A 114,589-nucleotide genomic window follows, 5' to 3' on the forward strand; every position below is an offset into this window, starting at 1 on the left:
ACCGCACCGCACCGCACCGCACCGCACCGCACCGCACCGCACCGCACCGCACCGCACCGCACCGCACCGCACCGCACCGCACCGCACCGCACCGGCGGAGTGTGTCAGCCGGCCGCCGGCCAGTCCCAGCCGAGCTGCAAGAACATCCCGAGCCGATCGCTGACCGCCCGCAGCTCGGAGATCTTCCCGTCGCGCAAGGTCAGAATCCAGATCTGCTCCACTTCGCATGACCGGCCGGTGGGCTCCGGCATCCGGGGGTGGTATCCGGTGTGCGTCCCGCGGACCAGCAGCCGGGCCACCACCGTGTCACCCTCGGCGATGAGCTGTTGCGGGAACATCCCGCCCGCGCCGAACGCCTCCAGCTGTTGCCGGAACGCCTCGAACGCCGCTCCCGGCCGGTCCTCCTCGCCGAAGATCACCTTGTTGTGGTCCACCACGTCGTCGGCCATGTACTTGGGCCAGTCCTCGATCCGACGCTCGTTCACGGCCGCGAAGAAGTCCTCCACCACCTGCTTGTTCGCGCTCATGGCCAGCCCCCTCATTCTTACGCCGTAAATTTCCCGCCCCCAGAGTAGTCTTACGCCATAAGAAGCCGCAACCCCCAAAATCCGGAAGGCAGGCCCGTGGCCGCAAAACGCCGGCGTGGTGAGCGCGCCGGGTTGACCCGGGCGCAGGTGCTCGACGCCGCCCTCGAGCTGGTCGACCGCGTCGGGCTGAGTGGGTTGACCATGCGCGCGCTGGGTGCGGCCCTGGACGTCGAGGCGATGACCCTGTACCACTACGTCCCGAACAAGGACGCCCTGGTCGACGGGCTGGTCGAGCACGTCTTCACGGCCGCCACGCCGGCCGCGCCGGGCGATGACTGGCGTGAGCACCTGCGCACGTATGCGCACGAGTTGCGCACGCTGCTGCTCGAGCACCCCGGCGTCCTGCCCGCGATCGTGCGGCCGGCCGCCACTCCGGCGACGCTGGACGCGGTCGAGACGGGGCTGCGGGTGCTGACGGACGCGGGCTTCCGGCTCGGCACCGCCCTCGACGTCATCAACGCCTTGACGCTGTTCGTGATCAGTCATACCGCGGCCGAGGTCGCGATCGGGGAGGCGGCGGCCCCGGCGCTGGATGCGGAGCGTCACCCGCTCCTGCTGGCCGCCGCGACCTCGGGGGACGGCGGCGACGACTTCACGCGGTTCGCGTTCGCGGTGGAGGCCCTGCTGACGGGGTTTGACGCAGCCCGCTGAACACGATGTCCAGCGTCCGCCGACGCAGGTCGGGCGAGCCGGTCAGTGCCGTTTGCGTGACGCCGGCCAGCAGCGCCATCACCGCGTCGATGCGCAGCGAAGAGCGCAGCTCACCCGCGGCCTGACCCTGTTCGAGCAGGCGTTGCGCGGCCGCGGTGAGGGTGCCCAGCGGGCCGGCCAGGGGTACCTCGACCGCCAGTAGCTCGACCACGGTCCGGTTCGCGGCGGTCCGCTCGACGATCAGCTCGAAGAACGCCGCCAGACCGCCCGGTCGCCCGTCGAGGTCGGCCGCGGCCGTGGTGAGCTCGTCCAGGAGCCGCTTGAGCAGCGCCCGCAGCAGGTCGTCCTTGGTCGGGAAATGCCGGAACACGGTGCCGATCGCCACCCCGGCCCGCCGGGCCACCTCCTCGGTGGACGCTTTCGCTCCGCCTTCGGCGAACACCGTGTCGGCCGCGGCCAGGATGCGCGCCCGGTTGCGCTGCGCGTCCGCGCGCATCGGTCTGGACAAGATGAGTCTCCACTCATTATTTTAAGCTGAGTTGGTACTCATCTTAGGAGGCGCTGCACCATGGACGGCACCCCGCGCGAGTTGTTCGACCGCATGGCGAACGAGTGGCTGACCCGGCCGACGGAGGTGACGGGCGATCAGTTCGCCGACGACGTCGTCATCGAGATGCCGTTCGCACCACCGGGTGCGCGCAACCGGTTCGCGAGCAAGCAGGATTTCCTGGACTTCGCCCGGCCGCAGCGGGCCGCCTTCCCGGCCCGCATCGACGAGTGCCGGGTGATCGCGGTGCACGACACCGCCGACCCGGGGACGATCGTCGTGGAGTACGAACTGTCCGGCGTCGCGCACAAGGACGGCGCCCGGTCCGCGGCCGCCTTCGTGCTCGTGCTGACCGCCCGGGCCGGAAAGATCACGCACTGGCGGGAGTATCAGGATGTCGCCGCTATGCGGCGTGCCCTCGCTTGAGCCGTAGCCAGTATTCTTTTCGGCGCCAATGCCTTCGAAGAAGGAGCCGAAGTGAGCGAGACGCTGGAGTTCCAGGCCGAGACGCGGCAGCTGCTGCAGTTGATGGTCCACTCGATCTACTCGAACAAGGACATCTTCCTGCGCGAGCTGATCTCGAATGCCTCCGACGCGCTGGACAAGCTGCGCCTGGAATCGCTGGTGAACAAGGAGCTGGACGTCGACACCAGCGATCTGCACATTCAACTGGAGATCGACAAGGATCAGCGAACTCTCACCGTCCGGGACAACGGCGTCGGCATGTCGCACGACGAAGTCGTCTCACTCATCGGCACGATCGCCAAGTCGGGCACCGCGGAACTGCTCAAGCAGCTGCGCGAATCGGCCGAGCAGGAGGGGCGGGCAGAGCTGATCGGGCAGTTCGGCGTCGGCTTCTACTCGACGTTCATGGTCGCCGACAAGGTGACGCTGGTGACCCGGCGGGCCGGGGAGAGCCAGGGCACGCGATGGGAGTCCGCGGGCGAGGGCACATATGAGATCGAGACCCTCGACGAGGCGCCGCAGGGCACCACGGTCACGCTGCACCTCAAGCCCGAGGACAGCGAGGACCAGCTCTTCGACTACACCGCGGAGTGGAAGGTCCGCGAGATCGTCAAGAAGTACTCCGACTTCATCGCCTGGCCCATCCGCCTGGCCCCGGCCAAAGACGCCAAAGACACAAAGGACAAAGACACAGAAGACTCCGGGGGTACTGCTGCCGCGGAGGCCGAGACCCCGGCGCCGCTGAACTCGATGAAGGCGCTCTGGGCCCGGCCGCGCAGCGAGGTCGCCCAGGAGGAGTACAACGAGTTCTACAAGCACGTGAGCCACGACTGGACCGACCCGCTCGAGACCATTCACATGAAGGGCGAGGGCACCTTCGAATACGAGGCCCTGCTCTTCATCCCGGCCCGCGCGCCGTTCGACCTCTTCATGCGCGACGGGCACCGGGGCGTCCAGTTGTACGTCAAGCGCGTCTTCATCATGGACGACTGCGAGGCGCTCACCCCGCGATACCTGCGCTTCGTGAAGGGTGTCGTCGACGCGCACGACCTCTCGCTCAACATCTCCCGCGAGATCCTGCAGCAGGACCGTCAGATCCAGGTCGTGCAGCGGCGCCTGGTGAAGAAGGTGCTCTCGACGCTCAAGGATCTGCCCGCCGAGCAGTACTCCACGTTCTGGAACGAGTTCGGCCGCGCGCTCAAGGAAGGTCTCCTCGACGACACCGACAACCGCGAGACGCTGCTCGATCTGCTGCGCCTCCCGTCGACCCATTCGCCGGACGAGCCGACTTCGCTGCGCGACTATGTGGAGCGCATGAAGGAGGGCCAGACCGACATCTACTACATGACCGGTGAGAGCCGCGCGACGGTCGAGCACTCGCCGCATCTCGAGGCGTTTCTGGCCAAGGGATACGAGGTGCTCATCCTCACGGACCCGGTCGACGAGGTGTGGGTCGAACAGGTCACGCAGTACGACGGGAAGAATTTGCAGTCCGTTGCGAAGGGTCAGGTCGACCTGGGCGCGGAAGAAGTCCCCGCGGAGCGCACCGAGGAGTTCGCGCCCCTGCTTTCGTGGATGAGCACGGCGCTGGAGGCGGACGTCAAGGAGGTCCGCCTTTCCACGCGGCTGACGACGTCGGCGGCGTGCATTGTCGGCGACGCCCACGACATCACGCCGACACTCGAGAAGATGTACCGCGCCATGGGCCAGGAAATGCCGCACACCAAGCGCATTCTGGAGCTCAATCCCGAGCACGCGCTCGTGACCGGGCTGCGTGACGCGTTCACGGCCGACGCCTCGTCGCCGGCGCTCGGCGAGACCGCGGAACTGCTCTACGGCATGGCGTTGCTGGCCGAGGGCGGCGAGCTCACCGACCCGTCCCGCTTCACCCGGCTGCTCGCCGACCGGCTGGCCCGTTCGCTGTGAGCCTGCCGGTGCGGACCGCCGTCCTCGTCCTGGTGGACGGGGACGGCGCGGTGCTCGGGGAGCTGCCGCCGTTCGACGCGCGGATCCCCTTCTGGCCCGAGACCGAGGACCTGGTCGACGGGGCGCGCGCGTTCGGCGCCGAGATCAGCGTGCTGCGGTTCCTCGGCGCGGACGGGCCGGGGCCCGTCGGGGGCGTGGTGACCTACCTCGCGCAGCTCGAACATGGCGCTCCAGAACTCGCGCCGACCTCGTTCCGCCTGGAGCCGCATCCGCTCCGGGCGCCCTACGCGGAAGTGGGCGGGCCGGCGGCCTCGCTCGCCTGGGCGCGCGATGAACTCGTGCGGGCGGGTTACAGTACCCCCGCGAAGGCTGTGCAAAGAAAAACTTGGAACTTGTCCGGCCTTTGGCGGCTCGAAACGGATCGCGGAACGGTCTGGCTCAAGCATCTGCCGCCGTTCCTGAAGGCCGAGAGCGAGGTTCTGGCCTGGCTCAACTCGGTCGCGCCAGGTTCGGCGCCGCCATTGATATCCGCCGATGGTAATGGTCGGCAGTTGATCGGCCATCTGCCGGGCGAGGACGGGTTCGGCGCACCCGCGGCCGCGCGGTACGGCATGGCGGATCTGCTGCACGGGCTGCAGCGGCGCGCCGTCGAGGACGTGGATGCCCTGGCCGCGCGGGGTGTGCGGGACCGTCGTGGCCCGCTGCTGGCCGATCAGATGGTCGCGGCCGCGCTGCCCTGGCTCGAGGAGATCCCCGGCCTGGAGGCGTTGCTGGACTCACTGCCCGAGCGGTTCGCCGAGCTCGCGGCGTGCGGGCTGCCCGACACGCTCGTCCATGCCGACTTCCACCCCGGCAATGTGCGATTTTCCGCATCGGTACCGCCGGCCGCGCTCGACTGGGGTGACTCGTTTCTCGGCCATCCGGGCTTCGACGTGCTGAGTCTGAGCGGAGGGCTCGCCCCGCCGGACGAGGTGGCGCTCGTCGAGCACTGGGCCGCGCTCTGGCGGCAGGTCGTGCCGGGCAGCGACCCGGTGCGGGCGGTGGACCTGCTGCGACCCCTGTCCCCGTTGTACGGCGCCCTCATCTACAGCACCTTCGTGGAGAACATCGAGCCGAGCGAGTGGCCCTATCACGCCGAAGACGTCCCGCGCTGCCTCAAATTGGCGGTTGACCAGGGCTGACAATTTTTTGTCGTACCCATGCGATACAACTTCTGGCGTCGGGGACACCCGATCATCGCAGATGCTGGAGGTTGATGGTCTTGAGCGTCGAAACGCGCTCGACGGCGGTTGTCATACCGCCCGTACAGCCCCGCAAACTGGCCAAGGTTCCGTTCGTCGAGCTGACCGACGGCCGGCTGCAGGGCGTGGTGTCGAGCGGATCGGACATCGAGCGGGTCTACGTCTCCTCGATCGGCGCGGGCAACCACGGGCTGAGCTGTAGTACCAACAACAACCGGCCGTGCGGCGGCCTGCGCGGGTCCTATCCCTGCAAACATCTGCAGGCGCTGCTCGACGAGGCCGAGCTGCAATACGGGCGCGAGCGGGTGGCGCGTTACCTGCGCATCGAGATCGACGAGAGCACGTCCCTGCTGCACGGGCTCAAGCCGCACCACGAGCCGTCCCCGGCCGCGACCGTGTTCAGCGGGTTCCTGCGCCACCTGGCCTATCTGGAGCTGCCGGGCAGCGACGAGCCGATCCCGGAGCTGCACTGGTTCCCGTCTGTTTCGCCGTCTGTCTCGCCCGCGGGGGAGCACTGATGCTGACCGAGCTCTTCACCGGCGACGACGGCGTCGCCGACGCGCTCGCGGCCGCCGGCGCCGTCGATGACGGCCTGCTGCACGGGTTCGCGCGCCTCGACGAGGACCGGGCGGCCGCCCTGACCGCGCTGGCCGGGGCGTTCGCGGGCAGCCCGCTGCGCGAGCCGGTCGCCGAGGCGGTCGACAAGATCGTGGCCGGCTCCGTCGCCGACGAGCACCTCTTCGCCCTCGCCGCCGCCCGCATCGCGCTCTTCGGCGCGGTCCACGACGCGCTGCTGGCCCGGGCCGACGCCGCGCTGGGCCGCACCCGGGCCGACTGGGCGGGTTCGCTCGAAAACGGGGACCGCCTGAATGTCCTCGCCGGCGCCCGGTCCTGGCTGCGCGAGCTCGCGATCACCGGCTGGCGGGGTGTCGACCACGACCTCGTCGCCGCGTCCGGTCAGGCCGTCGAGGCGGCGCTCGCCGAGCCGGAGCTGCGGCGCCTCGGGGTGCTGCTCGACGGGCTCGCCGCGGAGCTGCGGGCCGGGAGCCCGATCGCGACGATGGCGCACGTGCCCGTCCGGCGCTGGGCCGATCTGTGGAGCCGTGCCCTGCTGCTGGCGCGCGGACCTCAGCGGGTCGCCCTGGAGGGGACGGTCACCGGGCGGCTGTTCCCGCTCGGCGTCGACGTCCACGAGCACCCGACCGCGGTGCAGGTGCAGGTCCACGGCGTCCTCGAGGCCGGCGGCACGACCCGGCTGGTGCGGGCCAGCGTCTCCGCGGCGAAGGTCGACACGATCGTCGGGCCCGCGATCTGGCGCCTCCTGGACGGGCATCCGATGCTGCTGACCGCGCTGGCCGAGCACCGCGCCCTCGACCTCACCGACATGCCGCTGCTCTCCGGCGGCGATCTGATCTGGCGCGACGCGCAGGCCAAACCGGGCGAGGAGGCCGACCCGTTCACCACCGCCCGCGTGCACCTCGCGGCCGCGACCGCGCCGGCCACCCCGCCGTTGGAGCGGCACCCGGCCCGCATCGCCGAGCCGGTCCTGGTCGAGGACGTCTCGGCGGTCGCGCTCGACACGACCCGGCTGCCGGCCTGCGGGCCGCTGACCCCGGCGACGGTCACCGCCGCGACCGCCGGCATCGGGCTGCTGCGCTGGGACGACGGCACGTGGACGGTGCAGCCGCTGGGCGTGCAGACCACCGTCAAGAAGAAGGCGGTCGCCGTGCACACCGCCGACTGGGCGCTCGGGCCGACCGACGCCAAGCTGGCCAAGGCGGCCGGCGAGGCGGTCGAGGTGCTGCGCGAGCGGGCCGGAAGGTTGCTGCGCAAATGACTGACGTCTCGGATTCGACATCAGACGAGAACCGGCGGCAGGTTCTCTACTGGCGGATGCTCGGCCGTCTCTTCGAGGCTGACGAGCAGATGGCGCTGGAGTCGGCCAGTGTCGCGATCGTCGACGACATCGGCCTTCCGCCCGCGCTGCTCGACCCCGGTGTGTCCGTCGACAACCTGGTGCAGCGCCACCCCGAGCTCGCGGCCGAGTTCGAGGGGCTGATGGCGGCGGATGTCGCCGCCACCGACGGGCTCGAGGTGCGGCGGGCCGCGCTGGTGTCGAAGCTGCTCATCAATGTCTTCAACACCGGGCACGGCAATGTCAGCGCCACCCAGCTCGCCAACTGGCAGGCCGACGCCGGCTGGTTCGAGAAGGCGCTCGGGATGGACCCGGGCGAGCTGCGGGGCAAGCCCAACGCCGGTGGGCTCGGCGGGGTCCTGGGCGGCATCGAGGGCGACCTGATCAAGCGGATGCACCTGCGGGAGGTGCTCGCCAACCCGGCGCTGGCCAAGCAGCTGACCCCGAGCATGTCGCTGATCGAGCAGCTGCTGCGGGACAAGAGCAACCTGTCCGGCGTGGCCCTCGCCAACGCCAAGGCGCTGATCCGCAAGTTCGTCGACGAGGTGGCCGCGGTCCTGCGCACGCAGGTGCAGCAGACCAGCGTCGGCGAGATCGACCGGTCGGTGCCGCCGAAGCGGGTGTTCCGCAACCTCGACATCGAGCGCACGATCTGGAAGAACCTGACCAACTGGAGCCCCGAGGACGAGCGGCTCTACGTCGACCGGCTCTTCTACAAGCAGACCGCGAAGCGGACCACGCCGGCGAAGCTGATCGTCGTCGTCGACCAGTCCGGCTCGATGGTCAACGCGATGGTCAACTGCACGATCCTGGCCTCGATCTTCGCCGGGCTGCCGAAGGTCGACGTGCACCTGATCGCGTATGACACGCGGGCGCTGGACCTGACGCCGTGGGTGCACGACCCGTTCGAGGTGCTGCTGCGCACCAAGCTCGGCGGCGGCAACGACGGGCCGGTCGCGATGGCCATGGCCCAGCCGAAGATCACCGACCCGCGCAACACGGTGATGGTCTGGATCTCCGACTTCTACGAGTTCGACCGCTCCCAGCCGCTCTTCGACATGATCCAGTCGGTCTACCGCTCGGGCGTGAAGTTCATCCCCGTCGGCTCGGTCGGCAGCGGCGGCGAGCAGAGCGTCAACCCGTGGTTCCGTCAGCGCTTCAAGGACCTGGGCACGCCGGTGCTGTCCGGCCACGTCCGCAAGCTCGTGTCCGAGCTCAAAAGCTTCCTCGCATAGGAGACCCCTCATGACTGAAATGCTTCGCGCCCCCGCCGAGGTCAAATACGCCGAGGAGCTCGACTGGCTGGAGTCGATCGACGACGGGCCCAAGCCGTTCTCGTGGCGGCTCAGCCCGCGGATGGTCCGGCTGTTCGTGCTCGGTTCCGAGCGGGCCGACGGCCTCGACCGGGAGGTCTCGCAAAAGTGGTTCGGCGACCGCAGCTTCGTCGAGCGCAGCATCGTGACCCTGGCCTCCGACCGCGGTCTGCTGCTCATCGGCGACCCCGGCACCGGCAAGAGCTGGCTGGCCGAGCTGCTCGCGGCGGCCATCTCGCGCAACTCGACGCTCGTGGTGCAGGGCACGGCCGGCACGACCGAGGACCACATCAAGTACTCCTGGAACGTCTCGATGGTCATCGCCAAGGGCCAGTCCCGGGCCTCGATGATCCCGTCGCCGATCATGACGGCGATGGAGCGGGGTGTCATCGGGCGGTTCGAGGAGCTGACCCGGTCGACCAGCGACGTGCAGGACGCGCTGATCTCGATCCTGTCGGAGAAGTACGTGTCGATCCCCGAGCTGGAGGACGACAACATCGTCTTCGCCCAGCCCGGCTTCTCCATCATCGCCACCGCCAACAGCCGCGACCGGGGCGTCAACGATTTGTCCTCGGCCCTCAAGCGGCGGTTCAACTTCGTGCGGATCCCGGTGGTGACCAACAAGAAGAGCGAGGCCGAGATCGTCCGGTTCCGCACCACGGAGCTGCTGCACCGGCACCAGATCGAGCTCGACGTGCCGCCCAACCTGCTCGACATCCTGCTGCAAAGCTTCGCCGACCTGCGGGCCGCGGCGTCGTCGGCGACGAGTGACGACGAGAAGCTCGAGTCGGCGCTGTCGACGGCCGAGCAGATCGGTGTGCTGGAGGACGCGATTCTGCACAGCACGTTCTTCGGCGATCGCAGCCTGAAGGCCGAGACGCTCGCCGGGTCGCTGGTCGGGTCCCTGGCCCGGCGCAGCCCCGAGGACCTGGCGATCCTGAACAAGTACTGGCACGGCGTGGTCGAGCCGCGCAGCAAGGAGGACGGCGGGGAGTGGCCGGCGTTCCTCGAGGGCGGCCGCCAGGCGATCGCCACCCTGTCATGATCTTCGACGACCTGCGGACGCAGTTGGTCGGCGCCGCCACGGCGCTGACCGACCGCGGCGCGGTGCCCGAGATCCTGGCCGGGATCGTCGACGACGTCGACCGGGCGCTGCGCGAGGAGCTGGAGATCTTCCCGGTCTGCCACCACTCGCCGGCCTCCGGGCTGGCCATGGTCCGCCGCCTGCGCGAGAAGCAGCCGAAGGTCATCTACCTGGAGCTGTGCGAGGACCTCGGCCCGCTGCTGACCGAGCTGCGCAACTGCCGGCTGCCGGTCGCGTTGCAGGCGTTCGCGTCGCAGCTGGACGGGTTCCCGCAGGAGTGGGGGCCGCTGAGCATCGTCGCGCCGATCACCGAGGCGTCGGCGGAATACCAGGCGATCGCCTATGCCCTGGAGACGCCCGGGGTCGAGCTCGTCCTCGTCGACCGCTCCACGGATCACGTCTTCCAGTGGGAGCCACGCTCGTCAGCGGACACCGCCGCGGCGGGGGACGCCGAAGAGGCCGAGGACACCGACCTGCACGGCGACGCGGTCGGCATCGAGATCGGTGACCTGCGCCCGCGCTTCGCCGAGCTCGAGGAGCACCTGCTGCACCACGGCAAGGTGCGGCACTGGTCGGAGTGGTGGGACCAATACGTCGAGCAGCCCCTCGCCGGGGCCGACTACGAGACCTACCGGCAGGTCATGGTGCTCATCGGCAGCCTGTTCCGGCGGCTCGCACCGTCCGGCACCCGGCGGCTCAGCGTCGACGAGGACCGGGAGCGATACATGTGGACCCGGATGCGCGAGCACCTGGCCCGCACCGGTGTCGACAAGGCCGACTGCCTCTACGTCTGCGGCGCCTTCCACGCGGCCAGCCGGGTCGCGGAGTTCGGCACCGCGGACGGTGTCCCGGACTTCGAGATCAGCCCGCGCTCGGAGACGAAGTGGCTCTACGGGCTGATCCCGTCCAGCCATTCGGCGATCGAGGCACAGTTCGGGCTGGCCTCGGGCTCGGTGTCGATCGCCGCCGCCACCTGGCAGAAGGCCCTCGCCCGGACCCGGCTCACACCGTTTCAGCTGGAGGGGCAGAAGGGCAGCCGCAAGCGCAAGAACGTCGCGGCGGCCTCGACGGCGGTGGTCCCCGAGCCGGTCGCCGACAAGCTGACCGGGTTCCTGGCCAGCCCGCCGACGCTGGACGGGCTCGACGAGGACGAGCTGCTCGGCTGGTGCGTCGACATCGTGCGCCTGGCGCGGCGCAACGGCTACCTGTCCAGCACCGCCGACGCGATCGCCGTGTTCGAGACGTCGATCCTGCTGGCCGGGATGCGCAACCGGGCCCGGCCGACGCCGTACGACTTCCAGGACGCCGCGGTCACCTGCATCGAGAAGGACGCCGTGCCGGGGCGGCGCGATGTGCGGCGGCTCTGCGAGATCCTGCTCGGCGGGGACCGGGTCGGGCAGGTCGGCTACGAGGCGCTGCCGCCGCTGGCCCGGGACGTCTACGACCGGCTGTCCCCGATCGGGCTGGACCTGACCAAATCCACCGTCCAGCGGGCCCTGCTCGACCTGGCCGGCAATCCCGCGCTCGGGCCGGCCTCGCACCTGTTGTGGATGCTGCGATACCTGCTGCCGGAGGGGGCCGTCCGGCCGATCATGGGCAGCCGGCGGCTCGGCGAGAAGTCCATCCAGGAGAGCTGGGACCTCTCGATCGGCAAGCACCAGCGTTACATCATCGAGCTCGGCTACGAGGGTGTGACCGTCGAGCAGGTCGTGGAGCAGCGGCTGCGTCGATCGGTGTGGGCGGCCGACGCCACGGCCGCGGTCGCGCTGCGGGCCGTCGAGGACTCGATCCTGTTCCTCGGCAGCCGCCGCTTCACCGACGAGCTCGGCGCCCGCGCGGTCGAGCTGCTCGCGGCCGAGCGCACGGTCGACGAAGCCCCGGAGGTCCTCAAGCGCATCCGCCGGCTGCTTGCCCACTACCGCGCCACCGAGCCCAACCTGCCGGCCTGGGCCGAGTCCTTCGTCACCGCCGGCTACGCGCACTACTGCACGCTGCTGCCCACCGCCTTCGTCGACGACGAGACGGGCGTGCGGCAGGTCGCGGCCATGCTCGGCTTCCTGTTCACCATGGAGGGCCTGGCGCTGGCGCTCGGGTGCGACCGGGCCCAGCTGGAGATCGCCGTCCGCCAGTCGCACCCGGAGAGCCCGGCGAAGCTGGCGCTGCTCTGGTCGGCCAACCACCAGCTCGGTCTGCTGCCCCTGGCCGACCTGCGGGCCCGCGGTGCCGAGCTGCTGGGCAACCCGCTGGTCGTGCCGGCGGTGCCGCAGTATCTGAGCGGGTTCATCCAGGCCCTCGACCCGGTGCCGAAGCTGACCCCGTTCGTGGTCGAGTTCATGTCCAACGCGTTCGGCAAGCTGCCCGACCCGGTCCTGCTGCCGTGGCTGCCGACGCTGATCACGACGCTGCGGGAGCAGGCGGCCGAGCTCGTCCCGGTCCTGATCCGCGAGGCGGGCCGGACGTTCCCGGGGACGCTGGCGGCGGTGGACTCGTTCGTGCCGCCGTGGCGGGCTTCGCGTGCGCCGGCCGGCACTGCGGGCGCGGCCTCAGGTCCGGCGGCGTCCGGTCTGGCCGCATCGGGTCTGGCCGCGTCGGCGGCGGCCGGTCTGGTCGGCGGGTTCCTGGCCACGCACCCGGCGACGACTGACGCATTGGCTTCGGCGCTGGGTCTACCGGTAGCCTGGCAGCCCATCACCTCCACGCCGGCCGTCGGCGGGCCGTTGCCATTGCCTTTGCTGGCAACGCATCCCGTGACGGTGGACGCGCTGGCCGCTGTGCTCGCCGTTCCGGTCTAGGCCGTATCGGAGCGGCGCGCCGGGCCCCCGACGACACGTTCGCCGGGGGCCCGGCCCCTTGCACTCGCAACACCTCGCACCCTGCGCTCGGCACATCCCGCACCCGCGCTCGCCACACCTCGCCGCCTGCGCTCGGCCAGCCCGCGCCCGCCACCGCCCCGCACCCTGCGCTCGGCACACCTCACCGCCTGCGCTCGGCCAGCCCGCGCCCGCCACCGCCCCGCACCCGCGCTCGGCACACCTCGCCGCCTGCACTCGGCCGAGCCGCGCCCGCCACCGCCCCGCACCCTGAGCTCGGCACATCCCGCACCCGCGCTCGCCACACCTCGCCGCCTGCGCTCGGCCGACCCTCGCTCGCCACTGCCCCGCACCGTCTTTGCGGCGGTGGCGTCTGGCTGAGTGCGGCGGGGGTTGATGGCTGTGCTTAGCGTGGGGGCATGGACTCGTCGGTGATCGTGGGCGGGCTCGCCTGTATCGGCGTTGCCCTGGCGCTGCTCATCACAGCGGCCGTGGTGTCGCGGCGGCGGGAGCGGCAGCGGCGGGAGCGGCTCGAGGTTTGGGCGGTGCGCAACCGGTGGCAGTACATTGCGCGGCCGGCCAACGAGTGGTGGCGGCGACTGCCCGGGCACAACAAGCGTGGGGTGAGCCTGGCGCTCAGCGGGGTCATCGGAGGGCGGGCGGTTTCCGTCGGCGAATACTCGTACACGACGACGAGCACCTCCCCCGGGCCGGACGGCAGCACCTCCACCAGTAGCCAGACACACCACTTCGTCGTCTGGGTCGTGCAGGTCCGGGGATCGTGGCCGGAGCTCTCGGTGCACCGGCGCGGGGCCATGTCGCGGTTCGGGCGGACACTGTTCGGGGACCGGGCCACGGCGCTCGGGTATGAGCCGTTCGACAGCGCGTTTCGGGTCCGGGCGGCCCGGCCCGAGATGGTGCGGGGCGTGTTCGGGCGGGAACTGGTGGCCGAGCAGCTGTCGGGGCGGGTGCCGGAGTGGAGCCTGCACGGGAGCGAGCTGCTGGTGGTGGAGAGCGGGCGGCTGGCCGAGCCCGACGGAATTCCCGCCCGGCTCGGCCCGCTGGTCCGGATCGCCGACCTGATCGAACACCCGCGTTAACGGGCCGCCCGGCCGTTGCCACCGGGCTGAGCTTCATCGCCAGGTCGAGCTTGGTCGCCGTTTTGCGCGTTACCGCCGTTTGGGCTCCGTCGGCGCTTGGAGCTTTCGCCGTGCTGAGCTTCGTCGCCTCTTGCGCTTGCGCCGTGCTGAGCTTCGTCGCCTTTTGCGCTTGCGCCGTGCTGAGCTTTGTCAGCGTTGGCGCTTTATCTGTGTTTGGGGCTTTTGTCGGCGGTTCAGAGCGTCTGGAGGAACTCGGCCAGCGTCGTGGTGGGGCGGCCGATGAGGCGGCTCAGGTCGCCGGTCACCACGTCCAAGGAGCCGTGCTCGATGGTCGCGTCGACCTCGGCCAGGACGCGGGCGAACCCGGCCGGGACGCCGAAGCTCTCCAGCGCGGCCGCGTAGTCGTCGACGGGCAGGTTGCGGTAGACGACCGGCTTGCCGAAGCGTTCCGCGATCGCGGCCGCCAGCTCGCTGAGCGTGATGGCCCGGTCCCCGCCCAGCTCGTACGCCTTGCCGTCGTGCCCAGCGGTGGTCGCGACGACGGCGGCGGCCGCGGCGTAGTCGGCCCGGGTCGCGGCGGCGATGCGGCCGTCACCCGCGGCGCCGAGCACCGCGCCGTGCTCGAGCGTGCCGGCCAGGTTGCCGGTGTAGTTCTCGAAGTACCAGTTGTTGCGCAGGAACGTGTACGGGATGCCGGACGCCTTGATGAACTCCTCGGTCGCCTTGTGCTCGGGTGCGAGCGGGATCGAGTTGGTGTCGGCGAGCGTGATGCTCGTGTACACGATCCGGCCGACCTTCGCCTCGACGGCCGCGTCGACGACGGCGCGGTGCTGGGCGGTGCGCTTGCCGGCCTCGCTCGCGGACACGAACACGAGGGTGTCGGTGCCGGCGAACGCGTCCACCAGCGTCTCGGGGCGGTCGTAGTCGCCCAGGCGGGCCTCGACGCCGCTGATGGCCTCGGGCCGCCGGGCGACCGCGCGCACGTCCTGTCCCTGCAGCTCACGCAGGATCAGCTGGCCAAGGTGCCCGGTCGCGCCGGTTACGGTGATCGTCATTTCTGAATCGTATGCACTAACTTTCAGAAAGTGCAACCCCATCGAAAGTGCTACCGGTGAGTTATCGTGGTCTCATGTCCAGGGACCCGTCGGTGTTCGACGTGTTCGCGCGCAACTGCACGTCACGGCCGGTGATGGAGAACATCAGCGGCCGCTGGGGCGGGCTGACCCTCGCCGCGCTGCTCGAGGGCACGCACCGCTTCAACGAGCTGCGCCGCCGCGTGGACGGGGTCAGCGAGAAGATGCTGTCGCAAACCCTGCACGCCCTCGAGCGTGACGGTCTGGTGGTGCGGGAGGTACGCAGCGCGATCCCGCCCCGGGTCGAATACAGCCTGACCGACGCCGGGACCAGGATCGCCACCAAGCTCGTCGAGCTCATCGAGCTCATCGAGGCCGAGATGCCACAGATCACGGTCGCGCAGGAGCAATACGACCAAGCGAAGTCTGATTAAGGCAAATCTCGCGGTTGTACTGCGAATGCGGCGCCCATGAACACGAGTGCGTAGGCACCGAGTACCGCCGCGGCGGTGCCCTGGCTCAGGCCCGCGTCCATGCCGCCCAGGGACATCGCCGCCCGGAACGGCAGCCACCGGGCCGCGTCCTGGCCGACCAGTTCGGCCGCGACCCCCTCGATCAGGGCCAGCCAGGCCAGCGCGCCCGCGATCGCACCGACCTGGCTGCGGACCAGCGCGCCGAGACCGACGCCGATCGCGGCGAACAGCGCGTTCCAGGCCACGATCCCGGCCAGCACCTTGAACGGCACGTTGTCGGCGATGATCGTGACGGTCAGGGCGCCGACAAGCCCGAAGCCGGCCCCGACGAGGGTGTACAACGCGAATTTGCGCAGCAGCACCACCGTACGACCGGGAGTTGCGAGGTAGGTATCGGCGATGGTGCGGTGGCGGTACTCCCCCGCCATAGCCATGATCCCGAGCATGAGCGGGAACAGCGCGGCGAGCCCGGCGTGGGCCGCGGCCCCGACGGCGTCCTCGGGGTGCTTGGCGACCCGGCTCCCGGCCCCGGCCACCACCAGCGCGAGGGCAGCTACGAGCAGGAGCCACGGTGTCCGTACCGTCGTGAGTTTCCGGATTTCAGCCCGCATGACCCGCCCCCGTCACCGCAAGAAATGTCCTCTCCAGATCCGGCTCGACCGGGCCGGCGTGCCGGAGCTGTCCATTGTGGACGATGACGATCTGGTCCGCGGTCTGCGCCACCTCGGCCAGAACGTGACTGGCGACGAGCACGGTCCGCCCCTCCGCCGCCCGGCGCCGCAGGAGCGCCCGCAGCCAGGCCATGCCCGCGGGGTCCAGGCCGTTCGCGGGCTCGTCGAGCACCAGCAGCCCCGGGTCGCCGAGCAGCGCACCGGCCAGCCCCAGGCGCTGCCGCATGCCGAGCGAATAGGTACGGATTTTCTGTCCGGCGGCTGCGGTCAGGCCGACCTCATCGAGTACCCCCTCGACTCGGGCTTCTGCGAGATTGGCCTCGTCGGCCAGGATCCGCAGGTGGTCACGGCCGCGGCGGCCCGGATGAAAACCGTTGGCCTCCAGCAGCGCGCCGACCGTGCGGCGGGGGTTCGGCAACTGCGCGTAGCGGCGGCCGTCGATGAGCGCGGCACCGGCCGTGGGCCGGGCCAGCCCCACCAGCATGCGCAGCGTGGTCGTCTTGCCGGCCCCGTTCGGGCCCAGGAAGCCGGTCACCGCGCCGGCCGGAACGTCGAAGGAGAGGGCGTCGACGGCGGTCCGATCGCCGTACCGCTTGGTGAGCCCCCGTACCTGAACCTCTGTCATGCCGACGACTCTCGGCGCTTCCCGGTGTGAAGTCGTCGTCCGGCCGCGGCATCCGGAATACCGCGGCCGTGGGACGTTTTTGTCGTACCCCGGGAGTACGGTCACGGACATGAGGATGGACCTGGTCATCGGGCTCGTCGTGGCGATCGTGGCGCTGGTCACGACCCACGGCTCGCCGACCGGCCTCCCCCTCGAGCCCGCGACCCTGACCGCAGTGATCGTCGCGTGCGGCGCCCTGGCCCTGCGCCGCCGCCACCCGCTGGCCGTGTTCCTGGTGAGCTCCATCGCGGCCGAGGTCTACCTGGTCCTCAACCACAGCAGCACCAACGGCGCCCTGATCCTGACGGCCCCGCTGATCGCCCTCTACACGGTGGCCGAGTCCCACGTCCGCCGCCGCGCCCTGATCATCGGCGTCCTGGCCGTGCTCGCGTTCGCCGGCCTGCACATGCTGGTCAAGCCGGCCTCGTGGCTGGGCGTGGAGAACCTGGCCCTGGCCGCACTCGGCGGCCTGGCGGTCGCGGCCGGGGACGGCGCCCGCAGCCGCCGCGAATACCTGGCCGAGGTGGAGGCCCGAGCCAGCCGTGCCGAGCAGGACCGCGAGGCCGAAGCCCGGCGCCGGATCACCGAGGAGCGACTGCGGATCGCCCGCGACCTGCACGACGCGGTGGGCCACCAGCTGGCGCTGATCACCGTCCAGGCCGGTGTGGCCGCCCACCTGCTCGAGGGGCAGCCCGCGCGGGCCCGGGAGGCGCTGTCCAACGTGCGCAGCGCGGGCCGGACGGCACTGTCGGAGCTGACCGAGACGATCGGCCTGTTACGCCGCCCCGGGGACCCGCTCGTGCCGGTGGAGCCGCTGCCGGGGCTGACCGGGCTGCCGGAGTTACTGGTCTCGCATCGGAGCGCCGGGCAGTCGATCACGATCGCGTCCACCGCGGAGCGCGCCCTCCCGGCACCGGTGGATCTGACGGCTTATCGGGTGGTGCAGGAGGCGCTGACCAACGCCTGCAAACACGCCCCCGCCGCGCCCGTGCAGGTGTCGCTGGACTACGAGCCGGCCGCGCTGCGGATCCGCGTCTCCAACGCTGCGCCACCGACGCCGGCATCAGCATCGGCGGCGGCGACGCTGGCGGCGGCGAGCGCCGGGCGGGCTGGGCTCGGGCTTGGGCTCGTCGGGATGCGGGAGCGGGTTGTGGCGCTGGGCGGGAGCTTGGAGGCGGGGCCGCGACCTGACGGCGGGTTCCGCGTCGAGGTCGTCTTGCCGGCCCCGTCCGACGGGGCGAGCCCATGAACCCGCCGATCTGGGTGGCCACCGGGCGAGCTGGGCTCGGACCTGGTCTTGTCGGGATTGCGGGTCGGCAGTGCGGTTCTGCGTCGAGCCGTCATTCCGGCCGTGGACGAGATGGGGTCGTGAACTCGCCGCCGCTCCACGTCAGCATTGGGCGGGTGGGCTCGAAAGTGGGCTGGACGCTGCGCGGAGCGGGCTGTGGCGCTGGGTGGCAGCTTGGTGGCGGGCCGCGACCGGACGGCGGGTTCCGCGTCGAGGTCGTCTTGCCGGCCTCGTCCGACGGGGCGAGCCAATGAACCCGCCGGTCTGGGCGGCCACCGGGCAAGCTGGCCTTGGACGGAGTGCCCATGAGGTCGCCGATTCGAGTGGGCACCGGGCGGGATGGGCGTTGGGCGCGGGCTCGTCTCAGTGTGGCAAGGAGTTGTGGGGCTGGGTGGGAGTCGCGGCGTTGGGTGGGAGCTGGTGCGGGGCGGCGGTCGGGTGTGCGGGTCTGGGGCGTAGTTGTCTTGGCGGAGCTGGACGGGGTGCGGTTGTGAGCGCGTCGGTGCGCGGGCTGCGGGGCGGGGGGCATGCGCTTGACCGCGAGCGGGTCCTGGTGCTGGGTGGGGTGGGGTTGTGAGGGGGCCGATTCGGGTGGTGTTGGCCGACGATCAGGCGTTGATTCGCAGTGGGTTCAGGGTGTTTGTTGAAGGCGCTGACGACGTTGTTGTGGTTGGGGAGGCCGGGACCGGGCGGCGGGCGGTTGAGGTGGCTCGGGGGGTTCGGGCTGATGTTGTGCTCATGGATATTCGGATGCCGGATCTGGACGGGTTGGCGGCTACCCGGCTGATTGTGGGTGATCCGGATCTGGCCGGGGTTCGGGTGCTGATTTTGACGACGTTCGAAGTTGATGAGTATGTCTTCGCGGCGCTTCGGGCTGGGGCCAGTGGGTTTCTCGGCAAGGGGGCGGAGCCGGAGGAGTTGCTGGCTGCTATCCGGACTGTGCACCGGGGGGATTCGCTGCTGTCGGCGGCCGCTACCCGGAGTCTTATCAGTCGGTTTCTGGCCGAGCCGGGCGGCGGTGGGGCTTCGGCGGCGCTTGGAGACAGGCAGTTGGTCGAGCTGTTGACCGAGCGGGAGCGGGAAGTTGTCGGGCTCGTCGCCACCGGGATGTCCAACGATGAGATCGCGGCGCGGCTGTTCGTCAGTCCGCACACGGCGAAGACGCACGTCAACCGGGCCATGACCAAGCTGGGCGTGCATGATCGGGCCCAGCTGGTCGTGGTCGCATACGAGTTCGGGCTCACCGGGCGTCGGGCTCGACAACCGGAGACCGGCACGTAGACCGCAGGCGGTGCTACATGCGGTCAGGAGTGGCTATCCCCAGCAGGTCCAGGCCCGTCGACAACGTGCGGGCCGTCAGTTGGCACAACGCCAAGCGGCTGGTTCGGACCGGGTCGGGGGCCTTCAGCACCGGGCACTTCTCGAAGAACGCGGTGAAGGTCACGGCCACGTCGTGCAAGTAGGCGGTCAGGCGGTGGAACTCCAGCGTCTCGGCGGCCCTGGCTATCACCGACGGGAACGCCAGGAGCTCCAAGGCCAAGGCGTGTTCGGCCGGGTGGGTGAGCAGGAAGGCGGCCGGCACCTCGCCGACCTCGCCACGGCGGAAGATCGAGGCGATCCGCACATGCGCATACTGCAGGTAAGGGGCCGTGTCACCGGTTGTCGCCAGCATCCGGTCGCAGTCGAACGTGTAGTCCTTGATCCGGTCGCTGGACAGGTCGGCGTACTTCAGCGCCCCCATGCCGATCGTCGCGTTGCCGGCCCGCTCCACCGCCTCGGCCAGCAGCTCCGTCAGCTTGCTCGCGCCGCCCGTGCGGCTGCGGAGCATCTTGCCGTCCGCGCCCAGGACGGAGCCGAACGCCACGTGCTCGGCCCGCACCGTCGGCGGTAGCCAGCCGGCCGCCCGGGCGACCGCGAAGACCATTTCCAGATGCTGGCGCTGCGGGGCGCCCACGACGTAGAGCAGGCGGGTGGCCTTGAGCTCGTCGACCCGGTGGCGCACCGCGGCCAGGTCCGTCGCGGCGTAGCCGTAGCCGCCGTCGCGTTTGCGGACGATCAGCGGCAGCGGTGCCCCGTCGCGGGTGGTGAAGCCGTCCGGGAACGCGCACAAGGCGCCGTCGCTGTCCCGCAGCAGGTCCAGCGCCAGCAGGTCGTCGACCACGCCGTCGAGGGCGTCCCGGTAGCCGCTCTCCCCCGCGAAATCACTCTCCAGCAGGCGTACTCCCATCCGGTCGTACACGCTCTGGATGTACCCCCGCGAAGTCTCGACGATTGAACGCCACAGCGCGACCGTCTCCGGGTCGCCGGTCTGCAACAGCAGGACCCGCCGCCGCGCGCGCTCCTGGAACGCGGTGTCGGTCGCGAACTTCTGCCGGGCCGCCGCGTAGAACGTGGCGAAGTCGAGCTCGCCGCCCTCGACGAGGTGCTCGACCAGCATGCCGAAGTTGGTGCCCCAGTCGCCGAGGTGGTTCTGCCGGATCACGGTGTGGCCCTGGTACTCCAGCACCCGCACCGCCGCATCCCCGATGATCGTCGAGCGCAGGTGGCCGACGTGCATCTCCTTGGCCGCGTTGGGGCCCGAGTAGTCGACAACGACCGTCTCGGACTCCACTGTGGACACGCCGAGCCGGGCATCGGCCGCGGCGACGGCCAGCCACTCGGCCAGCGCGGCGTCGGACAGCGTCAGGTTGATGAAGCCGGGGCCGACGACGCGAACGTCGCCGCACAGGTCGGCCAGGTCGGCCGCCTCGACCACGGCGGCGGCGACGGACCGGGCGCCCGGCTGCCCGAGCGCCCCGTCGGCCTGAAAGTCAGCGTGCCGGGATCGGCGCAGGACGGGATCGACGGTCGAACCGGTCACAGTCCCGAACGCGGCCGCGAGTCGATCCCGCAGCTCCTCGCCGATATCAGCCATGCCCCTGGACGGTACCCACCAGCTCCGGTTCGTGCGCCTGAATTTTCACGGCGGAGGGCGCCCACAGGAAGACCAGTGCCGCGACCTCGCACACCAGGGAGAGCGCCTGCAGCGTGATGATCGGCACCGCGTAGCCCGGCATCTGCGCGACGACACCCGGCAGCATGGCGTGGGCCAGGATCTGGATGCCGAGCACGACAGTGAGGATGCGCCGGGCCTTGGGCCTACCACTGCGCAGCTTGTACGCCCGCAGCGGCAGCAGCACCGCGAGCACGAGGTGCGGCACGACGGCGCCGGCACCCGCTGAACCGAGCGCCAGGTACGTGACCCCCATGGCGAGAACGTGCAGCGCGGCGATGGCGAGGGCGGCGGCGAGCGTGCGGTTCATGTTCTTCTCGGTCATGCCATGACGGTATGGAAACGCGGGCCCCGGTACCGCTGCCCGCCGTCACCACCGGGGCATGACGGATGTCATCCTCGTAGCCGTGACCTTTCACGCCAGTACCGAGACGTTCGCCGGGCGGCCCGTGGTCGCGCTGGAGTCAGGGGCGCCCTTGCCCGTCGTCGATCGGCCCGTCGCCTGGCGGTTCGAGTACTTCGACGAGGACTTCGACGACAGCGAGGGCCCCAACGAGGGGTACAACGCCGCGCTCGACGAACTGCTGGACACGGTCGACACCGGGGCGATCGAGGCGCTGGTGCTGGGGTCGTGGGGCTACGCCGCGTTCGCCGACGCCCCGATCGTGAAGCTCTGCGAGGTCGCGCACCGGCTGCCGAACCTCGAGGCGCTGTTCCTCGGCGACATCACCGGCGACGAGTGCGAGGCCTCCTGGATCCGGCAGGGCGACCTCAACCCGCTGCTGGAGGCGTTCCCGAAGCTGCGGGTCCTGCGTGTGCGCGGCACCGAGAACCTGCGGCTGTCCCCGCTGCACTCCGCGCACCTGCGCGAGCTGGCGTTCGAGTCCGGCGGGCTGCCGGCCGAGATCGTGACCGCCGTGCTCGACAGCGACCTGCCGGCGCTGGAGCACCTGGAGTTCTGGCTCGGGGTGCGCAACTACGGCGGGGACGTGGCCGTGCGGCACCTGGAGCCGCTGCTGGCCGGGGGCCGGTTCCCGGCGCTGCGCCGCCTGGGTCTACGCAACGCCGAGATCGCCGACCGGATCGCGGCCGCCCTGGCCGGGGCCCCGCTCGTCGGCCGCCTGGAGGAGCTGGACCTCTCGATGGGTGTCCTCGACGACTCCGGGGCCGAGGCCCTGCTGGCCGGGCAGCCGCTCACCCACCTGCGCCGGCTCAGCCTGCGGCACAACTTCCTGTCCCCGGAGTTCGCGGCCCGGGTCGTGGCCGAGCTGCCCGGCGTGGCGGTGGACGTCGAGGACCAGCAGACCGAGACGCAGTGGGGCCGATACACCGCGGTCGGTGAGTGATCAGCCCCAGTGCTGCGGGGCCGGGGTCTTCACCAGGGCGTTGATGCGGTTGAAGAAGTTGGTGGTGGCGATCCACAGCACGATCGCCCCCAACTCCTCCTCGCTGAAGTGTTCGGCGGCCGCGTTCCACAGCTCGTCCGGCACCGCGTCGGCCCGGTCGGCCAGCCGGGTCGCGGCCTCGGCCAGCGCCAGGGCGGCCCGTTCGGGCTCGGTGAAGTACGGCGTCTCCCGCCACGCGGCGACGGCGAAGAGGCGGTCGTCGGTCTCGCCGTTCTTGCGCATGCTGCGGGCGCCCGAGTCCACGCACGGGCTGCACCCGTTGATCTGGCTGGCCCGCAGGTGCACGAGCTCCAGGACGGTCGGCGAGACGCCGGACGCGTGGGCCGCTTTGTAAAGGAGGTTCACGGCCTTCGGCGTCTCGGTCGCGAGCACGCCGGGGTTGATCAGTCGAGCGGACACGATGGTTCTCCTGTCACATCGGAGCGGTTTGCTTCGTCGCCCCTATGACGCCCCCGGACCGAGCATTGTGACAAAGGGAGTAAACGTGACCGACGACATGCTGGCGCGGGAGTTCGAGGCCCAGCGGCCGCGGCTGACGGCCGTGGCGCAGCGCATGCTCGGCTCGGCCGGCGAGGCGGAGGACGCGGTGCAGGAGGCGTGGCTGCGGCTCACCCGGCAGGACGACCGCAAGGACAACCTGGCCGCCTGGCTGACCACCGTCGTCGGGCGGATCTGCCTCGACATGCTGCGGGCCCGGGCCAGCCGCCGGGAGGAGCCGATGCCGTTCACGGACCCGCCCGTCGAGGCGGCCGACCCGGAGCAGGAGGCGCTCCTGGCCGACTCCGTGGGACTGGCACTGCTGGTGGTGCTGGAGTCATTGACCCCAACCGAAAGGCTGGCATTTGTACTGCACGACATGTTCGCCGTCTCCTTCGACGACATCGCCATTGTCGTGGGCCGCAGCCCGGCCGCCGCCCGCCAGCTGGCCAGCCGGGCCCGCCGCCGGGTCCAGGCGCGCGAGCCGGAGACCGGCGAGCGTCCGCACGCGGTGGTCGAGGCGTTCCTGGCCGCGTCCCGGGGCGGCGACCTCGGCGCCCTGCTGGAGCTGCTCGACCCCGATGTGGTCATGCGGGCCGACGAGACCGCCGCCAAGCTGGGCGGCCGCGGCGAGACCCGCGGCGCCGAGGTCATCGCCGCGTTCTTCAACGGCCGCGCCCAGGGGGCCCGCATGACGGACCTGGCCGGTGTCCCGGCCGCGCTCGTGATCCACGGCGACGAGCTGAAGCTGATCCTGTCGTTCACGGTGGAAGACGGCCGGATCACCGTCATCGAGGCCATCGCCGACCCTATGGACCTGGCAGAACTCCACCCGCCGCGCTGACCGTCGCCGCGTCGAGGGCGAAGGCGATGGTGTCCGGGTAGGTGACCGACAGGCTGGAGACGATCGACGCGTAGCGGTTGGCCGCGGCCAGGTCGAGCCCGCGCCCGAGCGCCACGATCAGCGCACCCAGGTGGGCGTCCCCGGCACCGGCCGTGTTGACCGGCTCCACGTGCAGCGGGGCGGCGTGGGACAGCGACTGCCCGTCCCACGCCCAGCTGCCCTGCCGCCCGGCGGTGACCACCAGCGAGCCGGCCCCCATCTGGTCGATCGCGGCGGCCATGACATCGGCCGCCTCCGGTGAGGTGAACGCCACCGCCTCGTCGATGTTGAGCACCAGCAGGTCGACCCGGTCCAGCAGCCGCCGCGCCGCCGGCCACTCACCGGACACGAACGTCGCCACCCGGAACAGTCCCGCCTCCGTGGCCAGGTCGAGCAGCGCCTCCCGGGCGGCCAGGGGCACCTCGGGCAGGGCGACCGCCGTGCCCGGGCGCAGCCGATCCCGGGCCGAGTAGATCAGGCCGGGGCCGACCGAGTCGCTCGCCGACGACGCCGTGGTGATGTTGCCGCCCGTGCCGTCGGGGTACTGGAAACACACCGAGAACAGCGTCGGGCGGGACGAGAGCACGCCGACGAGCGAGACGTCCATCCCCGCCGAGCGCATCTGCTCGAGGGTCTCCCGGCCGGCCGGGTCGTCGCCGACGAGGCCGATCGGCAGCACCGTCGTGCCGGCTCCCCCGAGGCGCCGGACGTAGTGCAGCACGATGTGGAGCTTCGCCGCGTCGCGCCGGTCGAGCAGGGTGGCGGCGCGGCTCTCCTCGCGGCCGAGGGTGTGCTCGCCGTGCAAAGCCAGGAACAGGCCCGAGCCGAGGCCCCCGGTGCCGACGACGAACATCAGCTCAGATCCCATTCCGGGTGCTCGGCCACCGGGTGCCGGGCCGTGTCCACGGTCGCGGTCAGCAGCACGTCCGGGTGCTCCTGCAGCAGGGTCAGCGGATACTCGGCGGTGGGGTCGGCGAACAGCGCGACCCGCAGCGCCGTCTGCTTCCACGCGCCCGTGTCGCTGAACAGCCGGATGCGCCGGGCGGCCAGGATCTCGCGCATCCCCAGCGTGACCGACATGGGCGGCACGAACTGGTAGGCGCCGCCGAACGTGCGCTGGGCCAGGGCGACGATCGTGTCCACGTTGTTCTCCTGCACCCGGGCCGTGGACGTGCGCAGCTCCTCGACGGTCTGTGGGCTGAACGGGTTGCGGCGGGCCTGGTTGTACGCCACGTGACCGTCCTGCCCCCAGCCGCCGTACACGAGATCGGCCGGCCGCGCGAGCAGCTCCTCGGTGATGCGGGCGAGGTTGCCGGGTGCGGGCCAGTGCCGCTGTGACTCCGGGGCGGCCAGCTCCGGCGCGATCGGGTCGTAGAACTCGCGCTGCATGAAGCCGCGGAAGCTGTACGGATGCCGCAGTGGCACCGGCCGGGCCTGCCAGTCGAGGCACTCGTCCATGTGGAACACCTCGAGCCCGGCCAGGCTCACCCGCTCGGCGTTGACCAGCTCGGCGAACGGCGCGTACCAGGCCGCGGGCCCGCACGGAACGACTGCCCGCAAGGGTCCCGCTTGTATGGCCTCCACGAGCTCCCGGGCCATCAACCGGCCCATCGCCGCGCTGTCCGGGCAGATCCGCAGCCGCAGCCGGGCCTCGGGATGCTCCGCGAGCCGGTCCGCGGGCACGGCACACCAGCGCCGCAGATCATCACGGTCGACCATGAGGCAGCCCGCTTTCGAAGGTCTCCTACGAATGTTGACCGCAGAGTAGGAGCAAGGCGCGGATGAACACAACCCTCTTGACAACATTTACCAGGAGACCATCATTATCCCATCCATTGACGCGAGGGGGCCACGATGACCGCACGGCGCGGCGACGGCCGGGTGGCCACGCTGTTCCTGGCGCCGGCCGCGATCGGCTTCGCGGTGTTCTACCTGTATCCGAGCGCCAAGGCGGTCTGGTACTCCCTCACCGACTGGAACCTGCTGTCCGACCCCGAGTTCGTGGGCCTGGACAACTACCGCGAGGTGATCCGCGACGCGCGCTTCTGGGGTTCGCTGTGGGTCACGGTCAAGTTCGTCGTCTACACCCTCGTTTCGCAGCTGGTGCTGGCCCTCGGCCTGGCCGCGGTCATGCACCGGCTCACGCGGTCGGTCGTGCTGCGGGCGCTGCTGCTGGTCCCGTGGCTCGTCCCCAACGTCACCATCGGCCTGCTCTGGCTGTTCCTGCTCGACACCAACGTCGGGTTCGTCAACGGCGTGCTCGAGGCCGTCGGCCTGCCGGTCCAGGGCTTCCTCACCTCCACCGGCCTGGCCCTGCCCTCGATCGCCGGCATCACCACCTGGGCCGGGACCGGCTACGTGGCCCTGCTGCTCTACGCGGGGATGCTGCAGATCCCGCAGCAGCTGTACGACACCGCCGCCCTCGACGGCGCCGGTGAGCTGCGGATGTTCTTCCGCATCACGCTGCCGCTGCTGCGGCCGATCCTCGCGCTCGTGCTGGTGGTCTCCATCATCGGCTCGTTCCAGGTCTTCGATGTCGTGGCGGTCACGACCCAGGGCAGGCCGGTGAACCTCACCCGGGTCATCTACTACGCCATCTACAACGAGGCCTTCCAGCGCTTCCGGATGGGCTACGCCATGGCGATGGCCATGGCCCTGGTGCTGCTGCTGGCGGTCTTCACGGTCGTGCAGATGCGGCTGCTGCGGGCGTCGCGCTCGGATCTGAGCTGAGGGGAGTCCAGATGCGACGGTTCGTTGGCGCCTCGTTCCTGGTCGTGTTCATCGCGATCACCCTGTTTCCGTTCCTGTGGATGGTCCGCACGGCCTTCATGCCCGCGTCGGACCTGTTCACCGACACGTTGAACCCGATTCCGCAGCGGCCGACGCTCGTGAACTTCGAGCGGGTCCTCGGCCTGTCCACTGTGGAGGAGGCGCAGGCCGCCGGCGGCTCCGGAGCCCGGCTGGACTTCCTGCTGTACCTGCGCAACTCGGTGCTGTACACGGCCGCCACCGTCGCCGGCCAGATCACCAGCTGCTCGATGGCCGCCTACGCGCTGACCCGGCTGCGGTTCCGCGGCCAGGGCTTCGTGTTCGGCGTCTTCATGGCCGGGCTCATGGTCCCGGCGATCTTCACACTGCTGCCGAACTTCGCGCTCGTCAAGCAGCTCGGCCTGCTCAACACGTTCGGTGGCCTGGTGGCGCCGACGCTGCTCATGACCCCCTTCACGGTGTTCTTCCTGCGGCAGTTCTTCCTGTCCATCCCGATTGAGGTGGAGGAGGCGGCGCGGCTGGACGGCGCCGGGCGGTGGGCGGTGTTCTGGCGCGTCGTGATGCCGATGAGCCGCGGCCCGCTGCTGACCATCGCGCTCACCCAGGCCGTCTGGACCTGGAAGGACTTCCTGTGGCCGCTGCTGGCCGCGCCGGGCGAGAGCACGCGGGTGCTCACCGCCGCCCTGTCGGTGTTCCTGCAGCAGGCGCCCAACTCGCGACCGGACTGGACCGGTCTCATGGCGGCCGCGACGTTGACCGTCGTGCCGGTGCTGGTGCTGCTGGTCGCGTTCGGCCGGCGGCTCGTCGACTCGATCAACTTCACCGGTGGGAAATAACCCCGAAAGGACTTCTCGTGCGGGCAACGATGAAAGCCGTCGCCTTGCTGGCGGTGCTCGGCCTGGCCGCGTGCGGCACCGAGGACAACAGCGCCGACGGTGCGGTGACGCTGAACTACACACTGTGGGTGGACACCCAACTGCCGGCCTATCAGGCGTGCGCCGACGCGTTCCACACCAAGAACCCGAACATCACCGTCAAAGTCACGCAGCTGGCGTGGGACCAGTACTGGACGAACCTCACCACGAAGGTCGTCTCCGGCGACGCGCCCGACGTGTTCACCGACTCCGTCGCCTATTACCCGCAGTTCCTGCAGAACAACCAGATCCTCGACATCGCGCCGATGGTCGAGCGGGACCAGATTGATCTGGGGCAGTACCAGAAAGGGCTCCCGGATCTGTGGGTGAAGGACGGGAAACGCTACGGGCTGCCGAAGGACTGGGACGCGATCGCCCTGCTCTACAACACGGCGCTGCTCAAGCAGGCGGGCGTCGACCCGGGGACGCTGAAGGACCTCAGTTGGAACCCGCCCGACGGGGGTACCTTCGAAAAGCTCATCGCGCGAATGACCGTCGACGCCACCGGGAAACGCGGCGACGAACCGGGTTTCGACAAGAACAACGTCAAGACCTACGGCCTCGTCGCCGACCTGGACGCGGGCTCACTCGGGCAGACCAGTTGGGGCAACTTCGCGGTCAGCAACGGCTGGTATTACGTCGACAAGAATCCCTGGGGCACGAAGTTCAACTACGCCGACCCCAAGTTCACCGACACCATCGCCTGGTTCAACTCGCTGCCGGCCAAGGGTTTCAGCCCGAAGTACGACAAGCAGAGCACGGTCGGCACGGACGCGGTGCTCGAGTCGCAGAAAGCGGCGATGGGCATGACCGGGTCCTGGATGGCGGGGTACTACCTCGGCTCGACGGTCAAGCAGAAGTACGCCTTCGCCCCGCTGCCCACCGGCCCGGCCGGGCGCAAATCGGCGACCAACGGCCTTTCCGACGCCATCTACGCCGGCACCAAACACAAGGAAGAAGCGTGGCAGTGGGTCAAGTTCCTGGCCTCGCCCGAGTGTCAGGACCTGGTCGCGGCGAAGGCGGTGGTGTTCCCGGCGGTGAAGACGTCCTCGGAGAAAGCCCTCGCCGCATTCGCCGCGAAGAACCAGGACGTCTCGGTATTCGTCGAGGAGTCCAAGGCCGCTGACGGCACATTCCTGCTGCCGATCACCGAGAACAGCGCGCAGATCAGCGAGACGGTGCAGACCGCGCTCGACACGGTCTGGCTCGGTCAGCAAGACGCCAAGGCAGCGATGGCCGACGCGACCAAGCAGATCAACGCTCTCTTCAAATAGAAAGGCTCAGCCATGGCTCGCATCGCGCTGATCGGCGCAGGCAGCGTGACGTTCACCCGGCGGGTGCTGTCCGACCTGTTCTCCTACCCGGAGCTCACCGGACTCACCGTCGCGCTGCACGACATCGACGCGGGCCGGCTCGCCACCGCCGAGGCCATGGCCAAGTGGATGGCCGATCGGCTGGGCACGGACGCCCGGGTGGAGGCCTGTCCGGAGCGCCGCCGCGCGATCGCCGGCGCCGACTACGTGATCAACGTGATCGCGGTCGGCGGGCACGCGGCGGCCAAGCTCGACTTCGAGGTGCCGGCCCGGTTCGGCATCCGCCAGACGATCGCCGACACGCTCGGCATCGGCGGGATCTTCCGGGCCCTGCGCACGATCCCGGTCGCGCGGGCGATCGGCAACGAGCTCGCCGAGCTCAGTCCGAGAGCACTGCTCTTGAACTACACGAACCCGATGACGATGATTCCGCGGGCCGTGTATGAGGGCTCGCCGTTCACCCAGGTCGTCGGCCTGTGCCATTCCGTGCGCGACACCGAGGGGCGGCTGGCCCGGCTGGCCGGTGTCCCGCGCGAGGAGTGCGCGATGGTCACCGCGGGCGTCAACCACCAGGCGTTCGTCCTGCGGTTCACGCGCGATGGTGAAGATCTGTATCCGTTGCTGGACCGGGCCATTGCCGCAGACCCAGAACTTTCCCGGACCGTGCGCGTGGAGATGTACCGACGACTCGGCTTCTTTCCGACGGAATCGAGCGAGCACGGCTCCGAATATGTCCCGTGGTTCCTGCCCCACGACGAGCAGATCGAGCAGTTCCGCATTCCGATCGGCGAGTATCTGACCTGGCTCGACCGCGACGCCGGCGTCTATGACGAGCACGTGCGCGGGCTGGCTTCCGGGGTCGGCGTGCCGATCGAGCCCAGCTCCGAACTGGTCTCCGAGGTGATCCACTCGATCGAGACCGGCACGCCCCGGGTCGTATACGGAAATATTCGAAATGACGGACTCATCGGCAATCTGCCCCCGCAAGCCTGCGTCGAAGTGCCCTGCTTCGTCGACCGGGCCGGGATGCGCCCGATGCCCGTCGGTGCCCTCCCGCCCCAGCTGGCCGCCCTCAACAGCAACTTCCTCAACGTCGGCGAGCTGACCTTGCGGGCGGTTTTCGAAGAGCAGCGATCGCACGTGTACCACGCAGCGATGCTCGATCCCCATACCGCCGCTCGGCTGCCCTTGGACCGGATCACTGCTCTCGTGGACGCGATGATCGAGGCCCACAACGATCTCCTGCCGCCGTTTCTCCAGAGGCCGTCGATGTCCACCATGGCGCCGTCGGAGGGCGCGGCCAGTGCGCATCCGCTGTACAACCTGCCGCTGCGGGAGTGGCGGCCCGAGACCCAGCTGCAAGTGCCCGCGTCGGCGGAGGTCACGTCGCCGCGGCGGCCGGTGATCGACGCGCACAGTCACCTCGGCCGGTGGCTCACCGGCGACGGCAGCTGGATGGTGGCCGACCCGGGCGCGCTGGTCGGCCTGATGGACCGCTGCGGCGTGCGGGCGATGGTCAACCTCGACGGCCGCTGGGGCGACGAGCTGGCCGCCAACATCGCCCGCTACGACAATGCCTACCCGGGCCGCTTCGCCACGTTCTGCCACGTCGACTGGGACGAGCTGGCCACGCCCGGCTTCGGCGAGCGGATCGCCCGCGGCCTGGCCGCCTCCGTCGCCGCCGGAGCCCGCGGCCTGAAGGTCTGGAAGGACCTCGGCCTGCACCGCCGCGACCACTCCGGCGAACTGATCCTGCTCGACGACCCGCGGCTGGCCCCGCTGTGGGCGGAGGCCGCCGCGCAGCGTATCCCGATCGCCGTGCACACCGCCGACCCGCGGGCCTTCTTCGAACCCATCGACGAGCGTAACGAGCGCCTGGAGCAGCTCCTGCACTATCCACAGTGGTCGTTCGCGGGCCCCGAGTTCCCACCCTTCGAGCGACTCATCGACGCCCTCGAAACGGTCGTCGCGGCCCACCCCGGCACCACGTTCATCGGCGTGCACGGCGGCTGCTACCCGGAGGATTTGACCCGGGTCGGGGCCATGCTCGACGCCTACCCCAACTACCACATCGACATCTCGGCCCGCCTGGCCGAGCTCGGCCGCCAGCCTCGCACCACCCACGACCTGTTCACCCGCCACCCCGACCGGGTGCTCTTCGGCACCGACAGCTTCCCGCCCGACGAGCGCGTGTATCGCCTGCACTACCGCTTCCTGGAGACGCGCGACGAGCAGTTCCCGCACGACCCCGACGGCGACCTGCTCATGGGCCGCTGGGCGATCGACGGGCTCGGCCTGGACGACGCGACGCTGGGGGCGCTCTACGCCGGAAACGCGGCCCGGCTGGTCCCATCACTAGGATTGACCGGGTGACGGAGGACGCGGTCGCGGGTGGCGACCTCAACCGGCTCCGCCAGCTCAACGCGCTCTCGGTCCTGCGGTCGCTGCGGGAGGGCCATTCGCTGACGCTCACCGAGCTGGCCCGCCGGACCGGCCTGTCCCGGCCCTCGACCGAGGACGTGGTGCAGGACCTGCTGGCCCAGGAGTGGGTCGGCGAGGTCCTGCCGCTGCCCGGGGCCCTGGGCCGGCCCGCGCGGCGATACCGCTTCCGCGCCGACGCCGGCCACGTCGTCGGCATCGACGTGGGCGCGCACAAGGTCCTCGCCCTCGTCGCCGACCTCGACGGCCAGGTCGTCGCCAGCCGCCGTATCGCCGTGCGGCCGGAGACCCCGCAGCGCGAGCGCCTCGACGTGATCGAGGAGGCCGCCCTGGGCGCGCTGCGGGCGGCCGGCCTCACCCCGCCCGATATCTGGGCGGTCAGCGTGGCCAGCACCGGCCTGGTCGACGCCAAGGGCACCGTGTCGTTCTCGGTCGTGCCCGACTGGACCGGCGTCGACCTCGTCGGCCACCTGGGCCGCACCTTCGACTGCCCGGTCCGGGCCGAGAACGACTGCCGCCTGGCCGCCCTGGCCGAGCGCTGGCGCGGGGTGGCCACCGACTTCGAGAACATCGTGTATGTCCTGGCCGGGTCCCGCACCGGCGCCGGCATCATCGTCAACGGCCAGCTCCTGCGGGGCGCCTCGGGCGCGGCCGGCGAGATCGGCGTGCTGCCCGAGGCCGGCTGGGGCCGGGCCCAGGAGCACCTGCGCGGCTGGGACGGCGCGGCCCAGGTGTTCGCGGCGGCCCGCGGCGGCGACCGCAGCGCGGCCCAGGCCGTGGAGGCGTACACCCGCGACCTGGCCCTCGGGACCGCGGCGCTGATCCTCACCGTCGACCCGGAGCTGGTGGTCCTCGGCGGCGGCTTCTCCCGCTCGTCCGACATGCTGCTGGAGCCCTTGCGCGCCGAGCTGGCCAAGGTCGTCATCAACCTGCCGCAGGTCCGGGTGTCGACGCTGGGCGACGAGGGCTCGGCCCTGGGCGCGGTCCGGCACTCCCTCGACCTGGTCGACCGGCTCGTCTTCGCCCCGTCGGCCGGCCTCGCGCCGCCGCGGGCGCCACGGCGGGCGTGAGCGGCCCGCCCGGGGTTTGCTGTGCGAACCGGCAAATCACGTTTCCATGACAGGAACCCGGTATTTCGTCACGAATCTGTCGTCCCCGCCGGGAACGACCGCTTCTCCGGAGAGATCGACGGCGGCTTTTGCGGCTTTGGTCCAATTCACGCCGACCGGACTACACCGTTCGGGTTCCTTGTCACACGGCGTGATGCTTTAGTCTCCAGGCCATGTCTGTCGTCAACGCCGACCGCACGGCCAGCGAACGAGTGACCGCCGAGGAGCCGGAGACCCCGGACACGACCTCCGACGAGCCAACCCGTTTCCGACGGATCCGCGCCGACCTGCTGATCCTGGCCGGCTTCATCGCCGTTGGCGCCTACCTCTTCGCGCACGTCTGGCTGTCGCCGGGCGAGCGCTACCTTGCGCACAGTTACAACGACCACTATCAGTTCGAGTGGTTCCTGGCCGTTGACACCTATAACCTGACCCACTTCCAGAACCCGTTCTTCACCGAGTTTCAGAACTCCGGGATCGGCGTCAACCTGATGGGCAACGCGAGCGTGCTGGGCCTGGCCCTGCCGCTGCTGCCGATCACGCTGCTCTTCGGGGCGAGCGTGAGCTTCGTGATCGCGGTCACCCTCGGCTTCGCACTCACCGGGTTCGGGTGGTATCTGGTCCTGCACCGCGACGTCGAGGTGCACCGGGCCGCAGCCGTGCTGGGCGGCGGGTTCATGGCCTTCGCGCCGACGATCGTCTCGCACGGCAACGCGCACCTCAACCTGGTGTCGATGTTCCTGGTGCCGTGGATCGTGCGCTTCGCGCTGAAGCTCTTCCACACCACCCGGCCGGTCCGTGACGGGCTGATCCTCGGCCTGCTGATCACCTACCAGGCCTTCATCGGCGAAGAGATCCTGCTGATGACCGCGATCGCGCTGGGCCTGTTCGTGATCGCCTACGCGTTCCCGTGGCGGCCGGACGTGCGCGCGATGGTGCGGCCGTTCCTGACCGGACTCGGCGTCGCCGTCGGGGTCTCGCTGCCGCTGCTGGCCTACCCGCTGTGGATGCAGTTCGCCGGGCCGCGGCACTACGCCAGCCTCGGCGGCCTGGCCTACGTCACCAACGACCTCAACACCCTCTTCGAATACTCCACCACCTCGCTCGGCAACCTCGACGGCACCCTGACGTCGACGAACTACTCCGAGGAGAACGGCTACTTCGGCTGGACCCTGCTGATCCTGGGTGCCGGCATCGCGGTGTGGCTGTGGCGGGAGCGGCTGGCCCGCACGGTGGCCATCGTGGGCGCGATCGGCCTCGCGTTCAGCCTCGGCCCGGACGTGCGGTGGCACTACGAGAGCACCGGGGTGCCGGGGCCGTGGAAGCTCTTCGTCGAGCTGCCGGTCCTCGACTCGATGAACGTCGGCCGCTTCACCTTCCTGGCCGTGGTCGGGCTCGGCGTGCTGCTGGCCCTGTCCACCGACCGGATCCTCAAGGCGCGGACCGAGGGGGTGCCGCTGCGCCTGGTGTGGGCGGCCGTCCTCGCCGCCGTGCTGGTGCCCTTGCTGCCGCTGCCCCTGCCCGCGATCGGGCGCGCGCCGGTGCCGAAGTTCTTCACCGCCGGGACCTACAAGCAGTATGTGGCCGATCAGCACACGGTCGTCCCGGTGCCGGTCCTGCAGTCCGTCGGTGACATCACCGCGCTCGAGTGGCAGATGGCCGCCGACATGCACTTCCGGCTGCCGGAGGGGTACTTCATGGGCCCGCTCGGCCCTGACAAGATCGCGACCAACTCGCCCCCGCCGGGCCCGGTGAACACCGTGCTACTGAGCGTCACCCGCACCGGCAAGGCCGTCACGCTGACCGCCACCCAGAAGGCCGACATGCTGGCCGAACTTCGCACCTGGAAGGCCGACGCGATCGTGGTCTACCGGACCAAGTCACTGCCACAGCTCCGTGAGACGCTTGACCCGCTGCTCGGCACTGGCCGGCAGGTCGACGACGTCTGGGTCTGGGACGTCCGCGCGCTGACCAATGGTTGATTTCCGCACCGAGACACCCAGGGAGCTTGGGGCATGAGCACGACCGCAGAAGAGACGACACTGTCCGTCGTCGTGCCGATGTACAACGAGGAGGCCGTCCTCCCGATCATGGCCGAGCGGCTGCGCAAGGTGCTGGACGGGCTCGACGTCTCCTACGAGGTGGTCGCGGTCGACGACGGCAGTACCGACGCCACCGCCGCCGTCCTGGTCGGCCTGCGCCGCTACTGGCCCCAGCTGCGGATCATCCGGCTGCGGCGCAACGGCGGCCACCAGGCCGCCCTCACCGCGGGTCTGCACCGCTCCACCGGCGCCTTCGTGGTCAGCATCGACGCCGACCTGCAGGACCCGCCGGAGCTCATCAAGGACATGCTCGACCTGGCCCGGTCGCAAAACCTGGACATCGTCTACGGCGTGCGCGACGACCGCAGCACCGACACGGTCTTCAAGCGCTGGACCGCCGGCGTCTACTACCGCATGATGCGCCGCATCGCCGGCAACCGAGTCCCGCACAACGCGGGCGACTTCCGGCTGCTGAGCCGGGTCACGGTCGACGCCCTGCGGGCCCTGCCGGAGCAGCAGCCGGTCTACCGCCTGCTCGTGCCCTGGCTCGGCTTCCCCAGCGGCACGGTGACCTACAGCCGCGAGCGCCGCGCCGCCGGCGAGACGAAGTATCCGCTGACCAAGATGGTGCGCCTGGCCGCGGACAGCGTGACCAGCTTCTCGGCCGCACCGCTGCGCATCGCCACCTGGCTGGGCCTGGCCGGCTTCGCCATCTGCATGGCCCTGGTCGTCTGGGTCCTGGTCGCCTACTTCCTCGGCGTGACCGTCCCCGGCTGGGCGTCGCTGTCCGTGGTGCTGCTCTTCCTCGGCGCCGTCCAGCTGCTCTGCCTGGGCCTGCTGGGCGAATACGTCGGCCGCATCTTCGCCGCCTCCCAGGGCCGCCCGACGTTCTTCATCGCCTACGACTCCGCCGAGGACCCCACCCCCCTCCCGACCGCCCCCCTCCAGCGCCAGCCCGAGCCGGACCCGGTCTCCGCGACCCGCTGACCGAGCTCGCACAGCACGCGGCCGGCGCCCGAGTTCGGGGCGCCGGCCGGTTTCGTTCTAGCCCTGTTGCTGGGTTGGGCGGACCAGCATTTCGTTGATGGCCGCGTGGCGGGGGCGGGTCACGATGTAGGCGATCGCGTCCGCGATGTCTTCGGCCTGTAGGCGCTCTACGCCCTCGAAGCGTTGGGCGATCGTGTCGCGGACCTCCGGGCGGTTGTGGCCGGCCAGTTCGGTGGCGACCGCGCCCGGTTCGACCAGGGAGATGCGGACGAAGCGGCCGGTGACCTCCTGGCGCAGGGCCTCGCTGAAGGCGCCGACCGCGTGCTTCGTGGCGTTGTAGACGCCGCTGCCACTGCGGGCGACCCGGCCCGCCACCGAGCTGATGTTGACCATGTCGGCGACCTGGCGCGGGGCTTCGGTGGCCGCCGTGAGCAGGTGTGGCAGGGCGGCTTTGGCGCAGTACAGCAGGCCGAGGACGTTGATGGAGACCATCCGCTCCCACTCTTCGACGGGAGCGTCGGCGACCGGGCCGAGCAGCATCACGCCGGCGTTGTTGACGAGCGTGTCCAGGCGGCCGAGCTCCTGCACCGTCCGGCTGACCGCCGCCTCGGCCTGCTCGCGCTGGGTGATGTCGGCCTCGATGACCAGTGCCCGGCCGCCCGCGGTCGTGATGCGGCCGGCCAGGTCGGCGAGGCGGTCGCCGCGCCGGGCGGCTACGGCCACCGCGGCGCCGCGCTCGGCCAGGGCCAGCGCGGCCGCCTCGCCGATGCCGCTGGAAGCGCCGGTCACCAGCGCGACTGTTCCGTCGAGAGTTCCCATACCCGCGACGCTACCCACTCAGCGACAGGTACCCGTCCTCGAGGCTCGGCTCCAGGGGCTTGGCCTGGCTGCCCGGGGCCCGCTGGGCCACGATGCGGTAGCGCATGCCGTCCTCGTGCGGGAGCGCCGAGACCACGGTGCCCTCGGGCGGGGGCGGCCCGGCGGTGACGACGGACCACACGCGGCCCTCGGCCCGGCGGGTCAGCTCGGCAACGGTGCCGCGGAAGGTGAGCCGGCCCTTCGCCAGCACCGCCACCTCGCGGCAGGTCTGGGCGATATCGTCGACGATGTGGGTGCTGAGCAGGACGGTCCGGCGCCCGGCGGACTGCGACAGCAGGTTGCGAAACCGGATGCGCTCCTCGGGGTCCAGGCCGGCGGTCGGTTCGTCGACGATCAGCAGCTGGGGGTCGGCCAGCAGCGCCTGGGCGATGCCGACGCGCTGGCGCATGCCGCCGGAGAAGCCCCGCAGCCGGCGGTCCGCGTGCTCGGTCAGCGCGACCACCTCGAGCAGTTCGCCGACGCGCCGGCGGCGGGCGGGCCGGTCGTCCAGGCCCTTCAGCAGGGCCACGTAGTCCAGGAACTGGCGGGCCGTCAGGTCCGGGTATACGCCCAGGTCCTGCGGCAGGTAGCCGAGCTCGCGCTGCACGGCGGTCCGGCCGGGGGCGGTGGCGATGTCGTGGCCGCCCACGGTGACCCGGCCGGCCGTCGGGCGGGCGATGCCGGCGAGGATGCGCATCAGCGTGGTCTTGCCGGCCCCGTTGGCGCCCAGCAGCCCGAACATGCCGGTCGGCACGGTCAGGTCAAGCCCGTCGAGGGCGGCCACCCCGCCGCGGTAGGTCTTGGTCAGGCCGGCGATCTCGATCCGCATAACTGGAAGTCCTCTCATCGAATCCGGCGGGCGCGCAGCGCGGCGCCACCGGCGAGGGTGGCGGCCGCGATGGCCAGCAGCACACCGATGGACAGCCACGCGGTCGCCGGCGTCGGGTCGGGCCGCAGGAAGTTGAACACCGCACCGGGCACCGGCCCGGCCAGAGCCTGGTCGCCTTCGATGCCGTGGAAGTCGAGCAGGCCGGCCATCGGGTAGCCGCCGAGCGGGTGGATGAGCGTCCCGGCCAGGGTCGGCATCATCTCCGGGGCGGCCAGGTTGCCCCAGAGCCAGTAGCCGACGAAGAGCACCCGGAACAGCGGGGCGGGCATGGTCAGCGGCACCGCGAGGGCCACCGCGGCCACGAACAGCAGCCCCGGCACCATGACGACGCCGATGGCGGCCAGCGCCCAGCCCAGCGCGGCCGGCGCGCCCGTATTGACGGCGTAGGCGGCGGTGAAACCCAGGTATACGACGAAGACCGGGATCGCGGTCGCGGCCGCCGCGCCCAGGTATTTGCCGACCAGCCGGCCCCACGGGTGCGCGGGCGTGGCGTCCAGGATCGGCGCCACCCGCAGCCGGTCGTCGCGGACCAGGCGGTCGGCCAGCAGGCAGCCGTAGCCGATCGTCAGCAGGGCGTGGATCTGCAGCGCCAGGCCGATGACCGCGGTGCGGGCCGCGGGCGGGCGCTCGGCCGGGTCGAACAGGTCGCGCAGGAGGCTCCCGCCGATGAGGATGAACAGCAGCACCGACAGGGCCGGCACGATCCACACCGAGCGCTTGCGGATCTGCATCCGAAACTCGTACTTGAACGTGGACGTCATTCGTCTTCCTCCCGGATGAGCCGTTCGGAGCGGCCCAGCACCAGCAGGGCCAGGGCGGTGAGCACGACGCCGGTGCCGAGGAGCGTCAGCCGGTTGGCCGTCCAGTCGTCCGGCTTCGCGCCGCGGGTGGTCGCGAAGAGGTACAGCAGCCGCCCGGGCAGTCGCTCTTGCGCCGCACCGGCGAAGAACTGCTGAATCGCCCACAGCGTGGTGACGATGGCTCCGGCCCCGGCCGGGCTGCGCAGGATCGCGCCCGCGGCGAAGCCCAGTCCACTCAGGCCGGCCGTCGGCGCGATCCAGGTGAGCTGGCCGGCGAGCACGCCGTGGCTGGCCGGCCAGCGCGCCCACCAGCCGGTCGCGATGAGCGTGGCCGCCGTCAGCGCCGCGACCACGGCGGCCCAGCCCAACGTCACCGCCATCCGCCGCAGGAGCGTGAAGCGGTATCGCGTGCGGGTGGTCAGCTGCAGCTCGATCGCCGGGTCGCGGCCGACGAGCGAGGCGCAGGCGACGGCGGCGGCCAGCGGCACCGCCATCTCGAGCCCGGCCAGCAGGATGCGCGCGGTGCTGGTGTCGCCGGGCAGCGGATTGGCCAGCGCGGCCGCGACGCCGGCGGCGACGGCGATCGGCGGGCCGAGGACCGCCGCCCAGCCCGCCCGTCGGACCTCGTGCCGCCAGAGGGTCAGTGGTCTCACATCGGGTTGGTTGCACGCCATCCGTCGCGAGGTTCACCGGCCAGCACGATCGCCGCGACGGCGACGGCGGCCGCCACCACGAGCACCGGCGCGTTCGTCGACCAGGCGGAGACGACGAACCGGGCCGGCCAGCCGTCGGAGGCCGGCAGGCCACCGGCCATCACCCGCACGACCCACAGCCCGACCGCCACCGCGAGCGCCACGTCCGGGCCGAACCGCACCGCGGCCAGCAGGCTCAGCGCGGACAGCAGCACCATCGGCCCGAGCCAGGGCCGCACGCCGACGCCCAGCCCAGCCGCGGCGGCCAGGGTGAGCACCAGGTCATAGCCGAACACGAGCGCGATCCGGATGAGCACCAGCAGCCGCCCGGGCGTCGGCATGGTCCCGATCAGCTCGGCCACCGGGTCCCGCCGCGACCGATACGTCCCGGCGATCCCGGCCGCCGCGACGACCGGCGCGACCAGCCCCAGCATCGGGCCCGCGCCGATCGGGGCGGTGCTGCGCAGCAGCACCAGCGCCACGCCCAGGGCCAGCACCAGCGCCGAGGCGATCGGCACCGCGAACCGGATCAGCCGCAGCTCGGCCAGCATCAGCGCGGCCAGGTTGGGCTTCGCGGACCGGCGCACGGCCGGCTCCTCGAACGCGCTGCGGTGCAGCACGGCCCGCACCAGCCGCTCCGGGTCCGGCGGGGCCTCGGCCGGGGCGGCGGCGGCCGCGATCCCCTGCCACGCGGCGAGCTCGGCCCGGCAGCCGGCGCAGCCCTCGAGGTGGGCGCGGAGCCGGTCGCGCTCCGGACCACGCAGGGCCCCGGCGGCGTATGCGGGCAGCCAGTCCTTCATTCGGTCACCTCCTGGGCGGTGAGCTGCGCGACGACCGCGGCCCGGGCGTGGTAGAGGCGGCTCTTCACCGTCCCGACCGGAATCGCCAGCACCTCGGCCACGTCGGCCAGCGGCAGCCCGGCCACGAACACCAGCGCGATCACGTCCCGATGATGCTCCGGCAGCCGGTCGATGGCCGCCGCCACGGGTGTGCCACCGGCCGCCGCGATCGCCAGCTCCTCGGGCCCGGCACTGAGATCGGCCCGCTCCGGCAGCTCGGCCCCGGCCGGCGTCGGCGCGCCCCGTCCCCGCAGCCGGTTGTGCGCCTGCCGCCGCGCCACCCCGAACAGCCAGGTGCTGACCTTGGCCCGCCCCTCGAACGCGGCCGCTGAGCGCCAGACCGCGAGCATGGTGTCCTGCAGGATCTCCTCGGCCACCATGCGGTCCCCGGCGAGTCGTTGCAAATAGCCGAAGAGCGGTCGGCGGTACTGCGTGTAAAGCCGCCCGAGCGCACCCGCGTCCCCGGCCGCGACCGACCGCAGCAGCTCCTCGTCGCCGCCGGCCTCCATGCCACATGGGTAGCAGCGCCCCCACCCCGAGGTTCACCGCCGCACAGCCCGGTCTCAGCCGGGGTTGTGCTGCTGCCGGCCGGCCTACTCGGCGCGAAGGGCGGTGGCGATGCGGGACCGGGCCGCCCAGCCGGCCGGCACCAGCGCGCCGAGCACCGCGATCACGATGCCGACCCCGCCCAGCAGCGCCAGGGTGCCGCCGTCGTAGACGTCCGTGATCGACGCGGGCAGGGTCGTGTTCGCCGCGTTCCCCACCGCGGGCATGATCCAGCCGTGGACGGACACGCCGAGCGGTACGGCGATCATGCCGGCCACCACGCCGAGGCCGACCATCGACGCGACCACCATGGCCCGGACCTGGCGCGGGGTCATGCCGACGGTCTTCAGCACGCCGATCTCGTGGACCCGCTCGCGGACGTTGAGCACGACGGTGTTGAACACGCCGAGCGCGGCGACCGCCGTCAGCACCAGCGTCAGCGTGGCGATCAGCGAGTACAGCAGGACGAAGCCGTCCTCGCTCTCGTCCTGCACCCGGTTCGTCGCCCGGAGACCGCCGGAGGCCGCGTCGAGCCCTTGGATGTAGGCGTCGATCGAGGTCCCCGGTTTGAGGGCGATGTCGTACTCCTGCGGCTCGATCCGCGTCGTGAGGCCGGTCAGGGCCGACGAGTCGACGACCAGCCCGGCATCCGCGTCGCCGAAGTATTCCCCGACGACGGTCAGCGAACGTTGCCCACCCTCGGCGCTGACGGTGATCGTGTCGCCGACGTGGTGCCCGGTGGTGCGCAGCAGCGCTGAAGCGGCGATCGCCTCGCCGGCGCCCTGGTACCAACGCCCGGTGACCATCGTCAGGCCGGTCCAGGTCGCGTCGCCCGCATACCAGTTGACGCGCACCTGGTCCTTCGCGCCGATGACGGTGGCGTCGAAATTGCCGCCGGCCACGTAGTGGGCCGTGCCGGCCTGGGCCTTGATCGCGGACTCCAGCTTGGTCAGGTCCGGGGTGCCGTTCGGGTTGCCGATGTCGCGCACGTGCGGGATCGGCACCGCGACCGGGACCGCGTCCGTGCGGCTGATCGCCTGCGACACCCGGCTCAGCGAGCTGGTCAGCCCCACGGCGAAGACCATGGTCACCGCGCCCAGCAGGATCGCCACCACGGTGCCGGCCGAGCGCCCGGGCCGGGACAGCGGTGTGCCGAGGCCGAAGCTGACCGGCCGGGGCAGGCCGGTCGCGGCCAGCCAGCGCCGGACCCGGAAGCCGCGGCCGGTCCGCGGGGCCCGGCCCATGCTGATCGCCTGCATGGCCGGCAGCCGGCCGGCCCGCACCGCGGGGACCGCGGCCGCCACGGCGAGGATCGCCGCCACCCCGGCCAGCGCGGCCAGGTCGACCCACACCGGGATGCTCGACTGCCCCGACGCGTTGTAGGCCCGCGACGCCTGCGCCAGCAGCGGCAGGGCGAGCAGGTTGCCGAGCAGCACCCCGCAGGCACTGCCGACGACCCCGGGGATGAACATCTGCCCGGCGTACATCGAGACCACCTGGCCGGGCGTGAAGCCGAGCGTCTTGCGGATGCCGATCGTCTGGTAGCCGGCTATCACGGCCCCGCTGACCACGTTGGCCACCACGAGCGCGGCCATCACCAGCCCCAGCACGGCGAACGCCAGCACGAAGGGGACCAGTGGCGCGGTGTGCCGGCCCGCCTCCTGCTTCGAGCTCAGGTAGCTCGACGACCCGGACAGCGCCTTCTCCGGCAGGGTCGCGGTCACCGCGGCCAGGCTCGCGTTGACCGCGGCGGTGTCGGCGGCCGAGTCGAACCGGTACAGCATCTCCAGCCCGGTGTGCGGTTCGCCGGCCGGGCGCAGGACGTCGGACTGGGTCGGCCAGACCCACGCGCCGGCCGTGCCGGTGACCGAATACGCGATGCCGACCACGGTCAGGTCGACCTTGCTGTCCCCGGCGGTCAGGGTGACGGTACCCCCGATGCTCGTGAACGCATCCCACGGCGGCCCGTCGCCACTGCGGCCCAGCACGATCTGCCCGGCGCCGGTCAGCCAGTGTCCACTGTCGAGCGTCAGCCGGTCCACCGCGCCCTGCTGCTCCTGACGGCCGGCGACGAGCAGCTCACCCACAAGGTGCCGACGGCCGGCGGAGATCTCGGCGGAGACCGTCTCGAACGGGCCGGCGCCGGCCCGCACGCCCTTCGTCGTCGCCGTGGTCGCGAGCGCGGCGGTGCCGGTCACCGCCGGATCGAACTGCGCGGTCACGTGCGCACCGGACTGGTCCTTGAAGGCGTGGTCGAACGGCGCGTCGGAGACCACCAGCAGCCCCAGCCCCAGGACGGCGGTACCGGTGGACAGCAGCGTGACGGCGGCCACGACCGCGCTCTGCAGCCGGCGCCGGCGCACCCCGGCCCGGATGGATGCCCAGACCGCGCTCATCGCAGTGCACCGGCCTCGACGCGGCCGTCGCGCAGCGTGATCAGCCGGGTGGCGCAGTGCCGGGCCACCTCCGCGTCGTGGGTCACGACCACCAGGGTCTGCCCGGACTGGTTCAGCTCCCGCAGCAGCTCGACCACCTGCTCGCCGGTGCGCGCGTCCACGGCCCCGGTCGGCTCGTCGGCCAGCAGCAGGGCCGGGCGGTTCATCAACGCCCGGGCCACCGCCACCCGCTGGCGCTGGCCGCCCGACAGCCGGGCCGGGTAGGCGTCGGCCTTGTCGGCGATGCCCAGCGACTCGAGCAGCTCCGCCGCCCGCGCCCGGGCGGCCGGCTTGGACCCGCCGGCCAGCTGCGCGGGCAGCAGCACGTTGTCCCGGACGGTCATGTCGTCGAGCAGGTGGAAGAACTGGAAGATGACCCCGATCCGGCCGCGCCGGAACCGGGCCAGCTCGGCCTCCGACAGCCGGCCCAGGTCCTCCCCGGCCACCTCCACCGCGCCGCTGTCGGCCCGGTCGACCCCGGCGATGAGGTTGAGCATCGTCGACTTCCCACTGCCCGAGGGGCCCATCACGGCCACCGCCTCGCCCGCCTGGACCTCGACGGTCACGTGATCCAGCGCCGGCGGCGCCGCGGACTCGTAGCGGCGGGTGACGCCGCGCAGGCTCACCACTGTCTGGTTCGTCATGGGTGCTGACGCTATGAAGGTCGCGACGTCCGGGCGTCCGGCAAAGTGCGGAACTCCGGCCACCGATTCGAGCACGCCGTCAACCGAGCGAGGTACGCGCATCGATCACGCGATGGATGCCGGCGCCCGGGCCGCCCGACACAATGAGGTGGTGTACGCGTGGCTGCGCCGGTCCGTGCCGGGTCTGAGGGTGTCACGGGGCGACCTGCTCCTCGCGCTCGCCCTCTCGGCCGCCACCCTGTGGCTGGCCGAGGACCAGGTCGGCGACCACCCGCCCGGGGACCATACCGTCATGGTCCACTCCGTGAAGGTTCCGTGGACCGCCCCGCCCGAGCCGGAAGTCGACTTCTTCCGCCCGGAGCCACCCTCCGCCCTCGATCACTGGATAGCCGCCCTCAACCTGCTCGTCACCCTGCCGCTGGCGTTCCGCCGGCGCCGCCCGGTGATCGCGTTCGCCGCACAGTTCGCCGGAGTGTTCGCCGCGACCGGCGGGCTGACCCTGTTCAGCCTGATCGCGCTCCTCATCGGCGCCTACACGGTCGCGGCCATGGCTCGCCGCCCGGCCTACGCGCTGGGCATGCTCGCGGCGGGGGCGGCCGTCGCCGGGGTCTCGTTCGCCCGCAACGAGCCGAACCTCGACGTCCCCAGCGCGCTCGCGCCGTTCGCGCTGCTGCTGCCGGTGGGCCTGGCCGGGATCGCGATCCGCGCCGCCCGGCTCCGCGCGGAGGCGTCGCAGCAGCGGGCCGAGGCGCTGGCCCGGGAGCGCGAGCAGGCCACCCGGGCGGCCGCCGCCCAGGAGCGCGCCCGGATCGCCCGCGAACTGCACGACGTGGTCAGCCACCACGTCAGCATGATGACCATCCAGGCCGGCGCCGCCACGAAGATCCTCGACAGCCGGCCGGACCTGGCCCGCGGCGCGATGACCGCGGTCGAGTCCAGCGGCCGGGAGGCGATGCACGAGCTGCGCCAGCTGCTCGGCGTGCTCAGCCCGTCGGCGGCCGAGGGCGGTGCTTCGCCGCGGGCGGGGGTCGCGGTCGGCGGCGGGCCGCTCGCCCCGCAGCCCGGCCTGGCCCAGATGACCAGCCTGGTGGAGTCGGTCCGAGACGCCGGGCAGCCGGTACGGGCGAGCGTGCCGGACGAATTGGAGCTGCCGGTGACGATCGACCTGGCCGCATACCGGGTGGCTCAGGAGGCGCTGACCAACGCGCTGCGATACGCGCCGGGTGCGCGCACCTCGGTGCGGGTCGAGGTGGACGGTGACGATCTCGTGGTCGATGTCTCCAACGAGGCGCCCGCGTCGTCGCCGCCGGGTGGCGCCGGTACCGGCTCCGGCCTGGCCGGCCTGGCCGAACGGGTCCGGCTCTGCGGCGGTACCCTCGCCGCCCGTCCCCTCGTGGGTGGCGGCTTCACGGTCCACGCCCGCCTGCCCCTGCGGCCGGACGCCGCGTCGTGACCGCCCCGAAGGTCCTCATCGTCGACGACCAGGCGCTGGTCCGCACCGGCTTCGCCATGATCCTCATGGCCGCGGGCATCGAGGTGGTGGGCGAGGCCGCCGACGGCGAAGCAGCGGTGACCGCCGCCCGGCGACTGCGCCCCGACGTGGTCCTCATGGACATCCGGATGCCGGGCCTGGACGGGCTGGCCGCGACCCGCCAGATCCTGGCCGACCAGCCGCTGACCGAGGCCGGCACCCCGCTCCGCGTCATCGTGCTCACGACGTTCGACCTGGACCAGTACGTCTACGCCGCCCTGTCCGGCGGCGCCAGCGGCTTCCTGCTCAAGGACGTGACCCCCGACCACTTGGTGGCCTCCGTCCGCCTGGTCCAGACCGGCGACGCCCTGCTCTCCCCGAGCATCACCAGACGCCTCGTGGAGCGCTTCGCCGCCCCCAACCCGAAGATCCGCGACCTTGAGATCCTGACGACCCGCGAACGCGAGGTCCTGACCATGCTGGCCCGCGGCCGCAGCAACCCAGAGCTGGCCGCCGACCTAAACCTGAGCGAAGCAACAGTAAAAACCCACGTCACCCGCATCTTGACCAAGCTAGCCCTACGAGACCGAGTCCAAGCAGTAGTACTGGCCTACGAAACCGGCCTGGTAAGCCCCGGCTCACCCGAATAGCGCGCCAGCCGCGCCCCGTGAATGCCGCCAACCCAAAGCCAAAGGCGAGAAAATCCGAAGCCGAAGGCGAGCCAAACCGAGCCGAAGGCGAGACCCCCGACGGCGATCACAGCGGGGCAGAAGTCCAAGCGGCGACTGTTGAGGGGGTGTGGGTGGAGCTTGCTCCACCACTGGGGAGCGAAGCGAAGCGAGCGCGAGGAATGCGCGACTAGCAAACGCAAGCGGCCCCCGCCGCGAAGCAGGGGCCGCCGATCTAGTCGCGCGCCCGAAGGGACTCGAACCCCTAACCTTCTGATCCGTAGTCAGATGCTCTATCCGTTGAGCTACGGGCGCTTGGTGCTCGCCTAGTGTACACACCCGCCACACCAGGTTTTGCGCGGAGGCTCCGGGATTCGAACCCGGGATGGGCTTTAAGACCCAAACCGCATTAGCAGTGCGGCGCCATAGACCGAACTAGGCGAAGCCTCCAGCTGTCCCCGTCACCGGGGACCGCCGTCCGAGGATACAGGCAGGCTATGTAACCCGGCAAAGCGGGTACACCTATCGGCGGGTCGGGTCGGCGGGGGCTGAGCGGTCGCAGAACGGGTGCTCAGGGCGGTTGGCCATTACGCTCGTGCAGATGGGAGAGGACGTGACTCCGCCTCGGCGTCGGGAAGAGCCGAAGGGCCAGGATCCGGATTCGGTACCGCCGGCAGGCCGGGCCCTCGGCGATACGTCTTTGCGGTTTGAGCCGCCGCCGCAGGAGGCGGTGGAGGATGAGGCGGCGAAGGCTCCACCTCGGCCGCGTACTCCGGCTCCGATCACGCCTTTCGCACCGGCTCAGCCGACGGTGGCCAGCACCCCGTTCCAGAAGGCCACACCGCCGCCGGCCCAGAAGGCCACACCACCGGCGCAGCAGACGACCCCGCCGGCGCTGAAGGCCACTCCTCCTCCGGCCCGAAAGGCCCCACCCCCGCCAGCTCAGAAGGCCGCGCCGCCGCCGGCTCAGAAGGCCGCGCCGCCAGCGGAAAAAGCCATGCCCGCAAAGAAGGCCACGCCCGCGCAAAAGGCCGTGCCCGCGCAGAAGGCCATGCCCGCGCGAAAAGCCATGCCCGCGGAAGAGGCCACGCTCGCGCAAAAGGCCATGTCCGCGCAGAAGGCCACACCTGCGGAAGAGGCCACGCCCGCGAAGCAGTCGGCTCCGGCCAAGAAGACGGCCGCCGCGAAGAAGACCACGCCGCCGCCCGAGCCCGAGCCCGAGCTGCCACCGCCACCAGCACCGCCCGCCGCGGCCAAGAAGGCCGTCGCGAAGAAGGCCACTCCGACCAAGAAGGCCACCCCGGCCAAAAAGGCCCCAGCTACCAAAGCCCCAGCTACCAAAGTCCCAGCCACGAAAGCCGCGGCCAAGAAGACCGCCCCGCCCGAAGAACCCCCGGCGAAGAAGACGGCCGCCAAAAAAGCAGCAGTGAAAAAGGCCACTCCCCCAGCCGCGACCACCCCCGAACCCGAGCCGATCATCGAGCCACCACGCCCCGTGATCAGCGAGGAACCCAAAGTAGAACCCACCCAACCCGTTTCAGTTGACGAACAAAGTGACGAACCGACCGACTCGAGCGGCCTCAATCCGGCCTACATCCCGGAGACCCTGGCCCTGGCCGCCGTCGACCGCCTCGCCGCCGGAGCCAAGCGACGAGTCGGCTGGTATCAGCTGACGTACCCCGGCGTCGACGGCGAGGCCATCTCCCGGGCCATCACCCGCGAGTTTGTCCGCCGCGCGCGCCGCCTGGGCTTCGCCGCCGGCCTCGTCGGGCCGACGGGACTGGTGGTGGAGGCGGCCGGCGTCGCCTGGCTGCAGGCCAAGCTCGTGCTGCACCTGGCCGCCGCGTTCGGCCACGACCCGCAGGACCGGCGCCGCGCGGCCGAGCTGCTCGTCCTGCAGCGCATCCACGGGACGGTGGAGACGGCGGAGGCGGCGGTGCGCGCGGCCGAGCGGGCGGACGGCCGGCGGGCCAATCCGCGGGTCGCGGCCGATCGGGTCGGTGGCCCGCTGGCCCGGATGGTCGGCGGCGGGCTACTGCGGGCGGCCGCGGCCCGGCTGGCGCGGCGGGTCGTCCCGGGCGCCGGGCTGATCGTGGGCTCCGTCACTGCGGCCCGCAGCACCGAACGTTTAGCGGCGCGCGCGGTGCGGTACTACCGCGGTTTTCGGTAAACATCGGAGTCCTTGAACTTCTGAACAAGTGCTTACGACCCGGGCCACGCTGAACTGCGAGTGGCGCGCCGGGGGTAGAACTACATGTACGGGGAGTAAGGAGCGCCATCGTCGTGGCCTCGAATAGCGGGCTGGACAGCAACCGGAAACGAACCGGCAACGTCTTGGTCACTGTAGAAGCCGAACCGGGGCAAGATGGGGGACGCCAACGTGAACTGCGCTTATGTATAGTCCCACCCTGTGTCGCTCTCCTCTGGCGCTATCGAATCTGACGCCGCCGACGTGAACGATATCGACATCTATGGATTGCACGCGGAGCGAGATCCGGTGAACGGCGAGGCCGGGCCCAAGGCCGTCGCCACCCCCACCGTGCCGGTGGACACCCCCAAGGCTTCCGTCGGCGCACCCGTCCTCGACGACTCCCCCACCGACGAGCGCGCGGCCGATTCGGTCGAAGCGACGGGTGAGGCATCCACGGACGTCGAGGCCGACGGCACGTACGACGCCGATCGGGCCGCGACCCCCAAATGGCGGGCGTGGATGCGTCCGTGGATGGAGCCGTGGCTGCGCTCCTTCCGGGCCGCGTTCGGTGTGTGGCTGGGCGCGATCACGGCGTACCTCTTCGTGACGTTCTTCGCCTGGCGCTTCGTGCCCACGCGCGTTCCGCCGGTGCACGACCTGATGGGCACCTGGTACAAGTACGACACGGTCTTCTATGTCCGCATCGCCGAGGACGGCTACCTGTGGAGCAAGTTCGCCCCGGCGTTCTATCCGCTCTACCCGGCCCTCATCAAGGGGCTCAACCCGATCTTCCCCGGCGGCGGCCTGCCCGCGGCGCTGTTCATCAGTGTCATGTTCGGCCTGGTCGCGCTCGTGATGCTGCACCGCCTCGTGGACTTCGAGTTCGGCGAGAAGGTCGCCAGCCGCACGACGTTTTACATCGCGGCCTTCCCGGCCGGCTTCTTCCTGTTCGCGGCCTACAACGAGTCGCTCTTCCTGGCGCTGGTCCTCATCTCCCTCTACGCCGCGCGCAAGGGCAACTTCTGGGTCGCCAACATCGCCGCCGCCTTCGCGGGCTCGACCCGGCTCTTCGGACTACTCCTGGCCGCGCCGCTGGTCTATGAGTACATGCGGCAGCGGGGCTGGAGCATCCGCAAGATCCGCTGGGACGCGCTCGGCTTCGGGCTCATCCCGACCGGCGTGGTCGCCTTCTCGATCTTCCTGTACCGCACGACCGGCGACTGGCTGGCCTTCAGTCACGCCCAGGACGGCTGGAAGCGCAAGTACGACTGGCCCGGCGCGCCGATGTGGAAGACGCTGAAGCTGCTCAACGACAAGCCGTATCTGCAGGACTGGCGGCTGCTGCAGCTGGTCAACCTGGTCGTCGTGGCCGGCGCGATCATCCTGCTGCTGCTCGCACTGCGTCGCAAGAGCCGGCTGGGCTTCCGCCCCGACCAGTACTACCTGCTCGTCTACGCCGCGGTGCCGATCCTGCTGTTCATCTCCACCGAGACGGGCTGGCCCAACTACCTGATGTCGGCCACGCGCATCGCGCTGGAGTGGTTCCCGGCCTTCATCGTTCTGGGTCTGATGGGCCGCAGCCGGGCGTTCGAGCGGTTCTACCTGATGCTGGCGATCATGGCCCAGGGCATGTTCCTGGCCCCAATGCTCGTCGGCCTCCAGTTCACCGCGTAGGCAAAAGCCCGAACCCCCAAGCTCACGGAATCGTCGGCCGCTGCGGCCCGATCGCCACGGTCGTCCAGGCCCGGGCCGCAGTACCGTCGCCGAACTCGATGAGACCCAGGTAGCGCTTCGAGGGCTCCAGCCCCTGCCAGCCCACGTCGAAGTGCAGGGCATCGTTCGGCGCCACCGGCCGCACCTTCGGCGACACGGTCAGGTTGCCGGTCAACGGGGCGCCGACCACGAACAGGTGCGCCTTCGCCACCTGCTCGTTCAGCGTCGGCGGCAGTCCGAACTGCACGACGTACACCTGGAAGACTCCGGAGCCCCCGGTCAGCGGCACCTCTTCGTCGGAGGTGGTGCCGTCGCTGCGGCCGACCAGCTCGCCGTCCTGGTAGACGTAGAGGTCCAGGTCGGTCCCGGGCGCGACGTCGGCGTCATACGTGGCCAGCCGGGCCAGCTTCATCGCCGGCGGCAGCGTGAACTCGAAGCTGAAGATCGCCGGCGACAGCCCCGGCGCCGACGGCACGAACGCTGCGGTCGAGCCGATCAGCTTCTGGCTGTGCTCGCTCGAGGCCGCGAGGCCGTAGGGGTGGGCGGTGATCGTGCCGCTGTACCCGGCGAGCAGGTCGATGCCCGCGTGGCCGGCCGCCCCGGTGCCGGTGATCTCGCCCGGGCCGGTCAGCGCGACCGGGCGGACCGCGATCGGGCTGCGCACGGAGTGGCCGCGCAGGTCGGTCCAGGTCAAGGCGCCGAAGGTGTACTCCCTGTAAGTCGCATCGGTCCGCTTCACGGTGACTTTGAACGACGCGGAGCCGCCGGCCGGGACGGTGAGCGTCGGCGGGCTGACCTCGACCGTGGTCCCGGGCGGCGCCGTGACCGCGGCGACGTACACGCTGGGCAGGCCGGCGACGTTGGTCACGGTCCGGGTCACGGTCTGGTCGCCGGGCAGCGAGCCGATCCCGATCGACGGGTAGTTCAGATCGCTCGGGTCGATCCGGCCGACCACCGGGCACCAGTCGCTGGCCAGCTGCAGCTGGTCGATGCCGCAGGCGTACCGCGCCCAGTCCGACGCCCCCGCGTCGTACACCAGCCCGGGGTCGAACGCGCGGGCCGGCCGGACCTGGCCGGAGCCGTCGTCGAACGGGTTGGCCGGTCGGCTGCCGCGCTGGATGGCCCCGCCGGTGTTGTCGGCGTTGCCGGCCGTCGTCATCAGCGCCGACTTGAGCGCGGCCGGCGACCACTGCGGGTGCCGGGCCCGCAGCAGCGCGGCGATCCCGGCGATGTGCGGGCTGGACATCGAGGTGCCGCTCTCGCCGTCCCACATGTTGCCGTGGTGGCCGGCCGGGGACACGCCGGCGACGATGTCGACGCCCGGTGCGGTGAGGTCGGGCTTGATGAGGTCCCCGGAGCCGGCGTCGGCCGGGCCGGTCGAGGAGAACGCGGCCATGGCGGGCGCGCGGGCGACGGTGGTCGTGGTCGCGGAGAGCGCGGCGTGCGGGTTGACGCCGCGGGTGTACTCCTTGATGGCCGCCCCGGCCACCTCGTCCACGTGCACTGTGGGAATGACGTGGTAGTCGGCGTTCAAGGAGTTCTCGCTGGGGTTGTAGAGCACCATCCCGACCCCGCCGGCGTCGCGCACGGCGATGCTCTTGTCGACCCGCGGGTTCACGCCCCGCTTGCACAGCACGATCCGGCCCTTGACCTTTGCCGGGTCCAGCGCGCCCGGGTAGCACAGCTCGACCTTGTCGGCCGCGGCGTCGGCCAGTCCCGCGTTCACGGAGTCGACCAGCGGCGCGTCCGGTACCGGATCGCCCTGCCCGATGCCCTGATAGGTCTTGCCGTTGCCGAGCGTCACGCTCTTGATCGCACCGCGGTCGTGCGAGCTCGCGGCGACCGTCGTCACCCACGGCGCGTTGTGAGCGACGCTGGAGGCGTCCGGGCCCTCGTTGCCGGCCGACGCGGCGATGAACACGCCGGCCGCGGCCGCGTTGTAGAAGGCGAGGCTGATCGGGTCGACGACCAGCCGGGTGGAGCCGGAGACGGAGTAGTTGATGACGTCGGCGCCGTCGGCGACCGCGTCGTCGATGGCCGCGAGCAGGTCGACGGTGCCGCCCGAGCCCTCGCCGTCCTCCTGCCGCCACAGCGCCTTGTACACGGCGATCCGCGCGGCCGGGGCCATCCCCGAGACGTTGCCGACCGGCTTGCCGTTGATCGTCGCCGGCACGTAGTAGTCTCCGGCGGCGGTGGTGGCGGTGTGGGTACCGTGCCCGTCGTAGTCCCGCGGCGACCGGAACTCCCCGGTCCAGTCGCCGAAGCCGCTGCTGTCGTAGTACCGGGCCCCGATCACCTTGTTGTTGCACGTCACCTGCTGCTGCGGGGTGCCGGTGCCGCTCACGCAGGTGCCCCGCCACTTGCCGTCGATCGCCGCCTGGTCGGGGCGCGGCTCGGGCAGCGCGGCCAGGCTGGGGTTCTCGGGCCAGAACCCGGTGTCGATGTCGGCGATGATCATGCCTTCGCCGGCGTGGCCGGGGTCGCCGAACTCCTTCGCCCACACGCCGTCGCTGCCGGTCAGCCCGAGGAACGCGGGCGTGCCGAACGTCTCGGCGGTGCGCCGCTCGTTCTTCCAGATCCGCGCGACCCCGGGGGTCCGCTGTACCTTCTCGCGCTGGGCGGCGGTGAGCGCGGCCGCGAACCCGTTGAACACGGTGTCGTAGTCCCGGACGGTCTTGCCGATGCCGGCCCGGCGCCGGACGGACTCCCGGTTCGCGCGCACGGCGGCCTTGGCGCTCTCGGTCCGCAGCGCCGGATCACCCGCGAGCTGCACGATATAGAGTGTCGTGTCCGATTTTGCAGAAGCCGGCGTTGGTACTGCGAACACGCCGGACAGCACCAGGGTGACTACGAGAAGGATTCGGCCCACACAGCCAGGCTAATTGTCGGATTTGCTCTAGTTCAGGAATCCGAGATGATCCTTGAGCAGCGCATAGCCGACGAAGGACACGATGTCGAGGATCGAGTGCGCGACGATGAGCGGCATCACGCGCTGGGTCCGGCGGAAGAAGTACCCGAAAACCAGCCCCATCACGAAGTTGCCGACGAACCCGCCGAAGCCCTGGTAGAGGTGGTACGACCCGCGGATCACGGCACTCGTGACAACCGCCGCCCACCAGCCCCACCGCAGGTCGCGCAGGCGGCTCAGGAGGTACGCGATCATCACGACCTCCTCGAGCACCCCGTTCTCGACCGCCGACAGGATCAGCACGGGCGTCGTCCACCAGTGCTCGGTGAGCCCCGAGGGCACGATCTGCGCACTGATGCCGAGCTGCCGGGCCGCCCACACGAGCCCGAGCCCGGGCAGGCCGATCAACGCGGCCATGGCGACACCCCGCCACAGGTCGCCGACCGGGCGGCGGGCGTCCAGCCCGATCTCGTGCGGCTCCGGGTCGCGGCGCAAGAGGTGCACCGCCAGCAGCGCCGGGATCAGCGGACTGGCGATGTAGTAGAGCTGGTAGATCAGGTCGAGCCAGGGCCGGTCGGCGACGATCGTCGGGTTGAGGGTCGCGGTCTGCTGCGACAGTGGCGCGACGTAGGTGAGCCGGTCAACGATCCTGATGATCGAGTAGACCGCCGACGCGCCGAGCGAAACACCGAGCACGAGCAGGATCTCGGCCCTGAGCCCACGCTTCTCGATCACGCGGGCAACTGTACTGAGCCGAGGGCGAGCGGGCGGCCACCGCACCTGGGCCGCCCGCCCGCTCAGACATCACCGAAGGCGTCGTACTTGATGCGGATCGCCGGGACCTGCATCTCGGCGAGCGTTCTCAGGGTGGACCGCACCATGGTCGGCGATCCGGAGACGAAGAAGTCGTGGTCCCGCCAGGGCCCGTAGCGGGCCACGATGTCGGAGACGTTGCCGTGCTCGCCGGGGAAGTCCGGGTCGTCGCTGGTCGCCGCCACGACCGACAGCCACGGGTAGCGGGCCGCGAGCCGGTTCAGGCAGGCCAGGTCGTAGAGGTCGTCGCGGTCCTTGGCGCCGAAGAAGACGTGCACCCAGCGGGTCCGGTTGGCCCTGGTCATCTCCTCGATCAGCGCCTTGATCGGCGCCAGCCCGGTGCCGCCGGCGACGCAAACGATGTCCCGGGTCGAGCGGCGGTCCAGCGTCATCTGGCCCATCGGGGCCCCCAGGCGGATCATGTCGCCCGGCTGCACCCGCCGGACCAGGGCCGACGACACCCAGCCGGCCCCGACGGCGCGGACGTGGAAGTCGAGCGAGCCGTCCTTGCGCGGCGCGTTGGCCACCGAGTACACCCGCCACAGCCGCGGCTGATACTTCGTCTCGACGCTGACGTACTGCCCCGCGCGGTACTCCAGCGGCTGCAACGGCTTGACGGTCATGACGGCGATGTCCCGGCTGCGCCGCTCGTGATATAGCACCTCGGCGTGCCAGTAGGGCGGGTTGCTGGAGTCGGCCTCGGCACCGGCGATCATCTTGGCCGCGATGACCGCGTACGCGTCGCTCCAGGCCTGGTCGAACTCGATGGACCACTGGTCGCCGGCGAACGTGCGCAGAGCCTCCATCAGCGCGCTGCCGACGACCTCGTAGTGCTCCGGCTGCACGTGGAACTTGCGGTGGTCCCGGCCGAGCGACTGCAGGTACTCATCGAGGTGCTCCGGATCGTCGACCGTCTGGATGGCCGAGACGATCGCGCCCATCAGCCGGGAGCGCTGGACGTCCATGTGCACGGGGAACAGGTCCCGCAGCTGCGGGTTGCTGAGGAACATGCGCGCGTAGAAGTAGCTGGCGAGCTTGTCCTGGTGCTCCTCGACGAGGGTCCAGCTCTCCTTCAGTAATCGCGACAGATTGCTCATCGGTGCCCTTCGCGGTCAAACGTAGGTGCCGTCCGCGAATCAGCGTCACTACCTGCGAAGACAACGCGACGCACTGCATGTGCGACGTGGCGTGTGCGGGCGCGAAATCCCCCGTGACGCGCCGGTGCGAAGCACTGGACATGCCACGTCGCATCCTCCGAACGGCGGCGTCGCACCGGCTGTCCGGCTGGTCCCGGGCGCTCCGGCGCACGGTTGGCCCCAGGCGTTCAGAACCCGCGGAGGTGCCCGTGCCCACCCTGTCCGATCGTGAGGTCTTAACCGCACTCGACGAACGGATGCAAAGCTTCGTCCGCCGTCAGGAGATGATGTTCGTTGCTACCGGTGACCCTGACGACGGCCATGACTGCACGTTCGTCACGGGCGGCACGGGCTTCGTCCGGATACTGAGCGTGAATCGTCTCGCGTGGCCCGAGTTCGACGACGTGAGCCTTTCCACCGCGGTCGCCGACATTCAGCACGACCCGCGAATCAGCCTGTTGTTCGTCGACTTCGCCCGGGGCGCGATCGGTCTGCACGTCAGCGGCCTGGCGAAGGTCCTGGACGACGACGCCATGCGCCGGGCCTACCGCAAACTCAACCTCGACCCCTCCCTCGACCTGGTAGCCGAGCGCCGACCGGCCCGCTGGATCACCGTTTACGTAGCGGAGGCATACCTGTCGGCGGCCGGCGAACTCGACTGAGCACCGTCGAAACTAAACGTTACCTAATCCCTTAAGAATCGCACGCATTCATTCACGTTCAACGAGACCTAAAGGGGTTCACACCCGGCTCACCGCCACTCACACTGGGTGGATGGCGCTGAGCCGGGCCGACGCATTTCCGCAACTGCACCCGTACGATTCTTGCCGCCGCGGTCCCGCCAGACCGCGGCTTTTGCACAACTGGCTCGCGTCCATTCACGTGGCGATTGCAGCAACCCGCCCATGAAGGAGCAGCGATGACCAGCGACGTGGCCGACGACCGCAAGACCGCGCCCGCCCCCGTACCCCGCCGCCCGACCGGCATCCCCCGGCCCAGCGAGATCATGGCGGACCTCGGCATTGTGCAGCTGGGCGACCCGATGCTCACGAACGGCACGCGCCCGTTCGATCTGCCCCGCGAGCGGGACGAGGTGCTGCGCATCCTGGATCGCCTCACGAAGGTCGCGGACGCGGTCGAGCGGGTCCACGAGTTCGTCGGCGGCCAGATGGGCCTGGCCGCGCCCCAGATCGGCGAGCCGCGCTCGATCGCCATCTTCCGCTCGGCCGGCCGCCCGCAGCTGGCTCTGATCAACCCGCAGGTGATCGAGGTCGGTCCGGCCGCCCCCGCCGACTGGGAGGAGGCGACGGAGGGCTGCCTGAGCTTCTTCGACTTCCGCTGCACGTTCCCCCGCCCCCGGACGGCGGTGATCAGCTACCGCACGCCCACCGGGGACGAGGCGATCGCCACGTTCGACCAGGGCCGGCTGGCCCGGGACGTCCTGCACGAGGTCGACCACCTGTACGGCGTCCTGTGCGTCGATCACATCGAGTCCGGCGCCCCGGGCGTCTCGATCGCCTGACGTTCCGCCTTAGACGTGCACGGGGACAACACCGAACGCGGCTGACCCGCTGGGCGCCGGCGCGGTGTCCAGCGGGGGTATGTAGCTGAGCGCGGAGCGGTCGCCGAGTGCGGCCCGCAGCTCGGCCACCCCCACGTAGAACAGCGACGGGGCCCAGGTGTGGGCGAGGTCGCTGCGCATCATCGGGGCGACGTTGAGCACCGCGCAGCCGGCGACGTGAGCACTGGCCACGCCGACCGCGGAGTCCTCCACGGCGACGCACCGGGCCGGGCCGAGGCCGAGGGCGTCCATCGCGGCAAGGTAGGGGGCCGCATCGGGCTTCGGCCGGTGCCCGTCGTCGCCGCAGACGACGGCGTCGAAGGCGTCCGGGCCGGCCTCGGCGAGCACATACTCGACGAGCTCGCGATAGGTGGACGTGACCAGCGCCACCCGCAGCCCGGCCGCGCGCACGGCGGCCAGCAGGGACCGGGCACCGGGGAGCCAGTGGACACCGCGGGCGTAGGACTCCCGCACGCGCCGCTGCACCCAGGCGACGTCGGCGTGGACGTCGAGCCCGGCCCAGCCGTACTGCTGATGGATGCGCCGCATTGCCAGCGTCGCATCGAGCCCGCTCAGGCTCCGCAGCAGCTCATCGGTGACCTCAGCGCCGCGGGCACGCACCAGAGCGGTGTTGGCCGCGGCCCAGACGGGCTCGCTGTCGATGAGCGTGCCGTCCAGGTCGAATAAGACCGCTTCCGCCACGGGCGCCATCGTAGCGACGCCGATAGAAGGTTCTCACGCGGTGTGCACCTTTTTCACGCGCGCGGTGTACAGCCAGTAGTCAATCCCTCAGCATTTTGTTTCAACAACACAGCTGGTGTGTGTTCGTTTACCGGAACAGCCGGTGCGTTTTAGTGGGGCTTTAGCCGCAGAAAGGGTCGCGGCCAGCCCTCCGGTGCATCTACGCGGAGAGCTGGCGCGCTGAAGGCGGTACAAATGGCGGATCCGGCCAGTCATCGGCGTCCTCCACCGCACCCTCCGGCCGGCTGCCTCGGAAGCGCCACTCCAGCCGGTAGTAGTCGTGCAGCGTCGCGGCCTCCGTGTGCCAGGAGAACACCGCGCGGCCGTCCTCCGAGAGCTCCTGCGTGATCGGCGTGCGCAGGGGCACCTCCTCGGCTGACAGCGACGTCTGCACGCCCCACACGACAGGGCGCATCCGGGCCGGGAACTCGACCTCGACCGTCAGGGCGCGGGTCGGCAGGCGGATCGCCCGCTCGAAGAAGTTGCCCCACTTGTCGATGCCGATGTGCCACGAGTATGCGATCGTCGTGCGCTGCCCGGGGTACAACGGGAAACGCCCTTGCGCATTCTCGAAGAGCAGCCAGAGCTCCTTGAGGGTGTCGCGGTCGGTCTTGGTGCGCCACTCCATCGGCTCGCCGGCGCAGGACGCGACCAGGGACAGCTCGTCGAGCGACATCGGGTGGTCGTGGTGGTGGCGATTGGACCGCGCCGGGTCGTCGGGGTAGCGGTCGACGGAGATACGCACGAGATACCGCGTGATCGGCTCCGTGCCGGCGTTGTACAGCGCGCGGCGGACCGTGCAGCGGTACTTCCCGTCGACATACGACAGCCGCGCGGTCTCGCGTTCCACGACGAGGCCCGTGCCCGGTGGCAGCCACTGGTCCGGCACCGGCGGGTCGCGCCCGGGCACCCCGACCCGGCTGCGCGCGGTCGCCCGCAGCTCGTCGTATTCCTTGTAGCGCTGCCAGACGGACCCGCCGCTCTGGAGGATCGCCTCGGCCCGCCGCGCGAAGTCCTCGGTCGGCCGGTGCCGCGCCGCCTCCACGTGGCTGACGTAGGACGCGTCGAAGCCCATGGCCGCGGCGAGCTGCTTCTTGGACATGCCGCGCTCAACGCGCCACCGCGCGAACTCTGCGACGAACGCCTCCGCCGCCCGTTGCACGGGAGAAGGGTCGCTCGTAGTCATGTCCGGTCCAGCCCTACAGGGAGACGGCCCCTGTCCGGTTAGTGTCCCCGAGTCCTGCTGTTGACCAGGTCAGGGGGACAGATTCCTGACAAAATGGTTGACACCACCGGGATATCGGTCTTGATCACCGAAGTTCGGTCACTGACCGCCCCGCAAGCGGTGACACAATGTCACTTATTTTGGCGGCGGAAACACGACCGGGCCACCCTGGTTAGGCTTACCTACGTAGCTGTATCGTGGGCGCTTGGCAGGCACTTCTGGGGGTACGTGATGGTGGTGAGCACCAACGGCAGGCACGCGATGAGCGCCGCGACGCGGTGCTCGACCGCCGTGCCGGCGCGGCGGGACGGCGACCCAACGTGACCGCCCTCATCAGCCGCGAGGGGGTCGAACCCCTCCGTCCGGTCGTCGCGACCCTCGCCGCGCTGCAGAATCGGCACGGCAAAGATTCACTCCAGGGGCTGGCGCCCGGCCTGGTGGCCGACGCGGGCCCGCAGTGGCGCCTCGCCGCGGATCTGGACGTAGCGGATCTTCTGGACACGGCCGCCCGCCGCTGGAGCGCCCAGCCCCACGCGGTCGCCGCCCTGGCGTGGAAGTGCTACTCATACTGGTGCTCCCTGCCGGCCGTCCTCGGCTTCGCCGCCGCCCGCCGCGTGCCGCTGATGACGCCGGACCACGTCCTGGTCCGCTACCGCGAGCCGCGCCCGTTCCTGACGCTCGCCCTGCGCGCCCCGGTCACCGCCGTCCTGGCCACCGACCCGATCGTCGCCACCGACGCCCCCGGCCTGCTGATCGTCGAGGACGAGGACGAGCTGCTGGGCGTGCTGCGCCGGTCACTGGTCGACGCGCACCTGCACCCGCTGCTGGACGAGTTCCGCAAGCACGCCCGCATCGGCCGGCGCACCCTTTGGGGCTCGGTCGCCTCCGGCATCGCCTACGGCCTGTCCCGCGCGGCCGACTCGCTGCCCGGCCCGACCCTGGACATCGCTAACCGGCTGCTGGCCGCGCTGGACGCCGAGGACCTGGTGGACCTGACCCCGCGCCCGGGCGGCGGCGTGGACATCCAGCGCCGGACCTGCTGCCTGGCCTTCACCCTCCCCACGCCGAAGGTGTGCACGACCTGCTGCATCCGCTCGCATTAGGCCGGTGTTTCGCGGTCGGCGCCAGTTGGGTAGACCCCGTAGGTTGAATCACATCAGTGAACCGATCTCCACCACGCACGCCGGCCACGTTCGGCCCGGCGATCACCTCTGCCTGCCCTTCGCGAGCGACGCCCAGCAGCAAGAAGTCGTCTCGGCGTTCATCGCGGACGGGCTGCGCCGGGGTGAGCGCGTGCTGTACTTCGCGGACCGCACGAAGCCCGACGTCATCGACGCCTGGCTGGGGCCGCGGGGCATCGACGGAGCGCTCGCGATCGCGCGCGGGCAGCTCGAGGTGCGGGTCGTCGGCGACGTCCGGCCCGAGACCACGGGGCTCCGCGACGCTGTCCGGGACGCGCGGGCGGCCGGGTTCCAGGGGCTGCGGCTCACCGGCGAGATGAGCTGGGCGCTGCGCGAGCAACGCGGCGGCGGTGCGGCGCGGGCGCACGAGTATGAGAGCGGGGTCGCCTCCACCGTCGTCGACGCCAAGGATCTGGCGGCCGTGTGCCAGTACGACGAGCGGCTCTTCGCGCGGGCCGACCTCACCGGGCTCGTCTCCGTGCACCACGGCCTCCTCTGCATCGACCCGCTGCACGACGACCGGCAGCTGCGGATCATCCCGACCTACTCGCCGCGCGGGCTGCGGATCGCCGGAGTCGTCGACGACGCGACCGCGCTGCCCCTGGCCGACGCTTTGGCGCAGGCCGCGGCCTGGCCCAGCGGCGAGCCGCTGCTGGTGCTCGACCTGACCGAGCTCACGTTCATCGACGTGGCCGGCATCCGGACCCTGGTGCGGTTCGCCGAGACGGTCGCGCCGGAGCGGCGGGTGCGCGTCAAGAACATGCCCGCCTCGATGCGCAAGGTGCTGTACATCGCGCGCTGGACGCTCGAGGACGCGGACGACCTGCCGTGAACTTCATCCACCAGGCACTGGTCTTCGACTCGGCCGCGGCGTTCCTGGCCGCGGCGGTGCCATTTGTGACCGAGGGGGTCCACCGGGGGGACTCCGTCGTCGCGGTCACCTCCGACGAGAACGAGGCACTGCTGCGCGAGCAGATCGGGGCCGACGCGGAGCGGATCATCTTCCTGGCCACCTCCGCCTGGTACGACTCGCCCGGGCGGACGCTCGACGCGTATCACCGGCGGATCGACGCGCTGCCCGGCACCACCGGGATCCTGCGGGTGCTCGGGCAGCCGATCTGGACCGGGCGGGACACACTCGAGACCTCGGAGTGGGGCCGATACGAGTCCGTCATGAACGTGGCCCTGGCGGAGAGCCGGGCCTGGATCATGTGCGGGTATGACAGCCGCAGCCTGCCGACCGCGATCGTCGACGACGCCCGGCGGACCCACCCGACACTGGCGGTCGGGCCGCAGAGCGAGGTCAGCATCACCTACGCCGACCCGGCCTTCTACTACGCGGAGCACAACGGGCCGCTGGCGGCGCGGCCCGCGCACGGCGTCGAGCAGCTGGTGGACTTCATTGACATGGCACCGGTACGGCAATTCGTCGCCGACCACGCCGTGCGCCTCGGTGTGCCGGCGGACCGCCTCGACGATTTCACGCTCGCGGTGAACGAGATCGCCACGAATGCGATCCGGCACGGCGCCGGCCGCGGTGAGGTACGGCTGTGGGCCACCGATCAGCGGGTCATCTGCGAAATCGCCGACACCGGCGGAGCACCGAAGAAGAACGGCCGCAACGGCTTCCTCGGTTTCCTGCGCTCCGATCCGCAGGCCGGCCAGGGCCACGGACTTTGGATCGCCCGGCAGATCTGCGATCTCCTGGAAATGCGCACCGGCGCCGACGGCACCACGGTGCGCCTGCACATGCGGCGCGAATAGGCGGACGGCGGCACCCCGCGCGGACACCGCCGCCCACCCGTTCCGTCTCGTGGCCACCCCCAGCGCACGAGATGCGATCGCCTATCTGCACCACCCCTCTCGGCTGAGCAAGCATTTCGCGGTTGCATCACCTTGGCATCGCGCCGGATACGGACACCATCAGCGAACTTGTTCACTTCAGGGGGCGTACGGCGTACCCCGTTGGATGGACGAGCGCCCCGCTTGAGTAGTTGAATCAGGGGCGATGAGCGATTCTCCCTACGCGGCCGAGTTCGAGCTGGACGGTCCGCCCGAGGCGGAGTTCAACCCGGGCATCGCCAAGCGGATGGCCCACAAGACCGTGGCCAGCGGCGCCCTGATCCGGGACACGGCCGGGCGGTTCCTGTTCGTGGTGCCCAACTACAAGCCTTTTCTCGACATCCCGGGCGGCATCGTCGAGCCGGGCGAGTCGCCGTCGGCCGCCTGCGCGCGCGAGGTCGCCGAGGAGGTCGGGCTGCGGCTCACGGTCGGCCGGCTGCTGGTGGTCGACTGGACGCCGGGCCGCGGGCCGTGGAGCGATCAGGTGCAGTTCGTGTTCGACGGCGGCGTGCTCGAATCCACCGCCGCGATTCGCCCGGCCGCGAATGAATTGACCGGTTTCCGATGGGCGACGCTGGAGGAGGCGCGGGCCGACCTACGACCGTCCGTCCACCGCCGGTTCACACTCGCATCGAGGGCTATCAGCGCAGGTCAGACCCTGCACGCCGAGTTCGGCCACTTACTCAATACCGTTTGATTGCGTACTCACCTACTAACAGGGGAATCCGGACGGTCGCCGGATCCGGACTGTTCGTGGTCTAACGAATCTGTCGCCGTCCCCGCACACTCTGTGTTGTGAACATTCAAGGAAGCGGCATCGGCCACGTCGCCCGGCACCGAGCCGCCGGCCCGGCGACCCGGATGCTGCGCAAGGTGCGCTGGCTCCGGGTGACGCACCCGCGGGAGTCCGCGCCGATGAGCATGGAGCTCGACGCCGCCTGCCGCGCCGCCACACCCAACACGAAATAACTGTCACGGGGACTCTGCACATGATGCGACGCCACACGAAGGTTATGCGCCGGATGGATGAGGACGAGTACATTCCGCGGCACGCCGCGGACCTCCGCAACACCCGCAACGACCTCGACCTGCGCGACCGCTCCGACAGCGAGCCGGCCGTGAGCGAGCTCGGCGACTCCGCCGAGGACGCCTGACCGGGGGTGCGGGCGCCCCGCGAAGGGCTTCACACGAAGCCTCGAAGGGCTTCGCACGAGGCCGCGAGAAGGCTTCGCACGGAGCCTCGAAGGGCTTCGCGCGAGGCGTGGGGCGAAACCCCGGAGGGGCGGCACCAAGGCCGCCCCTCCGATAACGCAACTGTCAGCTGATCACGCGATAGTCAGCTGGAGCTAGTCGTCCAGCCAGTCGAGCGAGCGCCGGTTGCCGTTGCCGCCGCGGCCCTGTGAGCGGGCGTCGTCGTAGTCACCGCCGCCACCGTTGTTGCCGGGGCCGTAGCCGCCGCGCTGGTCGTAGTCGCCGCTCGCCTGGCCACCACCGCCGGGGCCGTAGCCGTTGCCGGCCCGCGGGGGCTCGGGGACGCGCTCGTAGCCGTCGCGCTCGTAGCCGGAGGCTGGCTCGTAGCCGCGGCCCGGACCCTGCGGCTCGTAACCGCCACGGCCCGCGTATGGGCCGTCGTAGTCACCGCCGCCGCCGTTGCCGCCTGGGCCGTAGCCACCGCGATCGTCGTAGCCACCGCCCTGGCCACCGTCATAGCCGCCACCGGCCGCGGGGCCGTAGCCGCCGCGCTCACCGCCGGGGCCGTAGCCGCCGCCCGCAGAAGGGCCTTCGTAGCCGTTGCCGCCGGCCGCGGGGCCGTAGCCACCGCGATCGTCGTAGCCACCGCCGGGGCCGCCTTGACCACCGGCGGCGCCGTAGCCACCGCGGTCGTCGTAGCCGCCACCGCCGCCCTGGCCACCGCGGTCGTCATAGCCGCCGCCACCGCCCTGGCCACCGGGCGCACCGTAGCCACCGCGGTCACCACCGGCGTGCGGGCCGTCGTAGCCGCCAAGCGTCGTGGGCGGGCCCTCGTAGCCGCCGCGGTCGCGCTGGCCGCCGCCGTAGTTGTTGCCGCCGGTCGACGGGCCGTCGTAGCCGTTGGCGCCGTAGCCGCCCTGGCCACCGGCGCCACCCGGGCCCGCGCCCGGGCCGTATCCACCGGTCGGCGGGTTGTTGTTGTAGCCGTTCGCGCCGCCGCCGTAGCCATTGCCGCCGGTGCCGGGCTCGTATCGCTGCGTCGAGTCGGCGTAGCCGCCCCCGCCGCCGTTGTAGTCCGGCGCGTAGGGGTCGACCGCGGGGCCGGGGGCGGGCCGGCCGGGCTGGGCGCCGTAGCCGTTGCCGCCGCCACCGTTGTAGCCGCCGCTGGCGAAGCCGGCCCGGTCGTCGTAGCCGCCCGCGGACGGGTAGCCACCGGCGCCGAGCGGAGGCGCGCCGTAGGGGTCCGGCGGGACGTCGTCGAAGCCGCCGCGGCCGGGCCGGACGATCGCGGTCGCGTCGTTGTTGCCGCGGTTGATCATCGCCGGGGCGCCGCCCATGCCGGCGACCATCGTCGGGTCGGGGCCCTGACCGGCGTATGCGGGGCGCGGGCCTGGCCCGCGGCGCGGGGCCGGCTCGTCCTCGACGTCCTCGTCGTCGTCATCGCCGCGCCGGCGCAGCAGCATGACGATCGCCACGATGCCGAAGCCGACGAGCAGGACACCGAGCGCGATCAGGATCCAGGAGACCCCGCCGCCGCTGTCGTCGGAGGCGTTGTTGGTCTTGGTGTTCTGCGGCACGACGCCACCGGCCGACTGGCCTTCGACGATCGCCGGGTCACCCGCGCTCGGCGGCGCGACCGGCGAGGCGGTGTCGGCCAGCTTCGGCAGGCCCATCTTGAGCCCGGTGTTGGCCTTGCCCGCGGTGCCCGTGACGGTCTTGTTCTGGTTGTCGAACCCGGTCGCGCCGGCCTGCAGGGTCAGCTGGCCCGGTGCGATGGGGCTCTGCTCGGTGCCGGTGAACTTGAAGGCGCCGGCGTCGTTGGTCGTCGAGGTCTGGCGGGTCTTGCCCGCGCCGTCCTCGAGCACCACGGTGGCGCCCTTGATCCCCTTGCCGGTCGACGAGTCGGTGATGTTGCCGCTGACCTCGGTGACCGTCTGCGGCGCGGCCTGCGTGGTCGGCGCCGCGGCCTGCGCCTTGAGCGTCGCCTGGAAGCCCTTGGTGTCGGAGCCGCCGTCGGTGATGATCACCTGGCCGCCGCCGGACTTCTGCTGGCCGGCCGGGATCGAGCTCTGCGCCGGGGGCGAAACGCCGATCGGGACATTCTTCGTCTGTCCGGGACCCAGTGGCGAAGTGACCGAGAACGTCACAGTGCAGCTGAGATGAGTGCCGCCGCCATCGCAGCCGCTGGGCTTGCTGGAGATCGACAGGCCAAGGTCGCCCGGTATGTCAATGGTGAGCCCGACATTGGCCACCTGTGGTGCATCGCCGGTGTTCTTGATCTGCACATTGACGGTCTGCGCTCCGCCGCCTACGGTCAGTGTCACATCATTTGCGCCGCTGACCACGACCTCAGGACCGGCCGCAAAAGCCGGTGCTGCTATGCCGATCAGAGCGCCCGCAGCTAGAACAGCCACCGTCCCCGCTCTGAGCAGCAGGGCTCGTCGGTGCGCAGTCACGTCCACACCCCTCCGGATCTTGACCTTCACCCGAGCTTCGCCGCCGAGCATGTCTGTCTATGGTCCAACATGCGAGCGAGACTCGCCTTGCATGGTGCGCCGCAGCAAACTATGCCCTGTCCGGCGGGGTCGGCGAAACCCGGAGAGTGTTGCGAGCCGCCCACGGAGGGTCGTATCGTCCGCTTATGTCCTCTGCGCACCGATATTCCGGCACGGTGCAAAGCGTCCTTGATGCCCTGAATAGCGGAGCCGACCCGGACCGGATCGCGCTTCGCGACGGCGTCCGGGAACTCCTCGCCGACCTGCGGACACGCGCACCCGGACGTTCGGTGGAGGTCCGGGTTCCGCCTTACGGTGCGATTCAGTGCATCGAGGGGCCGAGACATACGAGAGGTACGCCACCAAACGTCGTGGAGACGGACCCGGTCACGTGGATCGAGATCGCCACGGGTCGGAAATCGTGGCATGAAGCCGTCACCGCCGGGAAGATTCGTGCCAGTGGCATCCGGGCGGATTTATCCGGACATCTACCGTTGTAACGCTGACGAACCGCCCGGCCCACACTTCACCAACAGACTTCGATACGTCGCTCTGCGTCATGCCCGCAACCTCGCGTACACTGGCTGCGCGACGGCGACCCAGCGTGTGGCGCCGACCAGCCCGCCGGGCAGTCACCAACCGTCCGGCTCGCGTCAACCTCAGAGCCACCCCCCACACACTTCAGCCAGCCCAAGGCAACTGCGACGACAGGAGCGGCAAGTGCCCCGAGGCGATGGCCGGTTGAGCCACGAGCTCGACCCCCAGCGTCCAGGTCCACAGGACAAGTGCGGTGTGTTCGGCGTCTGGGCGCCGGGCGAAGAGGTCGCCAAGATGACCTACTACGGGCTGTATGCACTGCAGCACCGTGGTCAGGAGGCGGCCGGCATCGCGGTGTCCGACGGATCCGGTGTGGTGGTCTACAAGGATCTCGGCCTGGTGTCCCAGGTCTTCGACGAGCCGACCCTGGCGAGCCTGCGCGGCCACATCGCGATCGGCCACGCGCGCTACTCGACCACCGGCGGCTCGACGTGGGAGAACGCCCAGCCCACGCTGCGCTCGACCCGGGGCGGCGGCGACCGCGCCGGCACCACGATCGCGCTGGCGCACAACGGCAACCTGGTCAACACGGCCGAGCTGGCCCGCCGGGTGGCCGAGCTGCCCGACATCGAGCCGGACGCGATCAACTCCACCAACGACACCGCCCTGGTGACGGCGCTGCTGGCGGCGCGGCCCGACCTCTCGGTCGAGGCCGCCGCGCTGGAGGTGCTGCCGACCCTGCGCGGCGCGTTCAGCTTCGTCTTCATGGACGAGGACACCCTGTATGCGGCGCGTGACGTCAACGGCGTGCGCCCGCTGGTGCTCGGCCGCCTCGAGCGCGGCTGGGTCGTGGCCAGCGAGACCGCGGCCCTGGACATCTGCGGCGCCAGCGTGGTCCGCGAGGTCGAGCCGGGCGAGCTCATCGCCATCGACGAGCACGGCCTGCGCTCCAGCCGCTTCGGCACCCCGGACCCGAAGGGCTGCCTGTTCGAGTACGTCTACCTGGCCCGCCCCGACACCAACATCTCCGGCCGCAACCTGCACGCGGCCCGGGTCGAGCTCGGGCGCACCCTGGCCCGCGAGCACCACGTCGAGGCCGACCTGGTCATTCCGGTCCCCGAGTCCGGCACGCCGGCCGCGATCGGCTACGCACAGGAGTCCGGCATCCCGTTCGGACACGGCCTGGTCAAGAACGCCTACGTCGGGCGGACCTTCATCCAGCCGTCACAGACCATCCGTCAGCTGGGCATCCGGCTGAAGCTCAACCCGCTGCGCGACAACGTGCGGGGCAAGCGACTGGTCGTCGTCGACGACTCGATCGTGCGCGGCAACACCCAGCGCGCGATCGTGCGCATGCTGCGCGAGTCCGGGGCCATCGAGGTGCACGTGCGGATCTCCTCGCCGCCCGTCAAGTGGCCCTGCTTCTACGGCATCGACTTCGCAACCCGGGCCGAGCTGCTGGCCAACGGACTCGACCTCGAGGGCATCCGCCGCTCGATCGGCGCGGACTCGCTCGGCTACGTGTCACTGCCGGGCCTGATCGCCGCCACCGAGCAGCCGGCCACCCGGCTGTGCAGTGCCTGCTTCGACGGGCACTACCCGATCGAGCTCCCGGCCGACAATGTGATCGGCAAACACGTGCTGGAAGGTGTCGCGCGCGCCGCGGGGGCCGCGCCGACCACGACTGACGGTGTCCAGATCACCGCCAGTGTCGGTGGAGCGGACGCACTGCTGCGCCCGTGACCGCCACCCATCAACGCAAAGCCGCCGCAGAGGCAATTCAAAGGGGAGAAAGTGACGCACGTGGATGAGCGCGCCGACAAGACCGGGAAGTCCGGTCAGGGCAGCACCCCCGAGCGGCAGCTGTGGACCGCCGGCAACGGCCGGAGCCGCCGCAAGACCGTGACCTACGCGGACGCGGGTGTTTCGATCCACGCCGGTGAGCAGGCCGTCGAGCTGCTCCGCACCAAGGTGCACCGGACGCACCGGCCCGAGGTGATGGGCGACATCGGCGGGTTCGCCGGACTGTTCCGGCTCGACCTCAAGAAGTACAAGAGCCCGATCCTCGCCTCTTCGACGGACGGTGTGGGCACCAAGCTGGCGATCGCCCAGGCGATGGGCATCCACGACACCGTCGGCATCGACCTCGTCGCGATGGTGGTCGACGACCTGGTCGCGTGCGGTGCCGAGCCGCTGTTCCTGCTGGACTACATCGCCTGTGGCGAGGTCGTGCCGGACCGGGTGGCCGAGATCGGCGCCGGCATCGCCGACGGGTGCCGCTACGCCGGGTGCGCCCTGCTGGGTGGCGAGACGGCCGAGCACCCGGGCGTGATGCGCCCGGACGAGTACGACATCTCCGGCACCGGCGTCGGCGTCGTGGAAGAGGACAAGATCCTCGGCCGCGACAACGTCGAGGTCGGCGACGCGGTGATCGCGCTGCGCTCGACGGGCCTGCACTCCAACGGCTACTCCCTGGTTCGCCACGTGCTGCTGGGCGCCGGCCGGATGCGGCTGGACAGCGTCATCGACGAGTTCGGCTCGCAGCGCACGCTCGGCGAGGAGCTGCTTACCCCGACCCGGATCTACGCGAAGGACTGCCTCGACCTGATCAAGGAGAGCGACATCCACGCGTATGCCCACGTCACCGGCGGCGGCATCCCCGGCAACCTGGTCCGGGTCCTGCCCGAGCACCTCGACGCCGTCGTGGACCGCTCCACCTGGCGCCCCCAGCCGATCTTCGAGCTGGTCCGCACGAAGGGCCGCATCGAGGACATGGAGATGGAGAGCACCTTCAACATGGGCATCGGCATGATGACCGTGGTCGCGGCCGAGGACGCCGACCGCACGCTGGCCTTCCTGGCCGGCCGCGGCCTCGACGCCTGGCAGGTCGGCGAGGTCATCGAGGGCACCGGCACCGTGCAGATGGTCGGCTCGCACACCCGCGGCTGAGATCGTTTGCGAGAGGCTTCTCTGGAGGGGCGGCGCGGCCGCCCCTTTACCAATAGTGCACCAGGGCTTACCGCGGCGTAGTGATGGACCTAGGCTGGAGCGACACGTCCCTACGCCCAAAAGGAGGACGGGGCGGTGTCGTGGAGCGGCATGCAAGGCATCACGCCGGTCCCCGGCTATGTCGTGATGCAGCCGACGACGTTGTGCAACCTCGACTGCACCTACTGCTACCTGCCCTTCCGCTCCCGCAACGACCGCATGAGCCCCGCTGTGGCCGCGGCCGTCGCCTCGTCGGTGAACCCCTGGGCCGCGGCTTCTGACACACGGTTCTCGGTCGTCTGGCACGCCGGGGAGCCGCTGGCCGCCGGGCGAGCCGCGTTCGCCGAGCTGATGGCCCCGTTCACCGGCGTCGAGCACCACGTGCAGACCAACGCCACCCTGATCGACGACGCCTGGTGCGAGTTCTTCACCGAGCACGGCGTCCGCGTGAGCGTGAGCGTCGACGGCCCCGCCGAGCGCAACGAGCAGCGCATCAACAAGAGCGGTTCGCCGGTGTACCGCCAGATCATGCACGGTATCGAAGCGCTCCACCGCCACCAGGTGCCGTTCTCGGCACTCTGCGTGGTCAGCGACCCGCGTCCGGGGCTGGCGGCGGAGCTGTACGAGTACTTCCTCGGCCTCGGCTGCGAGGTCCTCGGCATCAACATCGAGGAGCAGGAGGGCGTCAACGCCCGGACGAACGCGTTCGCCGACGAAGCCGTCCGCGCCTTCTGGGCCGAGCTCGTCGCCGCGTGGCGGGTCGACCCCCGGATCCACGTCCGCGAGATCGAGTGGACGCTGCGCTACGCCGAGGCCGTCCTGACCGACCGCGCCGACGGCCTCCTACCGGCCGCCCTGGACCCGATCCCGACGATCGCCGCCGACGGCCGGGTCTTCCTGCTCTCCCCCGAGCTGGCCGGCTTCACCGACCCGCACTACGGCGACTTCTCCTCGGGCAACGTCCTGGAGACACCCCTGGCGGCGATCCTGGCCGGCGCCGCCACTTCGGCCCCGTGGATCGGCGAATACTTGACCGGCGTCGAAGCCTGCCGCCGGACCTGCCCATACTTCGGCTTCTGCGGCGGCGCCCACGCGGCCAACCGCTACTTCGAGCACGGCCGGTTCGACGGCACCGAGACGAACCACTGCCGCAACAGCAAGATTCGCCTTCTGGAGGGAGTGCTGGACCATGCCGGAGCACGCTGACCCCGTCACCGAGCGCGTCCACCGGGCCGCCGACGGCCTGAGAGTCCTACTCGACGAGGCCGCCGCGGCCCGCGCCGCCCGCGCCGAGGCCACGGGCGAGGACGGATCCAGCGCCGTGTGCGCCTGGAACCACTTCGAGAACATCCCGACCTTCTACAACTGGAACAACCGGCCCAGATAGCGCTGAGGGCCGCCGCCCACTCCCGGTCACTCCTGTCCGATCCGTGCGCCGCGAGTCGGATATTTCCGGCTTTGTCGTGCGATGCGTAAGGACTGGGTCGGGGCCGGGTGCGCCCATGGTTCGGGTGTAAGGACCATGCGCATCGCTGTGCCGTCGAACGGATGGCCGTCGAGCGGGTGGCTTCGAACGGATGGCCGTCGAACGGCCTTCGCTAGGGCACGAAATATCGCGGGCGCGAAGCATCGCGACCTGGCGCTGGCGTCGTCTCGTCTCGGCGTGGACGCGGGCCGCCCGATTTGAGGCGCGACGGGTCGGCTGGATCGAGGCGTGACGGGTCGGCTGGTTCGAGGCGCGACGCATCGCGATCTGTGCACCCGGCGAAGCGGCCGGCCCGCACTGCACAGCGTCCGCCTCAGCCGACGCCACGGAGGCGCGACGGATCGCGACCTGTGTACCCCGGCGGAGCGGCCGGCCCTTGCTACCCCTGGCGTCCGCCTCAGCCGGCGCCGCTTAGGCACGACGGATCGCGACGTGGCCTTCGAGCGCCTTGACCGCTCTCAGGGCGCGTGTCATCGCGGCCTGGCCATAGGGCCGGGTCAGGGAAGCCTGGGCGCCACATCGGAGGCGGTGCATCGATGCACCGCCTCGTGAGGTGTGTCGTGGCGCTGCGCCGGGGGGTGGTGGGAACGCACCCTGGCGATGGCTACGCCGACGCACCCGCATGGCGGGCCGTCGAGAGAACGGCCGCCGTGCGGGTGCTGTGGACACGACTCGGGCACGTGGTTGTCCACGTGCCCGTGAGCCGGGTTGACCAGCTGGTCAACGACCCCGTGAGCGCCAATCACTGTCGCTAGAGGGGTCGTCGTAGTCGTCCTCGTCGTCAGCCTCATCGTCGACCGCGCCTGGCTCAGCGTGATCGTCGTATGACTTAGGGCCGCCCGCCGCGAGCTCGCGCTGCAACGCTTCGAGGTCGGTGTTCGGTGAGTGATATTTCAACTCCCTGGCCACCCTAGTCTGCTTGGCCTTCGCACGGCCGCGCCCCATGGCTCGACCCCCTCGCACAGAATTACGGGGCAGCCATTACCGGCAGGCCCCGACAACGTCAGGCATCTCTCGTGGCTCTTACGGTACATGTCGAGAGCACCTTTCGGCATCTCGCCCCTGCCGACCATTTCGGTGGCGTTGCTTACCCGTCCGGCCGGTCGGGTTCCCGGCGGGTAAGCACCACCGCGGTCGACGGGTCGTCACTGCCGTGCCGAGCCCCCGCACATGGTTACACCAAGATGGTACGGAGCCTGCCGACCTCGGCCATCCGCCGTTCGGCGAGCCGGTCGGCGGCCAGCGCGGGTGGCACTCCGTCGGCCGCGGCGAGGTCCAGGATCTGCTTCGTGGTGTCGTAGATCCGTCCCGCGCGTTCCTTCGCCCGGGCGAAGTTGAAGCCCTCGATCTCGTCGGCCACCTGGATGACCCCGCCCGAGTTGACGACGTAGTCGGGGGCGTAGAGGACGTCGCGCTCGGCCAGGAGCTTCTCGACGCCGGGGTGGGCGAGCTGGTTGTTGGCGGCGCCGGCGACGATCTTGGCCTGGAGGGCCGGGACGGTGTCGTCGTTCAGGGCGCCGCCCAGGGCGCAGGGCGCGTAGACGTCGATCGGGGCGGCGACGAGCTCTTCATTGCTGTCCAGAAGCTCGATTTGGGGGTACGTCACCCGCGCCCACTCCCGCGCCCGCTCGGAGACGTCCGTGGCGACCACCGCGGCTCCGTCGTCGAGCAGATGCTTGGCCAGGTGCTTGCCGACCTTGCCGAGGCCGGCGATCCCGACCCGGCGCCCGGTGAGGCTGGAGACACCCCAGCGGTGTCCGGCAGCGGCCCGCATGCCCTGGAAGACGCCGTAGGCGGTGAGCACGGAAGAGTCGCCGGCGCCACCGTGCGATTCGGAGCGGCCGGTGACGAACCTGGTCTCCTTGGCCACGATGTCCATGTCCTGCACATAGGTGCCCACGTCGCACGCGGTGTAGTAGCGCCCGCCGAGGGACTGGACGAACCGGCCGTAGGCGCGCAGCAGGGGCTCGCTCTTGTCCCGGTCCGGGTCGCCCCAGATGACCGCCTTGCCGCCGCCGAGGTCGAGGCCGGCCAGCGCGTTCTTGTACGCCATGCCGCGCGCGAGGTCGAGCACGTCGTGCAGCGCCTCCTCCTCGGAGGAGTACGGGTAGAACCTCGTCCCGCCGAGGGCCGGACCGAGGGCGGTGGAGTAGACGGCGATGATGGCCCGCAGGCCGGATTGCCGGTCGTGGCAGAAGACGACCTGCTCGTGGCTGGTGGTGAACACACTCATGGGCGCTCCCGGAGCGAGTTGGCGGCCCGTCCTCGTGAGACGAAGCCGTTCACGACTGTGCGGTCTTGCACGTGCGGTAAGTCCGACCCTAACTCCGACACATCGACATTGGATCGAGGGCACCTTCGCGCCGTTCGGCCGTTTCGTGCGACGATCGGGCCGTGCCGTCGCTCTTCGCGTCATACCTGCGGGTGTACGAGCCGCTGGCTGCCTTCGACCGTGACCACCAGCTGTACTGGCGGCGCTACGTCAAGGAGGGCCGCGCCGTCGCCCTGTCCGACGGCCCGGTCCGCCAGCGGACCGCGGTCCTCGAGGCGCTCGGCGCGGGCTGGACCCGCCTGCCGGCGCTGCCCGAGGAGGCCTACGTCCTGGAGGCCGACGACACACTGCTCGTCTGCCCCTGGAACCTGCGCATCCGGGTGGCCGAGGCGGCGCTGACCGCCCGCGACGGCGTGCCCAGCGTCATCGCCGATGCGTTCGTACCGCCCGTGCTGGCCGGCCTCGCGCAGACCATCGTCGACGACTGGCGCAGCGGCGACCACGTCCTGGAGCGGGGTCTTCCACGGGTGCACGAGCAGGTCGCGACCTGGGGTGTGCCTCTGCGCTGGTTCGTGTTCGTGGACCTGGAGGAGCGGGAGCTGTCGCTGCGGCCCGGCCGTCGCGTGCTGCGGTATCGCACGGAGATCTCGAAGGCGCGGCGGCGGGCCCATCGGGCCTACGCGGTGCTGCGGCGGGCCATGGGGGACGCGCCGATCACCGTGGCGGTCGAGGAGACGGCCCGCTGGCTCGAGGAGTTCCACTCGCGGTCGATCGTCGAGCTGGACTACGGCGGCCTCGTGAACCTGATGCCGGACGACGCGCTCGCCGAGGACGACTCGCCGGGGCTGGTGTCGGCCGGGCTGTCGAACGTGGCGCGGGGCGATGCTGACGCGGCTACCGAGGTGTACGAGAAGCTCGTCGAGCGGTGGCGCATCGTGCAGCTGTTGGAGCGCTGCAACTGAGTCTCACGTGAACGGCCGGCCCCCTGGGCCGGCCTTTTGCTTTCGCGGCCTTGTCGCGGCCCTTTGCGGCCCCGCCAGGGGTCGCTGCCCTTTGGTTCGGACCGTTTTCACCGCGGACCTGGCAGGGAGGCGCCCCGGCGCCGACCGGTGTCTGGCGGGAGCGACGGCGCCCGCCCACCGCGGACCCGAGTCATCGCTTTTCGCCTGTTCATGAATCTGTCTCGGATTCTGACCGGGCTAAATGCCCGGTTCGTCACCTACCCGATCGGGTGTCACCCTCAGCAACCGAATCGCACCTCGGTCGTGTCCGTTATGCCTTTTTGAACAGACTTTGTGGGGTACCCATCACCCCGAAGAGTGAGCTAGATTCGTGGTGAGTCGCTCACCCTCCGTCAAAATGAGTCCGAATTTATCCGGTTTTGCGGTGTCAAAGTCGGAAAATTCACTTATTCATCATCCGTCCATACAGGGACCTTCAGCCGTTCGGCCCATGTCGGACATCGGGGACTACCCGGACCATAGGAAACGCGTCGACCGGCGGGACCCCGGCCGGCGTTCCTGGGTACCTGTGGAGGAGTGACCGATGCCATCTCGCACGCATGAGCCTGAGCCGTTGCTAACGCCGGCTGAGGTCGCGTCGATGTTCCGCGTCGACCCGAAAACCGTCACCCGTTGGGCGAAGGCGGGCAAGCTGAGCGCGATTCGTACGCTGGGCGGCCACCGTCGCTACCGGGAGTCCGAGGTGCGGGCCCTGCTTCAGGGCCAGATTCCCACGCAACGCACGGGCGACTGACGAGACAGTACCTCGCACCAACCCCCCGCGCCAAAACAACACGACTTCTTACCGCAACGCGCTCGGATCGTCACCCCCCGGTGATCCGAGCGCGTTGCTTTTCCGCCCCTGCGGGGGAATTTGTCCGGTCAGTCCAGCGTGATCCGGACACCGACGGTGGCGTCCTTGCCCCGCCGCAGGACGCTGGTCCACACGACCAGCCGGCCCTGCAGGCCGTACTTCTTCTTCATCAGCTCGCGCGCCCGCGCGGCGCCGTCCGGGCCGAGCACCTCCGCCTGCGCCGAATGCTCGTCGCCGGTCGGCTTGCCCCGGACCGTGCACGGCGCGACGGTCACGTGGCCGTTGTTGCGAATCCGTTTGACCTTGCCCGAGGCGCCGACCGTCCACACCATCAGCGCCTCGCCGTCGCGCGCCGCCCATACGGGTGTCGGCACTGGGGTACCGTCCCGGCGGAACGTCGTCACCAGGAGATACTGTTCCTCGCTCAACCGCTCCACCGTGGCGGGAGTGTTCGTCATACGACACACGGTACGAGTGACTGCTCGACAGCGGGAGGGTCACACCCCCGGGTGACGGGCCGCTAGTCTGATGGTCCAGCCAAAACGTCCCGGAGAGCCCTGATGAAGCTGTCGATCCTGATGCCGGTCTACAACGAGGAAGCTCGTGTGGCCGACGCCGTGAAGCAGGCGCTCGACGTGAACTACCCGACCGAGATCGAGTTGGTCATCGTCGACGACGGCAGCCGCGACCGCACGGCCGAGATCCTCCGCGGGCTGCACGACGAGCGGCTCAACGTGGTGGTCCACCCGCGCAACAAGGGCAAGGGCGCCGCGATCAAGACCGCCGTCGACAACGCCACCGGCGACTACATGGTCATTCTCGACGCCGACCTGGAGTACGACCCGCAGGACATCCCGAAGCTGCTCGAGCCGGTGCTCGACGGACGGGCCACGGTCGTCTACGGCAACCGGACGTTCGGCTCGCACAGCTCCTTCTCGTTCTGGTACGTGATGGGCAACAAGGCCGTCACCACCGCGGCGAACATGCTGTACAACTGCTACCTCGGCGACCTCGAGACGTGCTTCAAGCTGATGCCCGTCGCGCTGTATCGCTCGCTGCAGGTGCGCTCGGCCGGCTTCGGCATGGAAGCCGAGGTGACCGGCAAGCTGCTGCGCAACCGGCACCGGCCATACGAGGTCCCGATCAGCTACCGCGCCCGCACCCGCGAAGAGGGCAAGAAGATCACCTGGAAGGACGGGGTCGAGGCGCTGTGGATCCTGTCCCGCGAACGGATGCGCAAGCCGTCCCGCAACATCGGGACCTCCTGACCATCGGCGAACTCTCCGCCCGCAGCGGCGTGGCCCCGTCCGCGCTGCGGTTCTACGAGAAGCTCGGCCTCATTCAGGCCACCCGCACCGGCGGCAACCAGCGCCGCTACGAGCGCTCTTCGCTGCGGCGGGTCGCCTTCATCCGCATCTCCGCCCAGGTCGGCGTCCCGCTGGAGACCATCAAGGAGGCGCTCGCTTCCCTGCCGGCCGGCCGGACCCCGACCAAGGCCGACTGGGCCCGGCTCTCCTCCGGCTGGCGCGTGCACCTGGACGACCAGATCAAGCTCCTCGAGCGCCTCCGCGACACGCTCACCGGCTGTATCGGCTGCGGCTGCCTCTCACTGAAGAGCTGCGCCCTGGCCAACAACGACGACCGCCTGGCCGCGAAGGGCCAGGGCCCGGTCATTCTCACGCGACCGTGAGCAAGATTTTTCCGAAGTGCTCGTTGGATTCCAGAAGCCGGTGCGCGTCGGCGGCTTCGGTGATGGGCTTCCGGGTGTCGATCACGGGCCGGATCATGCCCTCGTCGAGCAGGGGCCAGACCTCTTCCCGTACACCGCGCACGATCGCCGCCTTCTCCCCCGCCGACCGCGCCCGGAGCGTGGTGCCGGCGACCAGGGCCCGCTTGGTGAGCAGCTGCCCCATGTCGAGCTCGCCCGTGCGCCCGCCCTGCAGCCCGATGACCACCAGCCGCCCGCCGACTTTGAGGACATCGACGTTGGGCTTGAGATACGGCCCGCCCATGATGTCGAGCACGACATCGGCCTGCACCTCTTTGGCGAAGTCGGCCGCCGTGTAGTCGATCACCCGGTCCGCGCCGAGCGCCAGCAGCCTGTCCCGCTTCGCGGCGCGAGCGGTCGCCACGACTTCAGCGCCAAGAGCCTTTCCCAGTTGTACTGCGAACGTCCCGATCCCGCTCCCGCCCCCGTGCACCAGGAGCGTCTCTCCGGGCTTGAGCCGGGCCAGGTCGACGATGTTGGAGAAGACGGTCGCGGCCACCTCGGGCAGCCCAGCCGCGTCGACGAGCCCGACGTTCTTCGGCACCGGCAGCACCTGGGCCGCGGGCGCGACGACGAGCTCCGCGTAGCCTCCACCACCGAGCAGCGCACAGACCTCCTGCCCGACCTGCAAGGTGTGCACCCCACTCCCGAGCGCCCGGACCCGCCCGGACACCTCGAGCCCCGGGTAGGGCGGCGCGTCCTTCGGCGGCGGGTAGAACCCTTGCCGCTGCAGCGCATCAGCCCGGTTGACACCGGCCGCCACCACCTCGATCAGGACCTCACCGTCCCCGGGTGCGGGATCGGCTACTTCGGTCCAGCGCAACGCTTCAGGCCCACCGGGACGTTCGATCGTGATCGCATGCACAGCTCTATCATTGCCGTTCCCACCACGGCCGCCACTGGTGGCCGTCACCCCACCAATCGCTCTGCGAGTCCCGCTGCCAGTTCCGCCCCTGGTCCTGGTCTTGGTCTTGGCCCTGGTCCCCGCGGTCCTGGTCGCGCCGATGCCTTCCTTGCTGCACCGGCTCCTGGACCGGCTCCTCCGCGGGCTCCGCCGTGGGCCCCACCGTCGGCTCCTCCGTGACCGGCGGCACCTCGATGGCCGGAATCTCGGTCGCCGCGGTCGTAGGAGCCGCATGCCGAGGACTCCGGGTGCTGCTCTCCACCGTCACCACGGCCCGCCGCTTGGCCTGCTGCTGTTGCTGCGGATCGCCCTGCCCGGCCGGCACCGGCGAGGGCGCGACGGTCGGGGTACCCCCGAAGTCAAGAATGGGCACGGGCGCGGCCGGCACGGTACTCATCCCGAGCGGCCCACTGGCACTGGCCCCCCGATCCCCGCCCCCGGCAACAGGCATGGCAAACCCACCATCCTGCTCCCGCCCCCGCTCATCCCGCCCCCGGGTCGAATCAAACCCAGCCGACCCCACAATGACCCCGATGGCCGCAACCCCAACGCCACCAGCCACAAGCGCAGCCAACGAGGGCCGCACAATCCGCCGATGCCGAGTGACGCACCCGACCCGAGGATCGTTGAAGAAGAGGTGCACAGTCCCGTCCCCCCGTCAGCGGTCTGCCGTACCTCGAGTCTGCGCAGCTCATCCCCGCCTGGTGCGCATTTCGGACACCCAGCCCGCGGTTTCACCGCCCCGCGTTCCCCCGAACGACGTCCCTCACGTGGGTGACACCCGCGCGGCGAGCAAGCATCTGGCACACTTAGCGTCGTTCCGCCGGGAGGGCTCGCCTAGTGGCCGATGGCGCCGGTCTTGAAAACCGGTGAGGCGTTCCGCGTCTCCGTGGGTTCGAATCCCACGCCCTCCGCTTCCGCTCGCTAATCAGTGCAAGCACCGGCTGATGCCGGAAGCGGAACGGACGGCCCGAATGCTCGTCCGCTAACGACGTTCGGACCTGAGAATCGCCTGGTCGGCTGCGCCGCGCTGCCTGCCACCGCAGATATCGTGCGGCGATGACGTCACCTACGCCAGGCGGAGTACCGACGTGGCTTACCGCCGTCATTACCGCTGCGGGGGTCGTTCTCGGTGCCGTGGCCAGTGCTACGGCGGTGGTTGTCGCCGCTAACCGCAAGGTTCGCGAACTGGAAGTCACGTACCGACAGAAACTTCAGGACAACTACCTGGAGAACGCGCGCGCCTATACCAACAGCGTCTACGTCCCCCTCGCGACCTCGGTCACGAAACTGGCAGCGGAATACGAGCGGCTTCGAACGAAGGCGCCCGAAGACGACGATGCCGTCGTCCGGACGGCGGAGTTCGATGCCGCCGTCACGTCGTTCATCGCGGCGATCGAGGGCTTGCAGGACCGAGGTGCGGCTGCGTTTCTCACCGTTTCGATCGAGGAGGAACTGGGACGTTTCGTTGCGTTCTTGAAAAACTCACAAGGCGCCTCCGAGACTACGTGGCGGGCGATAATTACGGCGAGCATCATGGGCCTTGCAGTAACGCGGGAGGTGAACTCGGCGCTCATCATTCGGCAGGCCGCCATGCTGAAGGCACTGCGCTACCTGCCCATACCGTGGCCGTTGACACCACAGATTGACGTCGTGGAAAACCGCGTCGGCGCCGCGCCTGTCTTCTCGAAGGACTTCGAAGCCGAGTTCGCCGTATACATCAGCCGACTACGGCTCCTCGTGAAAGAGGTGACGCTGGGCGCCCACGCGAGACAGTGACCGGGGTGTCAGCGGCGGAAGGCCCACCACTTGCTGAGTTGGTAGTTGATGAGGGGGGCGGTCACGATCAGGATGGCCTGGGCCGGCAGGACTGGGATGTTGGCCAGCTCGACCAGGAGCGGCAGGCCGGCGTAGGTGAAGAGCAGAGCCCACAAACAGATCACGTAGAACTTCAGGAAGCCGGCCACCAGTGGGCCCTTTGACTGGAAGACCCAGTGGCGCTGCAGCGGGTACGTGGCGAAAGCGCAGCCCAGATTGGCCAGGATCGGGATGGCCAGGTAGTGCAGGTGGGTGCGGGTGGTCAGGTAGATCGCGGTGAACAGGGCGTAGTACACGGCTGAGGAAATGGCGCCGACCGCCACGTAGCGCACGCGGCGGTCGGAGAGGAACCGTTCTACCGTTGTTGTCACTTGCCGCACGGGATTGTCGGGCGGGGGCGGCGGATCGGGCGGTAGGACTCGACGGCATTGATGACCAGGTCGATGTCCTCCTGTTGCATGCCCGGATACAGCGGGAGGCGGAGCAGGCGGTCCGCCACGTCTTCGGTTACCGGGCAGCCCGCGGTGCGGCCGTACTTCTGGCCGGCGGGGGCCTGGTGCAGGGGCTGGTAGTGGAAGGTGCCCAGGACGCCGTGCTCCAGCAAATGGGACAGCATCGCCGAGCGGCTTTCCAGGTCGGGCAGCAACAGGAAGTACAAATGCGCGGGGTGGGTTCTGTCTTCTGGAACGGTGGGCTGGATGACGCCGTGTTCGACGGCCCACGTGGCCAGGCGGTTGTGGTAGCTGTTCCAGATGTGCAGGCGGCGGCGCTGGATTTCGGTGAAGTGCTCGAGCTGGGCGGTCAGGAACGCGGCCAGCAGGTCGGACGGCAGGTAGGAACTGCCCAGGTCCATCCAGCGATACTTGTCCACCATGCCGCGGAAGAACTGGCCGCGGTTCGTGCCCTTTTCCCGGATGATTTCCGCGCGTTCGTAGAAGCGGTCGTCGTTGAGGATCAGGGCGCCGCCCTCGCCGCAGTGGACGTTCTTCGTCTCGTGGAAGCTCTGCGTGGCCAGGGCGCCGATCGAGCCCAGATTGCGGCCGCGGTAGGTGCCGCCCAAGCCGTGGGCGTTGTCCTCGATGACGACCAGGTTATGGCGCTTCGCCAGGGCCATGATCGCGTCCATTTCGACCGCCACGCCGGCATAGTGGACGACGACGATTGCGCGGGTACGGTCAGTCACGGCCGACTCGATAAGGCGTTCGTCGATGTTCAGGGTGTCGGGGCGGCAGTCGACGAAGACGGGTACCGCGCCGCGCAGGGCGTAGGCGTTGGCCGTCGAGCAGAACGTGAACGACGGCAGGATGACCTCGTCGCCGGGCTCGAGCTCCAGCAGCAGCGCGGTCATGTCCAGGGCGTGGGTGCAGGACGTCGTCAGCAGTGTGTGCCGAGCGCCGATGATCTGGTTGAGCAGTTGGTTGGCGCGTTTCGTGAAGGGGCCGTCGCCGGTCATCGGGCCGTTGACCATCGCCTGTTGCATATACCCGGTCTCGGCTCCGGTCAGGTAGCCCTTGTTGAACGGGACGGCGAGTTGCTTCGTGGCTTTCACTGGCGGGCGCCTACCTAACGTCAGGGACGGGGCAGCTCGTACACCACGCACACGCCGGATCGGTAGCGAATGCTCGCAAAGTCCGCAAGGCGTGGCGAAACGCTGCTCTGCGTCTCATCAACGAACAGCCACCGGACTCGGTAGCGATCGCGAAGAACGTCCACGTTCGTGGCGCTCGGATCCGCGAACACGGCATCGTTCGCGGCGAGCACGGCCGGCTTCCAGTACGGCACCGCGCCGACCCAGGTGCCGAGCCGCGCCGCCTCCTCGTGTGCGGTCGTGGCGAAGCCCCAGCCCTCGACCAGCATCCGCCGCTCGGAATACGCCGTCATCGAGAAGTGCAGATTGCTGCACTGGCCCTGGAAGGTGAGGCAATGCGCATTGGTGGCGACGAGGTCGTTCGGGGATGAATGGTCGCGCAGCCAGCGGCCGGCCTCGAGCGTGCCGGGGCTGATGTATCGCGGCGTCCGCACGACGTCCCGGAACCCGCTCTGCCGCGACTCGGAGGCGATCAACAAAAAGTGCTGCACACTGGTATTCACCCCGAATCCCAGAAGCAACCCAAAAATCATGATATGTCCGAAATATCCGTTGCGGAGCGGCGGATATTTCGACACCAGCCAAACGGCACCGAGAACAACAAGCAGAATTCCATACGGAAGAACTAGGTCAAGCAACGGCGCTTCTCGTGGGATGTCGTTTCGACCCAGCGTTTGTACGGCCTGAATGACGACGATCCCGGCGACGCTCCACGCGATCAGAATCCGGCCGTTGAAGCGGGCAAGACCGGCGACGGCAGCGATGCACAGGTATGGCCGTGCCGACTCCAGGAAATAGCGCTGACTGTCGCCGTCCTGGCCCAGCAGCATTGTCGCCGCCGCCCCCGCCAGGCCCATCCCCAGCATCACCACCAGCTCGGGCGACGGCCGGCGGAGCAGTGCGATCCCCGCCCACATCGCGGCCCAGCACAGCACCGTCAGGAACGCCAGCACGAGCAGGTTCCACGGTTCGCGGCCCGCACTGAATCCCGTCGTGGCGCCGATTCCTCCGGTGGCGACATCGGTCAACGGCGCCAGCCGAGTGCCCTGACTGCTGGCCCCGAACAGCAGCAGCATGCCGGCGAGGAAAGCCAGTACGGTGCCGCCCAGCGCGAGCAGCGCCACCCGGTGGAAACGGCGGACCACGATGAGCAGGCCGAGACCGGCGGCCAGCAACGGCAGGTAGGTCGCCTTGGCTCCCGTTACGCCGGCCAGCAGTACCGCGAACAGCACCCACTGCCGCCGCGAACCGTGCAACAGATCGACCAGGACCAGCATCACCGGGACGAACAACAGCGCGCCGAAGGTCTGGGTTGGGCCCGTCCACGCGGTCTGCCGCAGATAGGCGCCGTCGTCGAAGCCGGAGAACGCGAGATCGCGGTAGAAAGCGTTCAGCTGCCACTGGTACGGGTTCGGAGCCAGGACCAGCAGTGTCACCGCACTCGCGGCGGCGCCGGCCCACCAGTTGCCGATGACGCGGCGGCCGAGCATTGCGATGAGCGCCGTGAACGCCATCAGCATCGGCAGCATGGAAAGGCGCAGCAGCAGCACGTTGGGCTCGATGCCGGTGACCCAGCTCGTGGCCGCCATCTCCGGGTAGACGAACCAGTGGTACAGCAGCGGCTCGCCCTGAATCCACGGGATCGTGAGCGGCATGTGGTGTTTCGCCTCGCCCAGCAGCGCGAGGTGAAACGGGCTGTCGGTGTCGGGGGACGCGTTGGCCGGGTATTGCAGGCCGTACACCCGGAAGAATTTGATGCTCCACACGAGCGTCAGCCCGGCCAATGCGGTCAGCACCCACTGGAACGGCAGCGACGGGCGCTCCGGCGAGAGGTCGGGGCGGAAATGCGGCCGCCAGGCCGGGATCAACGCGAACAGCGCGACCGTGGCCAACGGAAAGACCAGCACCAGGAGTGGCGCACCGAGCAGCCGGGCGATGACATAGCAGAAGACTTCGCCGATGTACCCGACCGCGAGCCCGGCCGCCAGATCCCCGACGAGCCATTCGGAACGGCCGCGGCCCAGCCGCCACCAGAGCGTTCCCGGCAGCGTGATGCCGAGCGCGAGATACACGAGGAAAATGGCCGTCGTCAGCGGTGGTACGCGGTAGAACCACAGCACCGCGAAAACGGAGACGAGCAGCAGGAGCGGGGCCGCGAACCGGACGGCGAGCGCACCCTTGGGCGCCGCGGTCATGGGCTCAGCGGGCGCCCTCGTCAGGGTCTGCACAGTCGTGGTCAACGATCGTGCCGGTCAAGTGCGGCTTTCCTGTCCTTCGATCGTGTACGGCGATCTGCCCGCCGTTCGCCGCGAACTCCACGGTCGCGGGCAGCAGGATCGGCAGTTTGAACTGCACGGAGACGGCGAACTTGGCCGGCAGCCGGCCCTCGAGCGCGGCCAGGCAGCGGGCTTTCGTCCACATGCCGTGCGCGATCGTGCTCTTGAATCCGAAGGCGCGAGCCAAAAGGCGGCTGGTGTGGATGGGATTGCGGTCGCCGGACGCGCGGGCGTAGTCGGTCCCGGTCCGCCGCGGCACCCGCCAGACCGCTGTCGCACGCGGCAAATCAAAAATGTCGGATTTGTTGATCGAGGATTGGGCGGAGCCAACAGCGCGGGTAGAGCCAACAGCGCGGGTGGAGTCAGAGTCCCGCCGCAGATACGTCGACCGCCCGATCCAGACGGGCGAATCCGCGATCGAAGCGGTCGCGACGACATCGAACTGCCGGCCGCGCTCATGTGGACGCAGGGCCTCAGCGCGTACCGACAAGGAAAATGCATCTGAAGACCGCAGCGGACGCAGCACCTGGATCTCATTGGCAACGTGCACGATGCCCAGGGCCGGAAACGGGAAATCCGCAGCGGTCATCAGGGACAAGGCCATCGGAAACGCGAGAACGTGCGGATAGGTCGCCGGGAGTTCGTCGCGAAGGCGAAAGCCACAGACCCGGTTGTACTGCGCGAGATGCGCGACATCCACGGTGACGTTCGGGAGGCGCAGTTCTCGCGACGGCAGCGAAGCACCGTTTGGCCGCCGCAGCACCGCCGCACGGTACGACGGAAACAGCTTCGGCGTTTGTTCCAAAACCAAGAATTCCAACTCAGGCTCCCAGCAGGCTCTGCCCGCACACGCGCACGACGTTGCCGTTCACGCCGCCCGATGCGGGGCTGGCCAGCCAGGCGATGGTCTCGGCCACGTCGACCGGGAGGCCGCCCTGGGCCAGGCTGTTGAGCCGGCGGCCGCTCTCCCGCAGGAACATCGGCATCGCCGCGGTCATTTTGGTCTCGATGAAGCCGGGCGCCACGGCGTTGATCGTGAGGCCGTTCTCGGCGACCGCCCCCGCCGTGGCCTGGACCAGGCCGATCACGCCGGCCTTGGAGGTGGCGTAGTTGGTCTGGCCGCGGTTGCCGGCGATGCCCGACACCGACGAGACGGCGACGATCCGGCCGTTGGTGCCGAGGAGCCGCTCGGCCAGCAGCACGTCGTTGATGCGCTCCTGGCTGGTGAGGTTGACGTCGAGTACCGACTCCCACTGCCCGGCCTCCATCCGGCCGAGCGTCTTGTCGCGGGTGATGCCGGCGTTGTGGACGAACACGTCGGCGTGTACGTGCCGGGTCGCGATGAAATCGGCCAGCCGGCGCGGGGCGTCCTCGGCGGTGAGGTCCAGCTGGAGCGCGGTGCCCTTGAGCTCGTTGGCGACCCGGGACAGGTCTTCACCCGCCGCCGGTACGTCGAGACAGACGACGTGCGCCCCCTCGCGGGTCAGCACCTGGGCGATGGCCGCGCCGATCCCGCGGGCGGCGCCGGTGACGATCGCGGTCTGGCCGACCAGCGGCCGGTCCCAGTCGTCGGGGACGTCGACGGTGGCCGGGCCGATGCGGATGACCTGGCCGGAGACGTACGCGGAGCGCCCGGACAGCAGGAACCGCAGCGTCGACTCGGTGGCCTCCTCGGCGCCCGGGGCGACGTAGACGAGCTGAGCGGTCGAGCCGCGGCCGATCTCCTTGCCGGCCGAGCGGACGAACCCCTCCAGGGCCCGCTGGGCCGTCGCCTCGCGGGCGCTCGTGCACAGCTCGGGCGGGGTGGCCAGGAGGATCACCCGGCCGGAGGGGCGCAGCGAGCGGATCACCGGATGGAAGAAGTCGTAGAGCGCCCGCAGGCCGGTGCTGTCGGTGATCCCGCTGGCGTCGAAGACCAGCGCCGCGGTGCCCTCACCGGCCGTCGGCAGCTTGTCGAGGATGTGCCGGGTCGGCTCGGCCAGCCGCCCGGAGCCACCGAGGGTGACCGGCCCGAAGTCGTTTCCCGCTCCGAATCGCCGCAGTTTGGGTGGGTCGGGCAGGCCCAGGCGTTTGACCAGGAACCTCCCGGCGCCCGAGTGGGCGAAGGTCGCGTAGCGATCGGTCATTGCGGTGCCTCCCCAGTCACACTTCCGCGCGCTAACCTACTCGCGAGTAGGGTACCGCCTCGTGGAGAAGGAGAACCCCATGAAGGTCGCGATCGTCGGTGGCAACCGCATCCCCTTCGCCCGCTCTGGCAGCGCATACGCCACTGCATCAAACCAGGACATGCTGACCGCCGCCATAGATGGACTTGTGTCCCGCTTCGGGCTGGCCGGGGAGCGCCTGGGCGAGGTCGCGGCCGGGGCGGTGCTCAAGCACAGCCGCGACTTCAACCTGACCAGAGAGTCAGTGCTCGGGTCGCGGCTCGATCCGCGGACCCCGGCCTACGACCTGCAGCAGGCCTGCGGCACCGGCCTCGAGGCGGTGACCCTGGTGGCCAACAAGATCGCGCTGGGCCAGATCGAGGTGGGCATTGCCGGCGGCGTCGACACCACCTCCGACGCGCCGCTCGGGGTCAACGAGGACGCCCGGCGGATCATGATGGAGCTCAACCGGTCCCGCTCCCTCGGCGCCCGGCTGCGCGCGGCGAGCAAGTTTCGCCCCGGCCAGCTCCGCCCCGACATCCCGCGCAACGCCGAGCCGCGGACCGGGCTGTCGATGGGCGAGCACGCGGCGCTGACCGCGGCCGAGTTCGCGATCGGCCGGGCCGAGCAGGACGAGCTGGCCTTGGCCTCCCACCACAACCTGGCCGCGGCGTACGACCGCGGCTTCTTCGACGACCTGGTCACGCCCTATCTCGGCCTGGCCCGCGACCAAAACCTCCGCCCGGACACGTCGCTGGAGAAGCTGGCCTCGCTCAAGCCGGTTTACGGTCCGACCATGACGGCGGGCAACTCGTCTCCGCTGACCGATGGGGCGGCGGTCGTCCTGCTGGCCTCGGAAGAGTGGGCACTTAAACGGAAATACCCAATTTTGTCGTATTTCGAGACGGCCGAGACCGCCGCCGTCGACTTCGTCGGTGGCGCGGACGGCCTGCTCATGGCCCCGGTCTACGCCCTGCCACGAATGCTCGAGCGGGCCGGCCTCACGCTCCAGGACTTCGACTACTACGAGATCCACGAGGCGTTCGCGTCGCAGGTCCTGGCCACCCTGAAGGCCCTGGAGAAGACGCTGGGGACGATCGACCGGGCCAAGCTCAACGTCAACGGCTCCTCGCTCGCGGCCGGCCACCCGTTCGCGGCGACCGGCGGCCGGATCGTGGCCACCCTGGCCAAACTCCTCGCCGAGAAGGGATCCGGTCGCGGGCTGATCTCCATCTGCGCCGCGGGCGGCCAGGGCGTGACGGCCATCTTGTCGCGCTGAAATCGCACCGGGCCCATAGGGTGTTCGGCATGACCGTCCAGCCCACGATGCTGCGCCCGGCCACCCCGCGACCCGCCTGGCAGGTGGTGGTCGGCCTCGTACTGGTGCTCCCGGCGCTGGTGCTGCTCATCACCTCATACGTCGAACCCGTCTTCTGGACCTTCAAGAGCTCCTTCAACAAGCTCGGCGGCGTGCGCTTCCTGACCGACGGCGACACCGGCGGGTCCGTCGGTTGGGACAACTATCGCGAGGCCTTCGACAAGGGCCTCGGCGGCGCGATCGGCTGGGCCCTGCTCCTGGCCCTGCTCCCGCTGGTCGCCGTCCTGGTCGTCGCGCCGGCGCTGGCCTGGGCGGCCGACACGGCCGGGCGCCTCGGCCGCTGGGTCACCCGCGGCCTCCTGGTGATCCCGCTGGCCGCGTTCGCACCGCTCGGCATCGCCGTCGCGCACTTCGTCGGCAAGTCCTCCCAGCTCTCCGCGTTCTGGCTCGGGACGTTCGGTGTCGTCACGGCCGCCGCCGCGACGCTCTACCTGGCCGCGTTCCGCAGCGGCCGCAGCCCCTGGCCCGGGGTGATCCTCGGCGCGCTGCTGGCCGTGCTGACCGTGCTCGCCCTGGCCCTGCAGGAGTTCACGTTCCCGCAGATCTTCCAGAACGTCCCGGCGGACGAGCGGCACGCCACGCCGGTGCTGCAGATGACGCAGGACGCCTTCGTCCGCTTCAACTTCGGCGTCGCCTCGGCCATCTCCTCCGTGCTGCTCGTCCCGCTGATGCTGCTCGGGCTGGCCGCGACCGCGCTGGTGATCGTCACCAACCTGCGATTCCAGGTGACGTCCACGGCGAAGCCGGGCAAGGCCTGGGCGTGGGGGCCGCTGGGCGCGCTGCTCCTGATCGTGCTCGTCGTCACGCTCGTCGGGATCTGGCCGTGGCTCGGCCACATCGCCGGCGACGACGACCGGATTCCGGGCACCTTCGTCAACACCTGGATCCCGCCCCTCATCGCCACGCTCATCGGGGTCACCGTGGCCGGCCTGGCCGCGTTCGGCATCAGCGGGTTGCGACCGCTCGGGAAGTACAGCGAGCTGCTGTTGCTGCCCTTCGGTCTGTTCTTGTTCGTCGGCGTCGGGCCGCTGGTGCTGCGGGAGTACGCGGCCGGGCAGACCGCCGGCCGGCTCAACACGTTCGTCGCACTCATCCCGCCGTCGCGGGTGACCATTCCGGCGCTCATCCTCCTCGCGATGCTGTTCCGCGGGCAGGCGCTGCGCCGCGAGGTGCTGCTCCAGGAGGGGCGGCCGGCCTCGTGGTGGTCGGTGATCTGGCCCGGGCTGCCGGCGCTCGGCCTGGCGTACTTCGCGACCTGGCTCGTGCTGGCCCAGGACGCTTTGTGGCCGTACGTCAGCAGCAACGGGAAGCAGCCGACCGGGTTCTATGCGGTGTTCCGGGTGCTCAGCGAGTACGGGCCGGCCCGGGACCTGCCCTACAGCCGCCTCCTTCCGCTGCCCATGTTGCTGCTCTTCCTGGTCGTCGGCATTGCCGGGCAGCTGTTGTACCTCGACCGCGTGGCGCTGCAGTACGGGCTCCCCGAGCGCGATCACCCACCACGCACTTAGGCACAATGGGCGGCGTGACCAAAGCTCGGATTCCTGACGTTCTCGCCGCCCGTTACGCCTCTCCAGAACTGGTCGACATCTGGTCGCCGGAAGAGAAGGTCCGCCTCGAGCGGCGGCTCTGGCTCGCGGTGCTCAAGGGGCAGCGCGAGCTCGGGGTCGCGGTGCCGGACGGTGTCGTCGAGGCCTACGAGCGGGTCCTCGACGACGTCGACCTGCCCTCGATCGCGGAGCGGGAGCGGGTCACCCGGCACGATGTGAAGGCCCGGATCGAGGAGTTCTCCGACCTGGCCGGCCACGAGCACATCCACAAGGGCATGACCTCGCGGGACCTGACCGAGAACGTCGAGCAGCTGCAGATCCGCCGCTCGCTGGAGCTGGTCCGGGACCGCATGGTCGCCGCGCTGGCCCGGCTGGCGGCGCGGGCGAAGCAGTATGACGAGCTGGTCATGGTCGGCCGCTCGCACAACGTCCCGGCCCAGGCCACGACGCTCGGCAAGCGGTTCGCTTCGGCGGCCGAGGAACTGCTCATCGGATACCACCGGATCGAAAATCTGCTCGAACGCTATCCGCTGCGGGGCATCAAGGGGCCGGTCGGCACCGCCGCCGACCAGCTCGACCTCTTCGGCGGTGACGCGGAGAAGGTCGCCGAGCTGGAGCGCCGGGTGGCCGAGCACCTCGGGTTCGGCAATGTGCTCACGAGTGTCGGCCAGGTGTACCCGCGTTCGCTGGACCTCGACGTGGTGTCCGCGCTGGCCCAGGCCGTCGCCGGCCCGTCGAGCCTGGCCACCACGATCCGCCTGATGGCCGGGTATGAGCTGGTCACCGAGGGGTTCAAGGCGGGCCAGGTCGGCTCGTCGGCGATGCCGCACAAGATGAACACCCGGTCTTGCGAGCGGGTCAACGGGCTCGCGGTGATCGTCCGGGGTTACCTGTCGATGGTCGGGGAGCTGGCCGGCGACCAGTGGAACGAGGGGGACGTGTCCTGCTCGGTCGTGCGACGCGTCGCTCTACCCGATGCGTTTTTCGCGGTTGATGGGCTTTTTGCAACCTTTTTGACGGTACTGGACGAATTTGGGGCGTATCCCGCGGTTGTAGCGAGGGAACTCGATAGGTACCTGCCGTTCCTGGCGACGACCCGGGTCCTGGTCGCCGCCGTCAGCCGCGGGGTCGGCCGTGAGGATGCTCACGAAGCCATCAAGGAGCACGCCGTCGCCGTGGCCCTGGCCATGCGCGAAAAGGGCATTTCGGACAACGATCTGCTTTCGCGGCTCGCCGGCGACTCCCGCCTGCGCCTTACCGAGGGCGACGTCCAGGCGCTCGTGGCCTCCCCTTCGGAGTTCGTCGGGGCGGCATCCGCGCAGGTCAACGCCGTTGTCGCGCAGATCGACCGGGTCGTGGAGCGCTACCCGTCGGCCGCCGCCTACGTGCCCCCGCCCATCCTCTGAGCCTTCCCATTGCGAAAGATCTTGGCCGTTCGGCGGGCCGCTAAGATGCGTAGCGGGCGATGCTTTCACGGCCGGTGAACTGCGGTGGAACGCTGCCCGGTAGGCTCGTGTCGCTCGCCCTCGAGCGCCCGACTCAACTGTCAGGAGTGCCCCGTGGCCCGCGTCGTGGTGGACGTCATGCTCAAACCGGAGATCCTGGACCCCCAGGGTCAGGCCGTCGCGAACGCGCTGCCACGCCTCGGCGTGGACGGCGTGTCCTCGGTGCGCATCGGCAAGCGCATCGAGATCGAGTTCGACGGCTCCGCCGATCTCGACCGGGCTCGCGAAATCGCGGACAAGTTGCTGGCCAACCCCGTGATCGAGGACTTCTCGCTGCGGGTCGAGGAAGTTGTTGAAGAGCCTGCTGAGGTCGCGGAGGGCGAGGAGCAGTGACCGCCCGCATTGGGGTCGTCACGTTCCCCGGCTCGCTCGACGACCGCGACGCCGCCCGGGCCGTGCACCTCGCCGGGGCCGCGGCCATTCCGCTCTGGCACGCCGACGCCGACCTCTATGGAGTGGACGGCGTCATCCTGCCGGGTGGCTTTTCCTACGGCGACTACCTGCGGGCCGGCGCCATCGCCCGGTTCTCCGCGGTCATGGACTCGATCGTGCGGGCGGCCGGCGACGGGCTGCCGGTGCTCGGCATCTGCAACGGCTTCCAGGTCCTCTGCGAGGCCCATCTGCTGCCCGGTGCCCTCACCCGCAACCAGCACCTGCACTTCCGCAACCGCGACCAGGGCCTGCGCATCGAGAACAACACCACCGCCTGGACGGTCGGCTTCCAGCCCCGCCAGGAGATCGTGATCCCCGTCAAGAACGGGGAGGGCTGCTACATGGCCGACGAGCGCACCCTCGACGAGCTCGAGGCCGAGGGCCGGGTCGTGGCCCGATACATCCGGGGGAACCCCAACGGTTCGCTGCACGACATCGCGGCGATCAGTAACGCGGCCGGCAACGTCGTCGGGATCATGCCCCACCCGGAGCACGCCGTCGAGGTGCTGACCGGGCCGTCCATCGACGGCCTCGGCATCTTCACGTCCGTGCTCGCTCACCTTGGAGCGCGAGTATGACCGCCGCTGGCTTTGACACCGTCGAGCAGGCCGACAAGACCCCCGACGAGGAGCAGCCCTACGAGGAACTGGGCCTGCGCGAGGACGAGTATCAGCGGATCCGCCAGATCCTGGGCCGCCGCCCGACCACGTCGGAGCTGGCCATGTACTCGATCATGTGGAGCGAGCACTGCTCATACAAGAGCAGCAAGGTCCACCTGCGCCAGTTCAGCGAGAAGGCGCCCAAGTCCGAGCTCATGCTGGCCGGCATCGGCGAGAACGCGGGCGTGATCCGCATCTCCGACGAGATCGCGGTCACGTTCAAGGTCGAGTCGCACAACCACCCGAGCTTCGTCGAGCCCTACCAGGGCGCCGCGACCGGCGTCGGCGGCATCGTCCGTGACATCCTCGCCATGGGCGCCCGCCCGGTCGCCGTGATGGACCCGCTGCGCTTCGGCGCCGCCGACCACGAGGACACCAAGCGCGTCCTGCCCGGCGTCGTCGCCGGCGTCGGCGGCTACGGCAACTGCCTGGGCCTGCCCAACATCGGCGGCGAAGTCGTCTTCGACCCCTGCTATCAGGGCAACCCGCTGGTCAACGCGCTCTGCGTCGGTGTCCTGCCGGTCAACCGCCTGCAGAACAAGGAAGCCCACGGCCCCGGCAACATCGTCGTGCTGCTCGGCGCCAAGACCGGGCGCGACGGCATCGGCGGTGTCTCGGTGCTGGCCAGCGCCACCTTCAACGCCGACGGCCCGGCCCGCCGCCCATCGGTCCAGGTGGGCGACCCGTTCATCGAGAAGCTCCTGATCGAGAGCTGCCTGGAGCTTTACGAGCGCAGCCTGATCGTCGGCGTGCAGGACCTCGGCGGCGCCGGCCTCACCTGCGCGCTCACCGAAACCGCGGCGGCCGCCGGCACCGGCATGGACGTCGACTTGAACACGGTCCCGCTCCGCGAGGCCTCGATGGACCCGCAGGAGGTCCTGGCCAGCGAGTCGCAGGAGCGCATGCTGCTCATCGTCGACCCGGCCAAGCTCGACGAGGTCCTCAAGGTCGCCGACCGCTGGGGCGTCATCGCCACCGCGATCGGCACCGTCACCGACACCGGCCGCCTGGTCATCACCTGGCACGGCGAGACGGTCGTCGACGTGCCGCCGGGCTCCCTGGTCGACGACGGCCCGGTCTACGCCCGCCCGATGCGCGAGCCCGCCGACCTGATCCTGCTCCAGGCCGACCGGGCCGAGACACTGTCCCGCCCGCGCACCGGCGTCGAGCTCCGCGAGACCCTGCTGCGCCTGGCCGCCAGCCCCAACCTGTGCGACAAGAGCTGGGTCACCGAGCAGTACGACCGCTACGTGCAGGGCAACACGATCCTGGCCCAGCCCGAAAACTCCGGCGTCGTCCGGATCGACGAGCAGACCGGCCTGGGCATCGCCCTCTCCGTGGACGGCAACGCGCGGTTCGCCCGCCTCGACCCATACAACGGGGCGAAGCTGGCGCTGGCGGAGGCGTACCGCAACGTCGCCACCGCCGGCGCGACCCCGCTTGCCGTGACCAACTGCCTCAACTTCGGCTCCCCGGAAGACCCGCAGGTCATGTGGCAGTTCGCCGAGGCCGTCCGCGGCCTGGCCGACGGCTGCGCCGAGCTGGGCATCCCGGTCACGGGCGGCAACGTCTCCTTCTACAACTCCACGGGCTCCCAGGCCATCCACCCGACCCCGGTCGTGGGCGTCCTGGGCATCATGCAGAACGTCGGCAGCCGGGTCCCGATGGGCTTCGGCGGCGACAGCGACCTGATCATGCTCCTGGGCGAGACCACCGAGGAGCTCTCCGGCTCCGAGTGGGCCTGGGTCACCCACCAGCACCTGGGCGGCCAGCCCCCGCGCGTCAACCTGACCCGCGAGCGCATCCTGGCCGCGGTCCTGACTGAGGCCGGCGAGCGCGGCCACCTGTCCAGCGCCCACGACCTCTCCGACGGCGGCCTGGCCCAGGCCCTGGTCGAGGCCACGCTCCGCTACGACTGCGGCGCCAACATCACCCTGCCCGAGTCCCTCAACCCTTTCGTGGCGCTGTTCTCGGAGTCAACGGCGCGAGCGTTGGTCTCGGTCCCGCGCGGCCACGAGAAGGCGTTCACGGCCCTGTGCGCCCAGCACGGCCTGCCGGTGACCACCATCGGCACCGTCGACGGCCGCAGCCGCGCGCTGGACGTCCGCGGCCAGTTCACGATCGCGCTCGACGAACTCCGCTCGGCCTGGATGGGCACCCTGCCCGCCCTGTTCGGTGAGGTGTCGACCGAGGCGCCCGCATACCGCGCTCCGGCCCCTTACTTCGAGCCGGTCGAAGCTCCAGAGGTACCGCACGCGCCGCTAGACGACTCCACCTCGTAACGCCGATGGCCGAGGCCGTCTACAGTCAGCCCGGCTCGGGCGCCCGCTTCGACTGGGGCCCAGCAGGCGCAGCCGAACTGTCCCGCGTCTGCTCGGTCCTGGTCGTGGTGGACATCCTGTCCTTCTCCACCGCGGTGGACATAGCCGTCTCCCGCGGCATCCGCGTCCACCCGTTCCCGTGGAGCGACCAGGCCGCCGACTACGCCACCCGGCTGGGGGCAGCGGTGGCCGTGGGCCGCCAGCAGGTTTCGCCGACCCAGCCGTGGAGCCTGTCACCGGCGGCCCTGCAGTCGGCCCCGCTGGTCGACCAGCTGGTCCTGCCCTCCCCGAACGGCGCCACCATCTGCTCGGCCGCAGCGTCCACCGGCGTGCCGGTAGTAGCCGCCTGCCTCCGCAACGCCCCCGCCGTGGCCCGGTGGCTCCACGCCCACGGCCACGGCACGCCGACGTCGGCGGTGGGCGTGGTGGCGGCCGGCGAACTCTGGCCGGACGGCACGCTGCGACCCTGCGTCGAGGACCTGCTGGGCGCCGCCGCAGTGCTGGACGGTCTCTCGATGCTCGGCTCACCCCTGTCCGTGGAGGCCGCCGTCTCGCTGGCCGCCCTGGCCGCGGTCCGCAACGTACCGGCGGCGGTGCGGCGGTGTGTGAGCGGCCAGGAACTGATCCAGCACGGCTACGCGGACGACGTCCGCCTGGCCACCCAGTCCGGCGCCTCCCACACAGTCCCGATCATGACCGACGGCGAATCCTTCGCCCCCGCCTGACGTTCCGCTCCGAATGGTCAAGCTCCCAGCCATCGCAAACCGTCCGCCCGGCTGAAGGTTTCCGGCTGCGACCGGGGCCACGATCAGCGAATGCCCATCCGTCACCTCGCCGCGGCCGCGCTCACGCTGCTAGCCCTGACCGCCTGCGGACCCGCCGCAGCTCCGGCGACACCTACCGGTCTCCTGGCCTCCCCGGCCCCGTCAACGTCGTCGAGCGAGCCCGCCAGCCCGGCACCCCCAACCGCCGCCCCCGCGATCACCGACCCGCCGACCATCGTCGCACCCGCCCCGACGACCGCCGCAGCGCCGAAGACAACGACCGCGACACCGAAGCAGACAACGCAGAAACCCCCGCCGCCTCCGAAGACGACCGCACCGGCCGGCCCGAAGACCGTCACACCGGGCGCGTTCTGCTCGCCGGTGGGCGCCATGGGCGTGACCAGCACCGGCAAGCCAATGCGGTGCACCCTGAAGGCCGGCGAAGACAGAGCCCGCTGGCGAGCAGCCTGACCAGGGTCCAACTCTCCCAAGCGAGCGACCTCGCCCTGTAGAAAGTCCGATTGGCCGCGAAGCCCGCGCAAACGCTCCGCGCCGTGCGGCGGATCGGTCCAAGAGGCTGGCCTGCGTCGGACTCGTGCGCCACTTTCCGGAGGGCTTGCCGAAGCACGGCTCGCGGTGAGTCTCACCCAGACTTGCCAGGATGGTCGCGCGACCGTGTGAGGCGCCGGCTAAGTTGCTTTTGAGCTGGTCAGCGGACGTTTGGCTGGTGCTGTGCGGAGGCGTGGGAGTCGAACCTACGGCGATGTGGAACACCTCAGCCATCGTGCGGCTCGGCCGGGCGCGCTGGCGCGAATCCCGCTCGCGACGTTCGGCATCCGACACGGCACGCGCGGGGGACGCCTTGAGGCGCTCATTCCTCTTGACCGTGATCATGATGGTTAGCAGGCGTCGTGGTGCGTGGATCGGTCAGTCGTGAGGTGCAGTGGGTGAGTTGGGGCGGCGGTGGTCGTGGGGGTGGGGCCAGGCTTGGGGGGCGGTCCAGTGGCGGAGCATGGCTACTACGCGGAAGGTGAAGACGAAGGCCACGGCGGTTGGGGCGGCTACCGCCATCGGCAGGTCGGCTCGGTGGGCGGCGGCTACCGCGGCTGTGCCGACCATCGCCGGGATCGAGTACAGGTCCGTGTCCTTCTGCATCAGGATCGGTGTCTCGCGGGCGATGATGTCGCGGAGCAGGCCGCCGCCGACCGCTGTCGTCACGCCCAACAGCGCGGCCTGGACCGAGCCCAGGCCGAAGTCGAGCGCCTTCAGCGTGCCCGTCACGCAGAACAGGGCCAGGCCGGCCGCGTCGAACAGCAGCATTGTGAAGTTGAGGCGGGCCACGACCGGGTGGGCGAAGAAGGCGACCGTCGCGGCCGCCAGCGGGACCAGCAGGTAGGCGGTCTGCCGGAAGGCGGCGGGCGGGTTGTCGCCGATGATCAGGTCGCGCAGCACGCCGCCGCCGAGGGCGGTCACCTCGGCCAGGACCAGGATGCCGACGGCGTCGAAGCCCTTCTGGATGGCCGTCAAGGCGCCGGAGATGGCGAACACGAAGATGCCGACGTGCTCCAGGACGACCAGCGCGGTGTGACTCGACATCGCACCAGTGTCAGGTGTCGCAGTAGACGGCGATCAAGGTCCTGGCCCGGTCCGCCTCCAAGGGGACATATAACGCGTTCAGCACGTCACCGAAGTGGGAGCCGGCGCAGTAGGAGCCCGTGTAGGCGACCTCCTCGCCGCCGACCACCGAGCCCGACGCGTCGCGGTAGACCAAGGCGGCCGCGGACGCGGACAGGCCCGCGCACGGCTGCGAGCCCATGTCGGCCGGCAGCCGGAGCTGGCCGCCATCGCTCGCCTCCGCCAGGGTGTCGTAGCGGCGGAACAGGCGGTTGTCCGGCTCCACGTCCACCCAGTGCGTGCCGCCCAGCTCGACGGACACGCCGGCGACCGGCACGACGCGGTCGGGCGGAAGGTCGATGGCCACTCCGGCGGGTAATCGCGCGCCGGGCAACACCATCGGCAGCGTCCGCTCGTCGAACGCGAAGATCACCGCGCCGGCCGAGTCGAGCAGCCGGAACAACACCGTCGTGCGATATGCGGCCCGCGACGAGGAGTTGGACACGATCGCGCCCAGGCTGAACGACGACCGCCCGACCCGCGCGAAGCCCCGCTCGGCCACGACGAGACCCGGACCGGCCAATGCCGGCGAACCCAAGCGCGCCGAAGGCGCGGCCGGCGAGCCCAAGCGCACCGGCGGCGTGGCCGGCGAACAACCGGCCGTGACGGGAGCGGGCGAACAGGCGGAGGCGAGACCGAGCACCAACACGAGCACCGCAAAGCCTTGCAGCATCACGGAATCCAGGTTCCGCGCGGCGGGCCGGGGTCACAAGCAGGAACCTCGGCCTGTGGATAACTACCCTTCCCGCTTCAGGAAGTGCTCGCGAACCACATACGTCGGGCGGCCCATCCCGTGGGCGTGCACCCGGCCCAGGTACTCCCCCAGCACCCCGATCCCGATCATCTGCGCCGACGAGAAGATCGTGACCAGCGAAGCCAGCGTCGTGAAACCCGCGACCTTCGTGTCGCCCGTGAAGTACAGCCACACGAGGCGGAGTGTGAGCAGTACCCCGCAGACGCCGATCAAAAAACCGAGGTACGTCACCAGCCGCAAAGGCTTGGTCGAGTACCCGAGGATCATGTTCACCGCGTGCTTCATCAGCGACTTGAACGTGAACCCGGACCGGCCCTCGGTGCGCTGCTCCATCCGGACGACGACCGAGCCGACGCGGGTCGTCGTCCACGACAGCACGATGTCGACCGACACGTGCGGGCCGCTGACCTGGTCGAAGCCGGCCCGCAGGAAGGTGCGGAAGATGCGCAGCGCGCCGAGGACGTCGGCGTTGGGTATGCCCATGGTGCGGCCCATGACCAGGTTCTTCGCGCCCCACGACGTCAGGTTGCGCAGGAAGCCGTGCTCCTCGGCCTCCGAGACGGCGTAGACCACGTCCAGGTCGTCCGTCAGGGCCGCCACCAGCTTCGGCAGCTCCTCCGGCGGGTGCTGCAGGTCGTCGTCCATCGTGATGATCCGCTCGCACGAGGCGGCGCGGATGCCGGCGATGAGGGCGTTGTGCTGGCCGTAGTTGCGGGCCATCCGGATCGCCTGCACGTGGGGGTGGTCGGCGGCCAGTGCCCGGGCCGCGTCCCAGGTGGCGTCGGTACTGTCGACCACCAGAATGATCTCGTGGACCGGGTCGATCGCCGGTAGCACCGCGTTGAGCCGCTCCACCAGGCGGGGCAGGATGCTCGCCGAGCGGTAGCAGGGGACGACAACGGAGACGGACACGCGAGGACTCCAGAGATCAGGCGGCGATCGTGATGATGCGGGTGAACTCGTGCAGCAGGTCGAGGCCGTCCCAGACGCCCGCGAACGTCAGGGCCTGGCCGAACGGCACGATCCGGTCCAGGCCGCGGCCGGCGACGAGCGTGACGAAGTCGTCGAGCTCGGCGCGGGTGAACCCGAACTGCGCGAGGGTCTGGTCTTTGCGCTGCACGGCCGGGGCGAGCTCGGCCAGCGAGCCGACCGTGACATGGCAGACGGTGCCGGCGCCGAGCCAGCCGCGCTGCAATGCGCCCAGGCCGGCCAGGTCGACCTCGGCGAGGGCGTTGCCGGCGAACGAGATGCGGGTGGCGGCGCCGGTGGCGGCCAGGCCGTAGGTGGCCACGTACTTCTCGACCGCCATCGCCGGGTCGACGGTCCAGCCGCGCAGCGAGATCTCCTCGGCGAGCAGGCCGGTGAACTCGGCCCGCGCCTCCGGGACCGAAGCGGCGTCCCCGACCCAGCAGAGGTTGCGCGGCGACGAGCAGGCGGCCTGGTCGAACCAGTACAGGTCGTTGGCGAACCCGGCCACCGCGGCCCGCCGCTCCTGAGCGGTGGCCGTGCGCCAGCCCGCGACCGAGATCGCGGCGAACGAGCTGCGGTCCGGGAACGCCAGCTCCCGGGCGAGCGGCCGGACCGGGTGGCGGCGCAGCGCGGCGACGGAGGCGTCCCCGCCCCACAGCACCCGCAGGTCGCAGGCCGCGCTCAGGGCCGCGGTCAGCGTGTCGTCGCGCTCGTAGGTCACCATGCGCTGGGTCTGCGCGATCGCCGGGTCGGCGTCGGCGAGCACGTCGTTGAGCGCGTCCAGCACCGCCGTGGCCGCACCGGCCGAGCGGCCGGAGATCCGGACGATGTTGTGGTTGCCGGCCAGAGCCGAGAGGGCCCAGCTGTACACGAAGATGGTGTCCACGTTCGCGGGCGGGAAGTGCAGCACGAGGCCGCGGGGCGCCCGGCGCTGACCGGCCACCCCGTCGCCGAGCCGGGCCACGGCCCGGGCCAGCTCGCCCTTGCGCAGGAAGAAGCCGAGCGAGCCCAGCTCCGGATAACGCCGGGCCAGATCGGGCCGCAGCAGCCGGCGGGAGAACGCGGCCAGGAAGTCGCGCACCCGCTCGTCCCCGACCACGAGGCGACCCCCGGGCGGCTCGGCCGCGACCTCCCCCAGGAGATCGTCAAGGCCGACCGGTACCGAAAAATGCGGAAATTTCACCCCAAAGGGCGCCGAGACCGAGACCGTCATACCGATGCACCCACAAACGTGTCGCTGCACCCACGGGCCTCGGCCCGCGGCAGTCGCCCGAGAATCGAGAACCGCTTCCCCGGCCAGGCCCCGTCGTCAACGCCGTGGACCACGCCGAGGTCCTCGGTCAGCAGCACATGGCCGGGGTAGGACTCGGGCAGCGTCGACAAGACCGAGACCAGGCCGGGGCGACCGGGCGGCAAAGGCTCCCAGGTCGAGGGGTCCCGGATCACGATGTCCGCGAAATCGGGGCAGTACAAGGAGTCCCCGTCCGGCCCCTCGAGGTACACGACCCCGATCTGCTCCACCATCCCGTAGAAGTTGTGGATGCGCGTGAGCCCGGTATCGACCCGGAAGGCGCGCCGGAACTCGGCGTTGCCGACCCGGCGATCGGCGAGCTTCTTCCACCCGCCGGAGTGGATCAGGATGCCGTTGGACAGGTCCAGCGAGGAGAACCGGGCGAGCTCATACAGGTACAACCAAACCATGAAGGTGAATCCGAAGATCAGGAACGGCCGGTCCCCGTGTGCGGCCAGGAAGGCCCGGACCGCCTCCACGTCGGGCCGCCCGTCCTCGTTCAGGGCCCAGACGTGGTCGCGCCCGAAGGTGGCCATGCCCAGCACGCCGGCGCCCCGGGCGCTGAACGAGCGGCGGTCCTTGATGACGGACTTGGTGTCGACGATGAGCATCGGCAGCCGGCGCGGCCCGAGCACGGTCTGTAGGGTCTGGCCGAGCATCCGGGTCTGCGCGGCCGCCGCCGCCTTGTCCAGGTAGATGCGGCTCACGTCGCCGGTGGTGCCGCTGGACGTCAGGACCTTGAAGACTTCCTCGTCGGGGATGCTCTTGAGGGTCTGGGTCTTGAACAGCCGGACCGGCAGCCACGGCAGCTCGGCGGTGTCGCGGTAACTGCGGCCGGCGACATGTCCGGTGGCGGCGAGGATGTTGGCGTAGGCGGCGCTGCGGGCCCGGTGCCGCTCGGTCAGCTCGACGAGCCGCGGCAGTAGCCGGGCCTCGCGCTCGAGGCCCGACAACGTGAACACGCTCATCGCATGGCCTCCAGCGCCCGGTAGTCGACCTTGCCGTTGCTCAGCAGCGGGAAGGCGTCGACGGAGCGCACGTCAAAACCGGTCCAGTGCAGTTTGAGCCGGTCGGCAAGGGAGCGCCGCAGCACAAAGGGCTCCCCCTCCAAAACAAAGACCAAAATTCCGTCATCAAAAGCAACCGCAGCCGCCGGAACCGGCAGCATCCGTTCAACATCGTCCAGGTTGAGCCGGACCCCGAAGACCTTGCCGAACCGTTTGAGCCGGCCTTCCAGGAACAGGAATCCATCACTGTCGAGATGGCCCAGATCCCCGGTGACGAGCAGGCCACCGGCGACATCGCCGTGCGCCAGGTCGGCGGCGGTTTCCGCGTAGCCGAGCATGACGTTGGGGCCGCGATACAGCACCTCACCGGAGACATCCGGCGCGGTCGTCTCGGTACCGTCCGCGAGCCGGATGCTCAGCCGCCCGCCCGGGACCGCCGGACCGACCGAGCCGAGCTTCTCCCCGAGCCGCCCGGCCGGGAGCGTGGTGAGGCGCGGGGCCGCCTCCGTCTGGCCGTACATGACGAACAGCCGGCCATCGACGGACGCCATCCGCTCGTGGAAGTCGCGCACGAGCTCCGGGCGCAGCCGGCCACCGGCCTGGGTGAGCGTGCGCAGCGCCGGGTGGCGGCCCGGGTTGAAGCGCAAGCGGACCAGCATCTCGTACTGCGAGGGAACGAGCGCCAGCGACGTCACTCCGAACTCGTCGATGGCGGGCCAGAAGCCACGCCCGAGCAGCCCCTCGGCCTCGACGACGAGGGTGGCTCCGGCGGCCAGGTGGGTGTTGAGCACCGACATGCCGTAGCTGTAGTAGAACGGCAGCGCGCTGATCGCCACCTCGGCCCCGGTGATGCCGAGCGCCTCGATGATCGAGTCGGCGTTGGCCAGGACGGCGCGGCGGGAGAGCCGGACGAGCTTCGGGTCGCCGGTCGAGCCGGAGGTGGCCAGTAGCACGGCCAGGTCCGGGTGCGGCGCGGTCTCCGACGGGGCCTCGCGCACCCAGGCGCCGCCGACCAGCTGATAGCGCTTCGGGACCTCGTCGCCCAGGGGCCCGAGGACCGCGGCGGGCTCGAACCGGTCGACGAACTCCAGCAGCGTCTCGTCAGAGAGCCCGGGGTCGAGCAGCGCCACCGGCCGGCCGGTCTCGAACGCGGTCACATAGCGGACCACGGACTCGACGCCGGTCGGCATGCGCAGGAACACCACGCCCGGCGGCACGCCGTCGAACAGCGCGGGCCGGACCAGGTCCCGCACCACGTCCCCGGTGGCGGCGTCGATGACTCGGGCGTTCGGGTGCAGCAGCGCGGTCACACGACCACCCCGCCGTCGACGCCGATCACCTGGCCGGTGACGAACCGGGCCTGCGTCGAGAGCAGGAACGCGACCACGTCGGCCACCTCCTCCGGGCGGCCCAGGCGGCGCAGCGGGGTCGCGGCGATCCGTTCGGCCCGGCCGGCCGCGTCGAGCGAGGCCAGCATGTCGGTCTCGACGAACCCCGGTGCGACCGCGTTGACCCGGATGCCGGCGGGCCCGAGCTCCTTGGCGGCGGCCCGCGCGAGTCCGGCGACGGCCGCCTTGGCCGCGCCGTAGACGGCCTGGCCGGGGGCCCCGGAGGTGCCCATGACGGAGGCCAGCAGCACAACGGCGGGGGCGGTACCGCGCCGAAGCAGCTTGACCGCCGCCTGCAGGGTGTGTGCGGCGCCGGCCGCGTTGACCGCGAACAGCCGGTCCACCGCCTCGGCGCCCATCATCCCGAGCAGCCCGGCCTCGTGCACGCCGGCGTTGACGACCAGCGCGTCGAGGCGGCGGTGGCGCTCGAAGACGGCCCGCACCATGGCGGCCACGTCCTCGGGCCGGCTCACGTCGCCGTGCACGAGCAGGTGGTCGCCGGGAATCGCCTCGGCCGTGGCTTTGGCCGAACCCTCCTCGCGGCCGTGCAGCACGAGTTCGTAGCCGTCGTCGGCGAGTGCGGCCGCGATGGCCCGGCCGATGCCGCGGGAGGAGCCGGTGACCAGCGCGACCCGCGCGGCCTCAGTGGGCGAGCGCAACGTCGTGCTTCCCCAGGATCTCGACGGCCTTGTCGAACGAGCTCAGGTCGATGACCTCATCGGTGTCGATCATGACGTCGAAGGCGTCCTCGATCTCGGCGACCAGCTGCAGGTGGGCGAGGGAGTCCCACTGCTCGATGCCGCGGTACTCCAGCCGGTCGACGTCGAGGTCCTCCGGCAGTCCCAGCGCCGTACGGAACGCGACGCGGAGGCGGTCGAGGTTGCTCATCGGCGGTCCTATCGTTGTACGGGACGAACACTGGGTTCAACGACCTAGGAGGTCCCGGGGTGCTACGTGCGGCGCGCGAGTCCGACGTGGAGATGATTCGCACCTGGCGCAACCATCCCAAGACGCGGGGCGCGAGCATTCACACGGCGTACATCACGCCGGAAGGCCACGCCCAGTGGTGGAGCAACGTCCAGTCCGACCCGGCCCGGCGCGTGCTCATCTTCGACTACCGCGGCAATGACTCCGGAGTCGTCACTTTCAACGACCACGATCCTTTTGGCGGTACCGCCGAATGGGGCTTCTTCCTTGACGTCGACGGTCTGGAAGCCCGCGGCGAACTCCTTCCGGCCTGGATGGAGCTGGAAAAAGCGGCCGTCTCCTACGCCTTCGAGGAGATGGGTCTGCGTGCGTTCGGGGGCCGCACCCTGGCCTGGAACAAGCCGGTCATCGCCCTGCACAAGCGCTTCGGCTTCATCGAGATTCCGTCGCGGCGATACACCGTTCAGGTCGACGGCGCCGACCAGCTCGTGGTGTGGACGGAGCTGGAGAGGCCCGCAAGGGCGGACCTCCCCAGCGATCGTCAGGCCTTGCCGACCTGGTCGAGCAGCCAGGCCGCGACGAACGCCTCCTCGCGCCACGCGTCGTAACGGCCGCTCCGCCCGCCGTGCCCGGCGCCCATCTCGGTCTTGAGCAGGACCTTCGTCGACGGGGAGAGCGCACGGAGGCGGGCCACCCACTTGGCCGGCTCGTGTGACAGGACCCTGGTGTCGTTGAGGCTGGTCACGGCCAGGATCGGCGGGTACTGCACCGCGGCCAGGTTCTCGTACGGGGTGTACGACTTCATGTACGCGTAGACCTCGGCGTCGGCCAGCGGGTTGCCCCACTCCTCCCACTCCGTCACCGTCAGCGGCAGCGACGGGTCGAGGATCGTGTTGAGCGCGTCGACGAACGGCACCTGGGCCACGATCCCGCCGAACGCGTCGGGGGCCAGGTTGGCCACCGCGCCCATGAGCAGGCCGCCGGCCGAGCCGCCGCGGGCCACCAGGCGGTCCGGCGCGCTCCAGCCGGCCTTCACCATGTGCTGGGCGCAGGCGATGAAGTCGGTGAACGTGTTCTTCTTGGCCAGCAGCTTGCCCTCTTCATACCAGCGCCGGCCCATCTCCCCGCCGCCGCGGATGTGGGCGATGGCGAAGATGACGCCGCGGTCGAGCAGGGACAGCCGCGGGATCGAGAACCACGGGTCCGTCGAGGACTCGTAGGAGCCGTAGCCGTACAGGATCGCCGGGGCGGAGCCGTCGCGCGGGGTGCCCTTGCGGGCCACGATCGAGATCGGCACCCGGGTGCCGTCGTCGGCGACCGCCCACTCGCGGAACTGCTCGTAGCGGGTCGCGTCGAAGCCGCCGAGCACGGGCTTCTGCTTGCGCAGCGTCAGCTCGCCGCTGTCGAGGTTGCAGTCGAACACCGAGTCCGGGGTGACCATCGAGTTGTAGTGCAGGCGGAAGGACGTGGTGTCGTACTCGAGGTTGTTCTCCGGCCCCACCGAGTACAGCGGCTCGGGAAAGGTGATGTCATACGGCGCCGAACCCTGCAGCGGCACCACCCGGATGCCGGTCAGCCCGTCCCGGCGCAGCGAGACGACCAGGTGCCCGCTGAACGCGTCGACCTGCAGCAGCCGCGTGCCCGGCTCGTGCTCGATGAGGCTGGTCCAGCCGCCCGGGGCGTCGACCGACGTGTAGGACAGCGCGAAGTCCTCGGCGCCGTCGTTGTGCAGGATCAGGAAGCGGTGGCCGTGGTGCTCGACGGAATACTCGACGCCCTGCCGCCGCGGCGCGATCGAGCGCGGCCGGGTCAGCGGCTCGTCGGCCGGGATGACCAGCACCTCGCTCGTGACCTTGGAGGTGACGTCGATCAGCAGGAAGCGCTCCGAGCGGGTCAGTTCGACGCCGACCCAGAAGCGCTCGTCCGGCTCCTCAAAGACAATGGCGTCTTCATTGGTACCGTCCGTGCCCACCGCATGCCGCCAGACGCGATACGGCCGCCAGGCCTCGTCGACCGTCGTGTAGAACAGCGTCGAGCCGTCCGCCGACCAGGCCGAGCCGTAGAACACGTTCTCGATGACGTCCGGGAGGTCGGCGCCGGTGCGCAGGTCGCGGATCCTCAGCGTGAAGCGCTCGTCGCCGGAGAGGTCGGTGCTGTAGGCCAGCAGATTGCCGTCGACGCTCAGGTCGGACGTGCCGAGCGCAAAGTACTCCGAGTCGCCGGCGAGCAGGTTGCCGTCGAGCAGGATCTCCTCGCCGGGCAGCGGTGTGCCGTCGCCGATCTCCGGGGGAGCGGTGCGGCCCTCGGCGGCGCGGACCCGGCAGTGGATGCCGTACTGGCGGCCTTCTTCGGTGCGGGTGTAGTACCAATAGCCGCCCTTGCGGGTCGGGACCGAGAGGTCGCTCTCCTTGGTCCGCGACTTGATCTCGTTGAACAGCGTCTCGCGCAGCGGCTCCAGGTGCGCGGTCGCCGCGGCCGTGAACGCGTTCTCGGCCTCCAGGTAGGCGACCGTGTCCGGGTCGTCGCGATCCTGGAGCCAGAAGTATTCGTCGGCCACGGTGTCGCCGTGGTGGACCCGCTCGTGCGGGACCCGTTTGGCCGCGGGCGGCTGTTCGGTCGTCACACGACCAGACTCTACTTACCTCAACCGCCGGATACCTGTTCTCGGAAGGACGCAACCAGGCGCGTCATTTGGAGGTCTGTCCATTCAGAGAGAGCGACGCCGGTACCGTCAGGGTCTCGTAGTTCGGGCGAGACCACGGAGGGATGCCGGTGCGGCGTCGTGGGGTGTTGCACATCGGGGTGACCGGGCTGGCAGCAATGCTGGTCCAGGCGTGCTCCGAGGGGTCGTCGACGACACCACCTGCGGGGAGTGGGTCCGCGGCGGGGGGTTCAGCCTCGCCGAGCACCGAGCCGCAGGCGGCGTCGACGTTCGACCCCTCGGGGTATGTCCCGCCGCCCGTCGCGCTCGCGGAGCTCAAGAAGCTCTACAACTACGACAAGGGCTCCACGCTCAACGCGCAGCTCACCGACAAGCGCACCGGCGACGGGGTGATCCTCGAGGACATCACCTACTCCGACACGCGCGGCAACGATGAGATCCCGGCCTACGTCGTGAGCGCCGACATCCCCGGCGACACGCTGCGGATGCCGGCGATCGTCATGGGCACCGGCCCCGACGGCGACCGCGACAAGCTCCTGGCCGAGGCCACGGCGATCGCCAAGATGAAGGCCCTCGTCATGATCCCCAGCCTGCCCATCAAGCCGACCGGCGACCCGGCCGCCGACGCCAAGGTGCTGGCCGGCGCCGTCGTCGCCCAGCGCCGCGCGTTCGACCTGCTCATCCGGCGCAGCGACGCGGACGGGACCCGGGTCGGCTACGCCGGGCACCACTCCGGCGCGGCGCTCGGCGCGGTCCTGCTCGGCCTCGAGTCCCGGATCACCGGCGCGGTGCTGGCCAGTGGCTCCAGCCGGTTCTCCCGGTGGATGGTCAAGCAGAAGGTGCCAACGGACTGGCACGCCTACCTGGACTCGCTGTCCCGCTTCGACGCCGGCCCCTACGTCGCCGCCGGCGGCAAGCGCTCGGTCCTGCTCCAGTTCGGCCAGCAGGACACCGTCGTGCCCGAGGCCGAGCGGGCCGAGCTGACCACCGCCGTCGCCGGGGCCAAGCAGCGCAAGGACTACCCGACCGGCCACGACCTGGCCGCGTTCGCCGCCGCCGCCACTGACCGCGCGGCCTTCCTGAAGCAGGTCCTGCGACTGTCGTAGTCGGCCGGCGGGCTTGCGGCCGGGCGTCCGACACCATAGGCTTTCGAACACATGTTCGGTGTCGGTTGGTGCACCATGTGCATCCGACCGGCGCTCGACCTTATTCGAGCGTGTCATTGGGAAAGCCTGGATCATGTCGTCCTCGTCCAGGCTGCCGCGAAACCCAGCGACCGGTCTTCCCCACGTCCACAGTGGCCGCGGCGAGTGCTTACGCACCCGCCGGTGAGCAGGGAAGCGGGATTAGCGGTGACGGTGATCGAGGCGTTGGCGGCGGCGTGCGGCCCGGACCACGCGTGGGAGGCGGGCCCGGCCGACACCGTCGACGGTGTGCCCGTCGGCTGGGTGGCCGAGCCGGCCGACGCCGACGCGGTGGCCGCGGTCCTGCGCTTCACGGCGACCGAGGGCCTGTCGGTCCTCCCCACCGGCGCCGGCACCAAGCTCGACTGGGGCGCCCCGCCGACCCACGCCGACGTCCTGCTGGACGTGGGCCGCCTGACCGGCGTCCTGGCGATGGAGCCCGACGGGCACAGCGCCACGATCGCCGCCGGCACCTCACTGCGCGCGCTGCGGGCCGCCCTCATGAAGGAGCGGCGCCGCCTCCCACTGGACGTCGGCTCCCCCGGAGCGACCTTGGGTGGCATCCTGGCCACCAACGAGGCCGGCCCGCTCCGCCACCGCTTCGGCGCACCTCGCGACCTGGTCACCGGCGTGCAGGTGGCGCTGGACGAGGGCAGCCTGACCCGCACGGTCGACGGCTATGACCTGGCGAGGTACGTCTGCGGCTCCTACGGCACCCTCGGCGTCATCACCGAGGCGACGGTCCGCCTGGAGCCGCTGCCGGCCGCCCGGGCGTGGGTGGTCCGCCCGGTGTCGACGCCCCGCGAGGTCCAGCGGCTCACCGAGGCTCTGGTCGCCTCGCCCTTGGAGCCGGCCGCGATCGAGGCCGATCTGCCCGGAGCGTTCGCCGGCACCGCACCCCGCCCGTCCGAGCTGGCTGCCCTGTTCGAGGGCGACGCCGCCTACGTGGCCCACCGCGCCGAGTCCGCCGCCAAACTCCTGGGCGGCGGTGCGACGGTGGAGTCCCTTCCCCCGGCCTGGTGGGGCCGCTACCCCTTCGGCACCGACGACGTGGCCTTGAAGATCTGGGGCCGCTCGAGCGAACTGTTCGCCGTGGTCTACGCCCTGCGCGACGCCGCCGGCGGCCCGGTGCCGGTCCGCGGCTCGGTGGGGTTGGGCGTGGCCCACGTGGCACTGCCGGACACGATCACGCCGGAGCGCCTGGACGGCATGCTGACCGCCGCCCGCACGGTCCTCCTGGCCCGCGGAGGCGGCGGCTGCACGCTCCTGCGCGCCCCTCTCGACCTGCGCGAACTGGTCGAGACACACGGCCCCGAGCCCCTCCCGGCCACCGCCGCCCGGCTCAAGCTGGCCCTGGACCCGGAAGACCGGCTCTCCCCCGGCCGCACCTCCGAGCCGTCCTGATGTCAAGTTGTCCACAGGCTGTGGACAAGGACCTGTGGACAACCCGTGGATAACGCCCCATCTGGCTGTGGATAACGGCGGCGAATACCGCCCTACCTGCGGCGTCAGAAGGTCGGTCGGACCGCAGCGGTCTGCTCGTTTTCGCAGCCCGCTGCCAAATATATCCGATATTTCGGACATCGGAACGCGGAACGAGTGTCGATGCTATGGGTGACTGTGTGGATCCACACAGGCATTACACACAGGCTGTGGATAACCTCAGGCGAACAGCTTCGCGGCCAGCTCAGGGGCGATGTTGCCGCCGCTGATCACGGCTACCGTGCGGCCGGCCGGGAGTTCGTCGCGGCGGTGGAGGACGGCGGCGGTGGCCACGGCGCCGCTCGGCTCGACGATCAGGCGGGCCTTGCGGGCCAGCGTGCCAACCGTGTCGAGGATTTCCTCCTCGCTGACGGTCACGATCGCGTCCAGGTAGGTCGACAGGTGGGCCAGGGTCAGCTCGGACAGCGGCGTGCGCAGGCCGTCGGCGACCGTGCTCAGCATCCGGGCCTCCGGCCATACCCGGACCATGCCGGCCGCGAGGCTCTCGGCCGCGTCGGCGGCGACCGCCGGCTCCACGCCGATGACGGCCACGTGCGGGGCCAGCGATTTGACCGCCGTCGCCACGCCCGATGAGAGGCCGCCGCCGCCGACCGGGACGACGACCACGTCGACGCTGGAGAGATCCTCGAAGATCTCCAGGCCGACGGTGCCCTGGCCGGCGATGATGTCCGCGTGGTCGTAGGGCGGGATCAGGGTCAGGCCGCGCTCCTCGACCAGCTGCCGGGCCTGAACTTCGCGCTGCGACTGCGGCACCAGGATGACCTCGGCGCCATAGCCACGCGTCGCCTCGATCTTCAGCGGGGTGGAGACGTCGGGCATGACGACCGTGACCGGCACGCCCAGCGCCCGACCCGCGTAGGCCAGCGCCTGGCCGTGATTGCCGGAGGAGTGGGTGACCACGCCGGTGCGGCGGCGCTCGAGGTCGAGGCGGTGCAGCGCGTTGGTGGCGCCACGGAGTTTGAACGCGCCGATCGGCTGGAGGCTCTCGGGTTTGAGCCACAGCTCCTCGGCCCAGGGGCTGGGTAGCAGCGGGGTGCGCACCACGAGCCCGGAGATCCGCGCGGCGGCGTCGCGGATGTCATCCAGGTGAACGAGGTTTTGCTGGGGGGCGGTCACGGCGCAATCCTGACATCACGCCGGCATGACCGCCCTAGTCTCTTGGATCGAATGAGAGATCCATAACGTCGCTAACCAGCGCTGTAGTAGCGGGCCGCACCCGGATGAAGGGGGATCGGGTCGGTCTGCGGCGCGGCGCCCTTGTCGAAGTTGCCGCCCTCGGGGTGTACGTGGCTGAGCTCGGTCTGGTAGTCGAACAGAACCTTGGTCAGATCGTGCGCGAGCTGCTCGGGCATGTCGGGCGAGACCACGATGAAGTTGCCGATCGTGATCGTATCGACGTCGCCCGGCGTGTTGTATTTGTCCTTGGGGATCTTGCCGGTGCCGTAGACCGGGCCGTACTTGGCCTGCAGTGGCTGCACCAGGGCGTTGAGCGGCAGGACCGTGTAGGCGTTGGGCGCGCTGCTGAGCATGTCGGCGATGCCCGGGGTGGGCACGCCGCCGACGAAGAACAGCGCGTCGGTGGTGCCGCTCTGCATGCCCTTGGTCGTCTCCGGCAGCGACAGGCGCTGGCGGATCACGTCGGTGTCGGGGTTGAGCCCGCCGGCGGCCAGGACCCGGCCGGCCGCAGTGTCGGCGCCGGAGCCCAACGAGCCCGTGGAGACGCGCTTGCCGCGCAGGTCGGCGAATTTCGTGATGCCCGCCGACTTGCGGACCACCAGCTGCACGTAGCTCTGGTAGATCCGGGCCAGGGCGACCACCTTCTGCGGCCGGCCGTCGAACGCGCCCTTGCCCGCGTAGGCGTCGGCGGCGGTGTCGGCGATCGTGAACGCGACGTCCATGTCGCCGGTCGCGACCCGCTGGATGTTCTCACCGGACGCGCCGGTGGCCTCGGCCCGGGCCTCGTAGCCCTTGACGTGCTTGGTGATCAGGTCGGCCAGGCCGCCGCCGATCGAGTAGTAGACACCGGTCGTGTTGCCGGTGGCGACGAAGAGACGGCCGCCGTGCCACAGACCGGCGCCCGGGCGCTGGATCGAGCTGGCGCAGCCGGTGACGGCCAGGACCGCCACCAGCGCGAGCGCTAACTTCCGGATAATCACACGGGCCTTCTCAAAAGGGGGGATCAGCGGGACAACGCGTCGCGCGGCAGGGGGTCGAGCGCGTCGGCGACGCGGTGGACCAGCATGGCCGTCTCGTAACCGACCTGGCCCAGGTCACAGCCGGGCGCCGCCAGCACGCCGAGCAGGGCCCGGTCGCCGACGGACATCACGATCATGACGCCGCCGTCCATGTCGACGATGGTCTGCCGCACGTGGCCGGCCTGCATGACCCGGGCCGCGCCGAAGACCAGGCTGGCCAGGCCACTGATCACGGCCGCGAGATGGTCGGCCTGGTCGATCGGGAGGTCGGCCGACGCGGCCAGGCGCAGCCCGTCGCCGGACACGGTGATGGCGTGTGCCACGTCCGGCACCTGACGCGCGAAGCTCACCATCAGCCAGTCGAGCTGCCCGGCGCCGTGCGGTTGTTGAGACATCATGATTCCTTGTTCCCTGGGGTACTGCTCTGCCCTATTGCGGTGCTGGTGTTGCGTCGTCCGGCCGCCGAGACTCCCTCGGCGAACGCGGACAGCCGGGACCGGATCTGCTCCGGGTCGACCGCCGCGGCTTTGCGGCTCTCGGCGGGTGGTTCGGTGGTTTCCGGCAGCAACTGGGCGCCGGGGCGACGGCGAGGAAGATTCTGGTCCTGCTCCGACATCGAGCCACCTCCGGCACTGGAGGACGGGCTCCCCGGGCGTGGCGGCCATGTGCCGGGGGATCCCCAGGTGGTTTGCGCGCTGTACTGCGGCGGCCGGACCGGCGGGTTCGCCGGTGGGGTGGCGGCCACCTGGGCCACGCCGCGCGGCGGGGTGTTTCCGCCCGGCTGGACCCGGCTCGTCGTCGGCGGCGGGGTGGAACCGCCGGCGCCGTTGTTGCCACTCAAGTAGGGACGGAACCAAGGCGCCACGCCTCCAGCTGACGGACCGGCGGCGACCGGCACCGGCGCCGCGGCCGGCTCGGGGCGGCGCTGCTGCGGAATCTGCGCCGAGGCGTATTGCGGCTGGGCGAGCTGCGGCTCCGGGCGGCCGATCGGGGCGCCGACCGTGGAGGGCACCTGCACCGGCCGGCTCGGCGGCGGCTGCACCGCCGGGATCGTCTCGGTCGGGGCGGACCGGCCCGTCGGCAGGGCGCTGACGGTGTCCAGGAGCCGGTGCGGCAGGGCCACGTAGGCGACCGTGCCGGACCCGTTCGCGTGGAGCTGGACCCGGATGCCGTGGCGGGCCGCGAGGTGGGAGACCACGTGCAGGCCCATGGTGCCGGCGGCGGCACTGGACAGGACGCTCGGCACGGCCAGCCGGGAGTTGATCTCCGCCAGCCGGGCCGGAAGGATGCCGATGCCCTGGTCGTGGACCCGGATCAGGGCGCCGTCGGTGGTGGCCCGGGCGTCGACGGTGACCGGCTCGGTCGGCGGCGAGAAGGCGGTCGCGTTCTCCAGCAGCTCGGCCAGCAGGTGGACGAGGTCGCCGACGACGGGGCCGGCGATGGCCAGGTCGGCCGGCTGGAACTCGACCCGGGCGAAGTCCTCGATCTCGGACGCGGCCGCGGTGATGACCGCGCCGAGCCCGACGGCCTTGGTCTGCGGGCGGCCGGGCTCGCCGCCGGAGAGGACCAGCAGGTTCTCCCCGTTGCGGCGCAGGCGGGCGGCCAGGTGGTCGAGGGCGAAGAGCCGGGCCAGGACGTCCGGGTCGGTCTCGTCGCGCTCGAACTCGTCGAGCAGCCGCAGCTGGCGGGTGATGAGGGTACGGATGCGCCGGGCCAGGACCTCGGCCATGCGGCCGACGTCGACGCGCAGCTCGGCCTGCTCACCGGCGAGGCGCAGGGCGGTGCGGTGCACCGTGCTGAACGCCTCGGCCACCTGGCCGACCTCGTCGTTGAGCGCGGCGATGCCCCGGGTGACCTCGGCCGCGGTCTGGCCGCCCTCCATGAGCGAGGGGGCCGGCGCGGACGAGCCGGCCGAGACGGCGTTGATCGCGTCGGGCAGGTCGCGCCGGGCCACCTGCAGGGCGGCCCCGCGCAGCGAGTTGAGTCGGCGGGCGGTGCGCACGGCCAGGACGATGGCGATGGCCAGCGCGCCGAGGGCGAGCAGGACGGTGAGGATACCGGTGGCCCAGGCCCGCCGGGAGGCGCCGACGGCGACCTGGTCGGCCCGGATGTCGAGGTTGTCGGCGATCTCGACGGAGACGATGCTGACCCGGCGGATCACGCCGCTCTGGGCGACGAACCAGGCGTCGGCGTCGACCTTGAGACCGGCCGCGTCCCGCTCGGCATCGCGCACCTTGGCGGTCATGCCGTCGGCCGTGTCGACGTCGGTGCCGCGCACCTCGTTGGAGTACAACTGCCGCTGTTGGTCCGTTGCGACCCGGCGGAACTCGGCCTCGCGCTGGCCCTTGGCGCCTTCGATCAGGGCCAGGTTGCCGAGGTCGCCGGGCTGCAGGTTGCCGCGGCTGAAGATGGTCCGCAGCAGGTCGCGCTCGACGGCGGCGTAGTGCTCGATGAATGCGCTGGAGGCCAGCGCCCGGGCCGCGTTGGACAGCTCGATGTCCTCGATCTGGCCGGGGACCGCGTCGGCGACCGTGAGCAGTGCGTCGGCCAGGCCGCCGTAGACGACGTCGGTGACGAGGACCATCGTGGCGGTGCCGTTGTCGATGGAGGCCCGGGTGAAGCCGAGCTGGCCGTAGTTCTCGCCGGCCACGCGCACCCGATCGGACAGGGCGGGCACGGCGTCGACGGCCCGGGCGGCGTCGGCGAAGAACCGCGACGCGGCCTGGTCGGTGCGCGCCCGCTGGGCGGTGACCAGGGCGGCACCGCTCGTGCCACCGCGCTGGCGGAGCGCGGCGGTCTCGGCCAGCTCACGCTCGATCTCGTGGACGAAGAGCACCGCGCTGGTGGCGGTGATGCTCAGGGTCCGGGCGTTGCCGGCGTCGCGGGCCGAGTTGACCGCGTTGGTGACCTGGATGCCACCGAGGACGAAGAGGCCGACCATCGCGACGATGATCGGCGCCAGGAGCTGCGCGCGGACGGACCGGAGCAGGCCCGAGCGCGGACCACCGCCCCGGCGGTGCCCGGCAACAGACGTGTCGGTGCCCGCCGCACGGCGGATCGGGCCACCGGAGCTGACGCTGTGACGCGGAACCGGGGCGCGGGAGGGGCCGCTGCCTGCCACCGCCTGGCCTCCTAAAAGTAGCGTCTCCAATACGGAGCGTGCCGCTGAGAGCGCTCCAGCGCCGCAGCGCCAGAGTCGGATCCATTACGGAACACGATCAGGCACGCTACTGGAAGAGGTTGAATCCCTAAAGGGTCCTTAGCCGAACGTCTGAGTATTTGTGACTAAGCGTGACGACGGCGTCGCACAATGACCCAAATACCGGCTCCGACGAGCACAAGGGCCCCTCCGCCGAGGATCCACGGGGTGGAGTCGCGCGATGACACTTCCACTGCGGCCGGCGTCGGGGAGATCGCGCTCGGGCCGGCCGGCGGGCTCGAAAACACCGGAGCGGCCGCGGACGACACCGGCCGTCCGCTCGGCGCCACGGGCGTCGTGAGCGGCGGAAGCGTCGCCGGACCGGTCAGGTCGGGCAGCGTCGGGGAGGGTCCGACGGGCTCCAGAATGGGCGGCGGCCCGGGCAGTGGCGGCCCGGGCGGCGGCGTCGGCCCGAGGGCCGCGCCACCGATGAGCAACGCGGCCACGAGCGACTTCACATGAGTCCCAACGGCAGCGGCGGGACCCGGTTGAGCCTTTTGCGACGGTTAAGCGAAGCTTTCGCCGATCAACCGCGGCGGTCGTTACGAGGGACGGTCCTCACGAGGAACGGTCGTTGCGAGGGATTCGCGCCGGGAGCGGCTCGCTGTCGCGCAGGTTCTGCATGAACTTGTAGAACAGCACCCCGGACAGCACCACGCAGACGGCCAGGACCGTCGCCGCGGTCAAGGCCGTGCGCGAGCTCGCCACCCAGCCGGCGTCGGCGAGCAGGACGAGCAGCCACATCGCGGCCGTCGCCTTCAGGACCCGGTTGCGGTATCGACTCATGCGGGGATTGGTACCCCGGCGGCCGGATTTCACTCCTCCACGAACACCGCCACCGTCCGTGCCGGGACTGTGAACGATCCGTGCGCACCATCGAAGGTGGACTGCCGCGCCACCGGGTCGGCCGACGCCGCCTGCACCGGGTGGAGCGACACGTGGGCACCCCGATACGCCGCGACCGTCTGGGTCGTCGCGACCGCACCGGCGTTGAACACGACCACCAGCGACCTCCAGTGCCCGTCGAGGCCGCGGGCGTCGAGCACCATGGTGATCACGCCGGGAGTGGCCTGCGCGCCCGACAGCGGGAAGCTCAGCCGCTGCTGGACCTGGGCCGCCGTGCCGAGGGCGAACACCGGGGAGCCGGCCCGGATGCGCAGCAGCTCCTGGAAGCGCGCGGCGGCCAGGTCGATGGCCGCGCAGCCCGGCACCAGCGCCGGGTTGGCCAGCAGCGGCTGCGCATACGGCCACTTGTCCTGGTTGTCGGCCGCCGGTGGGAGTCCGGCGCCGAAGCCGTTGCCGTCGGCACAGTTCCAGCGGATCTGGTTGAACCAGTCGCCGGAGTTGAACGAGTTGCGGTCGAGCGACTTGGAGCGCAGCCGGTCCGAGCCGGCCGTGACGAAGCCGACGCCCTGCCCGAAGATCGTCGTGGCCAGCGCCAGGACCTGCATCCGGGCCCGCTGCTCGGCGGTGGTGCCGGCGGGCAGCTTGAAGGCCATCGTGTCGTAGAGGATCTCGTTGTCGTGGGCGTCGACGTAGGTCACCGCCTCGCTCGGCGACCGCGTGTATCCGGCCGGCGAGCCGTTGTAGTCGACCTGCGCGCCGGTGACCCGGTGCCCGGTCGAGTCGGTGAACTCGTAGGCGGCCAGGTTGCCGGTCAGCCCGACCTGGATCAGGTCCTGGTAGTGCAGGAGCCGGGTGCGCTGCTCGGCCGCGGTGCCGTTGGCGGTGTCGCCGTTGGGGTCGGTGTAGAGCCCGGTGGCGAAGCCCTGGATGCGCGGGTTGCCGTCGAACGGGCCGCCGCCCCGGACCGCGTCGCGGAGCCGGTCGTTGAAGGTCCCGACCCCGGTGCCGGCCATGTTGGCCTGGGTGGCCTGCACGAACCGGGCGTCCCCGGCGACCTCGCCGAAGTTCCAGCCCTCGCCGTAGAGGATGATCTTCTTGCCGTCGACGCCGTCCTTCGCCACGGTGAGCTGGTCGAGGGCGGCCCGCACGGCCATGATGTTGGCCTTCGGGTGGTGACCCATCAGATCGAACCGGAAGCCGTCCACCTTGTACTGCTTGGCCCACTGCACGATCGAGTCGACGACGAGCTTGCCCATCATCGCGTTCTCGGGCGCGGTGTTGGCGCAGCACGTGGAGTTGGCGACGGTGCCGTCGTCGAGCAGCCGCTGGTAGTAGCCGGGCACGATCTGGTCGAGGACCGAGTATTGGTCGGTACCGGCCGCGGTCGTGTGGTTGTAGACGACGTCCATGACCACGCGCAGGCCCGCGTTGTTGAGCCCGGCGACCATCTGGCGGAACTGCGTGATCCGCGGGGTGCCCTGCGGGTCGGTCGCGTAGGAGCCCTCGGGCGCGTTGTAGTGGAACGGGTCGTAGCCCCAGTTGTAGCCGTCCCGGTCGGCGATCTGCGCGATGCAGGCCTGCTGCTGCGGGGAGTCCGGCGGCAGCGCGGCCAGGTCGCACGGCGGCTGGGCCTGGTCGGCGCGGACCTCGGGGATCGTGGAGATGTCGAAGACCGGCAGCAGGTGCACGTAGGAGGTGCCGGCCTGGGCCAGCTCCTTCAGGTGTCGCATGCCGGCCGACTGCGACTGCGTGAAGGCCAGATAGGTCCCGCGCTGCGCGGCCGGCACGGTGGTGTCGGCGATCGAGAAGTCTCGGACCGACAGCTCCTGGATCTGCGGCCGGTTGGGAGCCGGCGGCTTGCGCAGGTCGCTCCAGCCGCCCGGGCGCAGGCCCGGGTCGCCGAGATCCACCAGCTGGCTGTGCGTGCCGTAGGCGGCCAGCGAGACGGAGTAGGGGTCGGTGACGGCGGCCGTGGTGACCGCGTGCACCGCCGGCTGGTAGGCCGTGACCCGGAACTTGTAGTAGAGGTTCTTCCAGCCCTTGTCGCCGGTCGCGGACCACACGCCGGTCCGCTCGTCCCGGCGCATCGCGATGACCTGCGGCGGCTGCTGGAGATCGCGGTACAGCTCCAGGGAAACGTTCTGAGCCGTCGGCGCCCACACGCTCACACCAGGCTTTCCACCGTCGAAGGTGGGCCCGAGCTTCGCGCTGAGGGCCGCGCCGTAGAGGTCGTCGAGGGCCCCCGCCAGCTGGACGCCGGTCGCCTCGGTGACCTGCCCCGAGCCGTCCCGCTCCACGGCCACCACCTGCCCGCGCAGGGCGGCGGTGAAGGCGTCCCGATCGCCGTTGACATGGAAGGTCTGGTATGCCCACAAGTGCGGAAACTTCGCCCGTTGCGTCTCGGTCAGGTTGCCCGGCACGGCGCTCATGGCGAGCTTGGTGCCGTTGCCGATCACCTGCCCGTCGACGACCTTGAGCCCGCCGGCCGGCGCCGACCACAGCTCGTAGCTGTGCCCGTCGGTCGGCCCGGCCCGCCACGCGACCGTGCTGCGGTCGATCCAGACCGCCTTCGCCTGGTCGACGTCGGTGTCGGGGGTGCCCTGGGCCGGGATCGGCAGGAGGTACTTCTCCACCCCCGACAGGATCCACACCTCGTGCCCGACGGTGACGAGGTCCAGCGCCTGGTCGGACGGCAGGTCCTTGGTGTCGCCCTTGTGCACGATGTAGTTGAGCAGGGGTGCGTTCGCGGCCAGCGGCACGGTGAACGTCTTGCCGAACGCGTCGGTGCCGGACGGCTGGAGCGGGCTGCC

103 protein-coding genes, 3 tRNA genes and 2 pseudogenes (1 of these 108 cut by a window edge) are annotated in these 114,589 nt (G+C 70.5%); 57 read left to right on the top strand and 51 right to left on the bottom strand.

Features of this window, described 5'->3' with window-relative positions; all coding sequences use genetic code 11:
- Positions 1-104 precede the first annotated feature (104 nt).
- Complete coding sequence (locus ACIA8L_RS49275) at positions 105-527, bottom strand: ester cyclase (protein WP_395916113.1); 423 nt, start codon at positions 525-527, stop codon at positions 105-107.
- 132 nt (positions 528-659) lie between these two features.
- Here ACIA8L_RS49275 and ACIA8L_RS49280 point away from each other — a divergent pair, with 132 nt between their 5' ends.
- The gene (locus ACIA8L_RS49280) at positions 660-1,238 is read left to right on the top strand and encodes a TetR/AcrR family transcriptional regulator C-terminal domain-containing protein (protein WP_395916115.1); all 579 of its coding nucleotides are present in this window, start codon (positions 660-662) and stop codon (positions 1,236-1,238) included.
- Here the strand turns inward: ACIA8L_RS49280 and ACIA8L_RS49285 are convergent.
- Positions 1,180-1,746, bottom strand: a complete 567-nt coding sequence (locus tag ACIA8L_RS49285) for a TetR family transcriptional regulator (protein ID WP_395916117.1) — start codon at positions 1,744-1,746, stop codon at positions 1,180-1,182. The two genes, ACIA8L_RS49280 and ACIA8L_RS49285, sit on opposite strands and share 59 nt — an antisense overlap.
- Before the next feature lie 60 nt (positions 1,747-1,806).
- Here ACIA8L_RS49285 and ACIA8L_RS49290 point away from each other — a divergent pair, with 60 nt between their 5' ends.
- The 9 genes from ACIA8L_RS49290 to ACIA8L_RS49330 all read left to right on the top strand — a co-directional run bounded on the left by ACIA8L_RS49290 (position 1,807) and on the right by ACIA8L_RS49330 (position 13,639).
- Positions 1,807-2,211 carry a nuclear transport factor 2 family protein gene (locus tag ACIA8L_RS49290; protein WP_395916118.1) on the top strand — a complete coding sequence of 135 codons (405 nt, stop codon included), beginning with the start codon at positions 1,807-1,809 and terminating at the stop codon, positions 2,209-2,211.
- 102 nt (positions 2,212-2,313) lie between these two features.
- Entirely contained in the window at positions 2,314-4,176 is a 1,863-nt protein-coding gene (gene htpG / locus ACIA8L_RS49295) for a molecular chaperone HtpG (RefSeq protein ID WP_395916377.1), read from the top strand.
- Entirely contained in the window at positions 4,173-5,357 is a 1,185-nt protein-coding gene (locus ACIA8L_RS49300) for an aminoglycoside phosphotransferase family protein (protein WP_395916120.1), read from the top strand. The genes htpG and ACIA8L_RS49300 overlap by 4 nt, the downstream gene beginning before the upstream one ends.
- Before the next feature lie 74 nt (positions 5,358-5,431).
- Positions 5,432-5,935, top strand: coding sequence for a hypothetical protein (locus ACIA8L_RS49305; RefSeq protein ID WP_395916121.1), 504 nt, complete (start codon positions 5,432-5,434; stop codon positions 5,933-5,935).
- The gene (locus ACIA8L_RS49310; protein WP_395916123.1) at positions 5,935-7,254 is read left to right on the top strand and encodes a hypothetical protein; all 1,320 of its coding nucleotides are present in this window, start codon (positions 5,935-5,937) and stop codon (positions 7,252-7,254) included. Before ACIA8L_RS49305 ends, ACIA8L_RS49310 begins: the two co-directional genes overlap by 1 nt.
- A complete protein-coding gene (locus ACIA8L_RS49315) occupies positions 7,251-8,567 on the top strand; it encodes a VWA domain-containing protein (RefSeq protein WP_395916125.1) in 1,317 nt (438 codons plus the stop codon). Before ACIA8L_RS49310 ends, ACIA8L_RS49315 begins: the two co-directional genes overlap by 4 nt.
- Before the next feature lie 10 nt (positions 8,568-8,577).
- Positions 8,578-9,690 carry an AAA family ATPase gene (locus ACIA8L_RS49320; protein WP_395916127.1) on the top strand — a complete coding sequence of 371 codons (1,113 nt, stop codon included), beginning with the start codon at positions 8,578-8,580 and terminating at the stop codon, positions 9,688-9,690.
- Positions 9,687-12,521, top strand: a complete 2,835-nt coding sequence (locus ACIA8L_RS49325) for a DUF5682 family protein (RefSeq protein ID WP_395916128.1) — start codon at positions 9,687-9,689, stop codon at positions 12,519-12,521. The genes ACIA8L_RS49320 and ACIA8L_RS49325 overlap by 4 nt, the downstream gene beginning before the upstream one ends.
- A gap of 437 nt (positions 12,522-12,958) precedes the next feature.
- The gene (locus ACIA8L_RS49330) at positions 12,959-13,639 is read left to right on the top strand and encodes a hypothetical protein (protein ID WP_395916130.1); all 681 of its coding nucleotides are present in this window, start codon (positions 12,959-12,961) and stop codon (positions 13,637-13,639) included.
- 233 nt (positions 13,640-13,872) lie between these two features.
- On the opposite strand, the gene ACIA8L_RS49335 is transcribed toward ACIA8L_RS49330, so the two are convergent.
- Positions 13,873-14,694, bottom strand: a complete 822-nt coding sequence (locus ACIA8L_RS49335) for an SDR family oxidoreductase (RefSeq protein WP_395916132.1) — start codon at positions 14,692-14,694, stop codon at positions 13,873-13,875.
- 74 nt (positions 14,695-14,768) lie between these two features.
- On the opposite strand from ACIA8L_RS49335, the gene ACIA8L_RS49340 reads away from it, so the two are divergent.
- Positions 14,769-15,146 carry a winged helix-turn-helix transcriptional regulator gene (locus tag ACIA8L_RS49340; protein ID WP_395916134.1) on the top strand — a complete coding sequence of 126 codons (378 nt, stop codon included), beginning with the start codon at positions 14,769-14,771 and terminating at the stop codon, positions 15,144-15,146.
- Here the strand turns inward: ACIA8L_RS49340 and ACIA8L_RS49345 are convergent.
- Together ACIA8L_RS49345 and ACIA8L_RS49350 are read right to left on the bottom strand one after the other, a co-directional pair.
- A complete protein-coding gene (locus ACIA8L_RS49345; protein WP_395916136.1) occupies positions 15,143-15,796 on the bottom strand; it encodes a hypothetical protein in 654 nt (217 codons plus the stop codon). The genes ACIA8L_RS49340 and ACIA8L_RS49345 overlap by 4 nt on opposite strands.
- Positions 15,786-16,481, bottom strand: a complete 696-nt coding sequence (locus tag ACIA8L_RS49350) for an ATP-binding cassette domain-containing protein (protein ID WP_395916138.1) — start codon at positions 16,479-16,481, stop codon at positions 15,786-15,788. Before ACIA8L_RS49350 ends, ACIA8L_RS49345 begins: the two co-directional genes overlap by 11 nt.
- Positions 16,482-16,590: 109 nt before the next feature.
- Between ACIA8L_RS49350 and ACIA8L_RS49355 the strand changes: the two genes are divergently transcribed.
- Both ACIA8L_RS49355 and ACIA8L_RS49360 read left to right on the top strand, forming a co-directional pair.
- Positions 16,591-17,769 carry a sensor histidine kinase gene (locus tag ACIA8L_RS49355; protein WP_395916140.1) on the top strand — a complete coding sequence of 393 codons (1,179 nt, stop codon included), beginning with the start codon at positions 16,591-16,593 and terminating at the stop codon, positions 17,767-17,769.
- Positions 17,770-18,393: 624 nt separating this feature from the next.
- A complete protein-coding gene (locus tag ACIA8L_RS49360; protein WP_395916379.1) occupies positions 18,394-19,089 on the top strand; it encodes a response regulator in 696 nt (231 codons plus the stop codon).
- 13 nt (positions 19,090-19,102) lie between these two features.
- Here the strand turns inward: ACIA8L_RS49360 and argS are convergent, their stop codons facing one another.
- Together argS and ACIA8L_RS49370 are read right to left on the bottom strand one after the other, a co-directional pair.
- Positions 19,103-20,722 (bottom strand): arginine--tRNA ligase, encoded by a 1,620-nt coding sequence (gene argS / locus ACIA8L_RS49365; RefSeq protein ID WP_395916141.1) that lies wholly within the window; start codon positions 20,720-20,722, stop codon positions 19,103-19,105.
- The gene (locus tag ACIA8L_RS49370) at positions 20,715-21,125 is read right to left on the bottom strand and encodes a hypothetical protein (RefSeq protein WP_395916143.1); all 411 of its coding nucleotides are present in this window, start codon (positions 21,123-21,125) and stop codon (positions 20,715-20,717) included. Before ACIA8L_RS49370 ends, argS begins: the two co-directional genes overlap by 8 nt.
- Positions 21,126-21,183: 58 nt before the next feature.
- On the opposite strand from ACIA8L_RS49370, the gene ACIA8L_RS49375 reads away from it, so the two are divergent.
- Positions 21,184-22,146, top strand: coding sequence for an STM4015 family protein (locus tag ACIA8L_RS49375; protein ID WP_395916145.1), 963 nt, complete (start codon positions 21,184-21,186; stop codon positions 22,144-22,146).
- Here ACIA8L_RS49375 and ACIA8L_RS49380 read toward each other — a convergent pair whose 3' ends face one another.
- Positions 22,147-22,605 carry a carboxymuconolactone decarboxylase family protein gene (locus ACIA8L_RS49380; RefSeq protein ID WP_395916147.1) on the bottom strand — a complete coding sequence of 153 codons (459 nt, stop codon included), beginning with the start codon at positions 22,603-22,605 and terminating at the stop codon, positions 22,147-22,149.
- Between the two features lie 97 nt (positions 22,606-22,702).
- On the opposite strand from ACIA8L_RS49380, the gene ACIA8L_RS49385 reads away from it, so the two are divergent.
- A complete protein-coding gene (locus tag ACIA8L_RS49385; RefSeq protein WP_395916380.1) occupies positions 22,703-23,527 on the top strand; it encodes a sigma-70 family RNA polymerase sigma factor in 825 nt (274 codons plus the stop codon).
- Here the strand turns inward: ACIA8L_RS49385 and ACIA8L_RS49390 are convergent.
- Together ACIA8L_RS49390 and ACIA8L_RS49395 are read right to left on the bottom strand one after the other, a co-directional pair.
- Complete coding sequence (locus ACIA8L_RS49390; protein WP_395916149.1) at positions 23,493-24,434, bottom strand: carbohydrate kinase family protein; 942 nt, start codon at positions 24,432-24,434, stop codon at positions 23,493-23,495. The genes ACIA8L_RS49385 and ACIA8L_RS49390 overlap by 35 nt on opposite strands.
- Complete coding sequence (locus tag ACIA8L_RS49395) at positions 24,419-25,285, bottom strand: 6-phosphogluconolactonase (protein ID WP_395916151.1); 867 nt, start codon at positions 25,283-25,285, stop codon at positions 24,419-24,421. The genes ACIA8L_RS49390 and ACIA8L_RS49395 overlap by 16 nt, the downstream gene beginning before the upstream one ends.
- 135 nt (positions 25,286-25,420) lie before the next feature.
- On the opposite strand from ACIA8L_RS49395, the gene ACIA8L_RS49400 reads away from it, so the two are divergent.
- From ACIA8L_RS49400 to ACIA8L_RS49430, 7 genes are all read left to right on the top strand, one after another.
- A complete protein-coding gene (locus tag ACIA8L_RS49400) occupies positions 25,421-26,296 on the top strand; it encodes a carbohydrate ABC transporter permease (RefSeq protein ID WP_395916153.1) in 876 nt (291 codons plus the stop codon).
- 11 nt (positions 26,297-26,307) lie between these two features.
- Positions 26,308-27,171: a carbohydrate ABC transporter permease gene (locus ACIA8L_RS49405; protein WP_395916155.1), complete on the top strand. Its 864-nt coding sequence runs from the start codon at positions 26,308-26,310 to the stop codon at positions 27,169-27,171.
- 17 nt (positions 27,172-27,188) lie between these two features.
- Complete coding sequence (locus ACIA8L_RS49410; RefSeq protein WP_395916156.1) at positions 27,189-28,523, top strand: ABC transporter substrate-binding protein; 1,335 nt, start codon at positions 27,189-27,191, stop codon at positions 28,521-28,523.
- 12 nt (positions 28,524-28,535) lie between these two features.
- Positions 28,536-30,935 carry an alpha-galactosidase gene (gene melA / locus ACIA8L_RS49415; protein ID WP_395916158.1) on the top strand — a complete coding sequence of 800 codons (2,400 nt, stop codon included), beginning with the start codon at positions 28,536-28,538 and terminating at the stop codon, positions 30,933-30,935.
- On the top strand, positions 30,932-32,071 hold the full coding sequence (locus ACIA8L_RS49420) for an ROK family protein (protein ID WP_395916160.1): 1,140 nt from the start codon (positions 30,932-30,934) through the stop codon (positions 32,069-32,071). Before melA ends, ACIA8L_RS49420 begins: the two co-directional genes overlap by 4 nt.
- A gap of 212 nt (positions 32,072-32,283) precedes the next feature.
- Positions 32,284-34,092 carry a hypothetical protein gene (locus ACIA8L_RS49425; protein WP_395916162.1) on the top strand — a complete coding sequence of 603 codons (1,809 nt, stop codon included), beginning with the start codon at positions 32,284-32,286 and terminating at the stop codon, positions 34,090-34,092.
- A gap of 33 nt (positions 34,093-34,125) precedes the next feature.
- A complete protein-coding gene (locus tag ACIA8L_RS49430) occupies positions 34,126-35,139 on the top strand; it encodes a glycosyltransferase family 2 protein (protein ID WP_395916163.1) in 1,014 nt (337 codons plus the stop codon).
- A 57-nt stretch (positions 35,140-35,196) separates the two neighbouring features.
- On the opposite strand, the gene ACIA8L_RS49435 is transcribed toward ACIA8L_RS49430, so the two are convergent.
- The 8 genes from ACIA8L_RS49435 to ACIA8L_RS49470 all read right to left on the bottom strand — a co-directional run bounded on the left by ACIA8L_RS49435 (position 35,197) and on the right by ACIA8L_RS49470 (position 42,842).
- Positions 35,197-35,958, bottom strand: coding sequence for an SDR family NAD(P)-dependent oxidoreductase (locus ACIA8L_RS49435; protein WP_395916165.1), 762 nt, complete (start codon positions 35,956-35,958; stop codon positions 35,197-35,199).
- Between the two features lie 10 nt (positions 35,959-35,968).
- The gene (locus ACIA8L_RS49440; RefSeq protein ID WP_395916167.1) at positions 35,969-36,826 is read right to left on the bottom strand and encodes an ABC transporter ATP-binding protein; all 858 of its coding nucleotides are present in this window, start codon (positions 36,824-36,826) and stop codon (positions 35,969-35,971) included.
- A 14-nt stretch (positions 36,827-36,840) separates the two neighbouring features.
- Positions 36,841-37,647 carry an ABC transporter permease gene (locus ACIA8L_RS49445; RefSeq protein ID WP_395916168.1) on the bottom strand — a complete coding sequence of 269 codons (807 nt, stop codon included), beginning with the start codon at positions 37,645-37,647 and terminating at the stop codon, positions 36,841-36,843.
- Entirely contained in the window at positions 37,644-38,339 is a 696-nt protein-coding gene (locus ACIA8L_RS49450; RefSeq protein WP_395916169.1) for a hypothetical protein, read from the bottom strand. Before ACIA8L_RS49450 ends, ACIA8L_RS49445 begins: the two co-directional genes overlap by 4 nt.
- Complete coding sequence (locus tag ACIA8L_RS49455; RefSeq protein WP_395916170.1) at positions 38,336-39,178, bottom strand: anti-sigma factor; 843 nt, start codon at positions 39,176-39,178, stop codon at positions 38,336-38,338. The genes ACIA8L_RS49450 and ACIA8L_RS49455 overlap by 4 nt, the downstream gene beginning before the upstream one ends.
- Positions 39,175-39,726, bottom strand: a complete 552-nt coding sequence (locus tag ACIA8L_RS49460; protein WP_395916172.1) for an RNA polymerase sigma factor — start codon at positions 39,724-39,726, stop codon at positions 39,175-39,177. Before ACIA8L_RS49460 ends, ACIA8L_RS49455 begins: the two co-directional genes overlap by 4 nt.
- Before the next feature lie 84 nt (positions 39,727-39,810).
- Entirely contained in the window at positions 39,811-42,159 is a 2,349-nt protein-coding gene (locus ACIA8L_RS49465) for an FtsX-like permease family protein (RefSeq protein ID WP_395916174.1), read from the bottom strand.
- Positions 42,156-42,842 carry an ABC transporter ATP-binding protein gene (locus ACIA8L_RS49470; RefSeq protein WP_395916176.1) on the bottom strand — a complete coding sequence of 229 codons (687 nt, stop codon included), beginning with the start codon at positions 42,840-42,842 and terminating at the stop codon, positions 42,156-42,158. The genes ACIA8L_RS49465 and ACIA8L_RS49470 overlap by 4 nt, the downstream gene beginning before the upstream one ends.
- A gap of 151 nt (positions 42,843-42,993) precedes the next feature.
- Between ACIA8L_RS49470 and ACIA8L_RS49475 the strand changes: the two genes are divergently transcribed.
- Positions 42,994-44,295, top strand: a complete 1,302-nt coding sequence (locus tag ACIA8L_RS49475) for a sensor histidine kinase (RefSeq protein ID WP_395916178.1) — start codon at positions 42,994-42,996, stop codon at positions 44,293-44,295.
- Positions 44,292-44,963: a response regulator gene (locus ACIA8L_RS49480; protein WP_395916180.1), complete on the top strand. Its 672-nt coding sequence runs from the start codon at positions 44,292-44,294 to the stop codon at positions 44,961-44,963. The genes ACIA8L_RS49475 and ACIA8L_RS49480 overlap by 4 nt, the downstream gene beginning before the upstream one ends.
- Positions 44,964-45,223: 260 nt before the next feature.
- Here ACIA8L_RS49480 and ACIA8L_RS49485 read toward each other — a convergent pair.
- Together ACIA8L_RS49485 and ACIA8L_RS49490 are read right to left on the bottom strand one after the other, a co-directional pair.
- A tRNA-Arg gene (locus ACIA8L_RS49485) sits at positions 45,224-45,296 on the bottom strand.
- Between the two features lie 44 nt (positions 45,297-45,340).
- A tRNA-Ser gene (locus ACIA8L_RS49490) sits at positions 45,341-45,431 on the bottom strand.
- Between the two features lie 151 nt (positions 45,432-45,582).
- Here ACIA8L_RS49490 and ACIA8L_RS49495 point away from each other — a divergent pair.
- Both ACIA8L_RS49495 and ACIA8L_RS49500 read left to right on the top strand, forming a co-directional pair.
- Positions 45,583-47,151 carry a hypothetical protein gene (locus ACIA8L_RS49495; RefSeq protein WP_395916182.1) on the top strand — a complete coding sequence of 523 codons (1,569 nt, stop codon included), beginning with the start codon at positions 45,583-45,585 and terminating at the stop codon, positions 47,149-47,151.
- 282 nt (positions 47,152-47,433) lie between these two features.
- A complete protein-coding gene (locus ACIA8L_RS49500; protein WP_395916184.1) occupies positions 47,434-48,846 on the top strand; it encodes a mannosyltransferase family protein in 1,413 nt (470 codons plus the stop codon).
- Positions 48,847-48,868: 22 nt separating this feature from the next.
- Here ACIA8L_RS49500 and ACIA8L_RS49505 read toward each other — a convergent pair whose 3' ends face one another.
- From ACIA8L_RS49505 to ACIA8L_RS49515, 3 genes are all read right to left on the bottom strand, one after another.
- Positions 48,869-51,658, bottom strand: coding sequence for a S8 family peptidase (locus tag ACIA8L_RS49505; protein WP_395916186.1), 2,790 nt, complete (start codon positions 51,656-51,658; stop codon positions 48,869-48,871).
- 123 nt (positions 51,659-51,781) lie between these two features.
- A complete protein-coding gene (locus ACIA8L_RS49510) occupies positions 51,782-52,528 on the bottom strand; it encodes a CPBP family intramembrane glutamic endopeptidase (protein WP_395916188.1) in 747 nt (248 codons plus the stop codon).
- Positions 52,529-52,590: 62 nt separating this feature from the next.
- Complete coding sequence (locus tag ACIA8L_RS49515; RefSeq protein WP_395916190.1) at positions 52,591-53,703, bottom strand: globin domain-containing protein; 1,113 nt, start codon at positions 53,701-53,703, stop codon at positions 52,591-52,593.
- 248 nt (positions 53,704-53,951) lie between these two features.
- Here ACIA8L_RS49515 and ACIA8L_RS49520 point away from each other — a divergent pair, with 248 nt between their 5' ends.
- Positions 53,952-54,404 (top strand): pyridoxamine 5'-phosphate oxidase family protein, encoded by a 453-nt coding sequence (locus ACIA8L_RS49520; protein WP_395916192.1) that lies wholly within the window; start codon positions 53,952-53,954, stop codon positions 54,402-54,404.
- A 257-nt stretch (positions 54,405-54,661) separates the two neighbouring features.
- Positions 54,662-55,264: a peptide deformylase gene (locus tag ACIA8L_RS49525; RefSeq protein ID WP_395916194.1), complete on the top strand. Its 603-nt coding sequence runs from the start codon at positions 54,662-54,664 to the stop codon at positions 55,262-55,264.
- A 9-nt stretch (positions 55,265-55,273) separates the two neighbouring features.
- On the opposite strand, the gene ACIA8L_RS49530 is transcribed toward ACIA8L_RS49525, so the two are convergent.
- Both ACIA8L_RS49530 and ACIA8L_RS49535 read right to left on the bottom strand, forming a co-directional pair.
- A complete protein-coding gene (locus ACIA8L_RS49530; RefSeq protein WP_395916196.1) occupies positions 55,274-56,005 on the bottom strand; it encodes an HAD family hydrolase in 732 nt (243 codons plus the stop codon).
- A gap of 205 nt (positions 56,006-56,210) precedes the next feature.
- A pseudogene (locus ACIA8L_RS49535) lies at positions 56,211-57,230 on the bottom strand (multiprotein-bridging factor 1 family protein); the annotation flags it as partial.
- Between the two features lie 359 nt (positions 57,231-57,589).
- Here ACIA8L_RS49535 and ACIA8L_RS49540 point away from each other — a divergent pair.
- The 6 genes from ACIA8L_RS49540 (at position 57,590) to ACIA8L_RS49565 (ending at position 61,446) form a co-directional block, all read left to right on the top strand.
- Positions 57,590-58,372: an IucA/IucC family C-terminal-domain containing protein gene (locus tag ACIA8L_RS49540; protein ID WP_395916198.1), complete on the top strand. Its 783-nt coding sequence runs from the start codon at positions 57,590-57,592 to the stop codon at positions 58,370-58,372.
- Between the two features lie 43 nt (positions 58,373-58,415).
- The gene (locus tag ACIA8L_RS49545) at positions 58,416-59,282 is read left to right on the top strand and encodes an MEDS domain-containing protein (RefSeq protein WP_395916199.1); all 867 of its coding nucleotides are present in this window, start codon (positions 58,416-58,418) and stop codon (positions 59,280-59,282) included.
- A complete protein-coding gene (locus ACIA8L_RS49550) occupies positions 59,279-60,214 on the top strand; it encodes an anti-sigma factor RsbA family regulatory protein (RefSeq protein ID WP_395916201.1) in 936 nt (311 codons plus the stop codon). Before ACIA8L_RS49545 ends, ACIA8L_RS49550 begins: the two co-directional genes overlap by 4 nt.
- A gap of 244 nt (positions 60,215-60,458) precedes the next feature.
- Positions 60,459-60,989, top strand: coding sequence for an NUDIX domain-containing protein (locus ACIA8L_RS49555; RefSeq protein WP_395916203.1), 531 nt, complete (start codon positions 60,459-60,461; stop codon positions 60,987-60,989).
- A gap of 98 nt (positions 60,990-61,087) precedes the next feature.
- Complete coding sequence (locus ACIA8L_RS49560) at positions 61,088-61,261, top strand: hypothetical protein (RefSeq protein WP_395916205.1); 174 nt, start codon at positions 61,088-61,090, stop codon at positions 61,259-61,261.
- 53 nt (positions 61,262-61,314) lie between these two features.
- A complete protein-coding gene (locus ACIA8L_RS49565; RefSeq protein ID WP_395916207.1) occupies positions 61,315-61,446 on the top strand; it encodes a hypothetical protein in 132 nt (43 codons plus the stop codon).
- 192 nt (positions 61,447-61,638) lie between these two features.
- Here ACIA8L_RS49565 and ACIA8L_RS49570 read toward each other — a convergent pair whose 3' ends face one another.
- Positions 61,639-63,807, bottom strand: coding sequence for a carboxypeptidase-like regulatory domain-containing protein (locus ACIA8L_RS49570; RefSeq protein ID WP_395916209.1), 2,169 nt, complete (start codon positions 63,805-63,807; stop codon positions 61,639-61,641).
- A 317-nt stretch (positions 63,808-64,124) separates the two neighbouring features.
- Between ACIA8L_RS49570 and ACIA8L_RS49575 the strand changes: the two genes are divergently transcribed.
- The 5 genes and pseudogenes from ACIA8L_RS49575 to amcA all read left to right on the top strand — a co-directional run bounded on the left by ACIA8L_RS49575 (position 64,125) and on the right by amcA (position 68,890).
- On the top strand, positions 64,125-64,478 hold the full coding sequence (locus ACIA8L_RS49575) for a sterol carrier family protein (protein ID WP_395916210.1): 354 nt from the start codon (positions 64,125-64,127) through the stop codon (positions 64,476-64,478).
- 220 nt (positions 64,479-64,698) lie between these two features.
- Positions 64,699-66,258 carry an amidophosphoribosyltransferase gene (purF, locus tag ACIA8L_RS49580; protein WP_395916212.1) on the top strand — a complete coding sequence of 520 codons (1,560 nt, stop codon included), beginning with the start codon at positions 64,699-64,701 and terminating at the stop codon, positions 66,256-66,258.
- Positions 66,259-66,309: 51 nt separating this feature from the next.
- Entirely contained in the window at positions 66,310-67,464 is a 1,155-nt protein-coding gene (purM, locus tag ACIA8L_RS49585; RefSeq protein WP_395916213.1) for a phosphoribosylformylglycinamidine cyclo-ligase, read from the top strand.
- A 150-nt stretch (positions 67,465-67,614) separates the two neighbouring features.
- Positions 67,615-68,719: pseudogene (gene amcB, locus ACIA8L_RS49590) on the top strand (cyclophane-forming radical SAM peptide maturase AmcB); the annotation flags it as partial.
- Positions 68,720-68,746: 27 nt separating this feature from the next.
- Positions 68,747-68,890: a multiple cyclophane-containing RiPP AmcA gene (amcA, locus tag ACIA8L_RS49595; protein ID WP_395916382.1), complete on the top strand. Its 144-nt coding sequence runs from the start codon at positions 68,747-68,749 to the stop codon at positions 68,888-68,890.
- 819 nt (positions 68,891-69,709) lie between these two features.
- Here the strand turns inward: amcA and ACIA8L_RS49600 are convergent.
- Both ACIA8L_RS49600 and ACIA8L_RS49605 read right to left on the bottom strand, forming a co-directional pair.
- Positions 69,710-69,934, bottom strand: a complete 225-nt coding sequence (locus ACIA8L_RS49600) for a DUF3073 domain-containing protein (RefSeq protein WP_395916215.1) — start codon at positions 69,932-69,934, stop codon at positions 69,710-69,712.
- Positions 69,935-70,163: 229 nt separating this feature from the next.
- Complete coding sequence (locus ACIA8L_RS49605; RefSeq protein ID WP_395916217.1) at positions 70,164-71,222, bottom strand: Glu/Leu/Phe/Val dehydrogenase dimerization domain-containing protein; 1,059 nt, start codon at positions 71,220-71,222, stop codon at positions 70,164-70,166.
- Positions 71,223-71,383: 161 nt separating this feature from the next.
- Between ACIA8L_RS49605 and ACIA8L_RS49610 the strand changes: the two genes are divergently transcribed.
- Complete coding sequence (locus ACIA8L_RS49610; protein ID WP_395916219.1) at positions 71,384-72,223, top strand: hypothetical protein; 840 nt, start codon at positions 71,384-71,386, stop codon at positions 72,221-72,223.
- Positions 72,224-72,806: 583 nt separating this feature from the next.
- Positions 72,807-73,016: a BldC family transcriptional regulator gene (locus ACIA8L_RS49615; RefSeq protein WP_223099768.1), complete on the top strand. Its 210-nt coding sequence runs from the start codon at positions 72,807-72,809 to the stop codon at positions 73,014-73,016.
- A 128-nt stretch (positions 73,017-73,144) separates the two neighbouring features.
- Here ACIA8L_RS49615 and ACIA8L_RS49620 read toward each other — a convergent pair whose 3' ends face one another.
- On the bottom strand, positions 73,145-73,534 hold the full coding sequence (locus ACIA8L_RS49620; protein ID WP_395916221.1) for a PPOX class F420-dependent oxidoreductase: 390 nt from the start codon (positions 73,532-73,534) through the stop codon (positions 73,145-73,147).
- Positions 73,535-73,636: 102 nt separating this feature from the next.
- Here ACIA8L_RS49620 and ACIA8L_RS49625 point away from each other — a divergent pair, with 102 nt between their 5' ends.
- Entirely contained in the window at positions 73,637-74,344 is a 708-nt protein-coding gene (locus tag ACIA8L_RS49625) for a glycosyltransferase family 2 protein (RefSeq protein WP_395916223.1), read from the top strand.
- A complete protein-coding gene (soxR, locus tag ACIA8L_RS49630; protein ID WP_395916384.1) occupies positions 74,341-74,766 on the top strand; it encodes a redox-sensitive transcriptional activator SoxR in 426 nt (141 codons plus the stop codon). Before ACIA8L_RS49625 ends, soxR begins: the two co-directional genes overlap by 4 nt.
- Here the strand turns inward: soxR and ACIA8L_RS49635 are convergent.
- Positions 74,753-75,709, bottom strand: a complete 957-nt coding sequence (locus ACIA8L_RS49635) for an NAD(P)H-quinone oxidoreductase (protein WP_395916224.1) — start codon at positions 75,707-75,709, stop codon at positions 74,753-74,755. The two genes, soxR and ACIA8L_RS49635, sit on opposite strands and share 14 nt — an antisense overlap.
- Before the next feature lie 7 nt (positions 75,710-75,716).
- Positions 75,717-76,121: a hypothetical protein gene (locus tag ACIA8L_RS49640; protein WP_395916226.1), complete on the bottom strand. Its 405-nt coding sequence runs from the start codon at positions 76,119-76,121 to the stop codon at positions 75,717-75,719.
- Between the two features lie 453 nt (positions 76,122-76,574).
- Between ACIA8L_RS49640 and ACIA8L_RS49645 the strand changes: the two genes are divergently transcribed.
- Positions 76,575-76,662, top strand: a tRNA-Ser gene (locus ACIA8L_RS49645).
- A 145-nt stretch (positions 76,663-76,807) separates the two neighbouring features.
- The gene (locus ACIA8L_RS49650; RefSeq protein WP_395916228.1) at positions 76,808-77,527 is read left to right on the top strand and encodes a hypothetical protein; all 720 of its coding nucleotides are present in this window, start codon (positions 76,808-76,810) and stop codon (positions 77,525-77,527) included.
- Between the two features lie 8 nt (positions 77,528-77,535).
- Here the strand turns inward: ACIA8L_RS49650 and ACIA8L_RS49655 are convergent, their stop codons facing one another.
- From ACIA8L_RS49655 to ACIA8L_RS49675, 5 genes are read right to left on the bottom strand one after another with little or no spacing between them, the layout of a single operon-like run.
- On the bottom strand, positions 77,536-77,937 hold the full coding sequence (locus ACIA8L_RS49655; protein ID WP_395916230.1) for a GtrA family protein: 402 nt from the start codon (positions 77,935-77,937) through the stop codon (positions 77,536-77,538).
- Complete coding sequence (gene rffA, locus ACIA8L_RS49660; protein WP_395916231.1) at positions 77,934-79,115, bottom strand: dTDP-4-amino-4,6-dideoxygalactose transaminase; 1,182 nt, start codon at positions 79,113-79,115, stop codon at positions 77,934-77,936. The genes ACIA8L_RS49655 and rffA overlap by 4 nt, the downstream gene beginning before the upstream one ends.
- Positions 79,116-79,135: 20 nt before the next feature.
- Entirely contained in the window at positions 79,136-81,349 is a 2,214-nt protein-coding gene (locus tag ACIA8L_RS49665) for a hypothetical protein (protein ID WP_395916233.1), read from the bottom strand.
- A gap of 4 nt (positions 81,350-81,353) precedes the next feature.
- On the bottom strand, positions 81,354-82,250 hold the full coding sequence (locus ACIA8L_RS49670) for a MaoC family dehydratase (RefSeq protein ID WP_395916234.1): 897 nt from the start codon (positions 82,248-82,250) through the stop codon (positions 81,354-81,356).
- 1 nt (position 82,251) lies between these two features.
- The gene (locus ACIA8L_RS49675) at positions 82,252-83,556 is read right to left on the bottom strand and encodes a 3-oxoacyl-ACP reductase (protein WP_395916236.1); all 1,305 of its coding nucleotides are present in this window, start codon (positions 83,554-83,556) and stop codon (positions 82,252-82,254) included.
- A gap of 79 nt (positions 83,557-83,635) precedes the next feature.
- On the opposite strand from ACIA8L_RS49675, the gene ACIA8L_RS49680 reads away from it, so the two are divergent.
- The 8 genes from ACIA8L_RS49680 to ACIA8L_RS49715 all read left to right on the top strand — a co-directional run bounded on the left by ACIA8L_RS49680 (position 83,636) and on the right by ACIA8L_RS49715 (position 92,651).
- Entirely contained in the window at positions 83,636-84,853 is a 1,218-nt protein-coding gene (locus ACIA8L_RS49680; RefSeq protein WP_395916238.1) for an acetyl-CoA C-acetyltransferase, read from the top strand.
- Between the two features lie 29 nt (positions 84,854-84,882).
- The gene (locus ACIA8L_RS49685) at positions 84,883-86,460 is read left to right on the top strand and encodes a hypothetical protein (RefSeq protein WP_395916240.1); all 1,578 of its coding nucleotides are present in this window, start codon (positions 84,883-84,885) and stop codon (positions 86,458-86,460) included.
- A gap of 14 nt (positions 86,461-86,474) precedes the next feature.
- Positions 86,475-87,905 (top strand): adenylosuccinate lyase, encoded by a 1,431-nt coding sequence (purB, locus tag ACIA8L_RS49690; protein ID WP_395916242.1) that lies wholly within the window; start codon positions 86,475-86,477, stop codon positions 87,903-87,905.
- 153 nt (positions 87,906-88,058) lie between these two features.
- Positions 88,059-88,337: a phosphoribosylformylglycinamidine synthase subunit PurS gene (purS, locus tag ACIA8L_RS49695; protein ID WP_395916244.1), complete on the top strand. Its 279-nt coding sequence runs from the start codon at positions 88,059-88,061 to the stop codon at positions 88,335-88,337.
- A complete protein-coding gene (gene purQ / locus ACIA8L_RS49700; RefSeq protein ID WP_395916246.1) occupies positions 88,334-89,014 on the top strand; it encodes a phosphoribosylformylglycinamidine synthase subunit PurQ in 681 nt (226 codons plus the stop codon). The genes purS and purQ overlap by 4 nt, the downstream gene beginning before the upstream one ends.
- On the top strand, positions 89,011-91,377 hold the full coding sequence (gene purL / locus ACIA8L_RS49705) for a phosphoribosylformylglycinamidine synthase subunit PurL (RefSeq protein ID WP_395916248.1): 2,367 nt from the start codon (positions 89,011-89,013) through the stop codon (positions 91,375-91,377). Before purQ ends, purL begins: the two co-directional genes overlap by 4 nt.
- Before the next feature lie 5 nt (positions 91,378-91,382).
- Positions 91,383-92,141 (top strand): 2-phosphosulfolactate phosphatase, encoded by a 759-nt coding sequence (locus ACIA8L_RS49710; RefSeq protein ID WP_395916250.1) that lies wholly within the window; start codon positions 91,383-91,385, stop codon positions 92,139-92,141.
- Between the two features lie 90 nt (positions 92,142-92,231).
- Positions 92,232-92,651: a hypothetical protein gene (locus ACIA8L_RS49715; protein ID WP_395916252.1), complete on the top strand. Its 420-nt coding sequence runs from the start codon at positions 92,232-92,234 to the stop codon at positions 92,649-92,651.
- A 456-nt stretch (positions 92,652-93,107) separates the two neighbouring features.
- Here the strand turns inward: ACIA8L_RS49715 and ACIA8L_RS49720 are convergent, their stop codons facing one another.
- The 8 genes from ACIA8L_RS49720 to ACIA8L_RS49755 all read right to left on the bottom strand — a co-directional run bounded on the left by ACIA8L_RS49720 (position 93,108) and on the right by ACIA8L_RS49755 (position 100,151).
- On the bottom strand, positions 93,108-93,776 hold the full coding sequence (locus tag ACIA8L_RS49720) for a trimeric intracellular cation channel family protein (protein ID WP_395916254.1): 669 nt from the start codon (positions 93,774-93,776) through the stop codon (positions 93,108-93,110).
- Between the two features lie 10 nt (positions 93,777-93,786).
- On the bottom strand, positions 93,787-94,356 hold the full coding sequence (locus ACIA8L_RS49725; protein ID WP_395916256.1) for a hypothetical protein: 570 nt from the start codon (positions 94,354-94,356) through the stop codon (positions 93,787-93,789).
- A 234-nt stretch (positions 94,357-94,590) separates the two neighbouring features.
- Positions 94,591-95,520 (bottom strand): glycosyltransferase family 2 protein, encoded by a 930-nt coding sequence (locus tag ACIA8L_RS49730; protein WP_395916258.1) that lies wholly within the window; start codon positions 95,518-95,520, stop codon positions 94,591-94,593.
- 16 nt (positions 95,521-95,536) lie between these two features.
- The gene (locus tag ACIA8L_RS49735; RefSeq protein ID WP_395916260.1) at positions 95,537-96,790 is read right to left on the bottom strand and encodes an acyl-CoA reductase; all 1,254 of its coding nucleotides are present in this window, start codon (positions 96,788-96,790) and stop codon (positions 95,537-95,539) included.
- Positions 96,787-97,836, bottom strand: coding sequence for an acyl-protein synthetase (locus ACIA8L_RS49740; RefSeq protein WP_395916262.1), 1,050 nt, complete (start codon positions 97,834-97,836; stop codon positions 96,787-96,789). The genes ACIA8L_RS49735 and ACIA8L_RS49740 overlap by 4 nt, the downstream gene beginning before the upstream one ends.
- Entirely contained in the window at positions 97,833-99,185 is a 1,353-nt protein-coding gene (locus tag ACIA8L_RS49745; RefSeq protein WP_395916264.1) for an AMP-binding protein, read from the bottom strand. Before ACIA8L_RS49745 ends, ACIA8L_RS49740 begins: the two co-directional genes overlap by 4 nt.
- Entirely contained in the window at positions 99,182-99,922 is a 741-nt protein-coding gene (locus tag ACIA8L_RS49750) for an SDR family NAD(P)-dependent oxidoreductase (RefSeq protein ID WP_395916266.1), read from the bottom strand. Before ACIA8L_RS49750 ends, ACIA8L_RS49745 begins: the two co-directional genes overlap by 4 nt.
- Entirely contained in the window at positions 99,906-100,151 is a 246-nt protein-coding gene (locus ACIA8L_RS49755; RefSeq protein WP_395916268.1) for an acyl carrier protein, read from the bottom strand. The genes ACIA8L_RS49750 and ACIA8L_RS49755 overlap by 17 nt, the downstream gene beginning before the upstream one ends.
- 59 nt (positions 100,152-100,210) lie before the next feature.
- Between ACIA8L_RS49755 and ACIA8L_RS49760 the strand changes: the two genes are divergently transcribed.
- Positions 100,211-100,798 carry a GNAT family N-acetyltransferase gene (locus ACIA8L_RS49760; RefSeq protein WP_395916385.1) on the top strand — a complete coding sequence of 196 codons (588 nt, stop codon included), beginning with the start codon at positions 100,211-100,213 and terminating at the stop codon, positions 100,796-100,798.
- Here the strand turns inward: ACIA8L_RS49760 and ACIA8L_RS49765 are convergent.
- Positions 100,732-102,813, bottom strand: coding sequence for a S9 family peptidase (locus tag ACIA8L_RS49765; RefSeq protein ID WP_395916270.1), 2,082 nt, complete (start codon positions 102,811-102,813; stop codon positions 100,732-100,734). The genes ACIA8L_RS49760 and ACIA8L_RS49765 overlap by 67 nt on opposite strands.
- A gap of 149 nt (positions 102,814-102,962) precedes the next feature.
- On the opposite strand from ACIA8L_RS49765, the gene ACIA8L_RS49770 reads away from it, so the two are divergent.
- Positions 102,963-103,958, top strand: coding sequence for a hypothetical protein (locus ACIA8L_RS49770; RefSeq protein WP_395916272.1), 996 nt, complete (start codon positions 102,963-102,965; stop codon positions 103,956-103,958).
- A gap of 222 nt (positions 103,959-104,180) precedes the next feature.
- Positions 104,181-105,440, top strand: coding sequence for an FAD-binding oxidoreductase (locus ACIA8L_RS49775; protein ID WP_395916274.1), 1,260 nt, complete (start codon positions 104,181-104,183; stop codon positions 105,438-105,440).
- A gap of 258 nt (positions 105,441-105,698) precedes the next feature.
- Here the strand turns inward: ACIA8L_RS49775 and ACIA8L_RS49780 are convergent, their stop codons facing one another.
- From ACIA8L_RS49780 to ACIA8L_RS49795, 4 genes are all read right to left on the bottom strand, one after another.
- Positions 105,699-106,655 carry a threonine/serine dehydratase gene (locus ACIA8L_RS49780; protein WP_395916276.1) on the bottom strand — a complete coding sequence of 319 codons (957 nt, stop codon included), beginning with the start codon at positions 106,653-106,655 and terminating at the stop codon, positions 105,699-105,701.
- A gap of 71 nt (positions 106,656-106,726) precedes the next feature.
- Entirely contained in the window at positions 106,727-107,695 is a 969-nt protein-coding gene (locus ACIA8L_RS49785) for a TAXI family TRAP transporter solute-binding subunit (protein WP_395916278.1), read from the bottom strand.
- Between the two features lie 23 nt (positions 107,696-107,718).
- Positions 107,719-108,132, bottom strand: coding sequence for a roadblock/LC7 domain-containing protein (locus ACIA8L_RS49790; protein WP_246655886.1), 414 nt, complete (start codon positions 108,130-108,132; stop codon positions 107,719-107,721).
- Complete coding sequence (locus ACIA8L_RS49795; RefSeq protein ID WP_395916280.1) at positions 108,129-110,675, bottom strand: nitrate- and nitrite sensing domain-containing protein; 2,547 nt, start codon at positions 110,673-110,675, stop codon at positions 108,129-108,131. Before ACIA8L_RS49795 ends, ACIA8L_RS49790 begins: the two co-directional genes overlap by 4 nt.
- Before the next feature lie 426 nt (positions 110,676-111,101).
- Here ACIA8L_RS49795 and ACIA8L_RS49800 point away from each other — a divergent pair, with 426 nt between their 5' ends.
- Complete coding sequence (locus ACIA8L_RS49800) at positions 111,102-111,395, top strand: hypothetical protein (RefSeq protein WP_395916281.1); 294 nt, start codon at positions 111,102-111,104, stop codon at positions 111,393-111,395.
- A 96-nt stretch (positions 111,396-111,491) separates the two neighbouring features.
- Here ACIA8L_RS49800 and ACIA8L_RS49805 read toward each other — a convergent pair whose 3' ends face one another.
- Positions 111,492-111,719: a hypothetical protein gene (locus tag ACIA8L_RS49805; protein ID WP_395916283.1), complete on the bottom strand. Its 228-nt coding sequence runs from the start codon at positions 111,717-111,719 to the stop codon at positions 111,492-111,494.
- A 29-nt stretch (positions 111,720-111,748) separates the two neighbouring features.
- Positions 111,749-114,589, bottom strand: partial view of a pullulanase-type alpha-1,6-glucosidase gene (gene pulA, locus ACIA8L_RS49810; RefSeq protein WP_395916284.1) — the 3' end only. 2,919 nt of this gene lie beyond the right edge of the window; the window shows 2,841 of its 5,760 coding nt (coding positions 2,920-5,760); the start codon falls outside the window, past its right edge; it ends in the stop codon at positions 111,749-111,751.

This window comes from Dactylosporangium sp. NPDC051541, from assembly GCF_044454505.1.
Taxonomy (GTDB): Bacteria; Actinomycetota; Actinomycetes; order Mycobacteriales; family Micromonosporaceae; genus Dactylosporangium.

Coding starts and splice junctions, on each gene's coding strand:
- ACIA8L_RS49275 (WP_395916113.1), bottom strand. CDS start 527: ATGAGCGCGAACAAGCAGGTGGTGGAGGACTTCTTCGCGGCCGTGAAC.
- ACIA8L_RS49290 (WP_395916118.1), top strand. CDS start 1,807: ATGGACGGCACCCCGCGCGAGTTGTTCGACCGCATGGCGAACGAGTGG.
- htpG (WP_395916377.1), top strand. CDS start 2,314: ATGGTCCACTCGATCTACTCGAACAAGGACATCTTCCTGCGCGAGCTG.
- ACIA8L_RS49305 (WP_395916121.1), top strand. CDS start 5,432: ATGGTCTTGAGCGTCGAAACGCGCTCGACGGCGGTTGTCATACCGCCC.
- ACIA8L_RS49310 (WP_395916123.1), top strand. CDS start 5,935: ATGCTGACCGAGCTCTTCACCGGCGACGACGGCGTCGCCGACGCGCTC.
- ACIA8L_RS49315 (WP_395916125.1), top strand. CDS start 7,251: ATGACTGACGTCTCGGATTCGACATCAGACGAGAACCGGCGGCAGGTT.
- ACIA8L_RS49320 (WP_395916127.1), top strand. CDS start 8,578: ATGACTGAAATGCTTCGCGCCCCCGCCGAGGTCAAATACGCCGAGGAG.
- ACIA8L_RS49325 (WP_395916128.1), top strand. CDS start 9,687: ATGATCTTCGACGACCTGCGGACGCAGTTGGTCGGCGCCGCCACGGCG.
- ACIA8L_RS49330 (WP_395916130.1), top strand. CDS start 12,959: ATGGACTCGTCGGTGATCGTGGGCGGGCTCGCCTGTATCGGCGTTGCC.
- ACIA8L_RS49335 (WP_395916132.1), bottom strand. CDS start 14,694: ATGACGATCACCGTAACCGGCGCGACCGGGCACCTTGGCCAGCTGATC.
- ACIA8L_RS49340 (WP_395916134.1), top strand. CDS start 14,769: ATGTCCAGGGACCCGTCGGTGTTCGACGTGTTCGCGCGCAACTGCACG.
- ACIA8L_RS49345 (WP_395916136.1), bottom strand. CDS start 15,796: ATGCGGGCTGAAATCCGGAAACTCACGACGGTACGGACACCGTGGCTC.
- ACIA8L_RS49350 (WP_395916138.1), bottom strand. CDS start 16,481: ATGACAGAGGTTCAGGTACGGGGGCTCACCAAGCGGTACGGCGATCGG.
- ACIA8L_RS49355 (WP_395916140.1), top strand. CDS start 16,591: ATGAGGATGGACCTGGTCATCGGGCTCGTCGTGGCGATCGTGGCGCTG.
- argS (WP_395916141.1), bottom strand. CDS start 20,722: ATGGCTGATATCGGCGAGGAGCTGCGGGATCGACTCGCGGCCGCGTTC.
- ACIA8L_RS49370 (WP_395916143.1), bottom strand. CDS start 21,125: ATGACCGAGAAGAACATGAACCGCACGCTCGCCGCCGCCCTCGCCATC.
- ACIA8L_RS49375 (WP_395916145.1), top strand. CDS start 21,184: ATGACGGATGTCATCCTCGTAGCCGTGACCTTTCACGCCAGTACCGAG.
- ACIA8L_RS49385 (WP_395916380.1), top strand. CDS start 22,703: ATGCTGGCGCGGGAGTTCGAGGCCCAGCGGCCGCGGCTGACGGCCGTG.
- ACIA8L_RS49390 (WP_395916149.1), bottom strand. CDS start 24,434: ATGGGATCTGAGCTGATGTTCGTCGTCGGCACCGGGGGCCTCGGCTCG.
- ACIA8L_RS49395 (WP_395916151.1), bottom strand. CDS start 25,285: ATGGTCGACCGTGATGATCTGCGGCGCTGGTGTGCCGTGCCCGCGGAC.
- ACIA8L_RS49400 (WP_395916153.1), top strand. CDS start 25,421: ATGACCGCACGGCGCGGCGACGGCCGGGTGGCCACGCTGTTCCTGGCG.
- ACIA8L_RS49405 (WP_395916155.1), top strand. CDS start 26,308: ATGCGACGGTTCGTTGGCGCCTCGTTCCTGGTCGTGTTCATCGCGATC.
- melA (WP_395916158.1), top strand. CDS start 28,536: ATGGCTCGCATCGCGCTGATCGGCGCAGGCAGCGTGACGTTCACCCGG.
- ACIA8L_RS49425 (WP_395916162.1), top strand. CDS start 32,284: ATGTCTGTCGTCAACGCCGACCGCACGGCCAGCGAACGAGTGACCGCC.
- ACIA8L_RS49430 (WP_395916163.1), top strand. CDS start 34,126: ATGAGCACGACCGCAGAAGAGACGACACTGTCCGTCGTCGTGCCGATG.
- ACIA8L_RS49435 (WP_395916165.1), bottom strand. CDS start 35,958: ATGGGAACTCTCGACGGAACAGTCGCGCTGGTGACCGGCGCTTCCAGC.
- ACIA8L_RS49440 (WP_395916167.1), bottom strand. CDS start 36,826: ATGCGGATCGAGATCGCCGGCCTGACCAAGACCTACCGCGGCGGGGTG.
- ACIA8L_RS49445 (WP_395916168.1), bottom strand. CDS start 37,647: ATGACGTCCACGTTCAAGTACGAGTTTCGGATGCAGATCCGCAAGCGC.
- ACIA8L_RS49455 (WP_395916170.1), bottom strand. CDS start 39,178: ATGAAGGACTGGCTGCCCGCATACGCCGCCGGGGCCCTGCGTGGTCCG.
- ACIA8L_RS49460 (WP_395916172.1), bottom strand. CDS start 39,726: ATGGAGGCCGGCGGCGACGAGGAGCTGCTGCGGTCGGTCGCGGCCGGG.
- ACIA8L_RS49465 (WP_395916174.1), bottom strand. CDS start 42,159: ATGAGCGCGGTCTGGGCATCCATCCGGGCCGGGGTGCGCCGGCGCCGG.
- ACIA8L_RS49470 (WP_395916176.1), bottom strand. CDS start 42,842: ATGACGAACCAGACAGTGGTGAGCCTGCGCGGCGTCACCCGCCGCTAC.
- ACIA8L_RS49495 (WP_395916182.1), top strand. CDS start 45,583: ATGGGAGAGGACGTGACTCCGCCTCGGCGTCGGGAAGAGCCGAAGGGC.
- ACIA8L_RS49515 (WP_395916190.1), bottom strand. CDS start 53,703: ATGAGCAATCTGTCGCGATTACTGAAGGAGAGCTGGACCCTCGTCGAG.
- ACIA8L_RS49525 (WP_395916194.1), top strand. CDS start 54,662: ATGACCAGCGACGTGGCCGACGACCGCAAGACCGCGCCCGCCCCCGTA.
- ACIA8L_RS49555 (WP_395916203.1), top strand. CDS start 60,459: ATGAGCGATTCTCCCTACGCGGCCGAGTTCGAGCTGGACGGTCCGCCC.
- ACIA8L_RS49565 (WP_395916207.1), top strand. CDS start 61,315: ATGGATGAGGACGAGTACATTCCGCGGCACGCCGCGGACCTCCGCAAC.
- ACIA8L_RS49575 (WP_395916210.1), top strand. CDS start 64,125: ATGTCCTCTGCGCACCGATATTCCGGCACGGTGCAAAGCGTCCTTGAT.
- ACIA8L_RS49600 (WP_395916215.1), bottom strand. CDS start 69,934: ATGGGGCGCGGCCGTGCGAAGGCCAAGCAGACTAGGGTGGCCAGGGAG.
- ACIA8L_RS49605 (WP_395916217.1), bottom strand. CDS start 71,222: ATGAGTGTGTTCACCACCAGCCACGAGCAGGTCGTCTTCTGCCACGAC.
- ACIA8L_RS49615 (WP_223099768.1), top strand. CDS start 72,807: ATGCCATCTCGCACGCATGAGCCTGAGCCGTTGCTAACGCCGGCTGAG.
- ACIA8L_RS49620 (WP_395916221.1), bottom strand. CDS start 73,534: ATGACGAACACTCCCGCCACGGTGGAGCGGTTGAGCGAGGAACAGTAT.
- ACIA8L_RS49625 (WP_395916223.1), top strand. CDS start 73,637: ATGAAGCTGTCGATCCTGATGCCGGTCTACAACGAGGAAGCTCGTGTG.
- ACIA8L_RS49650 (WP_395916228.1), top strand. CDS start 76,808: ATGACGTCACCTACGCCAGGCGGAGTACCGACGTGGCTTACCGCCGTC.
- ACIA8L_RS49665 (WP_395916233.1), bottom strand. CDS start 81,349: ATGACCGCGGCGCCCAAGGGTGCGCTCGCCGTCCGGTTCGCGGCCCCG.
- ACIA8L_RS49675 (WP_395916236.1), bottom strand. CDS start 83,556: ATGACCGATCGCTACGCGACCTTCGCCCACTCGGGCGCCGGGAGGTTC.
- ACIA8L_RS49680 (WP_395916238.1), top strand. CDS start 83,636: ATGAAGGTCGCGATCGTCGGTGGCAACCGCATCCCCTTCGCCCGCTCT.
- ACIA8L_RS49685 (WP_395916240.1), top strand. CDS start 84,883: ATGACCGTCCAGCCCACGATGCTGCGCCCGGCCACCCCGCGACCCGCC.
- purL (WP_395916248.1), top strand. CDS start 89,011: ATGACCGCCGCTGGCTTTGACACCGTCGAGCAGGCCGACAAGACCCCC.
- ACIA8L_RS49710 (WP_395916250.1), top strand. CDS start 91,383: ATGGCCGAGGCCGTCTACAGTCAGCCCGGCTCGGGCGCCCGCTTCGAC.
- ACIA8L_RS49715 (WP_395916252.1), top strand. CDS start 92,232: ATGCCCATCCGTCACCTCGCCGCGGCCGCGCTCACGCTGCTAGCCCTG.
- ACIA8L_RS49720 (WP_395916254.1), bottom strand. CDS start 93,776: ATGTCGAGTCACACCGCGCTGGTCGTCCTGGAGCACGTCGGCATCTTC.
- ACIA8L_RS49735 (WP_395916260.1), bottom strand. CDS start 96,790: ATGACGGTCTCGGTCTCGGCGCCCTTTGGGGTGAAATTTCCGCATTTT.
- ACIA8L_RS49740 (WP_395916262.1), bottom strand. CDS start 97,836: ATGAGCGTGTTCACGTTGTCGGGCCTCGAGCGCGAGGCCCGGCTACTG.
- ACIA8L_RS49755 (WP_395916268.1), bottom strand. CDS start 100,151: ATGAGCAACCTCGACCGCCTCCGCGTCGCGTTCCGTACGGCGCTGGGA.
- ACIA8L_RS49790 (WP_246655886.1), bottom strand. CDS start 108,132: ATGATGTCTCAACAACCGCACGGCGCCGGGCAGCTCGACTGGCTGATG.
- ACIA8L_RS49795 (WP_395916280.1), bottom strand. CDS start 110,675: ATGGTCGGCCTCTTCGTCCTCGGTGGCATCCAGGTCACCAACGCGGTC.
- ACIA8L_RS49805 (WP_395916283.1), bottom strand. CDS start 111,719: ATGAGTCGATACCGCAACCGGGTCCTGAAGGCGACGGCCGCGATGTGG.